The following is a 114876-nucleotide window of genomic DNA, read 5'->3' as shown; positions in this document are numbered from 1 at the left end:
GAAACACAGCAGACCGCCGAGCGTATCAGTAAACGGGAACAGGACGCGGATTTTCAAAAGTCCCCGGAGCAGCAAGCGGCGCAGGACGGGACGCAGCTTCAAGGTTTACCGTCCCAAACTTCCCCGTTACCCCACGCACCGGGAGCTGTCCCCGCAAGGGACACCGCCACCGCAGACCGCGTCATGGAGCATATCGAAGCCGCACAGACCCGCAAATCCAGTAAAAAGGCGGTACGCAAGGCACAGGAGGAAGCCACCGCACAAACAACATCTTCCCGCTTGCAGTTTACCGAGGAAGAACTTGCCGCCCCGGAACTGGAACGCTATATTGAAAAATCAAACAAAGCCGCTGACCGACTGGACGCGGCAAAGGCAGCTATCCCAAAGCAAAAGAAACTGGTTAAGAAGCGCACCTTTGACGAAGCCGCAGGCAAGGCAAAGACCCGCTTACGCTTTGAAGAACAGGAAAAACCGATACCCGGCGGCAAAAAGGGAAACCCGCTGTCCCGCCCTGCACAGGAAGCAGGGATTTTCGTCCATAACAAGATACATTCCGTTGAAAAGGACAATTCCGGCGTTGAGGGGGCGCATAAATCAGAGGAACTTGCCGAGCGCGGCGCGAAATACGGAGCGCGGAAGTTAAAACAGGGCTACCGCAGCCATAAGCTGAAACCCTACCGGGAAGCAGCAAATGCAGAAAAGGCAGCATTTAAGACAAACGTCAACTTCCAGTATCACAAGACCTTGCGCGACAATCCGCAGCTTACCTCTAACCTTCTTTCCCGTTTCATGCAGAAACAGCAGATAAAACGCCAGTATGCAAAGGCGGCAAAGAAAGGAGGGGCAAAAGCCGCAGCGGAAGCCACAAGAAAGACGGCGAAGAAAACCGCCGAGGAAACGAGGAAAGCCGCCGCATTTGCGGCAAGACACCCGGCGGGCATTTTGATTGCAGTTGCCGCGCTGCTTCTCTTTATTATGATTTCCGCAGGGCTGTCCTCTTGCGGGGCTATGTTTTCGGGCTTGACAAACGGGGTGCTTGGCACTTCCTACACATCCGAGGACAGCGACCTTGTGGCAGTTGAAAACAACTATGCCGCATTGGAAAACGGGCTGCAAAGTGAGATTGACAATATCGAAAGCACCCACCCCGGCTATGATGAATACCGCTACGACCTTGACAGTATCGGGCATAACCCCCACGAACTTGCGTCTTACTTGACCGCCCTCTTGCAGAGCTACACCCCGCAGAGCGCACAGGCAGAGCTTGAACGTATCTTTTCCATGCAGTACACCTTGACGCTGACCGAGGAAGTGGAAATACGCTACCGCACCGAAACAAGCACCGACCCGGAAACCGGGGAAACCACCACCGAGGAAGTCCCTTATGAGTATCACATCTTAAATGTGAAACTGACAAACAAGCCGATTTCAGAGCTTGCGGAGGAACTTCTTACGCCACAGCAGCTTGAAATGTACCGGGTGTATTTGGAAACAAGCGGCAACAAACCGCTGATTTTTGGCGGCGGTTCTCCCGACGGAAGCCCGTCCGAGGATTTAAGCGGTGTGGAGTTTGTAAACGGTACGCGCCCCGGAAATCAAGAGCTTATGGAGCTTGCAAAGCAGCAAGTCGGAAATGTGGGCGGCTACCCTTACTGGTCTTGGTACGGCTTTAACAGCCGCGTGGAATGGTGCGCCTGTTTTGTATCATGGTGCTACAATCAAGCCGGAAAAAGCGAACCGCGCTTTGCGGGCTGCGAATGGCAGGGTGTCCCTTGGTTTCAGTCAAGGGGACAATGGGGCGCACGCGGCTATGAGAATATCGCACCGGGCGACGCTATCTTTTTCGATTGGGATTTAGACGGCGTTGCCGACCATGTGGGGCTTGTGCTTGGCAGGGACGGTAGCCGCGTCTATACCGTTGAGGGCAATTCCGGCGACGCCTGCAAGATAAAGAGCTATGACCTTAACTATCAATGTATCAAAGGCTACGGGCTGATGAACTGGTAAAGCAGTCCAAAAAAGAAAGGAGAAATGACCTATGGCAAACAATAAAATCGACCGTATCAATAAGGAAATCGCAAAGACCCGCGAGAAAATCACAGAGTATCAGAACAAGTTAAAAGGACTGGAAGTGCAGAAAACCGAAGCGGAAAACCTTGAAATCGTGCAGCTTGTACGAGCTATGCGTCTGACCCCGCAGGAACTGAACGCTATGCTGTCCGGCGGCGGTATTCCCGGCATGACTGCCGCACCCGCAGAAGAAAACGAACAGGAGGAAAATGCAGATGAAGAATAAACTGAAAAAGACCATGACTGCCCTTTGTGCCGCCCTTATCCTTATGGGCGGTTTTTCTGTCCCTGCCTATGCACAGGGCGCAGCCACAGAGCCGCCCGCCGGGGACGCGACCAACGACAGTAATGTAGTTGTGGAGGAAAAAGAGGAAACGCCGCCCCTTACCCCAAAGGGAAACGCTACACTGGTTGACGATTACGGCGGCAATAAGCAACTTATCACTGTTACCACCAAAGGCGGCAACTATTTCTATATCCTCATTGACCGCGCCGCCGAGGGCGAACAGACCGTACATTTCCTAAATCAAGTGGACGAAGCCGACCTTATGGCACTGACCGAAAACGGCGAAGCTGCCAAAAAGCCGGAAATCTGTAACTGTACGGAAAAATGCGAAGTCGGAAAGGTAAACACGTCCTGCCCGGTATGTGTTACCAGTATGACAGGCTGCACAGGCAAAGAACCTACCCCAACACCAACGGAGCAGCCGGAAGAACTGAAAGAAAAAGGCGGCAATCCCGGTGTGGTGCTTGCCTTAGTCCTCTTTGCCCTGCTTGGTGGCGGCGCAGCGTTCTACTACTTTAAGTTTCTAAAGCCGAAGCAGAATGTAAAGGGCGATACCGACCTTGAAGATTTTGAATTTGAGGACTACGACGAGGACGAGCCGGAAGCAGATACCGGGGAAACTCCCGAAGATGAAGAAACGGAGGAAGAAACCCTATGACCCTGTTTACCGACAATCCCTTTGAAAAAATGATGATACAGAAACCGAACGGGCGGCGTGATAATGCGCCGCCTGTTCCTTATCCCCCGGCTTGCGCTTCCTGCCCTTATAAGGGACAGTCCCCTTGTGTGGGGTACTGTCTGAAACAGGTACAGAAGAAAAAAGAAACCGAGCCGGAACGCTGAAAAGAAATGTGGAGAAACTTCTTTTTGTGTGGTAAAATAATTATCATATAGCAAAGGAGCTGATGAATTGGGAAATAAATTAACAGACGCTTTAATAGCAACTGGAAAAGGGGCTGTATCATTATTCCCCGGAGGTGGTTTTTTAGCCGAGTATATAAGTTTGGCACAAGGGTATGTGGCTGATAAACGAATGAATGAGTGGAAGCAAAGAGTTGAGGAAATATTAGAAAAAATTCCACGCTCAATAGATGAATTGGCACAAGATGAGGCGTTCTATTCTTGTGTTCAAGTTGCAACTATGGGAGCAATGAGAGCATATCAGAAAGAAAAGCAAGAGCTTTTTGCTAATGCACTTTATTCTTCTGCAAACAATATAGATATACCAACGGATAAAAAACTTTTTTACTTGTCATTACTTGGAAGTTATACATTAAGTCATATAATGTTGCTAAAATATTTCGCACAAGATAATTACAATGAAAAGGTTATTAAGCGAAGTGGAACAACAATTCGGACGATTGGTGGAACAGAACACCCGATAAAAGGAATTATTGAGAAACTTCCTTGCTTTGCAGATGATATAATGTTTGTAAAACATATTGCAGGACAGCTTTGTTCAGACAGTTTAATAAGCATTGTAGATTTTGATACACCTGTTTCAACAGAACTTGCAAGAGCAAAAAGAACCACAAAATACGGAGATGAATTTTTAAAATTTATTCAAGACTATCAATAGATAGCTTATTTGTAGAGTAGCCAGAAATGGCTGCTCTTTTCTTTTACCCGAAAGGAGGATTTATCACTGATTTTAGTTATCGCAGAAAAGCCCAGTGTGGCGCAAACAATCGCTGCCGTACTTGGGGCAAAGGAAAAGAAAGACGGATTTCTCACAGGAAGCGGCTATCTTGTTTCTTGGTGCGTGGGACATTTGGTAGGGCTTGCGGAAGCTGCCGCCTACGGGGAACAATATAAAAAGTGGAGCTATGACAGCTTACCGATTTTACCGCAGGAATGGAAGTACACCGTTTCCGCTGACAAGGAAAAGCAATTCAAAACCCTAAAAGAGCTTATGCACCGGGCAGACGTTTCCGAAGTCGTCAATGCCTGCGACGCGGGGCGCGAGGGAGAACTCATTTTCCGTTTTGTTTATGAAATGGCGGGCTGCAAGAAACCTATGCGCCGCCTTTGGATTTCTTCTATGGAGGACAGCGCAATCAAAGAGGGCTTTTCCCGTCTGAAGAACGGCGAGGAATACGACGCGCTCTTTGCTTCCGCATTGTGCAGGGCAAAGGCTGACTGGTTAATTGGTATCAATGCCACCCGCCTTTTCTCTGTCCTTTACAATCATACCTTGAACGTGGGGCGCGTACAGACCCCGACCTTAAAAATGCTTGTTGACCGGGACGCAGCGATTACCACTTTCAAGAAAGAAAAATACTACCATGTGCGCCTTGCCTTATCCGGCGCGGAAGCTGCAAGTGAAAGAATTTCAGATAAGGCAGAAGCCGACGCATTAAAAACGACTTGCGAAGTGTCAAAAGCAGTCTGTACTTCCCTTGTGAAAGAGAAAAAGACCGCAGCCCCGCCGAAGCTCTTTGACCTTACTTCTTTACAGAGGGAAGCAAACCGCCTGTTCGGTTATACCGCAAAGCAGACCCTTGACCTTGCACAATCCCTGTATGAAAAAAGACTTCTTACTTATCCGAGAACAGACAGCGCATTTCTGACCGACGACATGAGCGACACAGCGGCGGGCATTATCAAGCTGCTTTGTGGGAAATTTTCTTTTATGGCGGGAAAAGACTTCACGCCGGAGCTTGGAAAGGTTCTGAACAGTAAAAAAGTATCAGACCACCATGCCATTATCCCGACTATGGAGCTTGCAAAGTCCGACCTTTCCGCGCTGCTGGAAAGCGAAAGGAATATCCTTACCCTTGCCGGGGCGCGTCTTATCATGGCAACCGCTGCACCGCATACCTTTGAAGCGGTTACAGCAGTTTTTGAATGTGCCGGACAGCCCTTTACCGTAAGGGGCAAGACCATTCTTTGTGAGGGTTGGAAAGAGATTGACCGAAAATACAGGGCAGCCTTAAAAAACAAGCCCGAAACGGACGACGCAGACAGCGACATAGAAAATACCCTGCCGCCATTTACCGAGGGACAGACCTTTGAAAATCCGGCGGCAACGGTAACGGAGCATGACACAACACCGCCAAAACCTCACAACGAAGCGTCTCTGCTCTCTGCTATGGAGCGCGCCGGAAGTGAGGACACCGACCCGGACGCAGAACGCAAAGGGCTTGGAACTCCCGCCACCCGCGCCGCCGTCATTGAAAAACTGGTAAAGGGGGGCTTTGTGGAGCGAAAAGGCAAGCAGCTACTTCCCACAAAAGACGGTATCAACCTTGTGTGCGTCCTGCCGGACACATTGACAAGTCCGCAGCTTACCGCAGAATGGGAAAACAATCTGACGCAGATTGCAAAAGGTAAGGCAGACCCCGCCGCATTTATGGAGGGTATTGAGGATATGGCGCGGGAGCTGGTAAAGACCTATCCGTTTCTTTCTGATGATAAAGCACAGATGTTCAAGCCGGAACGGGAAACATTGGGAAGCTGCCCACGCTGCGGCTCTCCTGTCTATGAGGGAAAGAAAAACTACTATTGCAGTAATAAGGAATGTATCTTTGCCATGTGGAAAAATGACCGTTTCTTTGAAGAACGAAAAGTAACCTTTACCCCAAAGATTGCCGCCGCACTCTTAAAATCCGGCAAGGTAAATGTGAAAAAGCTCTATTCCCCAAAGACGGGCAAAACCTACGAAGGAACTATCGTATTGGCTGATACGGGCGGGAAATATGTCAACTACCGCATTGAACTACCGAAGAAAAAATAACTGAATAGCAAGCATAGGAAAAGAGTACCCTTTTCCGTAAAATCCCTGCTTTCTCTACCGAGAATGGCGGGGATTTTTGCTTGTTGGGAAGTTTCCCAAACCCTCTGTTTTATGGAGGGTTTTACCCTCTGAAACCGAAGAAAGGAGGTTACACATGGCAAGTTTACGGGACACCGTAAAGGACTATCAAGAAGAATTAAGGGACGGTATCGCTTGGGTGGCGTTTTGGAAAACGGGACGTTCTTGGAACGCCGAATATTTCCACCTTGAAATGAGCGATATTCTCTACCCGGAGGACAGAAGCCGCATGGAAGAAATCAAACAGGCTGACCCTGCCGCCGTTGTGGTAAACGGTTATTATTCCGGCTATCTTGGCGAGGATATGAGCCTTGACGAGCTGACCGCCGGAGTGCGCCACCACTACGAAAACGGATATAGCAATATCGGGGAATTTATCGAAGCCCACGACGACAGGCTGCCGCCGGAGCTTATCGAGGAAGCAAGAGCCGCCGCCCACGCTGCGGGGCTGCCTTTCTCTGAAAAAGCCTACCGGGACGGCGAAGAACCCGACCCCTATCTATTTGACGGAAGCATGAGCATGGAGGACTACGAACTTATGCACCGCATGATTGAGAAAGAAAGGAGCGAGCGCATGGAAGAAACGATTTTAAGCGGGTATCTTTCTAATCTTGGAAAGTACACCGAGGGCAGACCTGCGGGCGAATGGGTATCATTCCCCACGACTGCCGAGCATTTGAAAGAAGTCTTTGACCGTATCGGGATAGACGGCAAAAACTACGGGGAGTTGCATATCACAGAATACCAGTCCTATATTGCAGGACTGGCAGGAAAATTGACCGAGCTTGAAAGCCTTGACGAACTGAACTATTTGAGCGAACTTTTGAAAATGCAGTTTGACGACGACCGGGAAAAATTTGTTGCAGCTATGGAATACGGCGACCATACAAGGGACTTGCAGGACATTATCAACCTTGCACAAAACCTTGATTGTTACTGGCTTTATCCGTCCGTACAGAGTGAGGAAGATTACGGGCATTATCTGATTGAAGAACTGGACGAGTTGGAGCTGCCCGAAGAAGCAAAAAAATATTTCATGTATGAGGAATACGGGCGGGACGCTGCTATCAATGACAGGGGCAGATTTACCGAGCAGGGCTATATCTACAATAACCGCAACACCTTTACACAGTGGTACGACGGGCGCGACGTGCCGGAGGAATACCGGGTAACGCCGCAGCCGCCAGTACAGGAAAAGGAACAGGCAGACCTTGACGCTTCCGCAGCCATACCGACCGCCGCCACAAAGCAGCCCCCGGTTCTCCCGATTATCCTATCTTCTGAAAAGCCTGCTGACAAAATGAAAGAGATTACCGACCGACTGGAACAAGGGATTTTAGGACTGTATGAAAGCGACCGTTACGCCGATTATTTGCGTACTATGTCAAAATTCCATGATTACAGCCTTAACAATACAATCCTTATCGCCATGCAGGGCGGCAATCTTGTGAAAGGCTATAAACAATGGGAAAAGGAATTTGACCGCCATGTAAAGCCCGGAGAAAAAGCTATCAAGATACTTGCGCCGTCCCCGTTTACCGTTAAGAAACAGGTGGAAAAAATCGACCCAGACACCCAAAAGCCTGTTTTCGATAAGGACGGGAAACCTGTTACCGAGGAAAAGGAAATCAAGATACCCGCCTTTCGTGTGGTATCTGTCTTTGATATTTCACAGACCGAGGGAAAGGAGCTTCCTGCCCTTACCTATGAGCTGACGGGCAACGTGGAACAATACAAGGATTTTTTCGCTGCCCTTGAAAAGACTTCTCCCTTTGCTATGGGATTTGAAGCACTAAGCGGCGGCGTAAAAGGACGCTGCAATTATGAGGAAAAGCGTATCTTCATCAACGAGGGCATGGACGAATTGCAGAATATCAAGACCGCAATCCATGAAATCGCCCACGCCACGCTGCATGATACCGCCCTTGCTATGCCGGAACGCCCCGACCGCCGCACCCGCGAGGTACAGGCAGAAAGCGTCGCCTATGCTGTCTGCCAACATTACGGGCTTGATACGTCGGACTATTCTTTTGGATATATCGCAGGGTGGAGCAGCGGAAAAGAACTTGCAGAACTGAAAGGCTCTCTTGAAACAATCCGCAGTACCGCCGCAAGTCTGATTGATACCATAGACGGGCATTTTGCAGAAATCCAAAAGGCACAGGATAAAGAACAGACCACCGAACAGGCACAACCCGCACAGGAAGCTACCAAACAGTCCGAAGCAGAAGCAGCCGCGCAGGAGCTTCCCGAAGAAACAGCCCCGGTACAGGAAAAAGAAGCACAGCCGGAACAGGCTGCACCCGCCCCTTATTACACTATCAATGAAGTTGCCGCCAAACGTGCAAAGGATATGAACAGTTTTTCCGATTATAAGCAAGGCAGCGCGACGGCTGAATACAGGCATTATGTAGATGAAGCCGTACAGCTTGCAGAAAGGCAGAAACAGCGGGTAGACCCGATGTACCATGATAAAATCGACAGCCTGCTTGACACCTACGCCCGGAAACTGGCGGCGAACATGAACAAAGGCTATGAGATTGACGCGCGTGTTCCCTCTATCCTGATTGCGGGCGGCTCTAACTTCCCCACAAGGAAGAAAGAAAAGCAGAACGCAGCCCGCGACAGCAATTACCGGGAATGGCAGGACATACAGGGGCTTCTTGATAAAATCCGCAGTACCGGCATGGGAGGTATCAGCGCAGACGACCCACAGGCAGTACAGAAGTTAGAAAAGAAACTGGAAAGCCTTGAAAAATCACAGGAAACCATGAAAGCCGTAAACGCCTATTACCGTAAGCATAATACCCTTGACGGCTGCCCGCATTTACCGCCAGAGGAACTGGAAAAACTGAAAGCAGATATGGCGAGCAGTTGGCATTTGGAGGACAAGCCCTTTGCGACTTGGGCGTTATCCAATAACAGCGCAGAAATCCGGCGCGTGAAAGACCGTATCAAATCCCTTTCACAGCAAAAAGAAATCGGTTTTGTGGGTTGGGAATTTGACGGCGGCAAGGTGGAAGCAAACACCGAAGCGAACCGATTGCAAATCTTCTTTGAGGATAAGCCGGACGAAGCCACGCGGGAAGTCTTAAAAAGTAACGGCTTCCGTTGGTCGCCAAAAGCAGGGGCATGGCAGCGGCAGCTTACCAGTAACGCCTATTATGCGGCTGATTATGTGAAAGCCATTGCACCCCTTACCGGGGAAAAGCCGACCGAGATACAGCGGGCGCATATCCGGCAGCAAAAGGTAGCTGCACAGGAACAACCCGCACAGGAGCAGCCGGAACAGGAAGCCCCACAGGACAAAGACACCTTTTCCATTTTTCAGATAAAAGGCGGGGACGAAACAAGGGACTTGCGCTTTGAACCTTACGACCGTCTGACTGCCACAGGACACCGGGTAGACCCGAAAAACTATGCGCTTGTCTATTCCGCAGAGCTTACGCCGGGGACTTCCCTTGAAGATATTTACACCCGCTTTAATATCGACCACCCGAAAGATTTTAAGGGACATAGCCTTTCCGTTTCTGACGTGGTGGTGCTTCATCAGAACGGGCAGGACACCGCCCACTATGTAGACAACTTCGGTTATAAGGAAGTGCCGGAGTTTTTGCAACCGGAAAACTATCTGAAAGCTGCAGAGCAGACCACCGAGCAAAATTACAATATGATTGACGGGCAGATAAACAACACCCCGACCGCTGCGGAACTGGAGGAAAAGGCGAAAGCCGGGGAACAGATTTCCCTTGCAGAATACGCCGAAGCATTGAAAACCGATAAGGGACGCGGCAAGCCTGCCAAACAGGAAAAGCCCTCTATCCGGGCGCAGCTTAAAGCAGCGAAAGAACAGACGACGAAGAAACAGGCAAGACAGAAAACACAGGATTTGGAAAGGAGCTGACCTATGAAGTTACAAAAATTTGAAAATGTGGACGTTATCGCTTCCCTTGAAGCCATAATGAAACAGAACACCGCTTTTTATCAGAGCGATTTTGACATAGACAAACAGATTTTACAGAAAGCGGCGGTAAGCCCTGTCCCGGAGGACAAACGGCTTTTGTGGTTTTCCCGCCCGTCCGGGACGTGCTGCTTCCGGGAACGGGACGTTTTTCTAAAGGATACAAGGCAGCATAATACATGGCGGTTTTACGGGGAACAGACCCGCGATACTATCCTTGCCTATGCGGTGGAACTGACAGGCACAGAGCAGGGAAAAATCAAGGGCAATCTTTATGAATTGGATTATTTGCAGCATTTCCGGGAAGTAATCGAAAAATCAATCCCTGCCGACAACTACACGCTGATTTATGAGCATGGGGAGCTGACAAAGCCTGCCGGACAATATTTTGACGGGGACACTGACCCGCAACTTGGAAAGTTTATACGTTTTGAAGCACAGCCAAACGACCCGGAAGCCTTAAAAAGCCTTTTGAGGGAACAGCAGAAAAAACGAACACCGCATACGCAGAGGGATTTTCAGTTACATATCGCCGCCCTGCATGACAGACGGATTGAAGCAGAAGCCCGCCGGATTGTGGAAAATGTAAAAGGGCTTGGAGAACCGGATAGCCCCGAAAAAACCCATTGTGCGGTAGAGCTTTCTCCCTACTTTGTTCCACTGGCAACGGATAAGGATATGGAACGGCTGCTTTCCATGCTCCCTTACAAAAGCCTTTCCTTATCTACGTTGGAGGGCAGGCATGGAGTTTATGCGTTGATAGATAAAAGCGAGAGGAATAAAGAGATGAAACAGTCCCCTCCCTCTGTCCGGGCGCAGTTACAAACAAAAAAATCCCAAAAAGTCCCGAAAAAGACAGCAAAAACAAAGCATCACGAATTGGAGGTATGAGCATGATTAGACTGACCGTTGAAGAAATGAACCTGTTGAGTATTTACCATGAGGGAAGCAAAGCACAGCTTATGGAAAATATGACGGCTGCGCTGCCGTTCATGGACGAGGATATGCGCCCCTTTGCAGAACGCACCTTACAGAAAATTTCCCCACTAACAGAAAACGAGTATGCGGAGCTTGCCATTTTCGCCGCTGATGAAGTATGACCGGGAGTAAGCGGCTCACGCCGCCACAGAGCCGGAAAGTCAACAGCCTTGTAAAAAAGGAGTGCTGCAACTGCGAGCGCGGACACTGTATCTTACTGGACGACGGGGAGGAATGTGTATGCCCGCAGCTTATTTCCTATTCGCTTCTATGCAAGTGGTTTCAGATTGCCGTACTTCCTCTTGATAAGCTGCTGCATGCAGAGCTTTTCAAAACCGAGGACAAAAAGCGTTGTACCGAGTGCGGCACGTTCTTTGTATCAAAGTCTAACAGCGTCAAATACTGCCCGGACTGCCGGAAGCGTATTACCCGCAGACAGGCAGCGGAGCGCATGAGAAAACGGCGCGCCTTTGTTACGCAGTAGGGGCAAAAAAACCTTGATTTACGGGGCATAACAGACACGAAACTTGCATAAGCGATACGGAATACCTTTTCTCTTAAAATCGGGGTTCTACTGCGTAACAGATACTAAATACAAAACAGGGCGCGGACAGCCTATTGTTGGCTGTCTGCACCCTGTTCTTTTATTCGTTGTTCAACACTATCATCAATTTTAGAAATATCAATAAAACGTATCATTGATTTGTTTAATTTGTCTACGCTGTTTTTAAATTCGTCTAATTCGGAAATATAATCTAATATTCCTCTATATTCTTCAAAGTCAATAGATATTTTTTCTTTGTACTTCCGTTTGTATTTTCCTGTTTTGGAATAACAGTAGTTGATTTCCACCTCTTTTACTTCAAATTTCTTCAAAATATCAAAAACATTTACATCAAAAGATATTACCCACTGGCGATTTGGAAAAACAGCTATATTAGTTTTGCTTTTCTTATTAAGTCGTTCTTGTACTTCGGGAGAAAGTTGTTGTGTGAAATTTTTGCTAAATTCTAAACTTTTTATTTCTAAAGGACAAGAGCCAGTGTTTCTTAATACAATACACGCTAAAGTTGAGCGAACTAATTCAAAAGAAATTTGAAGATAGGGGCGATTTTTTTCATGCCGTTCTACTAATAGAAAAGCAATCGTAATCCATGCAGCTACCAGAGCAAAAAATGCAATAATTGTATCCTCACTTGGAGCTGAGTTAAGCTTTTCCACTGCTTCAACCAACCGTTGTAATAATTCTTCTGTTTCCAACAATATTTCATTTTCCATAAAAGCACCTCACGATTACTTAATCTATTGCAAATAATTATAGCAAATTAAGAATAAGCAAACAATTATAACTTTATTCCCGTTCCTTTCCTTTCTCCCGTTCCGGCTCTTTCCCCTGCCGCAAAATGCTGTCTATGTTCTGTTTGATAACGTCGTATTCCTTGACCTGTTTTTTCAGATTTCCATAATCAGCGTAAAGGGCTTCTTTCTGCGCTTGGAGTTTCCCGTATTCTTCCTGCATGGCGGCAAGATTGGGGAGCTTGGTAACGCCCGCCGCTTTCAATGCCTTTGCCGCCGCTTCATGGAGTATCAGACTGCTTTCCTGCTTTGCCCGGTATGCGTCCTTATCCTTTACCCTGCGGTATGCTTCATAAACAGGTTTTGTCTTTTGGTAGGTGGTAACGTGCTTCATCAGCACCGCCATATCTGTAAGACGCTTTTCCACGCTCTTTAATGCGTCTGCTGTCTTTACATTTTCCGCATTTATTTCCTCAATCCGGCTGATTAAATCTGCGTACTGCTCAATCTTATGTTCTGTCAAGAAATTCATAGTCTTTGCAGCCAGTTTCAGATTATGGATTTTCGCCCACTGTTCATAGCCCCAGCTCTCTTGTGCTTTGATACTGTTTTCAATGTCAATAAGCAACGATACGCCGCGCTGCTCTTTGGGAGCTTTCGCCGCCTTTGTGCGCTTGCCTGCAATCCGTTCTTTGATTGCTTCCGCTGTATAGTCTGCACCGAGAGTTTTTAAGCGGGTAAACCGTTCCTGTCCGGGAGCGCGACAGGAGATATATTTTCCCGGCTTTATTTCATAGCCTGCCGCCTGTAACCGCTGCAACAATTCTTCAAAACTTGCCACTTGGGGGATAAGTGTATCAACGGCAATTTTCAGCTTGCCTTTCCAACTTGTACCGACCTTTTCCGCTTGATATTCTGCATAGCTTTTTCCCTTGCTGCCTTTGCCCGGAACGACAACAGACAGCCCGTTTTCCCGACACAGCTTATCGCTCATGTTCCGTATGCCGTAGTAGCTGCGCTTATTGGAATTGTATTTATGGTAGTCAACAAAATTGACCGCACAAAAAATGATATGGTTATGGATATGCCCTTTGTCTATGTGGGTAGTTAAGACGTATTCATGCTGTCCCTTTGTTACCGCGTCGGCAAGCTGCTTTCCGATAGCGTGGGCTTTCTCATAGTCTACTTCTCCCGGCTCAAAGGACTGTATCAAATGGTGGGCGAGATTGTTCCCTTTCTCTATGGCTTGTGCAAGCGTAAATCCGAACTCAATGTCTGCCGTTTCATAGCTGCACCCAAAGGAGGACACAAGCATTTTCCCGTCTGTTTTATCCGGGTTTTGGATATAGTCAAGGGCTTTGCTCAACGTGCTTTTAATAGGCTTAATCTTTGTAACCGCCATATCTCCGCAAGCACCCCCTTTATTTCCTCTATGTCCTCTTGGTAGACGCTGCCTGTCGCATTGACACGCTTTGCAATCTGATTGATGTTGACCCCGATTTTCTGTATCTCTGCTGTCATGGCTTTTATGTCGCTATGGTCTGTCTGAATGATATACCCGTCAATGGCAATCTTGCGAAGATACGCCGCCATGTTCCGGGTGGGGACGAGCTTCATTTTCTGTTCAATCAATGTCCTTTCTTCCTCTGTTACATAGAATTTGATTTGTATTTTTCTTTTGCGTCCGTTCATGCAATCGCTCCTTTCCATTCCGAGGGTTTGGGACACTTCCCAACAAGCAATTTTCAACCGACACACCGCAGGACGGGAGGGCGAAAATACGGAAAAGGGTACTCTTTTCCTATGCTTGCTAAGAAAGTTTTTTCCTCACTTACCACTACAACGAAACTTCCAGTATGCCAAAAAAAGTGCAAAAGAAAAACGCCGCAATCCTGCGACGCTTCAATCACTTTATGCAGACAAAAACGAGGGAACTTTATTCCCCCGTCCTGTCGTTGTTGGCTTCCTCTATGCCTTTTGCAGTAGCAGACATGATTTTTAAGTCCGTTTCGCTCATAGTGTCAAGCATGGTATCGAGCTGACGGCGGCGTGTGGACTTCTCCTGTTCCCGTTCCGGGAAAAAGAACTGGTCTACTGATACGTCAAGCAGGGTTACAAGCTCATACAAAATCTGTAAACTTGGGTGCTGCCCGCTGTTCTCAATGGACGCGATATATCGGGGCGCAATATTCAGCGTGTCGGCTAACTGATTGCGTGATATTCCCTTTGCTTTTCTTGCTGCTTTAATGGCTTGTCCGAAAGCCTTAAAATCAAATTTCTCTTTACTCTGCTTCATAATCATTTCACCCAGTTACATTTTACCGTTCACCTTTCTTTCAAGATATGAGTACACATATCATAGTATTGATAGTAATAGAGCATAAAACGTGCAGAGTAAGGTTGCTATCACTCATACTGCCATATATAATATCTAATGACATCGAAAAATAAAGAAATTGATTAGAAATAGATTTTTGTTTGATAATCTTAAATCAGATATTTACAAGGGAGGTATATTTATGGCGCAGAGTATTTTAATTGTAGACGATGAAAAAGAAATTGTATCAATGCTGTATTGCTATTTCAGCAAACTTGGATATACGGTATATACTGCAACAGCAGGAAATGCTGCATTAAAAGAAGTAGAAAAAAAACCTGACATTATTTTGTTAGACGTTAATATGCCAGATATTGATGGATTTACTGTTTGTGAAAGAATACGGGATTATGTTTCATGCCCTATAATTTTTTTAACAGCACGCATTGAAGATAGTGATAAAATAAAAGGATTTTCTATTGGCGCAGACGACTATGTAATAAAACCATTTTCTGTTGATGAATTAGAAGCTCGCATTGCAGCACATCTTCGCAGAGAAAAAAGACACAATACATCTTCAAAGGTGCAATTTGATGAAGATATGGTTATAGATTATTCCTCACGTATTGTGTTTTATCATAATAAGGATATGGCTTTTACCAAAAAAGAATTTGATATAATATCTTTCCTTTCGCAAAACAAAGGAATTGTTTTTGACCGGGAAACTATTTATGAAAAAGTTTGGGGATTAGACGGCATTGGTGATAATACAGTTGTTACAGAACATATCAGACGTATTAGGGCAAAATTTTTATCTTTAGGCGATAGACCTTACATTGAAACTGTTTGGGGGTGCGGATATAAATGGAAAAATTAAAGAGAAGCAGATTGTTCAATCGGTTAAATAGCATGAGTATTAGAATGTCCTTTGTTCTTTATGCTTTGTTTTCGTTGTTGATTGGAATAATTATTTGTATATTTTTAATTTCAATGGTTGACAGATACAGAATAAATTTAAACTATAAGTATGAAAATATGTCAACAAGGTATGATATACCGGAAAATGGCTCATTTACCGCCACTTATAGTAATGACCAAACAAAATATACAATATTTGACACGAAAGGAAACGAGATATGCAAGTTCAATGTTGATTATCAAAAAGAACGCCCAGTACACGAATATGTCTATCCGAACCATGTTTCATATATCGAAGTTTTACCTAATTTTACAAGCCGGGATAGGCTTATTGACAGTGCTTTAGGTTCATTAAATATTGCAATTATTCCTATCGTATTATCTATTAGTATGATATGTTGTGTAACATTTTTTTATAAAAAAAAATTATCAAAACCCATTAAGCTATTAACTAATGCGTATCATAAAATTGAAGCAAATGACTTAGATTTTACATTATCATATCCATTAAATGATGAAATGGGGAAACTCTGTCACGCCTTTGAAAAAATGAAAGATTGTTTGTCAAAGAATAATGAAACTATGTTTAGACAATTTGCTGAACAGCGCCGTTTGAATGCTGCTTTTTCACATGACTTACGCACTCCTTTGACTTTACTAAAGGGTCATGCTACTATGTTGCTTTCCTTTATTCCCAAAGGCTTAGTATCACAAGAAGAAATATTAGACGAAATATCAGTAATGTCAAAAAATATTTCACGTCTTGAAAAATATGTAAATGCTATGACGAACTTATACAGGTTAGAGGATATTGATATTCCACGACAACAGATTACATTTCATTCACTTATTGATAATTTTAATAACACAGCAGAAGCACTTTGTTATGACAAACATTTTTCAATTACTGCAAGCGGTGATAATATAACCTTGTTTATCAATTTAGATACAGTCATGCAGATTTATGAAAATTTACTCTCTAATAGTATTAGATATGCAAAAAGTGATATTGCTATTAGCGTAGTAATAGAGAATAATAATTTGGTTATATCTGTTTCAGACGATGGTTGCGGGTTTAAAAATATTGAGATTGAAAAAGCAACATTACCATTTTATAAATCATCAAAAGATATATCTACTGAACATTTGGGGTTAGGGCTGAATATTAGTAAGATTTTAAGTGAAAGACATGGCGGAAATATCCAAATTGCTAATAATAAAGCAGGGGGAGCATGTGTTACAGTGAAAATAAATTGCAATGAAAGTTGATTGAAAATAGACATTTTATTGCTATTATAAATTTAAAAGAAAGGAGATAATGACAAATGAAAAAAATAATATGTATGTTTCTAACTTTATTGCTATCGGTGTGTATTGTTGGGTGTAGTCAAACAAAGGACAGTGATAATCATGTAGTACAAGATTATTCCGAAGAATATGAGGTTTCTCCTTATGGAAGTGAAGAAGAACTTGACACTTTGGACGATTTGAAGATTTCAATGAGTACAGAAAAGGATTTAGATTTGAAGCACCTTTCATTTCTAATAGAAAATACTTCTGATAAAGAATACCGATATTCACCAAATTATTTTGAAATAGAAGCTGAACAATCCGGCACTTGGTATCAACTTGAACAGCTTGATGACCCCTCAAAGAGCAATGAAAAGGATTGTTTTATTAAGCCTAACGAACGATTAACATTAGAAATTGATGTTAAAAGTTTTTATGGAGAATTGCCTGCTGGACACTATCGTTTGATTAAACAATTTGCGTTCTTTGAAAGTGAAAGAGATTGGGATTACGATACATATAATTTATCTTGTGAATTTACGATAAGGTAAAAACTCTCTACTTCATAAGCATGAAATAAAAAAAACCGCTTATGAAGTAGAAAGTTCTCATGCCATTCTAACGGCGGTTTTGAAATAACAATCAAAACCGTCGTTTTCTTTTGAAAATCTAAAACAGAGGACATATTAAAATCCTGCTATTTGGGGACACGACGGTATCAAGGAGGTATCGCCATGTCCTTTTTTCTATACCCTAATGGGTTACTATCAAAAAAAGCCATTATCCACCGACGGGGTATTCCGGCTATGTAGATGAACTATCAAATCAATTAAATACTGCTGTTATTTCCTATGCGTCTGTCTGCATTTTGCAGGCAGGCGCATTTCGCATTTTACAGAAGATTTTTCAAAAACTTTGCCCTCTTTTTGGCAAAGCAAAAAGTCGCCTGTATTATCCCGCGAAAAGGGGAGGTACTACCGCCTTTCGGCAGAAAGGAGGTGAACACCATGACACCTAATCGCAGGGAATTTGAAAAACAATGTACGTTTCAAAAGTTCTGTAAATCAGTGCTGCACAATGAAGCGTGCAACGCCCATGAAGAAATTCGTCGGCGCAGAGTTCGGGAAGTTACTTTTTCCGACCTTGCCTTGTATGAGGAACGGCAGCTTTATACCGTCGATAAGTATTTTCAAGATGAAGAAGCAGAGCCGTCTTATCAAATGGCAGGAAAAGAAATAACCCCAAAACTGCTACTTGAAGCTATCCGGGCTTTACCCGAAGAACGGCGCAAAATTGTACTGCTGTATTACTTTGAGGGATTGACTGATATAGAAATCGCAAAGCAGCTCAATATCTCAAGAAGTACGGTACAGTATCGCCGGACAAGTTCCTTTGAGCAGTTAAAAAAATATTTGGAGGAAAACGCTGATGAATGGATTGAATGGTAATCAAAACGACTACCCGGAAAATGCCCTTGTTCCCTATCCCGTTATTTTGGCGGCGAGCAAAGGCGACCCGGATGCAATGAAGATTGTATTGCAGCATTTCAGCGGCTACATAGCAAGTCTTTCCATGCGGAAGCTCTATGATGAGCGAGGAAATGTTTATTTTGGAGTAGACGAAGAAATACGTGAAAGGCTGCAAGCAAAACTAATGAGGGCAATCCTCACATTTAGGGCTGAATAAAGCAACGCGGTATTGGAACGCTTCCCCCTTTTCCGTTCCATATCGCAGAACAGCCCCCTGCTCTTTGACAAAGAAAGCGGCGCAATAGAACGGCGACGCAGTATAAGGCAAATCGGATACATTCGATATATGGGGAGCCGTTGGGCTGATACGCCATGACCGAAAGGAGGGACAAAACGAGCGAGAATTATCAGTGTTCCAAAGCAGACTTAGCAACTCTGCCGCCACAATCCATATATCGGTATAATGATACTCCTTTACCGCCGTAGTCCGAGCGTTAGAAGCGTCGCAGGCAACGGGTAGAGCTGCATGAGAACCATGCGGAAGTGAAATTCTTGTGAGGTTTGCTAAGACCGTCTGACGAGCCTATTTTTTGTTAAATTGAAAAAAGATAGGGGGAAATTCTAATGAATAAATCAAATAGCAGTGAAGAAAAAGAACTGCATTTATATAAGGAAACAGAAGTAAAAGTTCCTATTCATTTGAAAATAACATTAACAATAAAGGAAGCGGCTGAATATAGCAACATAGGTATCAATAAGATTGACTCCATGTTAAAACAGCCAAACTGCCCTTTTGTTTTATATGTTGGAACACGAAAGTTAGTGAAGCGTAAAGAATTTGAGGAATACATTCGCCGAGAATTGATTATATAGCCTTTAATAGCTGAAATATTTGTCTGTTAAGATTGAAAAAACGGAGTCCTTGTGATATACTTTATATTTGCGTTGGACTCTTTTTTTTAACGTGAAAGGAGTCCGTCATGGGAAAAAATTTAAAAGGCAAAGAGTGTGGAAAAGGTATTTGTCAAAGAAAGGACGGTTTGTATTTCGCAAGATTTTATGCTAAAAATGGTGCGCGTCAAAATGGATATTTCAAAACGCTGCCCGAAGCAAAAAAATGGCTTGCTGACGCAAAGTATGAAGATACACATAATCTAATCGTTACTGCGCCTGATATGACAGTAGACAAATGGTTCAATTATTGGATTGATAATATCATTTGTGACCTTGCGCCAAATACGATAAGAAATTATCGTGAGCGTTACGAAAAAAATATTCAACCATTGATAGGAACTATGTGTATAGCTGATGTAAAACCTATGCACTGTAAAGCTGTCTTAAATCGAATGGAAACAGAATATGCAGGCTCAACAATCCGGCAGACCTATATTTCAATGGGAACTATGTTCAAATCAGCAGTTATGAATGATATTATTGCAAAGCACCCTATGAATGGTGTTCGATATACGAAACCAGTCCGGGCAGTAGATGATATTAAATACTTAACCGTTGAGGAACAGGAAAAGTTTCTTGAAGCCGCAGAGCGTTCTCATAATTATAGACAGTATGCTTTGTTATTAGAAACGGGTTTGAGAACGGCTGAATTGATTGGTCTGACATGGGACGCTATCGATTGGAAAAAACGTACTTTAACTGTAAATAAGAGTTTAGAGTATCGACACAGCCGGAGATATTGGCGTGCCGGTCCGCCTAAAACGAAAAAAAGTTATCGTACTATTCCGCTTACAGAACGCGCATATACAATCCTAAAAAGTTGTTATGATGAAAAAGATACCCGGAAAGAGTCTGAAATGCTTTCACAGATTTTGGAGTACACAGACAGCAGAACGGGAGAAAAGAAATGTCTTGTCATGCGGGATTTGGTATTTATCAACTGGCGAACAGGAGAACCTGCTAAAAACAGTTCCTACGATACACATTTATATAAATTGTGTGATGAAGCTGGTATTAAGCGTTTTTGTATGCACGCCTTACGACACACTTATGCTACACGCGCGATTGAACGCGGCGTACAACCTAAAGTTTTACAGCAACTATTAGGACACGCAAGTATTAAAACAACAATGGACAGGTATGTCCATGTTACGGACGAGTCCCTTGCAAAAGCTGTTCAGCAATTTGAAGCAGCTACACCCACAGTTGAAAAAAGGGTGTAAAAAGGGTGTAATAAAAATATAGAGAAAGGCGAAAACCCGCATAAATAAAGGGTTTTCGGAAAGGTAAAGATAAAAATGAAATTAGGTATCGTGGGTCTGCCGAATGTCGGCAAGAGTACCCTGTTCAATTCCCTGACCAAGGCAGGCGCTGAATCCGCCAACTATCCTTTCTGCACCATCGACCCCAACGTGGGTGTGGTAGCCGTACCGGACGCCCGTCTGGGACTGCTGGCAGATATGTACCATTCCGCCAAGGTAACCCCGGCGGTCATTGAGTTTGTGGATATCGCAGGTCTGGTAAAGGGCGCGTCCAAGGGCGAGGGCCTGGGCAATCAGTTCCTGGCCAATATCCGCGAGGTGGACGCTATTGTACACGTAGTCCGCTGCTTTGAGGATCCCAATGTCATCCATGTAGACGGCAGCGTCGATCCCATCCGTGACATCGAAACCATCAATCTGGAGCTGATTTTCTCCGATCTGGAGATTCTGGAGCGCCGTATTTCCAAGACAGTCCGCGGCGCCCGCAATGATAAGACTCTAGCCAAGGAGCTGGAGCTTCTGAACCGTCTGAAGGCATGGCTGGAGGATGGAAAAATGGCTTCCGGTTTCACCACAGACGACGAGGATGAACAGGCATGGCTGACCAGCTACAACCTGCTGACCTACAAACCGGTGATTTTCGCAGCCAATGTAAGCGAAGATGATCTGGCAGACGACGGCGCGTCCAACCCACATGTGGAAGCCGTTCGGAAATACGCAGCCGAGAACGGCAGCGAGGTATTTGTCATCTGCGCACAGATTGAGGAAGAAATCTCCGAGCTGGATGATGATGAGAAATCCATGTTCTTGGAAGACTTAGGCCTGAAGGAGTCCGGCCTGGACAAGCTGATCCGCGCAAGCTACCATCTGCTTGGTCTTATCAGCTACCTGACCGCCGGTGAGACCGAGACCCGCGCATGGACCATTACCCGCGGAACCAAGGCTCCCCAGGCAGCCGGTAAGATTCACTCTGACTTTGAGCGTGGCTTTATCCGTGCCGAGGTGGTCAATTATCAGGATCTGCTGGATTGCGGCAGCTATTCCGCTGCTAAGGAAAAGGGCCTGGTAGGTCTGGAAGGAAAGGATTATGTGGTGAAAGACGGCGATGTGATTCTATTCCGCTTCAACGTGTAAAATCTGTATCGAGATGCCCGGAAGGGCAGAAAACAAGCGTAATTAAGGGAGTTAACGATTCACCATTCCGGCGTTTCGGTAACTCCCTTTTCTATTCGTAATTTACTGCTGTTTTGCCAGCGCTTCTACCTTATCCCGCTGAAGCAGTAGATTGAAGCCTGCCGGATTCAGCGCAAAGCCTTTCGCATTCTGAATCAGCGGCGGAACCAGCTTCTGGAACGGCGCGGACAGAGCCTGCAGCTTCCGGGGATTCTTCTGGCGGAACTTTTCAAACTCCCACAGATCGGAGAAAATCGGCTGAATAATATCACCCGTCGAATTCTTCAGATAGGGAACCTTCACATCCGGATTCGGCTTCGTCAGATCCAACGCCCCTTTCACATCTGTGACATCCAACGCCAGCACAAAGCGGGAACGACGCAGGTTCGCGATGAGCTCCTGCTCCATCTCCCGCAGGCGGGCATTACGCTCCGGATCCGGCGTATTCTGATTGGGGCGGCGCAGCTCCTGCAGAAAATAAACGGCTGTCAGCTGCAGCGAATCATTCATCACCGGCGGCATATTGTCCTTCTGCTCCGGCTTTTTCACCGTGACAACCGCGCTTAAATCCAGATAGCAGAAGCCTGCTCCGTTGTGGAACGCTACCCGATTAATACCGGTCAGATACAGTCCCGTATAAAAAGCTGACATCTTATCCTTGATAATCTCCGTCACCACCGTCGGCTGATTCTCTTCCTCCAGCTTTTCGGCATATTCCTTTGCATCCTGCTCCTGCTCAAATATCGCCGTCTGATCGTCAAAGGTCTCCGAATCGCATTCCGCAAAGGGAAGATTCGTTGCTTTCGAAGTCAGAACGTAAAAATGATCCAGTTTCTGTAAATTTTTTATCATCAATCTATTGTCCGTACTCATATCGCGCATTCCTCTTTCCAATAGCCTGTCGTGGCCTCATTTCCTATTATTTTACCAGAATCCGGGCTGTCTGGCAAGACACAGCAATTTTTATCACTTTTTTCTGGTTCTGCGTTTCGGCCTGATCGCTTCCCCGTAATTTCGAATGATCACTTCCTTGCCCCGACGCTTCTTCGGATCGGAATTGATGGCGCGGCGCACGTCGATCTCCTCAATCAGGAAGCCTTCATACAGTTCCTGAATCAGTTCCGTGTTGTGATTGGTCAGCATACAGTAGACACCTTTTTTCGTCAGCTCCCGGAAAAGTTCCGCCAGACGGCGGTGTTCCTCTTCCGTGAATCCTTCCTTGGTATAGGAATCAAAGGAAGTAGGATTCAGCGGCGCGTAAGGACTGTCGAAGTAGATGAAATCGCCTTTCTGCACACCTGCAAGGGCCTGCTCAAAATCCTGACAGGTGATGGTCACGGACTTCAGATAAGCGGAAATAGCCTTGATATTCTCCATATCCATAGAGCGGATCGACTGCTTCTGATTCCAGGGAACGTTGAACTCGCCCTTGGCATTGACCCGGTAAAGACCGTTAAAGCAATGCTTATTCAGGTAAATGAACAGGGCTGCCATCTCGGTATCGTAAGAACTGTTTAAGCGCTTCTCATTATAACGGCTGCGCAGCTCATAATAAAATTCCCGAGTACAGGTAACCTTGTCCAGTTCCATCAGCTTCTCCAGAAGCGCGTCCAGATGATCCCGTATCTCGGTGTAGGTGTGAACCAACTCCTGGTTGATATCGTTAATCCGGGCTTTCTCCGGCGCCAGAGACAGTACCATTGCCCCTCCGCCCACAAAGGGCTCATAATACGCGTTGTAAGTATCCGGCATACGGATATAGAGCTGCTCCAGCATCTGTCGCTTGCCGCCGGCCCATTTGACAAATGGGACCATGGTTGTTGTATTCATAACATTTCCCCGTTTTTCTTTGTATTTATCTGATCTGGTACGGACATTCAGGGCACAGACAGCAGCCCCGCCCTTATGGGCTATCCGCTGCTCGCGCAGCTCCTGTCCGTGGCTTGATGGGCATTTTGCTGCGCCCTGAACTGACGCTCAAAACTTTCGAATGCTTTCTTCTTCGCCGCCGTCCTTGTCGATGGAGCGGATCTGCACGTCGTAGCCGCCGTCGCCTACCCGGACATGGACACGGTCACCGGCCTTATGTCCCAGAAGGGCTTTGCCAAGCGGTGATTCGATGCTGATACGACCCTCCAGGGAATTTCCCCGGATAGATGTGACGATTTTCACTTCCTCGGTCTCATCCTCATCTTCATAGTAAAGCACTACCTTGGTATCCATGCCGACCTCGTCAGCTCCCGAATGATCCTCCACCACTTCTGCCGTCTTCAGCATTCTCTCCAGATAGCGGATGCGGCTTTCATTCTGGTTTTTATCCTTCTTAGCAGCATAATATTCAAAATTCTCGCTCAGATCTCCATGGGCCCGTGCTTCTTTGACCGCCTCAATGGCTTCTTTCCGGACCACCAGCTTCCGATGCTCGATTTCCTGCTGAATCTTCTCCACATCCTGCTTTGTCAACTGCTCCCGCATGAATTATTCCTCTCCTTCACCCATTCGCTCACTGTAGCTTCCTGTCCGCATTGTGCGAACCGAAATTCCATTTACCTCCACCCGGTCATCCACCGGAATCACCAGGCACTGCCTGCCGTCAATGATACGGGTTTCCACCAGATCCGCCCGTTCCGGATTTACCTGAATCACCACATCCGGAGCTTTGATCTCAAATTTTCTTGTATTCATCACATTGGATGCCAGAAATTCCGTATTGGCCCCGGCGGATTCCTCATAGCGCTCCTCAAGCTCCGTCATTTTTTCTGCTTCCACGCCGCTTTCCGCAAAGAGCTGCTTCACCTCCGCCTTGCTCAGCACCAGCGGCTCCGGCTCATCCTTTTTTTCCTCCGCCATCTCGTAGAGCCTCTCATGGATGTTGCGGACGGCTTCGTAATCGCACTCTTCGCCCAACGTCTCCTCGATCATGGCATTGAAGGTGTCCTTCTGATCGGCGGCTGTCAATGGCGTACCGCAGCCGAACATTCCCTCCACGAAATCATCTTTCAGTTCTTCCGCATTTTTGGAATAGTAAAGCATACTATGTAAATCTGTGCTGCGATCCTGAAAGGCCGGGAACAGGAATCCCGCCATGGGCAGATCCACCAGCCAGTCCCGGACGCGGGAGCCGAAGCGGTTACTCTCCGCATCGTAGCTTAAGCCCGCCTTGGACAGATTTACCGGGCAGATGGTACAGAGCAGATATTCATATACCTCATCCGATGCGTCGAACATTTCCTCATTATCAGAGGATTTTCCCGGCACATCATACATGCCGTGTACCAGCAGAATCAGATAGTTCTCGCCATACTCGTAGTTCTCTATGATTTTATCATAGAACTGCTCCAGAAGCACATCATCCTTCAATTTACTGTCGCGAAGCTTCAGCAAAAACTCCTGCTGCCCGCCTTCCATCTCCGCGTCCAGGGGGAATTCCAGATTTACCAGGTTCTTTCCCACGGTGCCGGATAGGCTCTTCCGGAAGATTTCAAAATACTTGAAGCATTCTTCCTCGGACTGAGCGAGAAAGGCTTCCTTCATCTCACTTTTTTTATTCTTCTCGCCGTCCACATAACATGCGCAAAGTCTGGTCAGCGCGCAGTTCTGGGGGGTAAACTGCTTCTTGATTTCCGCAATTTCTTTTTTATTCATGCAAAAATTCACTCCTGAATCTGTTTTCTCTTTTCATACTTTGTTTTTTCACTGAAGGCATCTTTTTCATGCAATTGTAAAATTCTGTCATTCTTCTGCTGCCAGAATCTCCTCTATCCAGCCACGGACTTCATCAGACAGGTTCTCAAACAGATAGTTTTTTCCACCCACAGGCTTCTTCTCCAGTGTCTCTCTGAGTTCGCTGCCGGTTACATCCACCAGCTCCCGCAGTCCCGCAGCCGAAAGCCTTGATGCCCCCTGACCCATGATAATCACCTGTTCCAGGCCGTCGGAAGTAGCCACTGTCACCTGATACTTTCGACCCAGTTCATGGACTGTCTTCTCAATGTATTGATCCGCTGTCTCGGCTTCTTTTGTATACACCACATGAATGTTGTGATATTTAAAGATTTCTCTGGTTCCGCCTTCCACGCGATAAGCGTCAAAAACCAGAATCAGGGTACAGCCCAGCGCGCCCTGCAGATTGGACAAAATATCCATCAGCTTTCCACGGGCAGACTCCAGATTGATTTCTGACAGTGCTTTCAGATCTTCCCATGCAAAAATAATATTATAACCATCCACCAGAAGATATTCTTTTTCCTTTTTACGGAACTTAATTTCCCGCTTTTCTGTATCCTCCGATTCCTTTCGGAAGCTGCGCTCCACCCGGCCCACACCCTGACGGTCGCGCCGGATCGGCCCGTAAGTCCGCTCAAAAATCTCATCCAGCTCCTTCGGATCCACGGATCCCAGAGACGACTGACTGCGTCTCGCCGTCTCCAGTCCCGCTTCTTTCGGCTCCTTTTTCGGACGCAGCACGCTGTCCAGATGCATATAGGAAAAAACCTGATTCCATGGTACGTAAAAGCCTGCTCCATGGGCACAGAACACGGAGCCTGTCGGGTTCAGTATGTCCGCCTCTGAATCATACCCCGCTGCCGCAATCACCGCTTCCCCATTGCCGCAGGGACCGTAGCCCTTCAGGGTACAGGACAGGTGTCCCAGACCTCTCGTATAGGCAGTCATCTCTGCAGCATAGCCCTGCATCTGTGATACGGGCGCAGAACCGCTTAATACCATCTGGCCATTCTCATTCTCCGGCTCGGAAAATGTACCGGACATCTTCTGAATATCCGTCATGGCCCGTCCCAGCTTATCCGCCGGAACTGTAAGACGGAACTCATAGAAAGGCTCCAAAAGCACGCTTTTCGCCTGCTTCAGCCCCTGCCGTACCGCCCGGTAGGTGGCCTGCCGGAAATCACCGCCCTCTGTATGCTTGGCGTGGGCTCTGCCTGCCGCCAGCGTAATCTTCATATCCGTAATCTCCGCCCCGGTCAACACGCCCGGATGACTCCGTTCCGTCAGATGAGTCAGAATCAGCCTCTGCCAGTTCCGATCCAGCTCGTCCTCGCTGCAGCTGCTTGCAAAAGTCAGACCGCTTCCCGGCTCGCCGGGCTCCAGGATCAAATGTACCTCCGCATAATGGCGCAAGGGTTCGAAATGACCCACTCCCTCCACTACATTTTCGATGGTTTCCTTGTATACAATACTGCCTGCCCCAAACTCCACCGGAACGCCAAAGCGCTCCTGCATCAGGCTTTTTAAGATCTCAATCTGTACTTCGCCCATCACGCGCACATGAATCTCGGAAAGCTCCTCTCTCCAGACCACATGCAGCTCCGGAAGCTCCTCCTCCAAACGGCGAAGCTTCTGAAGAAGTTCATGCAGATTGCAGTCCTTCGGAGGCAGTAACTGGTAAGTTAATACCGGTTCCAGGGACGGAGCCGGGCCCTTTTCTTCCATTCCCAGTCCTTCGCCCGCCCAGGTGCGGGAAAGTCCTGTCACTGCGCAGATCGTGCCAGCCGACGCCTCCTGAACGTTTTCAAAGCTGCCGCCGGAATAGAGACGAATCTGATCCGCCTTTTCCTCCCAGGCTTCTCCATCTGTCTCGCCCTGGATAAGCTGTTTTACCTTCAATGAACCGCCCGTCACCTTCAGATAGCTTAAGCGGCTGCCCTGTTCATCCCGGCCAATCTTGTATACACGAGCGCCGAATTCCGTCGGATAGATATGTCGCTCCATATAACGCGCCATGGCGTCCAGGAATTCCTGCACGCCTTCATCTTTCAGAGCGGATCCAAAATAACAAGGATAAATCTTACGCTCCCTGATCTTATGAGCGATACTCTCTGTGCTCAACGTTCCCTGTTCCAGGAACTGTTCCAGCAGCGCCTCATCGCAGACCGCCGCGTCCTCACAGATATCCGCCTCTGCCCGATCTGCCGTAAAATCCACACAGCGTCCATCCAAAGCGCCCTTTAATTCTGTCAGAAGCGCCATACGATCCGTTCCTGGCTGATCCATTTTATTCACAAATAAGAAAACCGGGATCCGGTACTTCTTCAAAAGCTTCCACAGTGTCCGCACATGAGCCTGCACACCATCTGCACCATTGATCACCAGAATCGCATAGTCCAGCACCCAAAGAGTGCGCTCCATCTCTGCAGAGAAGTCCACATGTCCCGGTGTATCTAAAAGCGCTGCTTTCCAGTCCCCCAGCTGAAGCTGGGCCTGGCTTGCAAAGATCGTAATGCCTCTGGCCCGCTCCAGACTGTGTGTATCCATATGGGCGTCGCCATGATCTACGCGGCCTGCCTTTCGGATGGCACCGCACCGATAGAGCATGGCTTCCGCCAAAGTTGTTTTTCCCGCGTCCACATGGGCCAGGATTCCGATTGTCGTTCTCTTTTCCATAAATTCAAACCTCGGATTCCATTCTAACACAAAATGTGTGTTCGGGGAAGAACTTATTTTCCAACCGGCTGTATTCTTATCTCACCAGCGCTCTCGTTTTTCTCAGCTTTACACAGTAATGCGAGTATGTAAACTGCATCAGCAGCCAGATAACGGATACTACTACCACCGCAAACATACCTGTATCAAAATACAAATTCGCTACCATCGTTCCCACAAGCAGAACCGGGACTGTCCGGTTCACTGTCATATAGGCCTTATAAGCACTCCGGTATATGATCTCTTTCTCCGCTTCATCACAGCTCTCCAGCCACTGCTCCTGGAACTTCAGTGAAGACGGTTCGCCCTTTTTCTCCGGATGGGTTTTCTGAAGCAGCTTCACATAGCGAATCTGCCAGAAATACTCATAGATAAAGCAGGCGATAAACACGATGCAAGCTGCCAGGAAACGAAATGCATGGCCGTCGCTTGTGATATACTTCATAGAGTAGCCAAAGGTCAAAACCAGAATACTGAGCACCTGGGATACCACACTTATATTCATTCCAAAGGCCCCTTCTTTTTCTTCCTCATATTCCAGCCGATCGCATTCTTCATCCTCCGCTGTCTGCTGCTTTTCACAGGTCGCTTTCAGCCTCCGGTAACTGGTCTCCCCCAGAATCACAGATGCTGCAAAAATGATTCCCAGAAGCGGCGTCATCACACTTTGAATCAACGCAGTGATTCCTGCCATATCAATTCCAATTCCAGATGCTTTGGTTGCCTCATAAAGTCCACCGGAAATACCTCCCGCCACGCCTCCTATCGCTGCGGCAACTGCGATAATTTTCAGACCTCTTTTATAACTGTTGACTTTTTTCTCTTTCATCTTCCCCATCCTCCTCATACCGGAAAATATCCTCTACCTGTACCTCGCAAATCATTGCCAGCTTCAAAGCCAGTGTCACCGACGGCGAGTAATCGCCCCGTTCAATCAGACTGATTGTCTGCCGGGATACGCCCGCCTTCTTCCCCAGCTCCGTCTGATTCATATTCAGCCGGGAGCGGTATTCCTTTAAACGATTTAATAACGGCATAATGTTCAGTTCTCCTTTGTGTTTGACAACTTTTCTTGTCATTGTTATCATAGCATTGACAAGGATAGTTGTCAAGATGTTTTGACAAGTCTTTTTGTCATTTAAATTTGGTGATATGTCGTTGTCAGTTAAACAAAAAACATCGATCTTTTTTGGCAAGATCGATGTTTTCGTTTTACATTCTTTTTACAGCGTCTTCGTCGTCCACTTACTCATATCCCACACTTCCCCGACCACATCCTGATAAAATTCCGGCTCGTGGCAGATGAGCAGGATACTTCCCTTGTACTCCTTCAATGCCCGTTTCAATTCGTCCTTGGCATCCACGTCCAGGTGGTTGGTGGGCTCGTCCAGGAGGAGGAAGTTGGTGTCGCGGTTGATGAGCTTGCAGAGGCGGACCTTGGCCTGCTCGCCGCCGCTTAAGACGCGGACCTGGCTTTCGATGTGCTTGGTGGTCAGACCGCATTTGGCCAGGGCTGCGCGGATTTCCTGCTGGTTGTAGGAAGGAAATTCATTCCAGATTTCGTCGATGCAGGTGGTCTTATTATCACCCTTTACTTCCTGTTCGAAGTAGCCAAGCTGCAGATTTTCACCCAGCTCGCAGCTGCCGGACAGGGACGGAATCAGACCCAGGATGCTCTTCAAAAGCGTGGTTTTACCGATACCGTTGGTTCCCACCAGCGCAATTTTCTGACCGCGCTCCATGCTGAAATTAAGCGGCTTGGACAGGGGTTCTGTGTAGCCAATCACCAGATCTTTTGTCTCAAAAAGCATTTTTCCGGGCGTGCGGCCATAGCGGAAATTAAATTCCGGCTTTGGCTTTTCGGCAGCCAGCTCAATAACGTCCATTTTGTCCAGCTTTTTCTGGCGGGACATGGCCATATTTCGGGTAGAAACGCGGGCCTTGTTGCGGGCCACGAAGTCCTTCAGCTCGCTGATTTCCTGCTGCTGACGGCGGTAAGCAGCCTCTAACTGAGCCTTTTTCACCGCATAGACCTCCTGGAAATGGTCGTAATCGCCCACATAGCGGTTCAGCTCCTGATTCTCCATATGGTAAATGATATTGACCACCTCGTTCATAAAAGGCACATCATGGGAAATCAGAATAAACGCATTTTCATAATCCAGAAGATAGCGCTTCAGCCAGCCGATATGCTCCTCATCCAGGTAGTTGGTCGGCTCGTCCAGAAGCAGAATATCCGGCTTCTCCAGCAGCAGCTTGGCCAACAGCACCTTCGTTCTCTGTCCGCCGCTCAAATCCGTCACGTCCCGGTCAAGTCCCAGATCCAGAAGCCCCAGCGCCCGTGCTACCTCTTCCACCTTCGCGTCAATGGTGTAAAAATCGTGCAGAGTCAGCTCGTCCTGAATGGTTCCCAGCTCCTCCATCAGGGCGTCCATATCATCCCCGGCGCTGCCCAGCATATCGCAAATCTCATTCATCCGTTCTTCTTTTTTCAGCAGCGGATCAAAGGCAGATTTCAGCACCTGGCCGACGGTCATGCCTTTCTCCAGCACCGCATGCTGATCCAGATAGCCTGCATGGACATTTTTCGCCCATTCCACTTTTCCCTCGTCAGGCATCAGCTTCCCGGTCACGATACTCATAAAGGTGGACTTTCCTTCCCCGTTGGCGCCCACCAGACCGATATGTTCCCCCTTCAGAAGCCGGAAGGACATGTCTGAGAAAATGGCCCGGTCGCCAAAGCCATGGGTTAAGTGCTCCACATTCAAAATACTCATAAATCTCTCCCTGTACAGTTCAAAATCATTTCTCTTGTTACGCGCATGTAACCCATATTTTATCGGCTTTTCCGGAATTCGTCAAGGGATCAAAATACCTGTGACGGCAGCCCTTCTTTTCTTACATTTGTGTCAGAACAAAAATATCATAAATTGCTTTGATCGCAGCCTCAAAATCCCTGTTTTCCACACCAATAATAATATTCAGCTCACTGGAACCCTGATCGATCATCTTCACGTTCACATTGGCATGGGCCAATGCAGAAAAAATTCTTCCGGCAGTTCCTCTGGTGGACTTCATTCCCCGTCCTACTACGGCAATCAGCGCCAGATCGGACTCCATCTCCACAAAATCCGGAGATACGGCCCGATGGATTCCTGCAATCACCTGCTGTTCCTTTTCCTCAAATTCATCCTGATGCACATAAACCGTCAGAGTATCAATTCCGGAAGGAATATGCTCAAAGCTGATACCCTGGTCTTCAAATACCTGAAGAACCTTGCGTCCAAATCCAATTTCACTGTTCATCATGGATTTTTCAATATTGATAGAACAGAAACCTTTCTTTCCCGCAATACCGGTGATGGTGTATTTGGGCTTTCTGCAGGTACTTTCCACGATAAAGGTTCCCTTATCTTCCGGGTGATTGGTATTTCGGATGTTAATGGGGATTCCCTCTTTTCTCACAGGGAAGATGGCCTCCTCGTGAAGGACCGTTGCTCCCATATACGACAACTCGCGAAGTTCCCGATAGGTAATGGTCTCGATCACAGCCGGATTCTCCACGATCCTCGGATCCGTCACCAGAAAACCGGATACATCTGTCCAGTTCTCATACAGATCCGCCATAATCGCCTTGGCCACCAGCGAGCCTGTTACATCGGAACCGCCTCTGGAAAATGTCCGCACCTTTCCGCCATCCTCAGCGCCGTAAAATCCCGGAATAACAGCTTTTTCACACTTCGCCAGTCTTTTTTCCAGAAGTCGGTTAGTCTTTTCCGCCTCGAGAACTCCGTTCTTATCGAAACGAATCACCTCCGCGGCATCCACAAACTCATATCCCAGATAAGCCGCCATGACTTTACCATTCAGGAACTCTCCTCTGGACGCAGCATACTCTTTCCCTGCATGCGCGGAAAAATCAGCAGCAATCTGCTCAAACTCCCTGTCCAGAGAAAGATCCAGGGAAAGTCCCTGAATAATCTCCTGAAAACGCATTTTGATAGCCTGAAGCTTTCCGGAAAAATCTTCCCCTGCTTCAGCAGCTCCATAGCAGGCATACAGCATATCCGTGACCTTTGTGTCACCGTCAAAGCGCTTTCCCGGCGCAGAAGGCACTACATATCTGCGGCTTTCCTCACTTCTGATGATCTCCCCCACCTTTTGGAACTGTTCCGCGTTGGCAAGAGAACTTCCTCCAAATTTTACAACTTTTTTCATAGTGATAACGACTCCTCATAGCTTTATAGAATGCACTGAGGTTATTTTAAAAAAAAGTGGCAGGATTTGCAAGTGTTTCTTTTTAAAATCAAGGTACTTTTCAAACGCGAATCACGGTTCATCGCAAACCAACCGTTTCCATCATTGCGGAGTAAAATCAGTTTTGCAAACCAGCCAGCGCCAGGAATTTTTTATCCGACTGGATACTCTGTGTCAAAAACTGACCGTCCCGAAACAGAGCATATGTCGTGACCGGTGCAGGTACATTCTGTGCAGATTCTTTATCAGTAACGTGAATAACTTTGAACGGAATACCATGTTCCTTCGCCACCTGTTGCACCCTCGGCACCCAATAATAGGTATACGGACACTGATCGGTGTAATAAAGAACAAAGCCCGCTTCCTCAATCACCGGATGTCTCGCGCATTCCTTGAAATGTGGTGGCTGTGTACCTGATTCAATGGGAAGATACATGAGATTGATCCCACAGTCAGATATGTCTGCCACACGGAACCCCTTGTAAGCAAGAAATTTCGGATCAGCGAGAAATTCCCGCTTCCGTCCCTCTGCACACAGAATACAAAGACCTTTCCTTCCCTGCGCCTTAGCGTCACAGATACACGCCTCCAGCAGATCATTCGAGTATCCGTGTCCTTTCATGGAGCCGGATACCCATAAACAGTTAATATAAAGATAACCCTCTGCCACAATAGGCACCCAGGCGTTTTCAGCCGGAATATATTCAATAAAGCATTTTCCACGCTCTGAGCTCCGATAAAAAACAAGTCCGTCATCAAAGCGTTGCCTCAGCCATTCCTTTTTTGCGACACTCTGCTTGCCGGACATGGCGCAGCAAATATGTTCCTTATCCATATTTTCTTTTGTGATCCGAATATAGTTCATCCGTTATTCCTCCCGTTCAACACAACTGTCCCGGCAGCTTCTGCTTTTCTTTTACCGGAAAAGTGGCTTCAAACTGTTCAAACCTCTCCGGGTCTTTCTCACAGACAAAATACCCCTCCGGGTCTTTGTATGTGCCGGAGACGCCGTCCAGAAATCCGGGTTTCAGTTCTTTGATGAGAAAATAGTCCGCCTCCGGGTCGTCGGCATAGCGCACGCCCTTGGTTTTGGCCGGAACAAAGCCAGATTTGCCGTAAAAATCAATATTGCCGGTAATGGCAAGCGCTCCTGCACCCATTTCCCTGGCTTTTCCCATGGAATAGTCGAGCAGCTGCTTTCCATAGCCCTGCCGCTTGTATGCCGGTGCGATGCCGATGGGGCCGAAGGTCATGATCGGTAGGGTTCGTCCGTCGTCACAGACGATCTCCGACCGCACATAGATGACCTGCCCAATCATCTCACCGCCCAATTCCATCACAAAATCCAGCTCCGGCACAAATGCCGGGTCGTCCCGATAACAGTGCAGCACATAGTGCTCCATACAGCCGGGCCGGTAAACATTCCAGAATGCCTCACGGGTCAGATTTTCAACAGCTCTGTAATCTTCTTTCGTTTCCGGACGTATCATAATATTCTTTTCTGACATAACTTCTTCTCCTTCTTTCTCATTTCTTATCTCTTAATCAATAGGCCTTCTTTTCTACTGATTTTGGGAACGATGACGGCCTGCTTCTTCATAGTCGCCGCAAAGCAACATACCACAAGTCCGAACACCAGCAGAACTATGCTTCTGCGCCCCCAATATTGAATGCTTGTGCGCCCCAAACCGACCAGCCGATAAAGCCCAGCAGGGCAAAGAGCATCAAATCTTTCTGCAATCAGATTCAACCTTGGCAATAAAGTGATCAATGTGTGTTGCCAGCAAAGAGGAAACAGATTCTTTTTCCTCTGCACCGTCGTAGACACTGTATAAAAGATACATTGGACCATAGAATTCCAACGCCAGCTGCATAGCGTCCTCATCAGAATCTGCCAGCTTGCGGAAGATGGCCGCCATGTACTCCAAAGGCCCACCAGCGAGATAGTCATGATGAAGCTGTGCAAGCTTGGGATCACGATACTGCTCCAGCGTCAACATTTTACGAAAATTGGAGGAGAACGGTTCCTTTGTCCAATGGTCAAACTGGGCAAGGCTGTATGTGCGAATTTTTTGAATTGGTGTATGCAGATATGCTTCCGCAAAGCCGTCTGGTTCCGTTTCCGGCATTTCATAGACTTCCGCGCGCTCATAGTCCATCTTGTTCATTCGCTCCACGATCTTGTCTAGGATCTCTTGTTTGCTGGCATAGTGCTTATATAAGGCAGCTTTCGTAAATCCCAACTGCCCTGCAATATCATTCATAGACGTCCCCAGATAGCCGTTCTGCGCAAACAGCTCCAATGCTATTCTCAAAATCCGTTCCTTTGTACTCTCTGCCATAACTATCTCCGGTTGTCCTGGGACCGTTGACCACTTCATATCTGTCAGCTTTCAGTTCAGCGGTCAAAGCATCCACCTTTTCTTTGCCGCCTACACTGAATGCAATGTGCGCATACCCAGTGCGGGCAAATTCCTTTGGAAAATCGGGCATTTCCAGCTTGTTCATAATTTCAAGTCGTGCCCCATCATCAAACGACAGAAAATAAGAACGGAAACTTGTTTTTGTATTATGGTAGCCTTCATTTGATTTTGCACCCAGATACTTCACAAAGAAATTGCGGGCTGTTTCCAGCTTCGCATACATTCTACATGGCAGGATTGGAAGGACAGGATTAAATCACCGTCCCGTTCTCGATACAAACAATATGATCGCAGCAGCGCTGAATCAACTCCGGGTCGTGGGTCACGATCAGCACGGTCTGGTTGCCTTTCAGAGAAGAAAGCAACGCCGCCGTTTGCTCCATGTGGCGGAAGTCAAGACCGCTGGTAGGCTCGTCAAAGATCAGGATCTCTTTTCCAGCCAGAATGGCAGACGCAATGGCTACCCGCTGCTTTTGTCCACCGGACAGGCTCATGGGATGGCGTTCCCGCAGATGGGACAGATCCAGCATCTCCAAAACACGTTCAACATCTGAACTATTTTCCGACCGCATCCCAAGCTGGACTTCGTCAGCTACTGTTTCGCAGAACAGTTGGTGGTTCACATCCTGCATGACCATGTAGCAGTTTTTCAGCAGCTGTCTGTTTTTCCAAAGCTGTCCGTTTATCTTGACCTGCCCTTTGAACTTCTTCTCCAGTCCGCACAGGCAGCGGGAAAAGGTGGACTTGCCCGCACCATTGGGACCGACAAGCGCAATAATACCGTCCAAAGGCAGGGAAAGATGAGGAATATTCAGCACCGGTGTTCCATCGTAAGAAAAGCAAAAGTTTTGCAGCTGCATCGTTTCGGTTTCCGGAACACTGTTCTGTACCGGCGCTATCTTCTCATCGCGCAAGGATCGAAGTCCCATTTGATGAAGCTGTTCTGTGGAATACTGTGCAAATGCCTGCATAGAAAGGTCGAAAGCTACCTGTCCATCCTTCATGCAGATCACCCGGTCACAGAGATCGCGGAGCCACGACAGCCGGTGCTCCGCGATCACAATGGTCTTACCTTCAGCTTTCCATCCGAGCAGTGTCTGCTTCAGCTCCTCAATAGCGTGAACGTCCAGATTGGAGGTAGGCTCATCCAGCACCATCACCTCCGGGCGCAGAGCCGAAACGGAGGCGCAGGAAATCTTCTGCTTTTCTCCGCCAGAGAGTTCAAAGATGCTGCGCCCTAACAGTTTTTCTATGTTTAGCTCCCTCGCTGCTTCGTCTACACGGGAGAATATCTCGTCTTCCGGCATTCCCATGTTCTCGCAGCCAAAGGCCAGCTCACTGGTGGTGTCCACGCAGAAAAACTGACTGCGGGGGTTCTGGAACACGCTGCCGACGATTCTTGCCGTGTCGTAAAGCTCGGCCTCCGTCACATTCAGGCCATTTACCATGGCACACCCTTCCATCTTACCCTCATAGAAATGTGGGATCAGGCCGTTGATCAGGCGGGTAACGGTCGTCTTTCCGCTGCCGGACTCGCCGCAGAGAAGAACACATTCGCCTTCGGCAATGGTCAGGGATACATTTTTCAGGGATGGTTTTTCTGCATTTTCATGCTGAAAGCTGACTTTTTTGATCTCGATCATAGAACCCTCCCCATGATCCAAACCGCATAAGGGATCATACAAACTACAAACAGAAGATAGTCCTGTATATGAAAGCCGATTTTGCAGATGTTGGTTCGCTTCACCTCGCCGCCAAGTCCACGGGTTAGTGCCGCGGCGGACAGCTCCTCACCGATCTTCACGCAGCAGGTCATCAGCGGCACCAATCGGTATTCCAACATTTTTCCCACATTCTTTCCGCCCATGTAAATTCCCCGCATCCGCATTGCGGCATTGATGGAGGCTGCCTCATCCATGACCGTGGGAAAAAATCGAAACATGACGGACAGTGGAATGATGATCTTTTCACTCAGGTGCAGGCGCAGCATAGCGGCAGTGAACTCGCTGACCGTGGTAGTGGAAACCAGATAACCGCCCATCGCGATCCCCGGCAGGAAGCGGGAGAGCATTCCGCTGCACCCCAGGAGGATGAAATTGACTGCCCCCTTGGTCAGTGGGACAAGCTGCGTATAGGTCAGCCAGGACAGCAGGTAGACGAGCAGATAGGTTGCCGCCCCTTTCCACTTTTTTGCGCTCAGCATCAGCACAGCGGGCATGGCACAGAGGATGGGGACGAGAGGTTCCACACTCCCGCCCCCGGCAGACCCCAACACGAACAGGGCGATGTCGAAGAGCATCACCAGCTTCGTCCTGGGGTCCAGCACCAAACCTCTGTTTTGAATGCTGGCCTGCAAGATTCCCCGGGCCATCAGACGATGCCCGCCTTGACAAAGTGCTTTTTCAGCAGCGCCTTGCCCAACAGTGCGCCCAGCATACCGCACACAAAGGCAGCTACGATCAACACGGGAGCCGTCCAGGGCTGCATGATGTTTCCCAGCGTATTGATATATTCTGCGCCAAAGCTCTGGCGGGTGGAGAAATAGCCCTCCCTGTCGATATACAGCGGCAGATAGTTACCAAACAGAAGAACGCAGAAGGTTCCATAGCTGAGAATGCTTTTCTTTCCACTGGCGTAGCTGCCGCTTTTTGCGATCAGGTCAGCCAGAAAGCCGAACACTACGCCAAAGAGAATAGGCCAGAATCCCATACCGGTGACGCATAGATAAATACCAACAATGGTCGCCATAATGGTGATCATTCCGAACTTCTTGACCTTGGTATAGAACAGCATCATGGGAACGCCGAGGATGATCGGTACGATCACCGTCAGCATGGGCATCATGATAGGAATATATCCTAACATGGAAATACAAGTCATTAAGACACAGTAGATCGCTGCGTAAATGCCAATGTTAATCAAGTCTTTTCCTTTGAGTTTCTGATTGTTTTTCATCGTTATTTCCTCCTTCTTTATACCTTCCAGCCCACAGCCTGTTCACGAGATTCCACAAACCGGCGATAGATACCGCCTTGCTCCATGAGCTGCTCGTGCGTGCCGCTTTGGGCGATTCGGCCTTTGTCGATGACCAAAATGTTATCCGCGTGGCGGACGGTTTTCAGCCTGTGGGCAATCATCAGAATGGTCTTTTCTTTTGTCAGGGCTTCAATGGCAGCGGTTAGCTCCTGCTCGCTTTCCGGGTCTACATTCGCAGTCGCTTCGTCCAGGATGATGATAGGAGCATCCTTCATAATGGCTCTGGCAATGGAAATACGCTGCTTCTCTCCGCCGGAGAGACTGGCCCCACCCTCACCGATGACCGTATCATAACCATCCGGCAATGCCATAATGAAATCATGGCAACAGGCTTTCCTGGACGCCTCGATGACCTTTTCCATAGGAGCATCCGACTGGCCGAAGCGGATGTTATTGGCAATGGTATCCTGGAACAGATACACGCTCTGGAACGCAAAACTGAAATTGCGCATCAGACTGTCCATGCTGTATTCCCGTACATCCACACCGCCAAGCTTCACGCATCCCTTGTCCACATCCCAGAATCGGGAAATCAGATGGCAAAGAGTGGTCTTTCCTCCACCGGAAGGGCCGACGATTGCTGTGGTGGTGTGTTGCGGAATATGGATGGATACCCCATCAATGATCTTTCGCTTGTCATAGGAAAACTCTGCGTTTTCCACATCGATGTCATAGTTGGAGGGAATAATATCCTTTCCGTCAATGTCCATCGTGGGTATATCCAGCACCGCCTGCGCCTTGCCCACATACAAATCCACATTGCGCAGCAGAGCGGAATAGTTACCCGCCGTGTCCAGCGCACCAAACAGGATGAACGCCGCAAGGATCATGACCACAGCATTCAGCAGTTCCATCGTTCCGTTCAAGTAAAATGCCACGGATATAATGGCCACCACCACGCCGAGGAGCTTGGCCGTAAGGTTTTGCAGAAACATAATGGGTACAAAAGCCATTTCAGCCTTGGTATTCGCCGCGCTGTTTTCATCAATGGCTTCATTCAAAGCCCTGCTCTTTTTCCCTGTCAGATTGTAGGCCTTAACCTCCGCAATGCCCTGAACATACTCCAGCACCTTTTCCACCAACTTGCGGTCAGAGGAATCCTTGAGCGGTGCAATCGTTTTGGATTTCTTTTGGAGCAGCGAGTTGATGGCAAAGTACAGCAATACACCCAAAACGGCGATGCCGCCGATTCGCAGGTCAAAAAGAAGGATCATAAGGACTACGAAGATGGTGGTCAGGATTCCCTGTGTCACCATCATGACCACACGGGTCGCCACATCCGCCAACGCTTCCATACTGTTAGTGGCAACTGAGGTGATGTAGCCAAGGCTGTTTCGATTGAAATATCCCATAGGCAGATACTTCAAATGCTCGGCGATTTCAATGCGCTTGTCTGCGCAGGTACCATAGCCCGCCTCGCACTGAAGCATGGTGGAACGGTAATTCGCAAAGGCGTTGCCCGCTACGCTCAGCAGCATGATGCCGAAGGAGAACAGGATGTGCTGTACGGTCAGATCACCCGACAGTACCCCGTGCAGAGTCACGGCGATGGCCGGGATTTTCATAGCCTCAAAGATGGCTTTCAGTACTCCAAGGAAAATGGAGCGGATAAATTTGTGCCGGTTTTCTTTTCCGCTGAACGCAAAGAACCGTCTGAATATCTGGATCATTCCTGCGCACCTCCTTCCACGGTGTCCCGAACGGAGATATGAGAACGCCACATCCGGGCATACAATTCATCCTGTGCCAGCAACTCCTCATGCGTTCCACTGGTACGAATTTTTCCGTCCTCTACCACAAAGATCTGGTCGCTGTTTGTGATGGTAGACAGGCGGTGAGCGATCACGATCAAGGTCTTGCCCTTGGTCAGCTTTGCCACCGCCGATTGAATCATGGCTTCGTTTTCCGGGTCAGTAAAAGCAGTGGCTTCATCCAGAATAATAATGGGCGCGTTTTTCAACATCGCTCTGGCAATGGCGATCCGCTGCCGCTCACCACCGGAAAGATGCCCGCCTGCGCCGCCGACCACGGTATCGTAGCCATTTTCAAGGCCCAGAATAAACGCATGGCATCCACATGCTTTGGCCGCTTCCATCACCTCAGCATCGGTGGCGTTCTGCTTGCCCATGCGGATATTTTCCATAACTGTGGTATCAAAAAGAAAGTTGTCCTGGGATACATAGGCAATATAGCGATGATAGTCCCCCTGCGTCAGCTTCCGTATATCCACGCCGCCTAGGGTAATACTGCCGCCGCTTACATCCCACAGCGATGCGACCAGCCTGGCGATCGTGGATTTTCCGCTGCCGGAGGGCCCAACCAGGGCATTGACGGTACCCTCTCTGATTTCCAGATTGATACCGTGAAGCACTTCCTTCTCGTGATATCCGAAGGTCACATCTTTGAGCTTAATATCCTTGGACTGAGGCTGGCTGGCAGATGTGTCCGGCCGCTTCATGTCCTCCAACGTCAGCAGAGATGTCACCTCACCGATGATGGTACTCAGCTTTGCAAGATCATCGCCGTAAGACATGACGGTGATGAGTGGTGCGATCAGGCCAACGGAAAAAAGAATGACCTGAATGAAAGTACCTGCGTCCAGCGTCCCAGCTCGGAATAGCAGACCGCCGATGGGAAGCACTGCGATCATGGTAGCCGGGAAGATAGACATGGCAAGGCAGAAATAGATATTGCACCGCCGCATCCACTCCACATAGCAGCTTGCGCCCTCTTTCGCCGCCGCCACAAATTTATCGTAGGAGCTTTGCGCCTTACCGAAGGCTTTGATGACCTCGATGCCGTTGATATATTCCACGGCAGTATCATTGAGAATTTTTGTCTTATTTATGGTATTCTGATAGCTTTCCTCATAGTCACGGGTCATGAGGGCATAGCAGCCAAAACCAATCGGAACCGTTGCCAATACCGCCAACGCCATCCGCCAATCCAGAATAAACAAATACACCAAAAGAGCGATAGGCACCAGCAGATTGGAGGTAAACTCCGGTATGATATGTGCCATAGTCGTTTCGATGCTGTCAATACGCTCCACCAGTACATTTTTGATGGAGCCAGAGGGGATGTCCAGCACCGTGCCCAAAGGCACACGGGAGAGTTTCGCGCAGACCCGCTTGCGTATGGTGCCCAGCACAGCGAAGGTTGCTTTATGAGAGAGTGTGGTGGAAATGCTATGAAATCCGCAGCGCCCCAACCACAGGACTGCCATAACAAGACAGTTTTTTATGTATATGCTCATGTCCCTGCATCCACCCAGGAGATCCGAGATGATGCCTGCCATCACAAAATAGGGCAAAATGCCGCAGACCACGCCACAAACCGCGCTTAGAACGCTGAGCACATATTGCGTTCGATGTTGTCCTGCAAAATCCCATATCCACGATGGCACGGAGCGTCTTGATTGTTTTTCCATGGTTTTCTTACCTCCTGTCATTTCGATATTCAGCAGGGGACATACCAAAGAGTTCCTTGAATGCCGCTGCAAATTTACTCGGGTTGTCGTAGCCAACGCTGGCCGCCACATCAATAATTTTCTTTTTTCTGTCAGTAACCAGCACGGAAGCCGCTACATTCATTTTGTAGGTGCGAATGTAGGTATAAATAGGGCTGCCGTAGACACCCTTAAAGCCGGTTTTCAGTGCACCCACGCTGATGTCAAAACGCTTAGCCAGTTCTTCCGTAGTGTAATTCACAGAGAGTTCTTCCGTCAGCAGCTTGTGGACAGACTTGATCTTCTCTATTTGACTGGAATAGAAATAAGGGCGCTCATCCCGATAATCGGCAAGTTCCAGCGCGCCCAGGAACACCAGAAGCTCCATGACCTTGATTTTAAAATAATCCATGCGGATTTTCGATGGAACATGATAAAGCTCAGAAAATATATGCTCGATGGCACTGTTTTGACGCAAAATGTATAGTCTGTCTCCGCTGCAGAATTTCTGCGCTAAGGAGGCAATATCAACGGAAATCGTTGGCATTTCCTCATCGATGGCCTTTTCCGCCTGCTCCATAAAAAAGCCGATTGTAATCCCGTGGTAGTGGGAAAGAGGAAAATCCACATCGCCGGTATGATGTACACGCCGGTCAACGCGCATATCCCCGGCCTCTATATAATAGTGGAGATCCTGTTCCGTTCTGTGTTCCATGCGCCCTTCCCGGCAATGGTCGATACACAGAAGGTTTGCGCAGCTTGTAAACCGACTGTAGCAGTGGGCAAGGTGAAAATCGTTATACATAAGATAGACACCGTCAAATACGCGGTAGATGGTCATCAATCCGTCACCGCTGGGTTCATTCAGACGCAGAACCTTGCATTCTTCTGTTTCCACCACTTCTTCGATATTGTCTCCAAAATCAGCCCCGCGGAACATTTTCCATGGGTCCGTTACCATTTCCAAAAACACCCCCTTTTTTGGGTTAGTATTTGCTAACTTGCATTGATTAAGAAAAGCCGTACCATGCGGCTTTCCGAATTATTATATCAGACCAACGCTTGAGCGCTCTACTCCGATTTGCTTTTTCTGCTCCATTTGGAAAGGAAAATCGACTTTCTACAACTTTTAACCGAAGAATCCCCTAATAATATCCCAGAGTTGTGTAGTTATTTCGAAAACAATGTACTGGATGTCCAGAAGGCTGTGGATGGGAGAAAAAGCAGATAGTTTTCCCATTTTTGAGTTTTATAGATGCTTTTTTCGGCCTATTCAGCCTGATTTTAGTCTATTTTGCAAGTACCTTTTTTGTCTGGCTGAGGAAACTCTTAAAGTTTGTTGCCTCATCTTTTTTTCATATTGAAATCACAGCGGCTTGCGCCGGTTCCCAGCGTTCCAGTTCTTCTGAACTCCAGGCCTGGAAGGTTGCCATAGAAGCGGTCATCATTGGCGCAGAATATTTTTGTCAGCTCCGGGCAGCCAACGTATTTCTGATGGCAGCGTTTTCGATCACAGCATAGGCGGTTTGCTCGTCTGTCTCTTCTTTGCTTTGACATGGTATTGGTATCAAATACCCCATAATTATTTCTTCGCCAGAATACAAAGCCAGTGCTTTTCTTTTTCGGCGTGGCACACAACAGAAGCAAACCCAGCAGCTTCCAGAACCTTGCAAACCGTCTTTTCATCATAAATACGCATGCCGTCAATGATTTTTTATATCAGCTTTTCCTCTTGTACCCGCAATCGCAGTAGTCATCACCATTAGCAATGGTACATTCCCGCACAAAATGCGATGCACCGCCCACCTCGCTCATGCGGCAGAACCAGCGCATGGTAGGGGTCATCATGGCCTGCCGGTAATAGACCGTTAATTTTTCCACATCCGGGCGTTCCGGCGTATTTCATTGCAGATACCTCCCGGAACGCCTGCACCATATACCAGAATTTTCATAGCTTGCCTCCAAATCCGATCTTCACGATCTGCATTTTCATCCCGTTGTCCCCGACCTTGGCGAGAAATCGGAAAAAGCCGCTGACGGAAGGGTCTTTCAAATCGTTGTACCCCAGCATATAGCCCCTGCTGGATACCCGTAACCGGCTGTCCCACTCGCCAATCTCCTTGGGAGCATCCGAAACCGCGAAATATGCTCCCACATCCTTGATTTTCGCCGTCCTGAGCCACGTTTTGGCGATCAACTTCACCGCCGTACGGTTGGCAGCATCAAAGAACAGCACTCCGCCGGGGAAAGCGTCCGCCATCCCCTGCACCAGTTCCCGAACCTGCTCCGTCAGGAAGTAATAGAACACCCCGGAGGCAAATAACACCGCCCCGCCGGAGGCATCGATCTTGTCAAACCATGCGGGGTCTTTCAGGTCACAGGGGATGTTTTGCTCCCGCTCCCCGGCAGGCAGCAGCTGCTGCCGCAAGGCGATCACATCCGGGAAATCCAGATTGTAGATCTTGCATCTGCCATTGTCGCAGGCTCTGCCGGTGTTATCCAGCCCGCAGCCAAGGTTGACCACCGCTGCGCTGGGATGGGTTTTCAGATAATTCCGTACCTCCCACGCAAGGTCATTCTGCCGCATGGCGACCTCCAGCGCACCGAAACGCTGCATCAGGCTGCGAGAATTTTTCTCTGCCTCCGAAAAGTCGTAGTCGATTTCATCGATCAGGCGCACCGCTGTTTCGTCCCGGTAAAGGTTCGGATACAGCTCTGTGCACTGCTTCCGGGAATACAGCGGAAGAATTAACGTCTCCTGCACGGTGTTTTTCTCGATTTTGTATTTCATAGGTTCCTCCCTCAGTGAGTAAAAATAGTCATCATTGCCGCCAGCACCATCGCTATGACTGCCATGTCCACCGTGCCGAATATCCACTTTTTCTGCTTGTTTTTGGCAGTAATGTAGGGCTTCAGATCCTCTGTTCCGGGGATCGTCCATGCGTTCGTGTGCCCCACCCAGTAGCCGTCAACCAACAGGCGGTCCATGAGATTCATAACGGACAAGATGACAAGCAGCTGCCAGAAGCCCGCCGCAAAGCTGCGCGCACCGTTTATCCCATAGACACAGACCAACACATAGCTGATATAGCCGGGGACGCAGACGGCTTTGAACAGCAGGCTGTTGCGTCGGATGCGTTCCGGGCTTGTAAGCCCCAATTTTACGCACCGCTGCTGCACCGCCGGGCTGTAAAGATGCACCATACCCACTGCCCCTTTGCAGATGCCCACGGCGCAGACGAGAACCAGCAGCATTCCCAGCCCAAGACCCTCCAGAATCGTTTGTAAAATCATCCCTGTTTCTCCTTATTCTGCTTTCCGGCAGACAAACCATGCCATGCCCTTCACTGTTCCAAATGTTACGGTTGCACTACTTCACTGCTTTTGCGCCGTGACGCACAGCCAGCCCTTTTTATTTTTGTGACTTTGAACCCTGCCAAAGCCTGCTTGCTCCAGATACACTTTCAGATCAGCCTCCGTATAGATGGTCATACCGTTAATGATTTGCGTCCATTTGTCGTCTTTTGCTGTTTCGCCGTTTGCTTCGTTACAGATGAAAAAAGTCCCGCCGGGCTTCAGCACCCGATAGACCTCTCTGAAATTTTGCGCAAGCTCCGGCCAGAAATAGACCGTTTCAAATGCAGTCACTACATCAAACTGCTCCGCTTCAAACGGCAACTCTGCTACACTTGCCTGCTGCACAGTACACTGCCCTGCTGCAATGGCACCTGCATTGACCTTTCGCGCTTTTTCTACACTGACTGCCGAATAGTCGATGCCCTGCACCTTGCCCTTGGGACACAGCTTCAGCAGCGTTTTGATGTTCGCTCCACCGCCGCAGCCGCAGTCCAGTACCATGGCATCCGGGGCAGGCTGCAAAAAATGCAATCCCCACGCTGCCATTGCGCTGTGCCCAAAGTTCATCATAGCAACCATGATCTTCCCGCTAAAGCCTACGGGTTTGCGGGTGTTTTCAAAGAAGGACATATCACACCTCCGATTTCACACATTCCGTATAGGTCAGCGGAAAAGAGGCCTTTAGAACAACACTTTTTCGCACTGTCCAATCATTCTGTTGCAGAAATTTTAGGTATTCTTCACTCGTCCACTTGCTGTGGAGAGGAAAGCCTGCCAGATTCATGAAAAAGGCTTTGACCTTGCCGGGAAATGAGTTTTCTGCGTGCGTAAAGGTAGGCGCGATCAGCACACCGTCATCCTTCAGCACCCGTTTGATCTCTCGCAGTGATTTTTCTGGCTGAGGCACAATGTGCAGTGCGTTTGATACGATTACCACATCGAATGATTTGCTCGCGTATGGCAGAGAAAACATATCCTGCACGGAAAAGCGCAGCTTCGCAGAGTAATTCCCCCGTTTGGCCTCTGTAATCATCTCCGGAGAGGCATCCGTCGCCTCGATGTGTGCCGCTGCTTTTACGATGTGCTTGGCGATCAGTCCCGTTCCGGTAGCCACCTCCAGCACTGTTTTGTCTTTCACGACCGGACGGATCAGCTCATACATTTTCTCGTATACTGCCCTGTCTTTTCGAATAAAGCAGTCATACAGACCTGCATTTCTGTCCCAGAAATTCTTGTGTTCTCGCATTGCTGTCTCTCCTTTTATAGTTAGATTTATCTAACCGGCACGCGCACATTGATAAGTTAGGTTCGGCTAACTCATGTATTTAGAAAAAGCCGCTTTTCTGCGGCCTTTCGGCTTATACAAATAGCTTGCTGCAAGCATCACACATCTGTGTTTTCAGCCACTGAGGATAACGCCTCTCGATCTACTCCTTATGGAAACAGCCAAAATCTATTTTCACACCATTGCAGTGACTTTTGCCTTCTTATCCATATTATATCGTGCTCACTTCTTTTTTGCAATGGTATAGTATCTCTATTTTGTCATTTCCAAACGCAGAGCACGATTAGATTTTCTTCGCAATCGTAGACAGCTCCGAAATAATGCTCAGAAGATCATTTTTGACTTCCTCTTTGCTTGGCTCGCTGCCCATTAGAAGATAATCCGTGCTGACATGTTGCTTACTCGCCAGTCCCAGGCGAACCGCCAGTTCCTCCTGCGTAATGCCACGGGAAGTGCGAACATCGTGAAGTCTCTTACCAAACTCTTTTGCGTCAAAATACATACGTTTCTCCTTCCGCACAGCCGGTACAGAACCGGACCAGCGGAAGGTCAAAAAAGAGCCGCATGACGGTAAAGAAATTCCGTATTTGCAAGCTACATCTCCGCCGGATATAAGCTCAACATCACTTTCTACCTCAATGCACACATTTGGATTACTTCTGATCAGATCCAGCTTATGCCCTTCTTTTGCGCAGTGCATGTAGAAAATCAAGATACCCTCTGTATATTCGTATCCGTAGTGAAGTGGAACGATGTAGGGATAATCAGCATCAAACAAAGCAAGATGCAGGACTTTCGCTTTTTCAATAATCTGCAGAATTTCAATAATATTTGTTACTTCTCGATCTTTTCTTCTCATAGATAAATACCTAAAGAATCGTACACGATTCCTCCTTTTTTAAATTTCAAAATTATACAATCTTGAAGTTGTCACTCTGTCAGTCGATTCTCCTCGCCCCAGACACAGAGCTGATCCAGCACAGTCATCAGCGTTTTTCCTCGTTCCGAAAGCGTATATTCCACCTTCGGCGGGATCTGCGGATACTCGGTGCGGACGATCAGTTTATCCGCTTCCAGCTCCTTGAGATTCGTGCTGAGAGTTTTGTCGGAAATGGTTTTCAGATACCGTTTCAACTCATTGAATCGCACCGTCTCAAATTCCATCAGACAGTAAAGAATGACCATCTTGTGCTTGCCGGAGATCAGCGACAACGTGCAGGAGCGGGACTCCGTTGTTCTGAACCTCACCGAGACACACAAGACCGTACAGAACATCAGGGCACGGGGAGCATTCACCGTCAGCATTGCCGATGCTGCCCACATAGTGGAAGCAGACTATTTCGGCGTAGAGTCCGGCAATAAAGTTGCCGATAAATTTGCCCGCAGCGGTCTGACCGCCAGCAAAGCAGAAACAGTAGATGCCCCTGTCATCAACGAGTTCCCGATCTGCCTGGAGTGCAGGTTCATCGAGTATCAGAACAATGAATACGGATGCGGCGTCATCGGCAAGGTGGTCAATGTCACTGCCGATGAGAGCGTTATGGTGGATGGAAAAATTGATATGTCTAAGGTCAACGCCATCGCATTTGACCCCTACACCCACGGCTATTATAAAGTCACCGAGCGTGTGGGCGAAGCATTCCGAGATGGCTTAAAGCTGAAAAAGTAAGGTGTGCAGAAAAGGAGCTTTCGCATAAGCGAAGGCTCCTTCTTAAAATATGTAGATTTCACAAATTCACACATGCTATGCTGAGCCACTGCTTCTGTCCTCCGGACAACTTCATCCCCCACCCTACGATATAGATATCATATCCGTCCTTCAGGTTCATAATTAACTCGTTTTTCAAAGATATCAGTGGACAGATTCATATATTATCTCTTTCTGTAAAGCATCATTACGGTATAGGTCCGTCCAATCTTCGCATCCTTCAAAAGCATCTTTCTCACCTCTCAATATCAATAAACAATCATTTAATCGTTCTGTCTACATTGTAGAGCGGGGAAAATCGAAAAACAATGGACAGAGTACAAGTCCTTCCAAGAGGGATAAGAAAACTTCTGAATGGGTAAACAGTGCTAAAAAAGGTTCTGACATTGAAGCATAGCTCCATGTCAGAACCCATTTATTTCACAAATTATTTTTTGGGGTTGCGTCGCCCGGTGTTTTCCGAGCCACGCACTTCCTCATGGTAAAAGTAATCCACAATGACCGGGTGCCCAGGCTCTGCTCGTCCGTAGGGCAGCTCGTTGTCCACGAAGGAACAGCTGTTTTCTTTCGCCAGCCGTTCCGCTTGATCCTCCAAACCACGGAAGTAGCTTCTGTCCCTCTTGTTGTAGATAGCGTCGTACAGCGGAACCAAGTCAGGATGTTTTTTACGTATATAGTCAAGGATGTCTTTTTTGAATCCGCCTCGCAGGTTTAGATTTTCTAACCATATCAGGTCGCATTGATTTCTTACCTGATGGAAGATAGCCTCAAAATCCGTGATACCCGGAAAGACAGGGGCAATAAAGCAGACGGTGCGGATACCTGCGTCATAAACCTGCTTCATGGCATCCAGCCGCCGCTTGATGCTGACGGCATTGTCCATATCGTTTTTGAAATCCTCGTCCAGCGTATTGATCGACCAGGAAACAGTGACCTTTCCCATCTCTTTCAGAAGGTCGATATCCCGTACTACCAGGTCAGACTTGGTGCAGATTAGAATCTCCGCGCCGCTGTCTTTCAGCTGCTCCAGCAGCTTGCGGGTATTTTCGAACTGTTCCTCCTGAGGCAGGTACCCATCCGTCACTGAGCCGATGACCACACGCTGTCCGGCGTACTTCCTGGGATTTTTGATGGCAGGCCAATGTTTCACATCCAGAAAAGTACCCCAAGGCTCAGTATGGCCGGTGAACCGCTTCATGAACGAAGCGTAGCAATACTTGCAGCCGTGGGTACAGCCCACATAAGGATTGACCGAATAGCCGCCCACCGGCAGGGTGGATTTTGTCATTATATTTTTTGTCTCCACATCCCGGATCAGGATGCCGTTGTTGTTTACATTCGCCATGTTTTTTGTACCTCCAATACCCGGCAGAAGGCCGGGGGCAGCTCTTGTACCATGCTTTCCTCGCCGATGACGGGAAGCAGATCTTCCTTCATGAATACAGGGATGCCTAGCGCATGGGCCTGATGTGTCAGGTTCCACACCCATTCCGGTTTCGATACAGCTTTGCCCTTCCTATGTCCGGTCTCAGTACCGATGACGATCCACTCAATTCCGGTAAGGTCTACCATGCCAACCTCATCAAACATAGGTTCAAAGGTCACATGATAGTGTCCGCCATGGATATGCTCCCGCAAAGTCCGGATACGGTTTTTCTCTTTGCTGGAGGTAACAGTTACACCAAACCAAGCATTCTCCAGGGTAGTGGAAAACACAATATCCTCCGGCCGCTTGGTCAAAAACAGATATTGGTGCTGCGGATTCTCAGTCATCTTGGCAAATATCTGTTCCCGCCACTCTGTCTTCCAGTAGGAAAAATCGCTCATGCCGGTGAGCAGAAAATTTTGTGGGCGCTTTTTCTCCATCAGCCGCAGCTTATTTGGAAAAAACTCCGGCTTTTCAAAGTCGTCGATCATGTGAAACCGACGAACATTGTTTCTGGCGTAGCAGTAGCTGCAACCAATAGTACAGCCGATCACCAGATTCATGTTCTGAATACAGTCTTTGATACAAACAGCCACCGCTGACACCTCCTTACCGTTTTATGATTCAGCCTTCTACCGCAGGTGCAACTTTCCCGAAGCCGTTCCAGGCATACAGGCCCTTCTTGTCCTCATCGCCCAGGAACTTGTCCACCTGACAGATGTGCAGGATATGGTCGCCCACCTCCACCGACTGCTGCAGGGTGGCAACCATCGCCAGCCGGGTGTCCGCCGGAATCTGGATGTCGCTGCCCTCCACAGCCATCATCTCGATATTGTTGGCGGCCACCTTGTTGGTCTCGGCACCGGTAGATGCTCCGCAGGCCATTACTGCGCCTGCCAGACTCTCACCGGGAACAGTGACAATGACTTTGCCGGTCTCACGCACACGCTTGCCAGTATGGGACTGCTTCCCAGCAGCAAATCCAATCATCGGCGGGGTGAAGGAGAGATAGGAAACAAAGCAAATAGGAGCCAGGTTGGTGGTGCCATCCTCCTTTTTAGAGCAGATCAGTGTCAGCGGATTGGGGGAGGTCAGAACAGTAGCCTCCATAATGTTCAGTTCTTTCATAAAATTCAGACCTTTCTAAGAAATTTCAGTCGTTGACTGCATGGTCAACCCGTGATATATTTATTATATCTGATAGTAATTTTTGTTCAAGTACGCAAATTATTTATACCTGGTATCAAAAAATATACTGCAAAAGATGAGGAAATCTCCAATTATGACTTATGAAGAATTCAAAGAAAAGGTTGGCAATGTCATTCTAACCGACGAGGGAAACTGCCCGGTCACGCCGGTGGTTCAAATGCTGCAGGGCAAATGGAAACTCCAAATTCTCTATGAACTTTGTATTAAATCGCCCATGCGCTTCGGTGAACTGAAAAAGATGCTAACGCCAATTACAAATACGGCGCTGACAAATGCCCTCAAAGAGTTGGAAGCCGATGATTTGATACAACGAATCCAGTACAATGAGATGCCCTTGCGGGTGGAATATTTCCTTACTGAGAAAGGTCGTGACCTGCTGCCGGTCTTTTACGCCATTTCCCAATGGGGAATGAAATATATACCATGATTCTAACTATATTAATATCTGCATGATAATAGCCGGGAGGCATTGACAATTTGAGTCAACTTCCCGGCTTTTTTATGCATTCTCTACTGCTGCAAAGGATTCAGGAAGCAACCTGATTCATGAGAGTTGATAACTCCCACCGCCTGCAAATAGGCATAGATGATTATGGTCCCAACAAACTTCATGCCCCGCTTTTTCAAGTCTTTTGAGATGGCATCAGATAATGGTGAGCTGACCTTGTCTACTTCTTGGATGATTTTTTCCTCTGTCCAGTGCCATAAGTATCGGTCAAAGCTGCCCCACTCTTGCTGTATCTTTTGAAACACTTGTGCGTTGACCACTGCAGCTCGTATTTTCAGCCGGTTACGGATGATTCCAGAGTCAGCTTGCAGGGCCGTCAATTTTTCTTCGCTATAAGATGCCACTTTCCGTAAATCAAACCCGTCAAAAGCACGGCGAAACGCTTCCCGTTTATTTAAGACACATTCCCAGGTGAGGCCTGCCTGAAAATTCTCCAAAATCAACATTTCAAACAGCAACTGGTCATCGTGGACCGGTCTGCCCCATTCCTCGTCATGGTATCGCAGATAAGTGGTATTAGTTGGGCTCACCCAATGGCATCGAATCTTTCCATCTGTCCACTGCATTCGTATCGTCATTTTGAACTTGCTCCGAAATCGTTATGCCTCGCACGCCTCCCGGAGAGCAGGCAGCAGCTCATCCAGCCGCCCGTCCAGTCCGAAGGACTTCTCTTTGATATTGTCCGCAATGTAGATCTCCCCCAGATTGATGGTCACATAAGTGGCGTTTGGCTCGCTTGCCACCATGCGCATCATCGGGGCCTTGATCAGCTGATTACGCCAGCCAATGCCCAGCTCCAGAACCACCAGTTTCTTTCCGTGGTAGGTTTTCAGAAAGTTTTGGAACCGTGCCTGGGCAGCGGTATCCAGAATCATTCTCTGACCTGCGCCCATGTGGATGTCCATGGGACCTCCGCACTTGGGACAACGCGGCACCAACTCTGTAGGCACATGGCCGCCCTGTTCGGCAGCCGATAAATTTTCGGCCACCTCTAAACTTGAATAGAGGGTGTCGTGGCAGGGGCGGGCACACTGCATCGTAAACCAGTTGCCCTCGATTTCATAGATTTTCGTCGGATCGAAGCCACACAGTTCAAAGTGACCTTCTCCGTTTGATGTGACGACAAAGTAATCTTTCTCTCCCACAATGGCCTTCAAATCGTTCATCACCGGCGTAGGCTGGTACTGCCCGCAGTAATGATGGATGAGCCGAGCCCAGAAGGCCCACTTTTCCTCCTCGCTGGGCCATCCGGCCATCATGCCCTGCAAAATACAACGTAAGCCGTATTTTTGTTTGAAATCCCCAAACAGTCTTTCAAAAGCCGCATTGTCCGCAAACAAATGCAGTCCTTCGGTAATGGACAGGCCGTTACTGGCTCCGATCAAGATAGCGTCCGCTTCTCTGAATTTTTCCGCAATAGGATTCCAATCAATCATATTCGTTCGCCCCTTTCTATTTTATGTTTGCTGCGATGGATCGCACCTGCCGGAGGGCAGCTAGAGTTTCCACCAAATCTCCTTGCAGATACAGGCTGCGTCCCCGCAGATGCTCTGGCCTATGAGATGCCTCTCGATTAAGACATGCATAAAAGACGTTTTCGTTTTTGGCAGTAAGTTCCCAGAAGGGCAGTTTGATGATACTGGGCGTCATCTCACCCACGCCAAGTTCCAACAGCAGGACTTTTTTGTCGGACTGATCCATTATCCAGCGTCGCAGGAATCTATGGTAGCGGTGCAGGTTATCCTGCCAGAAGGTTCCCTCCAGAAAGGTATCATCTCGTACCCAAGGCACCAGCACCCGCCCGCAATCCGGGCAACGGGGAACAGCTTCCTCCGGCAGGCGAACACCCACCAAGCGACCGGTCAGTTCCTTTACCAGTTCGCGGTTTTCCCAAATATCATCCCGACAGGGCTGGCTGCACTGGCAGTAGCTAAAGTCTCCCTGAAAGGCACAAATTTGTTCCTGGGGAAATACCCGAAAAAACTGCTGATCGACATTAGTGGTCAGCACAAAGACCGGTTTATCTGCAACAAGCGTTTGCAGATCCAGATAGGGCTGCCCCGTAGGGGCTTCCCACATGAAGCGGATATATTGACTGTAATATCCCCACTGCTCTCCATAGCTGGAAAAGCAATGGTAGAATCCAGCCAGCGGAGAGGTAAAGCCATACTGTTCACGAAAGGAAGCCAATGCCTCCGAAAGTGCCGGGGACCAATGGTAGTGGTCGTATCCAGCTGCGCTTGACAGGCCGGAGCCGCCTCCGATCACAACGGCATCTGCTTGAGCAATACGCTCGGCAAGTTCCTGAAGCGCCGCTTGGTTTCCAACCCTCATTGATCGTTATCTCCGCTTTCCATGGTGTTCCGTGCATCCCGCAGCACTTGAGCAATGTCGGCCACAATGGTCATGCCCTTATCCTCCAACTGCTTGGGCAGGAAGTCATATTTGTCGTTGACAGCAATATATCGAGCATGGGGAAAGCTGAGGGTCATGTTCCAGAAAGGTTCTTGGATAAACATGGGAGTCATTCGACCAACGCCCAACTCCAGGAACAGAATTTTGCTGTCTTTGTGTTCCAGTACGTAGCGAGAAATTTTTTCGTACTGTTCTTCATATTTCTTTCCTTGCAGGAAATTCCCATATCCTCGCACCCAGGGGAAAGCCTCGCCACCGCAGTGCGGACACCGGGGAATGAGATCCGTGGGAATCTTCGTGCCATCCCCCATAGCGGCCACCATATCAGCCACTGGCTTTACCGCATCCCAGGTGTCATCGGTACAGCAGGCGGCACACTGGAAGAACCGGTGATCTCCCTGGATCTCCGCCACCTTCTCCTCCGGGTAGAGTTTGACAAACTGGGTATCCTGGTTAGTGGTGAGGATGAAGAAGTCCTTGCCTTTCAACAAAGCGTCTAAATCCAAATAGGAATGACGCACAGGTGCGGTCTGGGTGGTGTGAAGGAATGTGGCGAGATACCCCCAATACTCTTCCCTTGTCTTCCAGGGGTGCATCATCCCTGCAAAAGCACCTTTGAAGTGGTACTTCTCCGCAAAAGGCCGGAAGTATTTCCGGTAGGAGTCGTTGTCCTCGTAGTAAAAATCTCCGCCACCGGCAGCGGACAGACCGGAGGCCCCGCCCACTACCACACAGTCAGCTTCCTTTACCTCCTGTACCAAACGATGGATCTGTTCGCTATACGGCAGCGGCTTTTTGTCAGTCAGCTGATAAGGCGTACTGCCGGAAGCATAGATAGGATAGTGCCTGGAATAATTCATCTGGGTCTGCATGACCAAATCATCATAGAAGTTCATTGTCACCATTCCTTTCGAGTGGGTGTTATTTTTATTCTTACTTCAAATCATTTTAGCATCCTCTTGCGCTGTTGTCAATATGCTGTTATAATAAAAATAACATCAAAGAAAAAAGGAGATTAGTCCATGAAATATCCCACCCGCCTTAGCGATGCTGTTCATATTCTGGCTTTTATCGCTCTGTACCCAGACTGCGACCTAACCAGTAACAAGCTGGCAGAGAGCATTCAGACAAATCCTGCCTATGTGCGCCAGCTCATGTCCGCCCTGCGGAAGGGTGGACTGCTGGTCAGCGTGAAGGGACATCCCCGACCTGCTCTGGCTCGTGAGCCGGAGAAAATCACTCTACTGGATGTCTATCGAGCATTAGAGGGCAACAAGCCCCTGCTCCATCAGGACATCCACACCAACCCCGCTTGTGGCGTGGGCGTGAACATTCAACTGGTGCTGCGGGATTTTTACTTGGACATTCAAAAAACAGCGGAACAAAGAATGCAGGAAATCACGCTGAAAGATGTGCTGGAACAATATCACATGAAGTTAGAAGGGATGCCCTTGCAGCGTTTATGACGGATCGATTTTCAGAAACGCTTCCATTTGGGACAAAAATTCTTCTGAACGGGAAATACAAGACCTCTTTGCGGGACTATACTGAAAACCGGAGAGACCTATACCCTGTATTTGTATTCTACTTTCCAGAGAAGAAGGTTTCAATATGCAGGAAAAGTACAATGTCACAGGCATGACTTGTGCGGCCTGCCAAGCTAGGGTACAAAAAAGCGTATCCAGCCTGACCGGCGTGCAAGAGTGCAATGTCAATCTGTTAAAAAACAGTATGGTGGTAACTTATGACGACAAAAATGTAAACAGTGGGCAGATTATCGCCGCTGTAGAAAAGGCAGGCTATGGCGCATCCCTACAGCAAGTCAAGGGAAAATCAGCTGCACAGGCTGTCTCCCCGGTGGACACTGCAAAAAAGGAATATGAGGCGATGCGCCGTCGAGTAATCTGGTCCTTTGTATTCACTATCCCTTTGTTCTATATCTCAATGGGACATATGTTGGGCTGGCCGCTGCCGGGTGTCTTTCTGGGGACGGAAAACTCCATGATCTACGCCCTGACCCTGTTTTTACTGGTTCTGCCAGTAGCAATTATCAACAACAAATACTATCGCATGGGTTTCAAGACCCTGTTCCACGGATCGCCCAACATGGATTCCCTAATCGCATTGGGTTCCGGTGTCTCCCTGGCCTACGGAATCTACGCCCTCTATAAAATTGCTTGGGGCTTTGGCCACGGAGATTTGGTGCTGGTAGATCAGTTTGCTCACGACCTCTATTTCGAGGGAGCGGGCACCATTCTCACGCTCATTACTCTGGGCAAATTCTTCGAGGCGCGTGCCAAATTTGATTTATTTACTGAACAGCGGCAGTGAATTTATTCGCAATAATTCCAAAGTCCGTTTTGTCAAAGAGGCACAGTATCGTGTAGACAAGCCGGATTATGCTGAACGAGCTGTAACAGAGGCTCTTGTCAATGCGCTTATCCATCGTGATTATATTGTGCTTGGCAGCGAAATCCATATTGATATGTTTGATGATCGGGTGGAAATCACATCTCCGGGCGGTATGTTTGGCGGCGGCTCAATTCAGGAATACGATATTTACAGTATTCGTTCGATGCGACGAAACCCTGTGATTGCTGATCTGTTCCACCGCATGAAGTACATGGAACGCCGTGGAAGTGGCCTACGCAAAATCGTCAGTGAAACCGAAAAGCTACCTGGATATACAGCGGCATATAAGCCCGAATTTTCCTCAACAGCAACAGATTTCAGGGTCATCTTGAAAAATGTAAACTACATCATGTGCGGTGCTTCCGCACATGATACAGCACATGATGCCGCACATGATACATCTGTGATCAGCAAGCAAAACTTGCTATTGGAATTTTGTGCAGACCCTAAAAGTCGAGATGAAATGCAAGCATATATTGATGTTTCCAGCCGTTCTCACTTCAGCAAATATTACCTCAAGCCTTTATATCTTCTGGTAAACTTGAAATGATGTTTCCAGACAAACCCAAAAGCAAAAACCAGAAATACACTACCGTTCATTCCAAATAACCAAGAAGCAGGGCATTGGGTCTCATCTCCCATTGTCCTGCTTCTTTTCATTCCAGATTATATACTAATGATTGATTAAATGATAAGGAGATGGGATACGATGAGAACAATATTTGCAGAATACAATCCACAACGAAACAGCATTGACATATATACAAATGTTGGCTATATGCTTCGCATTGACTGCTGGGAAGCCGAAAAGGATTTAAAAACCACACCCGGATCAGACTGTGCATTGACTTCACTTGCAGTCGATGAACCACTTGAATATGCGAGATTATATCTTGAGGGCAATTTACAGATGTGGGTAGATGCAGAAGATTCATTAGAGTTATAAAATGCAAGCAGCCTGTATGCTTCATTACACACAGGTTGCTTAATCAAATTTATTATAATTGATGAAAAATCGGTTGCATTTTGTCAAAAGTACAAAACTTTTTGAAGCCAAGTGCTTTTAATTCCTGTTATGATACTGAGGATATCCCAGCAATACTTGCTATCCCTGATACCTTATTCTTTCTACCAGCGTTTCCTTTTTCAGATTACTGCTTAAAACACAGGAAAGCACAACTTGTAGAATACCAACCAGAAGAATCATAACAAGAATCGGGATAAGAGGAACGTGATAAACGTTCATTCCAAAAATCCCATTATGCTTCGCATAGGAAAACAGTGCATAGCCAAGGGGCAGACCGGCAGCAAGTGCGACGCAGATGGTGCCAACCGTAAAAATCAAGCCCTGTATTTGTAAGCTCAGATTCAACTGCTTATTGGTCATGCCTACCGCTTGCAGCACACCGTATTCCTGCTTCTTCGTGGTGATGTTGATGATCATGGTGTTTGCCAGATTCATAAACCCAATGAGACCGACAATTGCCATGAACAGATAGCAGCCAAGCTTCATCATACGGCTTGCGTATTCTGCGGTTTGCAATTCTGTGTGATAGGTGTTCAGCTTGATATGAGAAGTATCGGAGAGCAGGTCATTCAGGCTTTGCTCTACAGATACCACATCTTTTTTAGCACAATCCACCCACAGGTATCCATAAGATGTCCCTTTCGGATTTACAGAGCGGTATACTTCTTCCGGAATGACCAGATAAGTGTCCGCGCTTACAAAGGAGCCTGCGATTTTTCCATGATAGGTATAGGTTCCGCTTCCGTTATCAAAGTTGAATGTAATCGGCGCACCCGCAGAATACCCGTCAGCTTCCATCCACATGGACCAGCCAAAGAAAACATCCCCGTTTTTGACAGCCTGTGCATAGTCCATGGAACCGATATCGCCATCCCCGCGCATCATTTCAAAATCCTCTTGATTTACGATTGCAACCGGAAATTTTGTTCCGTTCAAATCTGCAGAGACGATTTCTCTCGTTAGTACATCCGTTACACCGGGGATGGATTTGATTTCTTTAATCAAAGAATCATTCAGTGGGTTGTTCTGTAGGATTGTGTCCAGATTATTCTCCGGATAGGCTTCATCATAATTCTGGGAATAATCCAGCTGCAACTCAAATTGTCCATGGTTGATTGCAATCCGCGCCTCGTGCTCCGTGTCAATATTCCCAACATAATTAGAGATAATTACAAACAATACACAGGAAAGCCCCATGGTAAGAATCGTAGCAATGGTTCTTTTCGGATTGCCTGTCACATTTGCCATTGCCATGGAGAAAACGGTGACATCTTTTCTGCCTTTTCGTCTGCCCTGTTTTTGCGTTTTGGAGCCGTCAAGATACCGTGTCGCTTCGATGGGTGAAATCCGGGAAACAATTTTCATGGGTTTGCGCAGAGCCAAAACGACCGTAAGAAACGATACAAAAATGCAGATGAGCATAATTGTCAGTGAAAACAGAGGCACCTGATGGTTCTTGATTCCGGACGATACCAGATTTCCCTGCTCCACCAGCCAGTTGAAGCTGACTTTTGCAATCAGGAAACCAAACAGCAGCCCCAGCGGTATCGAAGGAACCGCCAGAAGAATGCCCTCACGAAAGATCAACTGCTTCATCTGCTTTCTGGTTGCACCCAGCGCCTTGATTTTTCCGTACTCCTGAACCTTCTGGGCAATCCCGACCTGGAAGATATTATAAATGACCACAACGGAAAACAGCACGATTCCGAGGATCAGGGTTCCACAAACCACAATCATTTCATAGCTCGGCTGCAATACCCACTGCAGGTAGAGGTCATTGATGATCACGTTTTTCTGGTCAATGCCGCAGGAATCCGCGATTTCTTTTATAACAGGCGCAACATTATTCATAGATACATTTGCAGAATCGCTCAAGGTAAAATAGATATTATATTGCCTGTCATCCTCCGCAACACGTTCATTATAAAAATCCTGCGAACCGAATACAACATAGGAAGCCTCGATGGTATATTCATCCCGGTCATATAAAATCCCGCTGACAGTAAATTCCACCGGTGCGTATTCCGACTGCATGCCGGAACGGTACTCCAATGTTACGGTGTCTCCGACCTTTACATCATGGTATCCCACTGCATCAAAGAAAGCGCGTCCTGCGGCAATTTCCTGCGCCTTTTCCGGATAGGTACCTTCCTTCAACACATATTCCTGATTATAGGGAAGCATTTTCCTGACCGTTTCATCCGCACTGACAAAGCCGCCATTTTCATTTCCTTTCAGGATGCCCTCCGTACACATGATGCCGATATCAGATATCTCAGCTCTGCGTTCCACTTCTTTTAATTGCGTACCATCTGCGGCGATAAACAGGCCGTAGTTGCTTCCGTATGAGCTTGCCGCCTGACTTTTCTGTAAATGAATTACCCCATTTCCCACAGTACTGATGATAACAAGCAGCATCGTGGTCAGACAGATTGCCATCATGATCAGTATACTTCTTGTCCTGTTCCTTTTGTCATTGCTATATGCAATCCTGCTTATTGTCTTCATCTGAAATCCACCACCTGTCCGTCCTCAATCACCAGAATACGGTCAGCGACCTGTGCAATTTCGTCATCATGGGTAATCATTACAATTGTCTGTCCATATTTTTTTGCTGTCATCTTAAGCAGAGCGATTACCTCATCACTGGTCTTAGAATCAAGATTGCCTGTCGGCTCATCTGCAAATATAATTTCCGGACGATTCACCAGTGCTCTTGCAATTGCTACTCTCTGCTGCTGTCCTCCGGATAACTGATTTGGCAGATTATAAATCCGGTTTTCAATCCCCAGAGTTGCAATAATATCATTTACATACGCTTCATCCACTTTTCTTCCGTCCAGCCCCAGTGGCAGTACAATATTTTCCCAGACATTAACAGATGAAACCAGATTAAATGCCTGAAAAACAAATCCGATTTTTCTTCTGCGGAAAACAGCAAGGGCATTTTCCTTCATCCTGTATAAATTTTTCCCTGCTAAAGTAACACTGCCTTTTGTCGGGGTGTCTAGCCCTCCAAGCATATGAAGTAATGTACTTTTGCCGGAACCTGACTTTCCAACAATTGCGACAAATTCTCCCCGCTCAATCTGAATGTCCACCTGATTGACCGCTTTGACCTGATTCTCACCTGCGCCATAAAACTTACAAAGCTGCTTGGTTTCTAATATCACACTCATGTGTTGCCTCCTTTTCATCCTACATCCAAATTGTATCAGGGCAATCTTTCATTTCACTTTCAAAAAACGAGCAGAAGTCTTACAGAATTGTAAGATTTCTGCTCACTTAAAATTTAACCAATATATGGTAATTGAATCACAAACGTGCTTCCTTTTTTCTTTTTGCCGGAGGTTACCGTAATCGTACCTGCGTGTTTTTCGATAATTTCTCTCGATAGAAAAAGTCCGATTCCTGTACCACTCTTTTCCATGACCTCCTTGGAGCTTCCTCTGTAAAATCGTTGAAAAATTTTGTGATACTCATTCTGCGGAATACCAATTCCCTGATCCTCAATTTCCATTCTTACAAGATCGTTTCTTTTTTGTAACCGGATAAATATTTTTGAACCACACGGACTGTACTTGACCGCATTATCCAGAACGTTGATCACAGCTTCACCAAGCCACCTTTTATCCTGCATAATCGTGCATGTTTCCAGCTCTTTTTCATAGTCAAAAACGAATTCAATTTCTTTCTCATCCGCTTTAGGATAAGTGCGGTTCACAGCAGATATGACAGTATCCATAAGCGGAAGTTTTTTCTTATTAATCTGAATCAGTCCAGTTTCCATCTTGGATATTTCAAGAAGCGACTGCAATAATGTCTCCAGTCCATCCAGAGCACTCCGACAACGGATACGAAACTCATCCTGTTCTGCGGCACTTAAGTCATTCTGCATCAGCACACTAAAACATGTATCCAAAGCTGCAACCGGTGTCTTTAACTGGTGAGAAATATCAGAAACCATTTCTTTCGTGTTCTCCTTTTCTGCCCTTGCTTCTTCCTTTATCAACTGAATATGATGTCCGATTGCTTCAAGCTGGTCATTCAATTTTTCCAGTTCTGCATGATTTTCCGTTTTCAGTAAATCATCAAATTTATTTTCACGGAATCTGATCAGAATTTCTTCCAACTGGTCTAAAATTTTCTGATGACACGCATCTTCTTTTTTCTTCCAATAAAGTAAAAAAGTCAAAAGAAGCACGCATATCACAGTGCTTACAGCACCGGTCACCATAACCTGATGCCGGAATTGCGAATAAAATGCATTCCCTTTATTCCCCCAGTATCCATATTGCTCCAATAATCGCCTTCCCTGTTCGTTAGTTTCAATATCCTTATCCTTAAGCAATTCCGAAACAGCATCCAGCCCGGAAAATTCTTCCTTTGCAGCAATCTCTGTCATAAGATTCATTTTATATTTATAATCTTCATAAAACACATACGTGGTAAAGCAATTTGATATTGCAAACAATACTATGACAGGTAATACCAAGGAGAGCACTACTGTAATCTTCTTGCGATATCTCTTTGTCACTGCCTTACCTCCTGATTCCATATATACCCAAGACCTCTGATATTCTTTATATAGACCGGTGCAGCCGGATTGTCTTCGATTTTCTCACGGAGTCTTCTGATATTGACAGCGATTGTATTTTCATCCACAAAATCCCCTTCCAGATCAAATACATTTTCCAATATTTGTGTTTTTGAAAGAATCTGTTTCGGATTCTTAAGAAAAAAAGTCAGCATTTTCAACTCCGTTTTTGTCAGACTGATTTCACGACTCTTTATCAGGACTTTCATTTCTCCTGCGATAAATACGATATCTCCCGAAATCATCTTTCCGGCTTCCGTTTTCTCCTGTCTGCGGCGGAAATGTGCTTCTATTTTCAAAAGAAGTACCGAAAGACTAAACGGCTTTGTAATATAATCATCTGCCCCTGCTTCATATCCCATGACCTGATCCATCTCCTGATCTAGTGCTGTAAGACAAATAATGTATGTATTATAATTGCATCTCATCCACCTTACAAATTCCAGTCCATTCCCATCCGGAAGATTCACATCACAAATGGTAACATCCACATTATTATCACTTGCAATTCTTTTCGCTTTTTTCACTGATTCTGCCGAAAAAACCTCATATCCGGATTTTTTCAGTGAAAATGTAATTCCACGATTTAAATTTTCATCATCTTCAACCACGAGTATACCTGGCATAGCATATGCACCTCTCTTTATTAACTATTTTTCCTCTTCGTTACATATTTGTTCTGCCTCAATATCCTCGGTAGTGACTTTCCCTGTAATATCCCTATAGGCTTCTTTTATTCCATTTTTGACCGCCCACTTAATTATAAAATATAATGCAAGTAAGACGATTAGTGCTGTGCCAAAACTAATTCCTAATTCTTCAAACATTTCATTACCTCTGTCAATTCCGATTTGTTAAACTATCTATACAATACCATATCTCTTTGGCCAATACAATAATTGCATCGCTCCCGCTTATTCTCATCAATTCTGCAAACATATTCTGTGGAACTCCTAACTCCTTGCCACAGTAACGGATACAAGTGCAATCCATTGAGTTCACAAAGGTATCAAAGTAATTTGCTTTGGGCTGTGCCATTTTCAGCTGCCTGCTGATTTCCCTATTCTTTCCTTTCTCTGCAAGAAGCTGTTCTGCCAGTGTATAGATAGCCTCCGGATTTTCCATCACCTGTTGCAGCACCGAATCCGTCATATAGGCTCCATGTTTCCGAATAGCCGGAATGACCTCATGCGTGATCCAACGTTTAAAAAACTTTGCCTCCGGTTTACGCTGTCCAAAGACCTGGTTTTCAAATATTTGCAGTTCTGACACGCCGCTCTCTTTTCCCGGTCCGGCACCCAATTCTGTGTTGTACATGTTCATTCTAAAACCCTCCCTTACTTTTTTAGGATAAAAAATAAGAGTTTCCATTCATTTATGAATAAACAGAAACTCTATGTAATGTAAGCAAAGGTTATTTTATTTTCTCATATTTCCTCAAATTTCGTCATCGGAATCAGCCGTTTCTGGCATTAAAAAAAGCCCGAAAACGTTGAATTTTCGGGCTTTCCAAGCATTTTGAACTTGTTGATTATCTCTTGCTGAACTGCGGTGCGCGACGAGCTGCTTTGAGACCGTACTTCTTACGCTCTTTCATTCTCGGGTCACGAGTCAGGTAACCAGCCTTCTTCAGGACCGGACGGTAATCCGGATCTGCCTGAAGCAGTGCTCTTGCGATACCATGACGGATAGCACCAGCCTGTCCTGTATATCCGCCTCCGCGAACATTTACCAGAACGTCGAACTTGTCTGCTGTCTCTGTAGCAACGAGCGGCTGACGAACGACTACCTTCAGGGTCTCAAGACCAAGATACTCGTCGATGCTTCTCTTATTGATGGTGATATTTCCAGTACCCGGTACCAGGTATACTCTTGCGATGGATTTCTTTCTTCTGCCAGTTCCGTAGAATTTTGACTTAGCCACTGTAAATTTCCTCCTTTAACCTTTTCTCAATTAAAATGTAAGCACTTCCGGCTTCTGAGCCTCATGATTGTGCTCCGGACCAGCGTATACGTGAAGCTTTGTATACATCTGTCTTCCCAACGGTCCCTTCGGAAGCATGCCCTTTACAGCGAGCTCGATAACCTTCTCCGGCTTCTTGTTCATCATCTCACGCAGGGTGGTCTCTTTCATACCGCCTACGTAATCAGAGTGATGATAGTAAATCTTCTGATCCAGCTTCTTGCCGGTTACTTTGATCTTGTCTGCATTTACAACGATTACATAATCTCCGGTGTCGATGTGCGGAGTAAAGATTGCTTTGTTCTTACCTCTCAGAACTTTAGCTACTTCTGAAGCCAAACGTCCTAATGTATATCCTGTAGCGTCAACTACATACCATTTTCTCTCAATTGTTGCTGGACTAGCCATGTAACTTTTCATTGGTTTTCCTCCTGAAAATAAATTGAAACTTCTATGGAAATATGTCATTACCGGGGCTTTGGCTCAGACATTTTCGCACTACGTCACATTGGATTATTATATGATATGTTCCCGGGTGTGTCAACTGTTTTTTTAATAAAAATTCCACTTTTTTTATAAGAAAACTTCAGCCTGAACAGTTTTCGCATAACAGAGGATTTTTTCTATTGCAACGGGAATTCCGGATGCTCCGGATATTCCATTTTTATCAGAGTCAGGCCTTTCGCCGGAGCTGTCGGTCCCGCTGCCTGACGATCCCGCGCCTCTATGATGCCCGGGATTTCTGCCGGGTCTGTAACTCCGAAGCCCACATTTATCAGGGTACCTGCAAGAATGCGGACCATATTGTAGAGAAAGCCGTTTCCGGTCACCCGGATTCGTATCATATCCCCTTCTCTTATCACGTCCAGACTGTAAATAATCCGGACCGTGGTTTCCGCCTGGGTATGAATGCTGCAGAAGCTTTTAAAATCATGTTCTCCTAAAAACGGCAGGCAGGCCTCCTGCATCTTTGCCACGTCCAGCTTCTTCCTGAAGAAGTGGCTGTTCAGCCGTTCTCCGGGCAGTTCGAATTCCCGGTTCAGAATCCGGTACTCATAGGTTTTGATGCAGCTGGTCTTTCGGGGATGGAAATCATCGGCCACCTGAAAAGAACGTTGTACTCGGATATCCTCCGGCAGACGGCTGTTCAGAGCATAGGCCATCTTCTCCGCCGGCATCCGGGCCTCTGTATCAAAAACAGCCACATTTCCCAGCGCATGGACGCCGGAATCGGTCCGGCTGGCGCCAATCACCGCAATCTCCTCTTTTAATAAAGAAGAAAGAGCCCTGTTCAGCTCTCCTTCTATCGTATCTCCGTTATTCTGTACCTGCCAGCCGCAGTAATTTGTGCCGTCATAGGCCACTATCAGCATTACCCGTTTCATAATACCACTCTCACTGCGATAATCGCCGCCAGGAAGAGCGCAACCACCGCATATGCGTAATAATCCCGCCTTGCGTATACCAGCGGCTTCATCTTGGTCCGTCCGGCTCCTCCCCGGTAACATCTGGCCTCCATAGCCATCGCCAGGTCATTGGCCCGTCGGAACGCGGAGATAAACAGCGGCACCAGAAGCGGCACCAGGTTCTTTGCCTTCTGTACCAGATTGCCATGTTCAAAATCCGCGCCTCTGGCAATCTGCGCCTTCATGATTTTATCCGTTTCCTCCAAAAGAATCGGAATAAACCGAAGGGCGATGGACATCATCATAGACACCTCATGTACCGGCACCCGCAGCTTCTTCAAAGGGCTTAACAGCTTCTCCAGACCGTCCGTCAGGTCGTTGGGCGTAGTCGTCAGGGTCATGACAGAGGTGCCCAGAATCAGGTAAATCAGCCGGACAGCCATGAAAATCGCCGTGTGAAGACCCTTATCTGTAATCTTCAGCTTCCAGATCTGTACCAGCACCACATCGCCGGGCGTCAGGAACAGATTGAAGATCAAGGTAATCAGCAGGATAAAGAAGATTGCCTTCAGGCCTTTTACCATAAAATGGAAGGGAACCTTAGAAAGCCGAATCACGGTCACCAGAAAAACCGTAGCCACCAGATATCCCGCCCAGTCATTGGCCACAAACAACGCCACCAGGAATACCATGGTGGTCACCAGCTTAACCCGCGGATCTAATTTATGCAATATGGAATCTGCCGGGTAATACTGCCCCAGCGTAATATCTCTAATCATGTTTTTTTACCTTATCCCGGAACACGTTCAGAATCGTATCCCTTGCCTCTTCCATGGTCGTAGCGTCTCCGTCCACGCCAAATCCCTTTTCCTTCAGGGTATGCAGAATGTAGGTTACCTGGGGCGCGGCCAGGCCTACGCTCTCCAGCTCCTTATAATGGCGGAACACCTCTCTGGGCGCTCCGTCGTGCAGCACCTCGCCCTGATTCATGACGATAATGCGCTCCACATACTTTGCCACATCCTCCATACTATGGGAAACCAGCACAATCGTGATCCCCCGTTCCCGGTGCAGATAGCTGATCTGATCCAGAATTTCGTCCCGGCCTCTGGGATCCAGGCCCGCCGTAGGCTCGTCCAGAATCAGCACCTCCGGCTCCATGGCAAGCACGCCCGCTATGACCACACGCCGCTTCTGACCGCCGGACAGCTCGAAGGGCGACTGCTTCTCATACTCCTCGGAAAGCCCTACCATACGCATGGCCTCCCGTGCTCTTTTCTCCGCTTCCTCTTTGGACAGGCCCTGATTTTTCGGGCCAAAGCAGATATCGCTTAATACGTCTACCTCAAAAAGCTGGTGCTCCGGATACTGAAATACCAGTCCCACCTTGCTTCGAAGCTTCCGCATATCGTAGCCTTCCGCGTAAATGTCCTCTCCGTTAAAATAAATATGCCCGGAGGTGGGCTTTACCAGACCGTTCAGGTGCTGTACCAGTGTGGATTTTCCCGATCCGGTATGGCCGATGAGGCCGATAAACTGACCGTCCGGGATCTCCAGATTTATATCCTTCAGCGCATGAATCTCATAGGCTGTGGAAGGACTGTAGGTATATTGTACATGCTCTAATTTAAGTGACATAAGGCTTCCACCAGTTCCTCTCTTGTCAGAATTCCGTCGGGCAGATCAAGACCTGCTTTTTTCAGCTCCCAGGCAAGCTGTGTGGCCTGGGGTACATCCAGACGGTAGGCTTTCAGCGTTTCCACCTGAGAGAAGATTTCCCTCGGCGTACCGGCCATGACGATTTTGCCATCGTCCATGACAATCACCTTATCGGCGTAAATAACCTCTTCCATATAATGGGTAATCAGAATGACCGTAATATCCTCCACCTCATTCAGGGCCCGGACCGTACGGATCACTTCCTTACGGCCGTTGGGATCCAGCATGGCCGTAGGCTCGTCCAGCACGATGCACTCCGGGTGCATGGCTACCACACCTGCAATGGCTACCCGCTGCTTCTGGCCGCCGGACAGCTTATTCGGGGAATGGTGACGGTATTTCAGCATATTCACTGCCTTCAGGCTCTCCTCCACCCGCTCCCAGATTTCTTTCGTGGGCACTCCCATATTTTCCGGACCAAAGCCCACGTCCTCTTCCACGATGGTTCCGATAATCTGATTATCCGGGTTCTGGAATACCATACCGGCGCTCTGCCGGATATCCCATACCCGTTCTTCCTCTCTGGTATCAATTCCATCCACCCACAGAGTTCCCTCGCTGGGGATAAGCAGGGCGTTGATATGCTTGGCCAGCGTAGATTTTCCGGAACCGTTGTGTCCCAGAATCGCTACAAAGTCCCCCTTCTCTATCTGGAAGCTGACGCCGTTCACAGCCTTAATCAACTCCCGTTCCCGGCCTTCCTCATCGTATTTTCTGTATTCATAAACCAAATCTTCCGCTTGGATCATTGTTTCTTTCTTTTCCATGTTTACAACCCATCCTGCAAAATCCATAGATAAATCCATTTTCTTTCGGAATTTCGCATTTTCTGAATTCTGTCTTTACTTTCTGCTATCAGTGCCCGGCTGCATGTCCGGTCATGGCACTGCTTTTTATTTTATAATAAGAACAGGGCTTTTGCAAGAAAAAGTACAGATTGTCAACAGATTTTATTTTTCAAGTTTACAATGCAAATAAAATAACTGCTCTTTCAGAAATTCCGCCCAGAAAAAACAAAGCCTCCGGGACGTTTCCGTTCCGAAGGCTCTGTCTTTTGCTTTCTATACTTACGCGGCACTTCTGCCGCTCTGCTTCATGGCATTTTCAAATTCATGCAGCTTCTGCCGCTGTTCGGCCGTCAGTGTGGTGGGTACCTGAATCTGAATGGTCACGTACTGATCCCCGTGTACCTTCGGATCCTTCATGGATACGATTCCTTTGCCGCGAAGCCGTATCTTCTTTCCGGACTGGGTTCCTGCCGGAACCTTGCAGACCACATTGCCGTACAGGGTCGGGAAGCTGACCTCGCCGCCAAACACCGCTGTGGTAAATGGGATATCGGCCGTGGTATAGACGTCCATGCCCTTCCGCTCATATCCTGCCCTGGGCGCAATGTGTACCTTCAGCAGCAAATCACCGTTCTCCCCGCCTCCGAAGCCCGGGTGTCCCTTGCCCCGGAGCCGCACGCTCTTGCCATCGTCGATGCCTGCCGGAATATGCACGCTTAAGGACTGTACGCCGGTGCCGTCTGCTGCCTGAATGTGAATCATCTTATCGCACCCAAAGGCCGCCTCATCAAATCCGACCGTAATGTCCGCGTGTAAATCCTCGCCCCGATAGGAAGCCTGCTGCCGGTAGCCCTTCTGACCGCCGAAGCCGCCAAAACCGGAACCGTTGCTGTAAAAGCCGCTATGTCCGCCCGCATTGCCATGGAACATATTGCCGAAGATATCTCCGAACATATCGCCCATGTCGCCGCCCTCGAAATGGAACTCCTGATAGCCGCTGCCGTCTCCCGTGTGGAAGCTGCCGCTGCCAAAGCCCTGACCGCCCGCTCCTCCGTAGAAACCGCTTCCTGCGTCTGCCCGGGCGTTGCCTGCCTCGTCAAAGGCCGCAAAACCAAACTGATCGTATAATTTCTTCTTTTCCTTGTCACTGAGCACATTGTAGGCCTCTGTGACCTCTTTAAACTTCTGCTCGGCCACCTTGTCCCCCGGATTCATGTCCGGGTGGTATTTCTTTGCCAGCTTCCGGTAAGCACGCTTTATCTCTTTCTCATCTGCCTGCTTTCCAATGCCGAGCACCTCATAATAGTCCTGTTTCATAATGCCTGCTCACCTCCGCCTGCATAATTACCAGCTGCAAAGATGGGGATGCAGCCAAGCCGCATCCCCATCTTCTCTTTTGCCTGTCGAAAAGGCCTACGCTTAGCCTTCAATATCGATATAGCTCTTCTTTTCTACCTTCGGCTGCTCCTCTTTCTTCGGAACCAGCACCTTCAGCACGCCATTTTCAAATTTGGCCTTGATGTCTTCCTGGGTGAGATCCTCTCCCACATAGAAGCTCCGGCTGGTGGTGCCGCTGTAGCGCTCCTTACGGATGTACTTACCGTCCTGCTTCTCCTCCTTCTTGCTGTCGGTGGAAGCGGTAATGGTCAGATAACCGTCCTTCAGCTCTGCCTTAACGTCCTCTTTCTTTACGCCCGGAAGCTCAATCTCAAGTTCGTAACCTGTCTTGGTCTCCTTCACATCGGTGCGCATAAGGGGCGCTGCCTCTTTGCCATAAACCTTCTTTGCAGGTGCATACGGAAATGCAAAATCATTTACAAAATCATCTAATAAACTTTCTCCAAAAATACTCGGTACTAACATAAATCATTCCTCCTAATCTTCCCTTCAGTTCTGCTGGAGGTTCCGCAAGGGCTTTTTCTTATTTTCTTTCTTCTCCCTTGCTCTGATTCTGTTATAGCACCATTGTTAGCACTCGTCAAGTAGGAGTGCTAATATTTTTGTGAATTTTGTGTGAACTCACTGTTTTTCATGTCTTTTAATCATCCAAATATTGAATTTACATATTTTTTACATATTTTCGACTATATACTAAAGCTATTGCCCAAGTTCATACACTGAACCCTTGCAATAGCTTTCGCCTCTTTACATAGCCTTTTCCATCTTTGCCATTTCTTCTACGATTTTCTGCTCATGCACATGTGTATATACATCCAACGTAACTGCAGCATTGCTATGTCCCATAATATACTGCAATGCTTTAATCTCCATACCCGCTTCGGCCATTCTCGTACATGCAGTATGTCTGAATATATGAGCCGAGACATGTGGTAACATTACAGGCTTTCGTTTTTCTTCTTTCGCCTTTTTTTCTTCCTGCTTATTATATGCATTTATTATATTTTTCATTGCATTATTAAAACCGTTAGGGGCTATTGGGCGGCCATTTTTAGTTACAAACACAAAATTCTTGTACCCGTCTACCTCAAAGTCTCTTGAAGTTCCCAAAAACAATCTATACCTTTTCTGCATTATCAATGCATTGTATACTTCTGTAGTCATGGGAATAATACGTTTTCCGGCATCTGTCTTTGGAGCTGCTATCATAAACGCTGTTTTTCCATCTTCCTTTTTCTTATATTTAAGCTGATGATTGATATTTATACTTCTGCTTTTCATATCAATATCATCCCATGTAATTCCAATAACCTCTCCAATTCTACACCCTGTTCCTAACATATACCGCAACATTGGAGCATAAATTTTATATATATTATTATTCTCCACAAAATTCAGCAATCTTTTCTGTTCGTCCTGTGTCAATGCTTCCCTTTGGTTTTTATCTCCTTTGTATTTTTTCATACATTCTTTTTTTACCGGGTTTTTTCTTATCATATCATCATCCAATGCCAATTCAAAACTCGGCCCTAGCATTGTATTAAATTTCTTTATCGTACTGTTAGAGAGTCCTTTGTCCTTTAATTCTTTATAAAATCTTTTTATATGAGATGTTTTTATATTTTTTATTTGAGCATTACCCAATTCGGTATTCCTTATATGATTATTCCACAATCCCAAATAATCATTTCTGGTACTGTTCAGGAAATTTTCTTTATCTTTTAAACTTAAATACAACTCAAACAACTGATTCAGTGACATTTTTGCCGCTGTTTCATCTATGCTATCCGCAAGATCTTTTTGAATTTCTTTCTCTCGTTTTCGCAGTTCTTCCAATGTCCAGCTATAGATAACCTTAGGCTTATTTAAACCGTTTTTATACTGATAATAGTATCTACCATCACCTCTTTGCCCTTCGCCTTTAAATAAATTTCTTCCTCTATTATCTTTTCTTTTTTCCGCCATAGTGCTAAAACACTCCTTTCTTCTTGCAGGAATGTCCATCCTATGATACACTATTTCATAGTATGGACTTTCCATACTGTCGTTAGGGTTAGTCATTCGCTTTGGACGGGGAATGGCTAACCTTTTTAAGTATCTAATAGTAAGCCCAATGCTTTTCTGATTGCTTCTGCTTTCGAGATACTATTTTTTTCACAATACATTTCTAATCTTTCATACATTTCCTGATCTAATCGAATGCTGAATTTGATCTCCTTAGGCTTCTCTATTTTCGGTCTTCCAACCTTTCGTTGTGACACATTTTCACTTCCCTCCTTCGAATTTTTGCCACACATAAATTATAATATATGTGTGGCAAAAATTCAATCCTTTTCTAAAATTTTATAAACGCCCGTATACATCTAAATTTTACTTCTGTATACGGACGTTCTCTTTTTACATTCTCCTAATCCTCATAACTGTCCAAAATCTTATCTGCAACTCCTATGTCCACCCTAATAACTCTCCCGAAACGTTTAAGCGCTGAGGTATCTTTCAGGATATTCATCAACGTATTCTTTCCCAACCGGTAACGCTGCATCGCCTCGGGGACTGTCGCATATTTGACCGGAGCCTGTACATATATTGCTTTTCTCATATCTCTCTTCTTTCCAACTCCAACTGCCGTTTCATCGCTCTTTCCACTTTTACCATTGCATTTGACCCCGGTTCCAAATTTCCAACCATCATCAAAATCTGCCGTTCATCCACAATCGTCAACTGTTCTGCCATGAAAATTGTCTCTTTTTTCAGCACGCCTTGAATCTCTTCTGGTTTTACTGTCACATGCACCGGAAAATCTTTCTTATCCTTTTTACTGGTTCCCGGAATCACTTGATACACGCTACCGTTTCCTTTATCTGTACTGACAATTAAACATAGCTTTCTTCCAGACTGTATCCTCGTTCCCGGATGTTCACCCAAATCCACCCAGACAATATCGCCCTTCCGTTTCTTTTCCTTCTCCACTTAGGCACTCACCCTTTCACACACGCTCTTCATATTAAGTCGAAGCTCCCCTTCATCCACTGATATGATACGGAATCCCTGCTCCTGAACCATGCCGACCTTTCTGTACGCGTCAGTGAGCCCGGATGATATTGCATTCATATTAGCTACCAGAAGCACATTGGCCTTCCCCTGTTTCATCAGATAGAGACATTCCTGAAACAGCTTGTTGCGTATCGCAGGTCCAAAGCAGCCCCGCCTGACTATCTTCATCGGAATCAGTCCGTGAGCATTTGCATAATCATTGATATAGCGGAGCTGGCTATTTTCCTTTCGTTCAGCTAGTTCGAAAGAGCTCTCTTCATTCGATGACAGATACACAATACACGGAACCTCTTCTTTCACAATTCTTTTTTTCGTCTTTCTTTGCATTCTTCTATCGACCACGTTTACGTTCCTCCTTTTTCGGTATATTAAGAATCGTGTTGGCGTCTGTATCATAGTAATCTACCAATCTATATAACGTTTTCAGAGTCATTCCACGTCTTCCCTCCTCAAGCCTGCTATAATAGGAATGGCTGACCTCCAATGCTTCTGCCAGCTCCTGCTGCGTCGCATGGATATTTTCGCGCAATTCCCGTAATCGGTTTCCTATCTGAAAAGTATCCATTTCCGTTTCTTTCTCCATATTTTTTCACGCACCATGCAGCTCATCCAGCCCTACGCAGCGCACCTCGCTTCCCATTTCCATACAGTGAATTGACACTCCCATCTGTCTCGCCAACTGTAAGAAATGGAACAGACTCTCCGCATCTGAAGTGATATCTTCCAGTCTGCGAACCAGCAGCGCCTTAACCTCTTCCTGCTCCAGCCACTTCACGACCTGTTTAATCGCCCAACGGTCAATCTTGTCCTCCGGGGTGCGATCCACGAATACCTCTTGCAGCTCCAGGTTCAGCTTCTCCCCGTAGGCAATCATCTCTGCACCCATGATGGTCACGATATCCAGCCCCTTTCCGGATCTCATCAGGCCTACTCCTTTAGTTTTTGTGTTCACGCTTGTGTTTTTCATATTCACTCCGCCTTTCCTTGTCTTTTTTCATCAGTGGTTTTCCTTACTGATTATGTAATTATTGTAGTTTTTTCAGGCTGTGAATTTTATACCGTGGTACACGCTCCCCTACGTGTTTGCCACGCTCTTTTACGCACAAAAAAGGAACAGGCTTTTTCTGACCTGTTCCCGAATAACTAAAGGTTCACCTTCAAAGCAGTGATGTGCTTAAATTAAATATTTTTTGATTCAATCCTCTGTTCAAACATCTTCACATTTCTCATAGACGCCTTGACGGACTTCATGACATCTACCAAGAATCTTATTTCGTATTCATTGCAATCGTCCAGTATCGCCTGTGCCTCTCTGGAAAACACCGCTCCTGACTTCAGGACGGTATCACATAGCAGCTCATCCACCGATACTTCCAGCTCATTGGCTATCGCCACCAGTGTAGGAAGGCTGACGGTAGAGTTGCCCGTCTCAATATTACTCATGTGTTGTGGGGTAATACCTACCTTTTCTGATACAGCTTCCTGTGTCAGTTCCTTCTTTATCCTTGCAATTTTTATACGTTTTCCGATTGCTTTGAAATCCAGCTCCACCGTATCTCTCCTGTAAAATCATAAATTTTCCGTATAACTATTTTTTTATATTGTAACCTTTCTGTTTTTACATTATAATAATCTAATAAAATGATTCATTTTGTTAATTGTATAAGCAAGATATAAAGGAGACTTTTCATAAAATGGAACCGCATATTATTTACCTTTCAGAAGAAGATGGCGAAATGCTTCATGACCTACTGTCTATGCCAGAAGAGGAACAGCGTTTTTTCCGCATGATAATTGAAATCGGTCATCGAAAGATTTTTTCGGAAGAAGATTTTTCTTTTTTTATCCACTACTGTATGAAACAGATGGCACAGGAAGAATCCCCGTTTTGAACTTCATCAAAACAGGGATTCTTCCTTCTATTCTTACCCTTTATCATTCTCTGGCTCAGAATGATGTGCCGCCCAATCCTGTATGGTTGACTTTACTTCATTTCCCCAAACGTCCCAGCCAGGTACAACCTGTCTTGCAAACAGCTCCACGCGCGGTAAATCTCCCATCAGAGATACTATCTTATCCCGAGTCTCATCTGGCTTTTTACTGTGAGCACCAACCGGGGATATAATAAACTGATGAATGTTGGCTGCCTGCCTCCTGGGACGACCCCTGGTGGCCAGCAGACAAAGCTCCGCATTTCCTCGCGTCCAAAATCCCAACCCATAAAACCAGCTGTCAGATTTTTTATTTTTCTTCAGCCAGACAAAAGCTACGCTTTTATAGGTAAATCCCCATGCTGCAATCAGCCGGAGTGCCTCCGGAAGCTGTGGGAATGTAGCCCATAAAAAGAGCACACTGTCCTGAGCCGCCAGTTCTCCCACAGGTAATGCGCATAGCTCCTTGATGCTCATCGTTGGATAATGGTTTTCTGCTGCACCCTGTACATTCTTAGCTGAATAGCGCCAAGGGGGATCTGCATAAATTATATTATACTTTTGTATTTTTAACTTCATCTCCTCCCGGTGTAACATGTTTCATTTTCAAAATTACCGTTACTATTATTCCTATCAAAGCAACTACTGTTATCGCCAATAAAGCAAGCTCCAACGCATTCCCATCTGACGTAAGAGGTGTTTCCAGCGGAACTACATTAGATGAATCACCTGAACCACCCTGCCCTGCCGGTTCCGGCTTTTTCTCGTTCTGAATCTGAAGAGTGAACTCCACCATCTCTGTACTATCCTCCGCATAGGCGAACGTAAAGTACTGCGTTTCGGCACTGAGATAGTATCCTTCCGGCGCTGTCAGCTCTTTTACATAATACCGGCCAAATGGCAGATCACATTCAAATATTGCTTTTCCTTCTGTATCTGTTATAACTGATTCCAGCAGAGTATCGGCTTCTGCAATCACCTCTCCTGCCTGATTCTTGAGTACCTCCGCTGTATACAGACCGATAACCGCTCCCTGAAGCTTCTCACCTGTATCTCTATCCGATTTTGTAACGGTAACCTTTGCCTTCTGCTTTTCGTTTTGAAATATAGCTTCTGTAGCCACTATAGCTTCTGACCATCCACTCTGTTCTGGCTCCACAAGGTATACAGACTGCGTACAATTATTCTGATCTCGATAGTAGCCTGCCGGAGCCTTAACCTCGACCACTTCATACTCACCCAAGGGCAGTCCTGTCACTTGCACCTTACCATCAGCACCTGTCCGAAGTACATACTTCACGGCACTTCCGTCCGGAAGGCTTCGCTGCACTACATCTGCCAGCTCACCCCTCGGTACTTCTACCTTGTAATGCTTCAATACAGTATCTTTCAATGACTCGTACTGTTCCAGTACTTCCGTACCTTTGTGGAACAATATACCGGTATATCCATCCGGATAAACGATATCCTCTTTCGCCAGCAGTGCATATTCTGCACCCGGCAGACCCTTGATTTCATAGATCGGCTTATTCACCACGTTTCCATTTTCATCAGTTTCCTTTTCGGTTCCAATCGGAACCTGTCCAGTTTTCTTAACGACTACATTGCCTGTAATCGGCTTATTAAAGACGCTGACTACCTGTAACTTATTCTCATCTTTAATTGTAAAGGTAATCTTATCGCTCACCTGACCGTCCAGATAGCTTTTATCCAGTTCTACTGCATTGGGCTTTTTCGTCACATAATCATCTTTCAAATACAGATTATAATGATACCCCTGCGGACTCACCAGTTCCTGCAGCGTATAAGTCTTTCCTATCTCCAGACCACGGATAATCTCATTGTCGCCATGCGCCGAAAGAATCGTGGTGAAGGAATTACCATCCTCATCAATCAACTGCAGTGTAGCCCCATCCAGTTCTTCTTCTGTATAGTAATCCATCACATTGACCTGCAGAAGAACAGGGTCGTTCTTTACGTTTTCCGAAAATTCAATGACTTCTCGCTGATCTTCCTTATAAGATGCATCCAGGGAAATCTTAGACTGCGTGGTGGTATATCCCATCGGGGCCTGAAGCTCTTTAATGTAATATTTTCCAAGTGGTAAATCCGGCGTGAATACTGCTTTTTGTACCTGGCCGTCCGCTCCCACGGTAGTCTCTCCTGTCGCAATGAGCGTACCCGCCTTTATGACCGTCTTGCCTGTATAGTTTGCAATGTCTTCCTCTGCATACAAGCCAAACACAGCGCCTGCCAGCGGCTCATTCTGCTCCGCATCCAACTTCTGGATTTCTACATGCACTTTCTGACGCGGATTTTCGTAAGAGCTGTCACGATAGATGACCGGCACTTCCTGGCCTGCATAAGCAATCTCCACTTCCCTTGGCTCTACATCGTCCGCCGTTAATGCAAATCCAGTTCCAGCCTTGATCTGTGTAACGGTATACTTACCAAGCGGCAGCCCTTTGGCAATCTTTGTACCTTCCCAATCCTCCTGACCGGTCCAGGTCTGTCCGCCTGCATTGGTCGTAAGTGTTGTTACCAGCTCGCCCTCCGAAAACAGTTTTACGACATTAGCCCCACCTTCCGGACTATAAATATCCTCCGCAGCCCGGATTTCAAACTGTGCTCCTTCAATCGGCTGCAACTCATAAGAAAAACTATAGTCTTTATACTCACTCAGTTCTTTCTCCGTCAGGCCATCCTCGTCCGGCACATCAAGGCCAATTAAGCCACGCGCATAACCGAAGAAACTAGAAACCGCTTCTCCAAGTCTATCCAAAATGGTGCTTCCGTCCTGCTTTGCATCCACCAATTTCTCCCCTTCTGCAAAAATGGAGATTTTTCCAATTGCTGGCTCATTTTTCTGAATCGCTGTAACCACAAAGGCATCCACATTACTGTCATAAGACGCTTCTTGTGAAGAGACTACAATCTTAACGACACTACCGTCTACCTTGCCCCACATTCCGCTCTCTTCTGTCTCATAAAAAGTATGATTTCCTTCTATAATAGAAGTATCCTTAGCAATCACACCCTCATGTCCCTGCAGTACATAGCCTTCCGGTGCTGCTACTTCTTCCAGTGTATAAGTTCCTGCCGGAAGCGCTGCAGGTGTGTCCACATATACGTTACCCGTGGCCTCGGCCTGTGTAATCTTCCGTGTTGTATAAGGGTTATCCTTCGTTCCAACCATTTCGCCCTGACCGGACTGCACTACCAAATCGCCATACTTATTTTTATAAGCTCGTTTTTGCTCGGAAGTCCACTCCGCACTGCAATACTGGAACCATGCCCCATTCGTATCATGGATGATATATCCTGCTCCAGGCTTCAACACCGTTTTATTGCTATTCGCATCTTGCTTCTTAATCCGAATCAGAGACATAATCGGCTTATCAACAGCAATTACTAAATCATCTAATGGCTGGCCCTGGCCATCGCCTCTTATCTCGCCATCCTCATCATCACCTACAATATTGACTACAAACGGTCTCGTTGCAATCTTATCCTTCGGCGTTGTAGTCTCGACAATGACATATCTGCCATAGGGTAATCCCGGTGTCGTCACGACGCCTCGGCTATCGCTGATCAGCTCCGCCACCAGATAGGCATGGTCACCCTCTGCCTGATATGTCATGCCATCCACATAGGTTACGGACTTAGAAAGCCATCCACTCACAACATCTTCACTGTCTGCATCTGCATACACCGTAGCTGGTTTCTGCTGGCGCATAGCCTTATAGTCCAGTGTTGTCGGATCTCGGAAATCGTCAATGATCGCCTGCGGAAGCTCCGTATCAGACAGTTCTGCATATTTGCCATCTGCCAGTTCAGATACAAGGTACACCGAAAAGCCTGCCCCTTCTACTGCTTCAAAGGAACTCTGCTTATCTGTTCCGCTGATTTTATAGAAGCTCAACGCCTGCTTTTTTACCTGCTCTGTTACTGTATTCTTTCCGGCAGTTGTAGCTTTCAGCTCTGCTTTATAAATGCCATTTGCCTGCTTATCCAGTTCCAAAGCACACGCCCTGACCGGATATTTTGTGGAATCAAGCAAATATCCTTCGGAAGCCTTGATTTCCTGTACATACCACAAGTCTCCAACTACAAAAGTTCCGTCAAAATCAAATTTTCCCTCTACATTCGTAGTAGCCTGCGCCACCAACTTATCACCGTCATACAGCCCATATACCGCTCCGGCCAGTGTTGCATCACCCTGGCTTATGCCTGCAGAAAGGGCTTCTTCATCCTCTTTCACCAGGGAATTACCTGGCTCCACTTTTCCGGAAAAACTCCATTTTTTCAGTTTATTTTCAAATGTCACTTTAGAAGTGTTGCCTTTATGGGCTGTGTCGTTATAAGTCACGGCCACCTTCTGACTATCCGGAATAACATACTGATATAGTTCCTGGGTGGCCTGCTCCTTGCAATCTGCATCCGCCGGAACTGCTGAAGCCTTAACTTCCTGCACCTCATAAGTTCCGACCGGCAAGTTCTTAAATATCAATTTTCCCTGAGTGTCTGTCACCCCGTATTTTAAAACCGGGATACCTGAATCAGAAGTACCACTAATTCGATAAGCAAAACCTACAAGTTTATCATTATAATGATATTCTGCCTCTGCCGCTGCATTGTAAGCATCCTCTGGCGCTGTCTCAATTTTCTTTGTCAGCTCCACATTTCCTGTCTTATAGATATTATTCACAGAATAGAGACTTGTCTGGTTCGGCTCCACATTCACTGTACCCGATGCCGGTACATCCCAGTAGGACGCTGTCCCGTTTTCAGTTACTGTATAAGTTCCCATCGGTACACGTGTAAAAGATGCCACACCAGACGCATTCGTCACCGCTGTCAGATTGATAGCATCACCATAAGCCGAAGTGCCTGTCAGCGTCATTGTAAATCCGGCCAGTGAAACCGCATAGCTACTTGGATTGGTGATACTTTTCACTACATTCAGATCACCATAACCTTTCAGTAGCTTTCCATCTACGCCTACACTGGATAGTTCAATGGAATAATACTCGCAGCCGTGGTAACTCACGCGAAAAGGTGCTGACGGTTCCGCATGAAATGCCACTCCCACACTCATGCTGTAGTCCGTCCGGTCATCATCAACCGTTCCCGTAACATACTGTCCCTTCCAACGCATGGTAGTGTTATCCGACGTATAGTAGCCTCTGGCTCCTGTCTTACCACAGATACCCTCGCCTCTGTCCAAATCATGTGCAAACAGATAGCCGTCCACTGTCAGTTCTTCATCTGTACCAGCTCGCAGGAAGTGATACTCCAGTTCAACAGTGAAATCCTGCGGCTCGTATCCGCACCACGCTGGCGATCCGATGGAAACCAGGTCGTGCCCAAAACTTGTCGCGACAAATGCCTCTCCTTCGGTAAGCCAGTAATATACCAACACATCCGCTTTCACATGCTCACCATTGACATAACAACTACCTGACTCGGGATATTTAATCCAGACATTTTTGTCTTTAGAATGATTGGTCGCATATCTGCCGTCTTTCCAACCAGGGCCGTATACCGCAGTGCTTTTCCGTCCCTGATAAATGATTCCTGCTCCATATTCCGACGGAATACTGTAAATATCGCCCGTATTCGTAAGAGAGACAGGGTCAACATAGCTTGCAAAAAAAGCTCCTGCAGCCTCCAGCTTACGCATATCCACCTGCTCCTGCAGTTCTGCATCCAGCGATTCGTACATATCGCAGATCTCGGAAAAAGTATCATAAAGCACCGTAAGCTCGTCTTCGTCCATCCACCACAGCTCCGCTTCTTCTGGAAAGGCCTCTACCATTTCCTTCAGGCGAACTACTTTCTCCTCTTCTGTCTCCTGAAGCTCCGTAGCCTCTTCCTGCTTCACTGTATCTTCTGACACAACTATATCTCCACTGCCAGAATCTATCAGCGTTTCTTTTTCCGTCTCTTCTACCGGGGCCGCAATCTCAGTCTCTGTTTCTTTCTCCGAATCATCTTCTGTTTTCTGCTCTTCGTCAGCTACAGAAGCATTTTCACCAATACCCTCCGCAGTCTTTTCCTCTTCCAAGGCCTGCCCAGTATCCTTTGCTTCCCCGGAAATTTCCATAACCACATCATCCGAAGCTTTCGCCTCTGACATATCTGACGCTTCCACCTGTATCGCTCCACCTGAAGCGTATGCTACCGTAGGGAACGCGCTTGCCAGCAAGTTCACGCACATGACTATCGCCAGAAATAATGTAATGATTCTTTTAAAGTCCATTTTCTTCCTCCCTTTCGTAATTCTCTAAACTTTTTCTCTTATCCACGTCCTCTCACTTCTTCACTTTTACCACTCACCTCTTTCCACAAGATTTTCCTATCCGCCCTAACGCTCCTTTCCCCGCTGGTTCTGTAATCATTGTAGATTTATGAGGATTTCAATTTTATACCGCAATCCACGCATTTCTACGTGTCCGCCACGCACCCTATTTCAGTTCATAAAAAAAAGGAACAGACCCATTCCGATCTGTTCCCTGTCATCTTCTTACTATATCTCATCCTACTTTTTCTAATATCTCCACCTTTTCGAGACTATCCAGCATCCCTTGAAGCATACTTCTGACCAGCATTTTCTTCATCTGTGGCAGTCTTCCGATTCGTTCCTCCATGTCCGAAAGCTCCGTCCCGTTTTCTCCCCTCGTCCTGCTCTCTCCAAATAATAGATAGTCCACCGACGTCCCCAGTGTTTCCGCCATATCCATCAGGATATCCACACTGGTTCCTCTGTATCCCCTCTCAATATCCGCTACTGACCTCCAGGACAGGGCTATCTTTTCCGCAAATGTCTCCTGTGTATATCCACATATTTTCCTTAATTCCGCAATTCTCCGACCGCTCTTTTTGTAATCGTACATCCTTCCTCCTCTCCGGGTAAAACCGGTTGGAAGAAACTCATCTTTTTCTGTAATAAATGAAACGCAGAGAACACCCAGTCCTTTCCTACCGGTTGTCCCCTGCGTCTCTGGTGCTTCATTGTCTTTCCATCCGACAATAGCCCTTATCAGGTGGGCCCTATTCACTTACTTTAAATCTTCCAGACATCATCCACTGCCTGACTGCGAATCATCGCTTCTGTCATACCTCGCAAAGCCATGACTCTCTTACATCTACAGCACTTGATTTCCAGTTCCACACTGCCTGCCAAATAGTCAAACATGTGCTGATTGCATTTTCTACAACGAATCTCAATCCTGCTTCTTTTATCTTTTGTTCCTGTCAATCTTATTCACTCCCGACTATACAAAATCCATCCATTTTGTACCTGCCAAGGAAAGGGAAATCACCTTTGCAAGTGGTATCTGCCAGAAGTTCCGACGCATAGTTTTCTCTATGCTCTGGCAGATAAATTTAAGCTGATCTGTACCCGTCTTTCTCTTCGCGCTCCTTTCGAAAATCGAATGTATGTTCGTTTTTTCTTATTATACTTCCTACTACCCGTAATTACAAGCCCTATTTTAAGTATTTTTCAAAATGCTTGCATTTCAGATTGCTATTTTGATAATATTTTGATAAAATTAAGATAAAATATATGTCATGAAAGGAGTGCTTTTATATGATCCAGATTCGACCTGTCTCTGACCTACGAAACAAGTTCCCGGAAATTGAAAACCTTGTAAGTGATGGGAACCCGGTTTACCTGACCAAAAACGGCTACGGTGCCATGGTGGTTCTAAGTCTTGAACAGTACGCCAGTTTAACTGACAACATTGAAGCAAAGCTCGATGAAGCAGATTATCAGGCTTCCATAACAGAAGAACGCCTTTCCCATGAAACGGTCTTCCGCAATGCAAGGAGCGCAGTATATGGAAAATAACTCTTATCAGCTTCGCTACCTTCCTCTATTTGAACAGGATCTAATCGGCGTTGTAAATTATATTACTAACGTTTTAAAGAATGAAGATGCGGCTCTGCGTTTGATTAACGATGTGGAAACTGCCATTTTAAAGCGGCTGGATAATCCCCTCTCGTATGAGCCGTATCCCTCCACAAAGAAACGGAATTATCCATATTATCGTATTTACGTGCGAAACTATGTCGTATATTATGTGGTAATTGGTAATGTAATGGAAGTCCGCAGATTCCTATATGGCCCAAGAGATACAGAACGATATTTATAATTTTCTATCCATAATCGGAAAGGATACACCATGCCATCCTTTCCGATTATATTTTTTCTATTCAATTCTTCCCCTCTCCAGATACTCCGCCAGCTCCTCCCGGCTCCTTGTGATATACTCATAAGTCACATACATCGGCGCAATCCGCTCTACCAGCCCTTTCACTCCTGCAGCCGTAAAAGGTTCATGCTTATCGATCCGGAAAATATGCTCGTAAACCTTACAGAACCGCTCTGTCGGATCCTCCGGAAGCTCATGGGGTGTCTGAAGCCACTCTTTCACATAGTCTCCTGTCAGGGACTGCTGGAGATGTAAGCCTTTGATATAGGGAATCATATCTTTCTGCCGGTCCAGCATCCGATGCAGGGCCTCCACCGCTTCCTCCTGGGTTCTAAGTTCCAGATCCGTATGTAGATAATGCCCGGTATCCAGCATAAAGCCCTTTTTCCCATAATGCACCTGGCTAATCAATGCCCGGGTGTCCTCCGGCTCCAAAAAGGTCAGGCCCGGCCACCAGAGATTTTCCATAAGGAACCAGAAGGAATACTCCTGACCGTCCAAAAGCTCATTGATAAAAGCTGCCGCTGCGTCTACCACTTCACGATCTGTATGCTTTCCCTGATAGGTAAAGCCTTCCTCATCGTCCACCTGCACCACATGAAAGACCACATACTCCGCGCCCACTCGCATAGCGTAGTCCAGATCCTTCCGATAGTGCCGAATCAGCTCTTTCCTGTCCTGATTTACCCAGTCCCCGACACAGCAGCAATGGATTCCGGTCACCATACCCGGAACAATCAGTGGACACTTTTTCGGCGACAGATAGACATCCGGAGCTTCCGCCGTAGAATAAGGAAGCGGCATAAGCTCCAGCCCGTCACAGCCATGTTCTGTATAAAATCTGTGCAAGTCTTCCGCCGATGTAAAACGAATCACATCGTCATAGGAGGTCGTAAAATTCATCTGAAATTTCATCGTCTATTTTTCCTCAATATATATTCGATACCCAGTATTTCGTACTAGTATAGCACATCTGATAAATCATTTTTTCTTTTACATGTTGATATTATTCTAAAAAATGTATATACTATAAGTAGGAATTTCCCTACTTTTCATGTTTTTCAGGAGGTGACATTATGACTTCAAACACTTTTATCGACAATGCAAAAGTTATGGCAAAGGGACAAATCACAATTCCAAAGGATGTCCGTGAAATTCTTGGAATTTCCAATGGGGATCGCGTTACCTTTGTTGTAGAAAATGGTAATGTTCGACTTATTAACTCTGCTGTATATGCCATGCAGATACTCCAGTCTAAGATGGTCGGTGAGGCTGAGGCTTCCGGCCTTACATCAGATGATGCAGTTATGGATTTAGTGAAAGAAATCCGTGCAGAAAGTGAGGCATAATGAAAGTTCTGATTGACAGTAACATTCTCATATCAGCAGCTTCAAGAGGAATACCATGCAGAGAATAAAATTCGCGATGTCAAGGATCGCCCTATTCTTCGTGCTGCTATTCACGCTAACGCAGATGTTCTTCTTACCGGAGATAAAGATTTTCTTGAATCAGGGCTTCATACTCCTAAAATTATGACTGCATCTGATTTTCTTACAGAGCTGTAATAAAATAGCACTGTAATATCTTACATCATTGTTCAAGCCCCGTGTACATTTCACTGCCGTACACGGGGCTCATTTTCCTTACAGATACTCCACCCGGATCCCGGCTGCCTTACAGTATTCCTCTACCTTTGACCCCGGATAGCATCGGATTGCCGTATTCCCATTTACAATCCGCTCTCCGAGCACTTCCGGATCATGCCGGATTTCTACTGCCTGAAGGCGGATGCAGCTGCGGAAAGCCCCGTTTTCAATGCTTTTCACGCTTTCCGGCAGTACCACTTCCCTGAGATAGTGATTCTTGCTGAAAGCATCCTCTCCTATATAGCAGAGCTTATCCGGCAGATGGAGTTTCCGGATATTGCATCCGGAAAAAGCTTTTTTCCCAATCGTTACCAGTTCCTTCGGGAAGCGGAACTCCTGAAGCTTCTTACATTTGCAGAAAGCCCAGTCTCCTATCTTCCGGATACTGTCAGGGATTTCTATGTGTTCCAGCTTCTTGCATCCCTGAAACGCATTCGCATCTATAAAAATCAGTTGGCTTTCCTTTATAAAATGAATGTTTTTCAGTTCCACATCGCTTTGGAACACCGCTTCCGGCAGTCTTCTGAGGCTGGAAGGGATATAGACCTCCTGAAGCGTTGGACATTCTGCAAAGCAGCCCTTTCCCAGCTTTTCCAGGGTTCCCGGCAGGGATACCCGTTTTAATGCACTGCAGCCATAAAATGCACGCTCCCCGATACAGGTCACGATCTTCGGTACCTCTAACCGTTCGATCCTCTGATTTTCCCGGAAAGCCTCCTCACCTATCCTTGTAAAATGCCTCGGAATACAAAGAACCGTGCGTTCACAAAAGGCTTCCCCTTTTATTCTTGTCAGGCTTTCCGTCACAGCCCGGTTCTCTCTCTTTTCCACATCCATGTTTTCTCTGTCATTTTTCTCCATCTTCGATATACTCCGTTGTAAAACCTGATTCCTGGCAATAGGCGTCTACCTTTGACCCCCGGTAGCACCGTATCCGCGCCGCCTTATTGATGATCCACTCCCCGATATATTCCGGGTCATGCCGGATCTCCAACACCTGAAGGCGGCTGCAGCCGTGAAATACCCATTTCTCGATACGCCGGATATGGGTTGGCAGGCGCACTTCTGTCAGGTACATACACTTGAAAAACGCCCGTTCTTCCAATACCTCCAGGGATTCCGGAAGTTCCAGTTCCTCGATACCACAGAAATAGAAAGCGTCCTTCCCGATACGCTTCAGTCCTTCCGGAAACCGCACCTTCTTCAGTGCCTTACAGCGGTAGAACGCCCGGTCGTCGATATAGGTAAGCTTGGACGGCAGCAGAATCCGCTCCAATGAAATACATTCGTAAAAGGCATTCTTTTTGATCCGCTCCGTCCGGTTATCTTTTGTAAATAATACCTTCTGGAGCCGCCGGTCTTCCTTAAATAAATCCGCCGAGATACACTCCAGACTGTTTGGGATATACGCCACCCTAAGAGCCGGACATTCTGCAAAGCATCCGCTTCCAATCCGCCAGATACTGTGTGGCAGCGCCGCTTCCCTCAACAGCTTGCTATGGCGGAAAGCATCCGCACCGATTTCCAGCATCCCGTTTGGAAGCATCAGTGTTTCCATCTTGATATTGCTTTTAAAGGCCTCCACGCCAATCTTTCTATAATGTACCGGAACCTTCACCGTTTCCTCTTTCATGTAGCTGGCCGCGCTTTTCCGGGTCAGTACCTTCCAGACCGACTGCTGTTCCTGTTTTGTAGTTCCATAATCACTCATCAATCAGTGACTCCCTCCAGAATACTATCGCTCTAAGGCTCCAGTATCCCATATTTTTTTCGGATACGCTCAAGCTTGCAAAGCATGGGCTCACCCAGTACAGCCAGAAAAAACACTGTGGCTGCTCCATGTATCACATTCATAGGAAGGCCGCTTGCATACATAGCCAGAAACGCCGCCTTATTGATACTGCCCATTCCCATGAACACGGACGCTGTATCCAGCAGAAATCCGTAGATCATCAGCACTGACAGACCCCCGTAGATACAGAGCCACAGGCGGAAATGCTTCCATCTGCCCCGTTTTCTCCGGAAAATCAGGCCGCCCAGGAATCCCACGATTCCAAAAGCGAACATCTGCCAGGGCGTCCACGGCCCCTGCCCAAAGAAAAAGTTCGACACAAAGCCCGCCAGGGCTCCGGTCAGGAATCCGGCCTCTGCGCCCAGTCCCACGCCTGCGATAATCACGATGGCCGCCACGGGCTTGAACTGGGGCAGCATAAAGAACGCCGCACGTCCCGCCACGGCCAGAGCCGCCATTACCGCGATCACCACCACTTCCCGGGCCTGTGGCCGCCGGTTCTCAAAGACCAGAAAGAAGGGCAGCATGGACAGGATAATCAGGCACAGGGAAATGAAATAATAGCTTCGGTCATTCAGGAAAAAGATCCCGAACAAAATCACCGCCGGGATAGCCGTCAGAATCAACACAAAGGCCAGCACCGTCCGCTTCCCGATTCCCTTATCTTCTATCTCTGTCCGGGTCTGGTAAAACTCCGCCGCATACTCCTTCCGTGTATCCAGAAGCCTCTTTAAAAATGGAAGCAGAAGCAGCGCTATCAAAATCTGCAGATAGGCCGCTGCTGTCAACTGCACATGGCTATAGAGGCTCAGATTCAGAAAATTATTTGCCCTGCCTTCCAGAAGATTCAAAGCGCTGTTCGTGTCCGTAGCCCACCACAGCACGGCCCCGGTCATCCCGGCATTCCATAGAAATGCCATTCTTCCCAGACCTGCCGCACGAAGCTTCACCCGAAAGGACAGAAAGATAAACAAAAGTCCCAGCACGATGCTCACTACCATACCAAGCCTGAGGAAGCCCGCCGCCTGATCCGCGGCCCGGGTCATGCTCTCCGGCACGTCATAGGCCCATGCGATTCCTGCCGCCGTCTCCTCCAGCCTCCACAGCTTCCCTGCCCCGGCATAAAGGCTGTACTTCAGTTCCGGCACCGACACCCAGCGGAAGCAGACCATGGAAATCAGTTCCGCCGCCATCGCCATCGCCGGTATTCTGGCCTGGGTGTCCATGCCCCGGGCCTGTCCCTGATCGGCTGCTTCCAGCCGTTCTAGCTTTCTCTGCATCGTTCTATCACATCCTTTGCCGTCACTGCGTCTGGATACCACTTGCGAGCCATCCGGTTGGCCGCTGTCGTATAAAAGCTGTTGCCTGCAAAAAACTGTCTTGCCGGAGCGCTAGTCACTACGCCCCCGTGGAAAAACAGCGCGCAGGTATCCCCGTATTCCGCACAGAACTCAATATCGTGGGATACCATCAGAATCGTCCTGCCCTCTTTCGTCAATCCCTTCAGGATCTCCGCCAGCTTCTGCTTATAGAAGCCATCCAGTCCCTTGGTAGGCTCGTCCAACAAAATGATCTCCGGATTTAAAAGCAATACCTTAGCCAGCGCCGCCCGCTGCTGTTCCCCGCCGGACAAATCATAAGGGTGGCTGTTCAACAAATGGCCGATCTCCGTCTTCGCAATCACATCCCGCAGCCGCTCCTCGTCCTTACTCATTTCCCGCAGATCCTTTTCCACTGTATCCTTCACAAACAGGCACTGGGGATTCTGGGGCAAGATTCCCAGCACCGCGCCATATAGTTCACCTTCCCGGTACTTTCCAAGCTCCTTTCCCTTCAGGTACAGCTTGCCCCGGTAGGGCTTCCGGATCCGTCCAAGAAGGCTTAAGGTGGTACTCTTGCCGGTTCCGTTGCCACCCAGCAGGCAGTACAGTTCCCCTTTTCGGACAGTCAGGTTCAAATCCCGCACCACGTCCGGCAGCTTCTTCTCATACCGGAACCACACGTCCCGGGCCTCAATGACCACCTCAGAGGCGGCCTCCCGGTATCCGCCGTCCTGCCGGGTTTCCTCACCGCTGCTCCCGGCAGCCTCCCGGTTCTTCATCCATCCTTCCAGCCACTCCCGGCCCTCCCGGACCGTCACAGGGCTAAACCCCTCCCCGGAAAGCGCCTCAAAGATCCGCATGGGAACCGGCATGGCCCGGAACATATCGTTGTCCCGAATCCGGGCAGGCAGCTTCGCTGGCTCGTCCAATGCCAGTATCCGGCCATTTTCCATGACCATCACCCGATCCGCGTAAGCCAGCACCTCCTCCAGCCGATGCTCGATGATGAGAATCGTCGTGCCAAGCTCCGCGTTAATCTTTCGCAAGGTTGCCAGAAAATCCCCCGCCGCCAGCGGATCCAGCTGGGAGGTAGGCTCGTCCAGCACCAGCAGATCCGGCTGCATGGCCATCACCGCCGCCAGATTTAAAAGCTGCTTCTGACCGCCCGACAGCTCCTCCACATTTTTTTCAAACCAGGTCTGGATCCCGAAAAAGCTGGCCATCTCTGCTACCCGCAGTCGGATGGTACCGGTCTCATAGCCCAGATTTTCCAGACCAAAGGCCAGTTCATGCCAGACCTTATCCGTCACAAGCTGATTGTCGGGACTCTGGAGCACATAACCGATACGCGCCCCCTGCTCCCGCACCGAAACCGTATCCAGCTCCCGGCCTTCCAGTAAAATCTGCCCTTTCCGCTCCCCGTAGGGAGACATGGCCGTTTTAAAATGCCGGAGCAAGGTAGACTTTCCGCAGCCCGATTTCCCGCAGACCACCAGAAATTCCCCCTGCTCCAGCGAAAAGCTCAGATCCGTAAGAGCAGGCTTTTCCTGGCCCGGATAAGTAAACGTCAGATTTCTGATCTCAAAGAGCGCCATTTGATATCCTCCAAGATATTTAAAATCAGGGGCAGCATACAGAGGATCCCGTACAGGATATAAAGAATCACTGCTCCTGTTGTTGTCTCATTCATGATAAAAACCGGAAAGTACAGGATCTTCAGCTTCCGCAGGTACATACACGTAAGAAGCACACCCGTCGTTCCCAGAAGAAAGGCCAGCAATGCGCCGTCCCTTCGGTCAAACCGATAGATACTGAAATTCGTCCGTCCCCGCAGGCCATAGGCCCGGGACTTCATGGAGTCCGCCGTCTCCACACTGTTTTCCAACGCCCACGTAGTCGTAATAGAAAGAATCTTCAGGCCGTGGGCCGCCCGCTCATAGAGCTTCCCGTTATTCACATTTCTGCCGATACACTGCTGGGCTTCCGCTACCCTTTTAATCTGGGCTGTAAACCGCGGTACAAACCGCAGGGTCATGGACAGCAGCAGCGAAAAGGCCGGAACCACCTTTCCGAAAAGATACATGAATTTGTCCGAGGTCATCACCTCATGGAACACCGAAAACCAGGAGATCACCCCGGCCAGCATCAGTCCCGAAGCCAGCCCGTACATGATGGATTCCAGGGTCACCGGATTGCCGTTTCGCATGTAAAAGAGCATCGTCGCCCCTGCATGACTGAACAGCGGATTCATCACCATCGTCAGAAGACACACCGGCAGCATTCCAATCAGAAATACCTTCACCGTCTTCCGCCCCTTCAGGTAGATGGAATAGCTCACGGACCCGGCCAGCGACAGTGCCAGAAAAACCGGGTGCATGTAAAACATGGAAAGCCCGATAACAATGGTAAAATAAGTAAAGTTAATGAACGGATGATACCCGGAAAAAGTGTCCATTTTCTTCTCCTGTTATAGACAGCTTTAGGCGTCCCGGAAAATGGGACGCCTAAAAGCTTATTTCTGTACTTTTTAAGACATACCCGCGCCCAGATCATTTCCCAGATCGCAGGTGTAATGCCATTCAATCACATCGCCGGACTGTACCTGATAGCGGCTGCATCCGTAGTTCGGATACCAGCCATTCACGCAGTACATCCAGCCGGATAACTCGCCGCAGTCCTTCTCATACAGGTTGTTGATACCCTGCACATAGGCACTGTTATACATGGCGGTAAACTGAGATTCCATATGGATACGGTTGTTCCGCATCTCTCTCTGCAGAATGTCATAGACCGATTCCCCTGCCGAGAAGGTCACCGTCTTCGGGCCGTAAATCACGCCGTCGGAAGGAACCCAGTCTGCTTTGCCCTCTGTCAGGTCATCCATGTTATTCAGGATGGTGGAGCATTCCACGTACAGGGTACATGTGAGCTGCTTGCCGCTGTCTACTACCTGATCCTGGGGTTCTACCGGGACCGGCTTTCCTTCCGGAATCGGGTCTGTATAGTAGTTATCCGCGCTGGCTGCCTCACCGGACGAGCCTGTTCCTGTCGTGTTTCCATTACTTCCGGTAGTTCCGCTTGTACCCGTACTGCCTGTGGCTGTCTTTGTGGAAGAGCCGGTCTTATATTTGCTCAGATCCTCCTCTTCCTGATCCCCGTAATGCTCGTCCACATAGTCCCCGTCGATATACTCCGGCTCCTTCGTGTCCTCTCTTTCCGTGGTCTCCTGCTTCTGCTCCGCCGTATCAGCCGCAGCCGTCTCCGTCGAAGCCTGTTCCTGTTTCACTGCGCTGGTCTGACACCCGCCTAAAAGCAGGGTCAGAACCAGCAGGAGACAGAGTCCTAAGCGTTTCGTCTTCTGTCTCATTCCTCTCCATCCTTCCTGTCGTCCGTCTCGGAAGCATTATCCGCCGCCTCGTCTGCAGCTTCCCTCGCCTCCAAACGCTTATTGTGAAGAATCCATACCACCGTAGCGCCACACATCAGGGCAATCAGCCCGATCAGCACCCAACGGATAGTCTCAGTCTTTCTCTGGGCTTCCTGTCCATTGCCAAGCACGACTGCCTCCTGGGATTCATCCCAGGGCGTATCCCCGGCTGCGTCAGACTCATTTTTGATCACAGCCTGCTCTGCGTCGGTACTGTCATTTAAGGAACCTGCCAGAGCCCGCTTTGCAAGGAAATAGTGGCCGCTTTCCTGAAGCGTAAACTCCATTACCCCGTCTTCCACGCTAACCTTCTTGACATACTCCGCTTTGCGGTTAATCGGATCAAATTTAAATAACAGTAATTCATCATCCTCCAGCTCTGTATGCAGAGTCAGGAGCATCTTACCCGGGAATGTACCGGTTCCCTCCATGCAGAGGATGAGCGGCTTCACTGCCAGTTCCTTGATATCGTCCTCATACTTGCAGTCGGTCTGAATATTATACTTCCAGTCCTTGGTCACCTTCACGTCCTCACCGTTGATAGTAAAGGTATAGGAAACCGTATCGGAGATATCTCCATTGGCCTTCAGATTTACGTTCTTTCCCTGGATTCCTTTCAGCTCGGAAGAGGACACCATGCCATTCTCCAAAGCCTTCCGGGTTCCCAGTGTGGTACTGCCGCCCTTACTGCCTGTACTCTGAATGGAACTAATCGTGGTCTTTCCATTGTTAATCAGACTCTTTACACCCTGCGTTGAGAGAATGGAGCTGATTTCTGTCGTCCGTCCGCTGGCCGTCGTTCCCTCCAGCCGCAGATCCTTCGTAGACAGCCAGTACCGGCCTCCAATGGTTACCGTCATATTCAGCTTTCCGGATGAAACGGTCGCCATCTTAGCACTCTGAATCTTCAGTTTATCCGGGTTCATCCAGTAGGTCTTCCAGCTTCCGCTCTTAACACTGGTTTCAGCGCTCAGAGTCACCGAACCGTTCATGCTGCCACTCTGGTAAAACTCAATCTGCGCCGCCGTTCCGTTGGCTGTGCCGCTTCCGGTGATCATCTTCACACCTGCCTGCACATCCTTCGCGGAGGTCACGGTCTTACCGTCCCAGGTCAATGTATAAGCATCCCCGTCCGGCGTCAGGCCATAGTACACAAAGGTCTCCTTCGTGGACATCAGGTTCTCAAATACCTTCTTCGGTACGATACCATCCTCCAGGGAGTCGATGATGACTGCTGCGTCCTGCAGGCTCTGAACGTTCGCCAGAAGCTTCTGCTCATCCAGCCGGAGCGCCGCGTAGCGGCTCATCAGCTTCTTCACAGTGCCTGCCTTGGACTGGCTGACACGCAGGGGATCTACCTGATTCCAGATATCCTTGTCCAAATCATCCACCAGCTTCTGCCGGGCCGCGATATCTGTCAAATATCCGTTTAATTTCTTCTCCATCGCTGCCTTGCCATCCCAGTCTCCCAGTGCGTTCAGCTCCAGCAGGTACTGGTTCACCAGACTCTTGTCCCCGATCTTCACCGGAGTGGCAATGGCGTTCACATTCTTTTCCAGAGCCGCGCGCTTCGCAGTCAGCTCTTTTTCTGCCGCTGCTTCCAGCTTCGTCAACTGTGCTTCCAGTTCTGCCAGCTTATCCGCATTGGTAACCTGCGCTTTTTCCGCGTCTGTCAACTTATTATAGGCTTCCCTTACGGAAAGTACTGTTGCCTTGTCATCCAGGGTCAGCACGCCTACATCCGGCAGTGCGTCGATCCGGTCCATAACCGCTTTCGTCTCCGCATCCGCGCTGGTATGTACGGTCAGCGTCCAGTTCTCGGTGCTGCCATCCTGCTTTGTCACCGCAATACGGAGTACGGTTCCGTCTGCCACCGGGATCGCGCCGTTCACCGGCGTATAGCCATCCGCGCCCCGGATACCAGTCTTCCAGCTTTCTCCGTCTGCACCGTCTACGGTCACCACTGCCGCGTCATAGTTTCCTACAGGCAGGTTTGTGAAGCTAAACTTCGTTACCTCCGCTCCCACATACAGGTCTGCAGCTGAACCGGTCTCGGCGGTGAAGACACTGCCGTTGTCGGCCTGAGCCACGTACTGGGTGGTGTTGGCTTTAGCGCGGAAATCGAAAAGTGCAACGCCCTCTTTATAACAGAGGTAAGCCGCTATGGAATACATCGCCTGGTCTGTCGCCATACCGTTCGGACGATTCTGCTTCTCATCATCATAATATGCGTGCAGAAAACCGCCGGTGCCAGCACTGTAATATTTCATCAGGCCATCCATCAGGCTTTTCCCGCTGGCCGCATTCGTTACGGTAGTCGGGTCGATCCCCATGGCCGTAAATGCCACAATCGCCTGCGCTGCGGATTCACAGTTATAGGTGCCGCCGTAGCTGTAATCACCATCCTCGGAAAGCTTATTCCGCAGCACCTCCAGTCCCCGGTTCGCTGCTTCCCTTATCTTCGCATTTTCCGCACAGTGGGGAGCCAACGCGTAAATCACCATAGATGTAATATCCAAATCCAATGAAGGATTCTTGTCATCCAATGACCAGCCACCACCGGAAAGCTCCTTATTCAGAATATACTGAATCAGAGCTTCTCTTGTGTACTTCGCATTTTCCGGTACATCGTAGCCTCTGCTATCCAGTGCCAGAAGCGCCCATAACGCTCCATTCATGCCCTGCTCCCAGGGTGCGCCTGCCAGACAGTTATAGGTGCCATCCGCTATCAGATCATGTCCGCCCACGTTGGTGGGATCTCCGCCTGCCGCCAGCACGGCCATGGTCAGACGGTGCCACTCGGTGGGCGTATTGGTACTCAGCCCTGTAGACGGATTCTTATCATACATATCCTTTACATAGGTATTCGCCCGATTCAGGAATGCTGTATAATCTTCCTCTTTGACGCCCAGACGTCCCAGCCATACCGCTGTCCAGTCTGTGGCAGTACTGCTGACATTCTTTAAAAATTCCTCATTCAGAATCTTGTCACCGGTTCCACGTTTCCAGCCCACCGTCTGGGATAACACAGTGTCCAGATCATAGGTCCCTGCGGAATGCAACTTCCCATCTTCCTCCGTGTCCAGATCTGAAAGGCCGTACAGCATCAGCTCTTCGTCTTCATTCCAGAAATCCTCGGATTCCTGAGACTTCTCCTGCTTTATCTCCTCTTGTTTTGTCTCTTCCTGCTTTACATCTTCACTTGCCGCGCCCTGCTCTTCGCCGGTGCCGATAATCACAGGCGCCTCCGGTGGCTGTTCCCCTTCGGAACCGGTACCTGTAATCACAGGCTCCTCATCCACCGGGCTGCTCTGCTTCGACTCTGTCTCAGGTATCTCCTGTACCTGTACTGTATCAGCAGAGGCAGCCTCTGCCCGGATAGATACCGGGCAAAGACTGAGAACCATGGTTGCAGCCAGAAAAAGACTTACGATTCTATTTTTCATTTACTTCTCTTCCTCCGTCTGTACTCCTGTGTTCTTTCGCTTTTTCTTATAATAGAGAACCACGCCTGCAAGTACACCAGATGCTGCAATCAGTCCCGCTACCGGCAGAAGAATATCTGTATCATCTCCTGTCTGCGCACTGGTTACATTGCCTGTCACACCTTCTGCCGATGTATTATTCGTTGTTCCATTCAGATTACCGTTGGTTACCGTCGTAGTGGTGTTCGTAGTCGTAGAATTACTGTTCGTTACGCCGCTTCCAGTCACGGTAGATGCGGTAACAACTACACCGAAGGGGCTTAAGGAATCTGCAGTTACACTCAGGATTCCGTCACTTACGGTTCCTTTTAGCTTCTCGATGCTTCCATCCACATCATGGAGCACCGTCAGCTTCTTGCCGTTATACTTATCGCCCACCTGGAAGTTGACCGTGATCTGCTCATCCCAGTCTACCTCTTCACCATTCAGGTACAGTTTCACGTCATAAAGACGAATCAACGCTTCCTTGGTACTGATCTTGTTCTGCATCCGCTTCACGCTGTCATCCGCTGCCTTCAGGCCTACCAGCCGCAGCTCATAGCCGGACAACTTGCCTGTTACAGAAATCGGATAATTCTGATAGGTCAGCGTCATGGTCTTGTCGCTGGGTTCCGGATCGGGCGTCGGTGTAGGTGTAGGATTCGGATCCGGATCGGGGCTCGGTGTCGGCTTCATTGCCTCCAGTCTCGCAATCTCAGCCTCACAGTCTGTCAGAATCTTCAATGTCTCCGCAGATACATATTTTTTCTGTGCGTCGCTCAGTCCCTCATAAGCATTTATCGCTGCCTGTACCGCTGTCTTATCCGCCAGCTTCAGATCCTTCACTGCCGGAAGACTGTTGATCCGGTCTATTACCTTCTTCGCTGCCTCCACATCCTTCCGAAGCCAGCTCATCTGATTTTCTGCTACCAACAGCTTGCTCAGGACTCCATTCTCTGTCAGCAGACGCTTCTGGTCGTTGTTCAGTGCATTGTAAGCGTCTCTTGCCGCCTTGACCTGATCTGCGTGCGCAGGTGTCAGCTCATCCACAGCCGGAAGCGCGTCAATCAAATCTACGACCTGATTTACTTCTTCCTGTAATGCGTTCAGACGGTTCTCCGCTGTTGTCAGCTTCGCAAGCGCATCCGGCGATACCTGATCTTTCAGAGTATCCAATGCCTCATAAGCTGCGCGGGCTGCTTCGATATCTGTCTGATCTGCGAAAAGTACTTCATCTTCGCTCGGAAGGCTATTTAACAGTTCATTTACTTTATCTACAGCTTCTTTTTCTGCCGCTTCCTGCTTTAACAGATTCAACTGGTCAATCGCGTCACTCAGCTTCTTTACCAGAGCTTCGTCTACCATGTCCTGCTGTTCCTCTGTCAAAGTCATGTAGTGGTCATACGCCGCGGAAAGCGCTGCTTCATCCTCCAGCTTCACATCTGCTGCCTCCGGCAGTGCAGTCAGCTCTTCTACTACCAGCCGAACTGCTTCGTCGCCCAGAAGCTCCGCCATAACGCCTTCTGCCGCATACAGCTTCTCATAGGTAGCTCCATCTGCATCCGCGTCCACAAGGGCTTTCTGATCCGGCGTCAGTTCGCGGTATGCCTTTCCGGCATTTGCCACGGCTTCCTGATTCTCCAGTGTCAGATCTTTTGCATCCGGAAGCGCATTGATGATAGCAATCACCGCATCTGCTGCTTCCTTATCTGCCTGCGCTTTCTTCAATGCAGCCAGAGCTTCCTCTGCCTCCTGCAAAACTGTGTAATTCTCCACATAGCTCTTCTCTTCACGGGTCAGAGCATCGTAAGCCTCACGGGCTGCTGTAATCTTTTCTTCGCACTCATCGGTCAGTGTAATCTCTGTTCCAATGGCTGCAATCTTTTTACCGACTTCTGCCGCCTTCTCTCTTGCTCCCGGAGTTTCGTCCAGGGCCTCCAGCCACTTGTTCCAGGTGGAAGCATTGCCTGTAGTTCCATAGCTTCCGTCGTCATTCTTCATATCCGACTGTTCGATCTTATAGTCATCAATGTAATGCCATATAATCTCATCACCGGTGCTTACATACCAGTCATTCAGACCAATACTCGGATGAACGCCATTGACAGTATACATCCAGCCAGAGTTCTGACCGTTGTCTTTCTCTCTCAGTTCATATCCGCCACATACTTCAGGTGCTGCAATGCTACTAATATAATTCTTTTCCAAACCAACATAAGAAAGACCTGCTTTTTCAAGCGCTGCCTTAAATACGTCGCCGACCGTTACTTCATCTCCTTCAAAGATATAGGTATCTGTGGCCAGCCATGTGGTGTACTGATGCGCTGTTTCGCTGTTCTCGTTCTCACCATGCTTGGTATCTCCAATCAAGCGGAAGGTTACGGTTGTGGTATTCGGATCTGCGGAAGGATCTTCTACCTTATTGACGGTAATGGTACTCATAACTGCCGTCAGCAGGTTCTGTCCCTCGTCATTCTCCAGGGTGGCTGTCAGGTAATGGGTGCCCAGTGTCATACCGTTTGTATCGATTACAAACTGTCCACGCTCGTCGGTGGTTCCCAGAGACTTGTTGCCATCATAGATCTCTGCTCCAGCAACTGCACTGTACCCTGCATTCTCCGCAGACAGACTCTTGCCCAACAGCATCAGGGTAACCTCTGTACCCCGATCTACTTCCTTCTTCTCCGGTGTCAGCCAGGCATACGTCATACCCGTCAGATCCGAATTATAATAAAATTCGATCTTGTCACCGTCATTCACCAGTGTATTGGCCGGGTCTTTGCATACTGCTCCGTTGATTTCGCAGATCCAGCCAGCGTTTGCCCCGGTGGCTCCCACAGCCGAATCATCCAGCAATGTCAGCTTGCCCTTGGAACACTGGAAGGATATGCTTGTCTCCTCGCAGGCATCCAGTAATGCATGAAGAGCAGTATAACCGCCATAGTTGTACTTCACATACCGATATGCCTTTAAGTCCTTGATCTCTTTCGGGATCTCCACGTCTGCTGTCGGACGCAAAACGGTATTCTGTCCTGCAATCCTTACACTGACTGCTCCACTCTGCTCCGGTACCGCTTCCAATTCATCAACCTTAATATTTTGAATCGGATTTTCATCATTTACCTCAAACTTATCAATCTTTGTGATAAATCCAACTTTTGAGACATAATATGTATAGGTTCCGCTATTTAAAGTATAGGTACCATCTTCGTTTGCTTTTTGAAGTTTCTCTTTTTCGTCCAGTACCATTAAATTTGCATCCTCTGGAATTGAAAAACTTACCTTCTTGGCTGCTGATCTTCTTACTATATTGATTTTATAACAATAATTCAATGTTAGATTCGTCGCTTTTGATGTCTGTGTTACATAAAACACATTATCGCCAACTGATAAATCTAATTCTGTTCCATACGGATATTCTTTCTCTGTTCCATCTTCTGCTTTAGATTTAATCGTAATTTGTCTAGTCTTGATCTCATTATCTTTGAGCTCAGCGCCTTGCATCTTAAACAATGATAACTTTACTTTTTCTGTTTCAAATGGCACAGATGTTGAAAACTCATCTTCTCCTACTAAGAAACCATATCCCAAACTTTCAACTGGTATACTTTCACCAGAAAGCGTTTCTGCAAAATTCTCGCTATTATCGCACTGCAGAATTCCATCATATTTATCAAACGTTGTTCCGACCGTTGCATTGATTACTTTTATATCTCCGATAAGCGGCGAATTATTATATTTTGTCGCAAATTGGCCAGAGCCATAGGCATGCCAACTATACACTTGAGGGTATCCTTTTTCTGGAATGACCAAGACTTCCGTCATCACTGCTTCTTGCAACATTTCAGCCGTTCCCAAGCTGGTTGCACTATTGCTTTTTATTTCCCGAAATGCTGGTTTTTCCTCTCCCAATTTCCAAGTTCTTGCATAGAGTTTTGCATTTGAATCTTTAGGCACGGCTGTAACACTTATGGACAACTGCCTCGAATCTGTATTGCCATTTAAAAAGTTTCTGTATAAATTTCTATTATTTACGTTTCCAAATTTTAAACTTTTTAATTCTCCTGCTATTCGATTATTATCTTCTTCTAAATCTCCTGAATCCTCCACTTCAAATGAAAAATTCGGAAGCACACATCTATCCGCGCTTTTTATAACGCTGAGCTGACCATTATACGCAGCCTCAAGTTTGCCGCACCTTGTCATCTGTCGATATGCTTTTCCAAGCTCTTCTGGCTCTGCTGTATAAGCTGCTGCCTGAATCACACCATCTGTAAATGAGTATAAACCCGCTTCTCCCAAGTAAAGTGTTTGATCCGATGTTTTTGAAATCGCCCACTGCTTTGTATCCAAAAAGAACACTTCACTCTGATTCAATTTCCATGTCGGCTTATCATAAGTCGGATTATAGATTGCTCCTAATTTGTATACTACGGAACCTAATCCATCAAAATGTACTTTCGCCGTGTCACCAGACAATAATTTTTGTCCTGCGCGCGTTTCATTTGTAATTTTGACTTCTACCGGTTTTGCCGTAATAACCCGATATACTTTTCCATGCTCCGAACTTATCTCTACAATATTACGTCCTTGTTTTAGACGAATATTGAATTTTCCGTTCTCATCTGCCTGATAAGTTGTCCAGTACTGACTATCCTGCTGCCAATCTGTTTCATCCTGTATATTCAGTACTCCATTTTCTATCTGATAGGGATCATGTACTCTTACTGAAATATTGTCTCCTGCATATTCCGATGTAGGTGTAAAACTATATTCACCATAATCTTTCCCGGTAACTTTCGTACCGTCAGCATTTGTCTGCGTTTTCAGATAATAAATCGTATCTAAATCCTCTAATTCGATACCATCCTTGATTCCGCTTTCTTTTGCTCCAACTTCGACAATTTGAATTCCTGTATTTTCCGGCCACATTGCACTGTAACACATATATCCGTAGGCATCTGTATTTGTCCTTGTATTTGCGTCCCACTCCATTGCATCGTATGTATACAGCACTACGCTCACACCGTTTTTCAGCCCCTTGATCCGTCCATATTGCCAATTTAAATCATCTGCTGTCTGCTCTACTGTCACTGCGTCACCCAATACAGTATAGTGGTAATCCGGCTCAAAATGGCTGTTTGACCCCGCATTAGAAATGGCCTGCCAGCTTCTGAAGTTTGCTAAATCATAGTATTCTCCCTGTTCCAGCTTTATCTCTTGCGACATATCACTACTGCTTGTCACATTTGCGTCATAATACTCATTTCCAGTTCTTGTTATTTGTTTTGAATTATCAGTCAGTTCTCGAAAAATAAACTCCGTCTTGTCTGCATTCCATTCTCCAAAATCTGTTAAACCCTGTCGATACTTCTGTGGAAAATCACAATATCTTGTCACTTTTCCTTCTTTGCGCAGCATAAACTGACCTTCGTAATTTGTTTCATAATAGTCATAATCTGCATCTGCTTTGGAGCGCTCCTCCAACTTTTTTAATGGTTCATAATCTCTGGCCATATAAAACTTCGACTGATCAATATGATATATCTCCGTCCCTTTTGGTACTTTCGCCACAAACTCATGTTTTTCCATCAAACTATACAGATGGCCATCCGAAAGGTTCATTCTTTTAAATACATTGTCTTTAACAGCATAAACATAAACATGTCCTTTTTGTGACACATAATTTTCAGTATCATTGGGTGTCAATGTATATTCATAATAGCTATCCCCATTATACGCTGGAACATAAAAATAGAATCCATATTTTCCTGCTGTTCCCGGTTGATATGTTTTTCCATTTTGATGTTTCAAACTGACCTTCATCTTATCTACATCCGGTCCATAAATGACTGTGGAAAAATTTATTGAATGTAAATATATTTTTGTTGTATCAGCCTGAACCGTAAGTATGCCACTTCCATATGTGGTATTTTCATCCTTATAGACTTTATAAGTATAATCTCCCGATTCCAGTTCGCATTCATATCGGATTTCTTGATTTTTTTCCCCTTTTCTTGAAATCTCTACCTGATTTTCATTAGCATCCCGCATTACTAAAGATAAAGTTTCATCTCCACTTAATTCAGTTCCGGATATCCTGTCTAAAGTAATCTCTACTGGATGTGTATTTCCTGCCGCCTGTGTATCTAAGCGTCCACATAACAGGAATATCATTCCTATTATAGCAAACACAATACTTCCGCCGCGCATTTTCCTTCTTTCCATTTTTCTATGCACCTTGCTTTCCTAAAAATAGGGCGGGCGTTATCCGCCTGCCCTATTTTTTCTGCTATATCAATTTTAATTATATCGAAACACTATGCTTTTTCTTTTCATAGATGTTTCTACTTCAATAGTCTATTCCTATATACTATCGCTTACTTAAATTCCGCAAAATATGCATCTGCATCTGCTTCATATCCGTAAATCCACACAACTGTGTCGCCATCATGTAAATCATACGCGGATGCAGAAATTGCCTTGCAATTTGCGTCATACACACCATTACTGCTAATTACGCCGTACTGCCATCCATAATATTCATTGGTAGCTGTGTTAATTCCACCTTCCTTAACCGAACCTCCCGGTAAAGTAACAGAATTCACATAACCATATCCAACGCTTACCGCTTCAACAGTTGAATCTGCGAGCAGATTATCCATTACATTCGCAGGTGTTGCATAGGTCTGTGCCGCATTTACATCATTATAAAACAGATTATTCGCATCTGCCTGCGCTGCAGTAACTGTATATCCCGATTTTGCATCCGCGATTTCATAATCCATAAAATCATAAATTTCTACAGTAATATTGCTTGCACTTCTGTTTGTATCTCCTTCTACAACTACTACAAAGTCACAGCCGTTTTCTTTTGTCGTTGTTCCAATTCTCTGTGCATGGACACGAATCGGTCCTGCTGTTGCATTCTCCGCAACATTTACTGTATAGGTGCTTGCGTAGTTGCCCTCCGCAATTTTAGCATTTCCTGCTGTAGTGCTGCTGATTTTAGAGGTATTATATTCCTTCGTCCAGGTTACTTCTGCAGCAGCATCCGTGTCCTTATCAAATCCTGTGTAATCATAATATCCATACGCACTTAATTTTGCTGGACCAACATAAAAGGTAGCAGTTCCACCCGGTGCGACTGTCTTAGTCCAGGCGCTATCTGTATTGGTAGCCTTTGTCATATACATGTTGTCGGATGTGGATGCCTTTGCAGGAATTCCTGTGGACAGCACCAATGCTCCGGCCAGAGTCACAGATGCAACTCTCTTTAATAAGTTCTTGATGTTCTTACTCTTCATAATATATCCTCCATATTATTTTTCTTCTCCCCATTAGTTATGACACCACAATGCCGGGGAGAGGTAGCATTATGATGCCTATTCAATTGGATCATTGTGGCTATCCGCTCCTTCTTTCACCACAACAATAAAAAAGCCCGTACAACGGAAGTCGTCATACGAACTAATGCTTTTTGTCGAGCCCTGGATTTATATACCCCAAATACAGCCAGATGATATATATATATCCTCTGTGCCTCTGCTAAGCCCGACTCGTTCCTGACCTCCGAATCCTCTCTGATGTCGGGTTCCATAGCACTCCGTCTTCTGACTCGGGACCTCTTAACCTACTCGATGCGCCTTACCGGGATATCGCTATCTCAGTGGCATCCTGCATCTTTCGTTGTCCTTACAGCAGGGAAGGATCTGTTCCGGATTCTAACCGGATTCCGTTCTGGGTACTTTCGTACCCATAAGTGCGGGCCTGTTCACCAACATCCTGTATTGAATTATAAAAATCCTGTCATAATAACTATGAAATTATTTGTACGGGTGTCTTAGATTATCTTCATCCAAGACGCTTTTCTGAAACCTATATTACCCGTAGTTCACACTTTTGTCAATCTTTTTCGGCAATTTTTTCAAAAAAGATGTGGAGTGATGTGAAATCCTGTAAGTTTTTCATGGAATTGTCACATTTTCTATTCCTTTAGCCGTCAAAAAGATCGTCAGGGAAATCGTCAGGAGGTGCTTATGAGAACAGGTCAAAATATCTATAAACGAAAGGATGGCCGCTGGGAAGCCCGGGTTCCGTTGGGCATTCGGGCCAATGGCCGCCGCTATTTCAAATCACTGTATGCCGGAACATACCGGGAAGCTCTCGGCCGCAAAAATGCCTATGAAAAAAATATCCCGTCAGTAAAAGAAACTCTTCCCGTCCCGCCGAACACCTTTTCCGTCGCTGCCTACGGCTGGCTGGCTGCTTCGGAGCAGGAATGGAAACCGGCCACCTACGTCCGATACAGGAATTATCTGGAGAAGTATATTTTACCCCAATGGAAGCTGCTTCATTTGCGTGAGATTGACCAGAAGGTCTATGACGCTCTGATTGCTCTGCTTGAGAAAAGCCTTTCTGCCAGCTCCATGCAGACCATCAACACGGTAATTTCCGGAAGCCTGAAGCATACACTGAAACAGCTGCCTGTCACCTGTAAAAAATTTGTATCTGAGCGAAGGATGACCCCGAGGGATATTCTTTCCAAATCGGAGATTTTCAGGCTACGTTCCCATCTGGAAGCCGAAGAGGATTTAACTGCTGTCGGTATCCTTCTGGCTTTATATAGTGGGATCCGTCTTGGTGAATTATGTGCCCTGACCTGGGCAGATATTGATTTAGAAACAAGGACGCTCTATGTGCGTCATACACTGCAGCGGATTCAGAATCGAAATCGGCTGGATGGGGAGCCAAAGACTATGTTACAGATAGGCTTGCCAAAGAATAAGAAAGAGCGGGCGATTCCTCTGCATGAGCAGATCCTGTCTGTTCTCGAACAGACACGGAGACTATATTTACCGTCAGATTATCTCTTGTCCGGGACGTCCACTCCCGTGGAGCCGCGAAGAATGAGCAGCCGCTTCAAGCGGATTTTAAAAGAATGTGGCCTCCGGGATATCCGTTTTCACGTCCTGCGTCACACCTTCGCCACGTACTCACTGGAATCCGGTATGCGCACTAAGGTCTTAAGCGAACTGATGGGACATTCGTCTGTCAAGATTACGATGGACCGCTATGTCCATCTTTCCAACGAGTTTAAAGAGGCCCAGATGAACAACCTGCAGTATACGGATTCCACAAGCATTAGCCGTCAAAAAAATGGTCAAAATGACGCGGAAGCCTGTTAAAATGCGGCTGAAATGGGTGCGCGTCTTGGATGAAGATAATCTAAGACGTTTTTTCCTATTAAGTAATACGAATCAGGACGCTGATTTCGTATAAAAAATGTCAAAAAAAGAGTGTATGGGAAGAAATTTTTCTTTTCCATGCACTCTTTACTGGTTTTTATGCCTTTTCTGTTTTAGTGAACTGTCTGTAATTCTGAAGCTATCGCTTCTACATCTGCCAGCGGCAGTTCAATCGTGTCAGCAACTTCCTGGACGGTCATGCCACCTCTGGTTAAAAGCCTTTCTATAATTCGCTTTTTCGTTGCATACTCTGTCTCGTTTCTCATTTCTTCCAATGCTCTGCACATACTGCCCACTCCTTTCATATCTTCTTTAAAATACCTTGTTCGCTTTGCAAGCGGTTCATATACCATCTGTTCCGGATCGGTACAGGAGAAATCGTGCATCAGTTTACCTACCGGGCTATCATCACGATACGCTCCATTGACATATATAATATGTGCATCATCGCCAAAATACTCTCCTGTTTCCGAGATTACCCTATCAATATGATAAAGCGGTAATTCTTTACCCAGCACGTCATTTTCCGTGATGAAAATGACATATGTTTCTTCCAGATTTTCCAGCTTTTCTCCTGGCTCTGTGATATCCGCATCCATCAGACTGCTATGATATCTTGCCCTCCGCGCTCCTGCGCCATGATCTGCACGCTGAATTTCGATATTATATTTCTTACCTGAACTGTCCGTCGCATAAATATCCAGAATAATCGAACGTCCCTGCAGGTTTTTCACTTTATATTGTGTCTGGACTTTCTCTACCTTTATATCATCTTTGCCAAGAATAATCCGAAGCACTAATTCCACACACTCATAATCTTCAAAACACTTCGACATAAAGTCGTCATCCAACAGACGAAAGCCCCGAATCCGCTGCAAATCCTCCTGCAGATATTTTTCTTTGCTATCCATATATGCTCCTTTTCACCTGTTGTAATTGCTATAATGTTCATTAGTATTATACCATAATTCCTCTTGCAACTGCAATATCCGTTTTTCAGTCACTTTTGCAGACCTCACAAATCCCCGCCATCACATACTCTGCACAGGGCAAGGCAATGGAATTACCCAGTGCCCGGTACCGGGCGCTGTCGCTGATCGTCTCTCCTTCGTACCCGTAGGCCGTCCAGTGATCCGGCAGGCCCTGCAGGCGCTCACATTCCAGTGGCGTCAGGTATCGGATACCTCCCTCTTTTCTCCAGTCTTCTCCTTCATACCAGAAGCTGAAGCTGTTTGCGCTGCTGGCAAGAAGTGTGGGAAAAGGCTCATCTGGCCGTCCAAAACTGACGAGAAACTTGGTTTCGTCTTTTTCTTTGACTGCTCCACGCATTTGCCGCTCCTGTATCGGAAGGATGACGGGTATGTGCCGCCCTGTTTCTTCAGAAAATATTCCACTCTCTCCGGTGGACGGCGGCCCAGACTGGCCGCATACCTTAGAATCCGGGAGCACTGGGCGGCACTTAAATAATACCTGGGCGCTACGCTTTCCTCTAAAATCCGCCACAAGGAATATCCGTTTTCTTCGCTGTTGGAGCCTGGGGTTTCCCCAATACTGGGCATCCAGGAGCCGCCAACTGATATCACTTTCGCCCCCTCGCACCATACCGGCGCTGGCCCAGTGTTTAGAAGGAGGCATTGGAATCGGGCTGTCTGCGAACGCTTCCAGCACGGCTCTAAAATCCATCCGGTCTCCCGATGAAAAAGCTCCCATGACGTTCTCCCAAACAGCGAAAGCTGGATATATGCCATTGGTTGCATCCCTCATTTCTCTGATAATACGTATGGCCTCGTAAAACAGGCCTGACTTTTTCCCGGCCAGTCCCTCCCTGTCCCCTGCCGTAGACAGGTTCTGACAGGGAGAACCGAAGGTGAGGATATCCACCGGCTCCAATTCCGCACCGTTTAGTTTCATGATATCCCCCAGATGCTCCATCTCCGGAAAATGTCGTCTGGTGATGGACACCGGGGCTTTCTCAATCTCACTGGCCCACGCCGGTGTAATACCACAGTTCACCGCCGCCAGCGGAAAGACCCCGATCCCATCAAACAGGCTGCCGAGCTTTAACGGCATCCACGGCCTCCGGAGGTATTCGCTCTGTTGTAGTTATTCTTCCGTTCCTGCTCCCTTCCCTGTCCCGGCTTCGTCTTTGTCTGGTTTCGGTACTCCGCCAGGATATCACCGTAGAGCTGCTCCCGGAACTCCTTGGTCACCGGATAGCAGATATCCTGATACTGGGGCTGATTCTTTTCATCAACCCGGCGGGTCTTGTAATTTGGCATACTGATAAAAGGTTCCCCGGTCGCGCGATTTTCCAGAATTGCGATATTACATACCTTAAAAGCTCCTTCAAAGGTCACGCTTGCGTAAGCCCTGACTGCACTCTCCGGATTCGTTGTTCTTACCTCATTTACCTGTACTATATAATTCATATGGTCCTCTCTTTCTGTACGTTCTCGTACTCCTTGTCTTCTGTTATGACTTCTGTTTCTTCTTTTCTGTTTTCCAGATCCAGCAGGCTATTCAGTTCTTCCTGCCGCTTTACTGCCGCCCGATATGCATCTTCCTGCGGAAAAGGCTTCCCATAAAGCTCCCGGCTTTTCTCCATCTCCCTTTCGCACTCTGTCTTCTCTTCCAGATATCGGGTCTTAATGAGACTCATTTCCTTTATTCGATTGTCCAGCCTGCTGATATTTCCAACGGCGCTTTTGGATAACTCTATTCGATAGATACCTGCGCCTTTCAGTATCACCTCTTTTTCATCTCCGGCTCCTTTTTCCAAAAGCAGTGCAAATCCACGATACTCGCCTATTTTTTCCCCATCATCACTAAGGGCTGCCGCGTCAAGCAGCGCCTTTCCTGCCTCTTCCCTTTCCTTGTAGCATTCGCCCCGGATAAGGAGCTGAAAGTCTGTCCCTTCTGTCCGCAGAACTGTGGCTTCATCTACTGTGACTGCCTTTATCTTCTCCTCCAGCCGTTTCAGTTCCTTCGGTCCCCGCACCAGAAGCTGGTCCTGCATGGTATACTGCTGGTTTTGATATGCCGCCTTCAGTACACGGAGCTTCTGTACCTCGTTGTCCACTTCCATTTTTTCGCGAATCAGGGGATTGCCGGTGGCGATGGCCTTGATCTCTGCGTAGGACAGAACTTTTTCGTCAATATCCTCACAGGTTCTGCCCACTGCCTGGTTCGTCATGACCTGGCTGATAAAGCGCTGCTTATTCTCGATCAGGGACCAGTTATATGCGTCAAAGGTCTCCTTCGTCACATACCGATAGACCGCTACTTCTTTATTCTCGTTGCCCTGGCGCAGCCCCCTGCCGTCCCGCTGTTCGATCTCAGTCGGTCATTTTTTGCGGACAGTTCAATACATGCCTGTCTGTTTCGCTCCCTGCTCCTGCGTTTGCTCTCGTTTGATTTCTCCCTCTGTATCTTCTTGGCACAAGCAGGACAATACTTCGATATGCCAGAGCGGGGAACATATTCAACACCGCACACCGTACAATTCTTAGGCTTTAACGCAGTCCACCGCTTTGTCGGTGTGATATGTAATTCACCGACAAAGCCGATGAATTTATAATAAATCTTGATTTCCTGCCGCACCATTCCGTCTGTAAGTTTCTCACGTTCCGAAACAAGTATCTTGTCTATAAGTGCGTTTATGATGGTTGCGTCCAGTTCCTTAATGCCTTGATAGTTGCGGATTAGGGAGAGGAAATCACGGACACCCTGCGTCTTCTCATAGCTGTCGCTGAGCGTTTCCGTTACCTCTTTCAGCCTTGCTTCAATTTCAAGCTGTTCTTTCTGGTATTTTCCCGACATCATCTCAAAATTCCGCTCGGTAATACGCTCCATCACCTTATCTTCATAGAGTGAGGAAAACAGCCTGTCCAGTTCTGCAAGGCGTTTGTTCAGTTTTCTTTGCTCCTTTTCCAGTGCCTTTGCCTTGCTCTGGTCTGTTTCCGTGAGCCGCTTTTCAATCGCCCTCACTGCCTTTTCATCATTGACTGCCATATCCGCAAATCGGTTGATGTCGGTGAGGACAGCGTTGAACAAGTCCCTCGCTTCAATGCTGTGTGCGGTACACATGATATTACCGTATCTGCCATAATTATTGCAGGAATATTGTACGCAGTCGATGATGTCGGGGCGTTTCCTCCTGTTGGCACTCATAGCCCGCATCGCATAGCCGCAGTCCGCACACTTAATAACGCCTGCAAAGATGTTCTCAAAGCCGCCCTTGTTTTCTGGTAATCTGCGGCTTGTAATAAGCTGCTGTACGGTATCAAATTCCTCCTGCGTGACTATCCCCTCATGGGTGTCTGGTATCACTTCCCATTCTTCGGGCAGCTTAGAGGGGCGTTTCTTGCTTTTCATGTTGGCGGCAATCCGCTTGTAGCCTGCAAGGTTTCCCGCATATATCGGGCTTCTTAAAATGCCCCTTACGCTGTTCTCGCTCCAAATATAACGGTTCTCCTCATTCTCCTCAAAATACCTCTCATAGCCTGTTGCCCCCTGCTCCGCCGCATAAGCGGCGGGGCGTAAGATATGCTGTTTGTTGATGTGCTTGCGGATTTTGGCGATTCCGTTGCCCGCTAACGCAAGGTCAAATATTTCCCTTACCACATGGGCAACTTTGTCATCTATCAGCAGATGGTTGTGGTCGGCGGGGTCTTTGACGTAACCGTATGGTGCTGTCGTCCCCATGAATTTCCCCTGCTGAAACCTCGCTCGGTACGCCGATTTTATCTTGACCGACACATCGGCGGAATACATTTCGTTTAGGATGTTGCGGAAAGGCGTGATGTCCATAGCGGATTTATTGAGCGTGTCCACGCCGTCATTGACCGCTATATACCTCACATTATGCTCTGGGAAAAACACTTCCAGATACAGTCCGCAATCAAGATAGTTCCTCCCCAGACGAGATAAATCTTTCGTGATAACGCAGTTTATCAGACCGCTTTCAATGTCCTTAATCATGTTCTGGAAACTTGGTCTTTGGAAATTTGTACCAGAGTAACCGTCGTCCACATACGTTTTTGCTAAGTGCCATCCCTGCTTTTTCACATAATCCGTGAGGATGGATTTCTGTGTCGCAATGCTCGCACTCTCGTTATCCGTGCCATCGTCTTTTGACAAGCGGCAGTACATGCCGACTTCATAAATCTTGTTCTCCATTCTTATTCCTGCCATACTGTAAAACCTCCATATCTGTCCTATCTGTTTTCATGTTCCATTGCGTACATTCTAAGCGGACAGCCCCTCATTGTCGAAGGTGTCGCCCTCGGCAATCTTCTTCCGAATATCCTCGGAAATAATCGGGATAAACGCTTCTGTGACTGTCTGCGTGCCGACATATTCACGGCTGATTATCATCTGAACTGGTGCTTTCGGCACGATACGCTTTCTCTTTTTATCTGCTTTCTTATCCTCGCCCATACTTAAATCTTCCTTTCCAGACAGGGCAGGAGAACGTCTGGAAACGCCCCGCCCTGTCAATCAGATACCATCAATCCCCGCTGTTTACTTCTTTCTGTAATGCTTCAAGGAGTGCTGCTGCTTCATCAGCGTTCAACGTGATACCCTTTCCGCACTTCTCACGGTTCGGGGAAAAGCTGCGGATGTCATATTTCGGCTCTCTTCCGTTCCATGAGATAAGATTGATTTCTTTTGTGTAGCCGCTGTCGCCCTTAGACAATACGGCGATTTCCTTTACAATCTCATACTGGATTTCTTTCATTCTTCATACCTCAATTTTCTGCATTTACCTCCCGAAAAGAGAAGATTAGCGGCTGTCCCTGCCCCGTTTCCTCTGCAATTCACGCTCCAAAAGTTTAATGATGGTTTCCTCCATCTGCTTCGGCGTTGTGTTCTTCGGAAAATACTTTTTCAGCTTGCTTGTGTTGATTTTCAAGGTTTCTTTCTGGTTTCCCTTTTCCTCCGTCATAATTGCAAATATCGTATCCATGTCAAGCCGCCCGCTCTGGCTTAGGCTTTTCATCCGCTGTGCCTGTGAGAGTGAGGGCGTTGCTTCTTCGCTCTCCATCGTGGCAAAGAGGTTTTCCTGCTCGTCTTTCTTCAAAAAGGACAGTTCCACCGCAGGCGTGAGGGCGATTTTCCCCTCGTCCACCATCCGCAAAATCGGCGGTATCAGTTCCGTCAAACGGATAAATCTTTGTACGGTCATCCTGCCTACGCCGAAGCCCTGTGCCACCTTGTCGTCCGTCCGCAACTTCGTCACAACTTGTGACGAGGTTAAGTCTGTGCGGAAACCCTGCCGCTTCATGGCTTCGGATTTCATCTTGTAGGCAAACGCCCGCTCTGATGGCAGGATATTCTCACGCTGTAAATTACTGTCTACAAGGGTGATGATGGCTCGGTCACGGTCTAAGGGCAGGACAAACGCAGGCACGGTATTTATCCCTGCAAGTTCAGACGCACGGACACGCCGCTGCCCTGCAATCACTTCATAGCCGTTCCCGTCCTCTTTCGGGCGTGTGATTATCGGCGTGACAATGCCAAATTCCTTGATGCTTTCCGCTAATTCTGACAGCGTTTCATCCTCTGCCACATGAAACGGATTGTCGGGAAACGGGTACAAGTCTTTGGTCTTTAACACCTTAAAATCCTGTTTCTTCATTCACATATCTACCTTTCTTTCGCTCTGCTTTTATGGTTTTTCTGCAATTCTTCCAACACTTCGGGCGGTATCTTTGAGAGCAGCCGCCCCATCTGCTCGTTGGTTCTCTGCAACTCAAATATCTTCTGGTTCGCTTTCTGCACCTTTAGTTCCTGCTCATACTTTTCATCACGCATACGCCCCGCATAGTCTGATTCCTGCCCGATTTGCTCCTTTAGGCTATTGATATAGGCACTCTGCTTACTGATTTCCTTTGAGAATTTCTCCACGTCTGGGAGCCATGCCGCAATCAGTTCCAGAGCCTTGTCACGCTTCTTCCCTGCATTAAAGGCGTTGATGTCGGACAGTGCAGACACAATTTCCTCATACTGTTTATCAAGCCTGCCGCCCAACTTATAGAGCCATGTGGGGACATGTTTCCGCTTCGTTTCCATTGAGGACTGACCTCTTTCAAGCTGATTCCACCGTGAGGACATCCGCTCATGGTAGGCGGTCTGCCATTCGGACAGGCTCTTTTGATTGCCTAAAATTGTTTTGGCAGACAGCTTATTGTCTGGTGTAATCGGCACAAAACAGAGGTGCATATGCGGCGTTCTCTCGTCCATGTGGACGACTGCGGAGAGGATATTTTTCTCCCCGACACGCTCTGAAATGAAATCCAGAGCCATCGTAAAATACGCTTTCTGTTCTTTGGGCGGCAGGCTGTTCATAAATTCTGGCGAAGCCGTGATAAGCGTTTCCACCATCATCACGCTATCTTTCCTCGTCCTGCACCCTGCTTCGGCTACCATGCGGTTAATCTCTTTCTTGTAGGTGTACCTCGGCGGATTCACAAGATGGTAGTTATCTTTCGAGCGTTCCATATCTATATCTGGATTGCTTTTATAGGCTTCTTTTTTACGCTCGTTGTGGCGTTCGCAAGCCGCAACGCCGCCCGCTTTGCGTTTCTGGAAACGCAGGATTGCATAGGGCATAATTCATCATCTTCCTTTCTTCGGCGGGTAAACTGCCCTTTGGGTGACAGCGGTGACGGCGGTGACAGCAGTTTTGGGATACCCCCTACCGACTGCCTCAACTGTCACCCTTATTCCCTGCATGACGGTCATGTCGATGATGACGGTGTTTTTGGAATACCCCCTCGCAAGAGCCGTCACCGTCATGCTGCCATTCTTTTATCCGAAGCGTGGAGCGTAGGATAAGCAGGGCGTAAGACCTGCCATAAGGGAGTCCAGAGGGAACGTCTGGCACACGACTTTGCAGGGCAAAGTGTAGTGTGTTACACCCTGTAAACGCAGTCGGAAAAATCGGAAGGATTTTTCTGACCGCAGGGGTGGTTTTACACGCCGAAAAGGGCGGGTAAATCCTACGCCTGCACTTTGCGTTTACGGGGTGTTCTCCCGCAGGGATGACAGCGGCAGGGTATCCTAAAATCACTGTCACCGCCGTCACCGCTGTCACCCGCAGGGCAGAGTCGCCAGCTTTACACGGCTTTAAGCGTCAATGACAGTAACAGGGGGTATCCCAATATCGCTGTCACCACCGTCACCGCTGTCACCCGCCCGCTTTGCAAGCGAAATCTGCCTGCCGTGTTTTTTGCGGCTGTACTGATAAACGATATGGTTCTCATTTAAAAATGTGGTGCGGTATTCATTGAGCCATTTCGTAATCACCGTGGGTATGGTTTCCGTTTCCCTCATAGCGGCTAACAGCTCCGTTGCCGTGCCTGCCCATTCTTCCTTATCCCTCATAAAATCCACCAACCGAAAAAGGACGTCTGGTATCGTTTCTTTCGCAAGCTGCTCCTGCGTTTTTCTCTCCACAAGTTCCCAACTGCAATCACGGAAACGCAGCGTGTATTCCTGATAGGGCGTGTCCCTGCCCGTCACATACAGCTTGGCGGTGTCGGATGCCCGTTTCTCCTTTTCCAGAACAAAGGTAGCGTCCGCACTCCCCGTTAAGCCTGTCGTCCCAGACACCTTGTTGAACACATCGCTGTCATTCTGCTTTCGGATGTGGTGTACGACAATGACCGCCAATGAATGCCTGTCGGCAAAGTCTTTGATTAGTGAGATGTCCCCATAGTCGCTTGCGTAGGCATTGTCTTTTGAAGCTGTACGGACTTTCTGCAAAGTGTCAATGACAATAAGCCTGCTGTTTGGGTAATCTTTCAGATAATCTTCAAGCTGCACGATAAGACCGTCTGACAGCTTGCAGCTTGCCACGGCAAAGTGAAGCCGCCTGCTCGCTTCGTTCGTCAATCGGAACAGCCTGTCCTGTATACGGCAGAACGTGTCCTCAAGGCAGAGGTAAAGCACGTCGCCCTCCATTGTCGGCATATCCCACAAGGGAAGTCCCTGCGACACGCATAAACATAGCTTCAGCATGAGCCAGCTCTTTCCTATCTTCTGTGAGCCGCAGAACAGCGACAAGCCTGTGGGGATAAGGCTGTCCACCACAAAGGACGGCTTCTCAAGCGGTTCATAAAGGAGCGTTTCGGCGTTGACTGTCTGTAACTTCTGCATGGCTTTCCTCCTTTCGGGCGGTGTTTTTGTTTTCGTTGCACATAGGCGTTGACCTCCTTAAAAATAGATTTACTCCCACGAAGAAAAAGTGAGAGTATGTAATGCCGCCAATCCCACACAAATAAAAAACAGATTTCTTTTTCGGGCGGTGTCGGTCACGGTTGGAGATACTTCCTCATTTCCGCCTTTACTTTCTCCTTTGCAATCGCAACAGATTTCTGTATTGCCGAAGCGGTGCAATGCTCCATAGCGGCGATTTGGTAAAAATTGAACTCATACTCGTAGTAGAGCAGGAAACGCCGCCTTTGTATCTCTGGCAGTCCGTCAACCGCCTTACAGAGCAGTTCTGCCCGTTCTGCCTCAATCATTTGTTCCTCTATGCTCTTAGGCAGCTTCAACGCCCGCCTGTTCAGCGTTTCGTCCCATACTTCCGAAAACTCCCTGTGCCGCTCGTCCCATTGGAGGAGATTCCTGTTCCTGCGTTCCATCTGCCGAAACTCCATAAAGAACTGTTCCGACACTTCCAACTCGTGGGATTTGCCCTGCCCGTCCTTAAAGCTGATAAAATACCTTGTGCCGCTTTCCGTGGATTCCTCCCGAAGCGTGTACGCCTTAACTCTGTATGCCATCCCGCTTGCCTCCTGCAAAAAATAAGTGAGGGGATTTCCATCCCTCACCCAGTAGCCCGCAGGACGGCAGGCTGTTTTAGACGCTATAAAATTTTCGTAGCTTCTTCCGCAGATGGTCTAACCTCGCATAGATGGCACCAGTCGTCAAATGCACGAGCGGGGCAATCTCCTTTGTGGAATACCCCTGCATTTTCAGCAGGACGATTTTCAAGGTACGCCCGTCCACCGCGACTAATACTTGATAGAGATTTTCGCTCTCAATCTCGTCCAGTAACTCCGCAACCGTACCCACTTCCGTCTGCCGCTCCCTGTCTGCCATGTCCTCAAGGTATTCCGCAATGTCATTCGTCCATCGGTAAAACCGCCTGTTGGAATTGAAGTCTGCCCTGTCCGCAATGCGTATCTGCTCAATGGTCGCTTCATCAACGCCGCACTCACGCAGCAGCTTTTCCTCCGCTTCTTTCCAGATACGCCATTTCCTGTCCTCCCGTCCGTGGTTATATGCCATGCTTCTTTTCCTCCAATCAGAATTGATTGAGAGGGCAGAGAAAAACCCCCTCATTTTCCCAAAGGAAAAAACAAGGGGGCTGAACGCCTTAAATTTTAATTTTCTATTATCTTTCTTAGTTTTCTTAGGATTCTGGCTTTGCGTTTGTTCACAACGCTCTGGGTTATGCCGAACCTCGCCCCGACTTCACGCTCAGAAAGTCCGTCAAAAAAGATTGCCTGTATCAATTCCTGTTCACTATCCGACAGCAAAGGCAGGGCGGCTTTCAGCCTGTCCACCATAACCGCATTGACAACGGTTTCCGCAATGTCTGCCGCTTCATCAGCGATAAAGTCTAAAGGCTTCCCCTCGCTGTCCGTAAATCCATCCAGAGAAAGCAGGCTGTTCTTCGTATCTAATTTTTTCAGATAACGCCACCGTTCCTTATCTCGGTAGAAGTCCGTGTATTGCTCCCTCACGACTTCAAGCAGACAGCCTTGAATGGGGATAAACAGCTTGTCCATATAGGTCTGGTCGGATTCCCTGCGGCGGCAGAAATCCGTATAGGACAGTTCCACATATCTGCCGCTTTCCTTGATATATACCTTTCTCGGTGCGTATTTCACTGTAAGTACCTCCCATCTGAATTTTTGAAATGTTCAAAATCCAGATGGAGAGGTGGCGAACGACACCTAACACCACTAATAGCCCTATGGCACTTTCCAACAAAAATCGACAAAAGAAAAACCGCAAAGGCTCTATGACCTTTACGGTTATGGGAAATATTAATTCTGTTGTATGGAGATTGTACTTCTACATTCAAGGCAGGAAGTGCCGTTGCATAGGCAGAAATTTTTTTAACTGGTTTCCTGCCGTTCTCTGATATGCTATGTATTGATAAATTTTGCTTCGTATGAGCAGATAGATAACTGCCCGAAAAAAGGACATAAAAAAATCCCTCCAAATTTAAAAACAAATTCAGAGGGTAATTTAGGGTATAACAAAATAACCCACCCGAATATCGTTTTTTTTATTTGGTGAGTTTGTTCTTTCAAATACGAAACAAAAAGAGCCGATGATTCGTGAATTGTTCCACAATTTCATCGGCTCTGCGTCTTAAGCGTCTGGCTCTTTGATGACAGTTATCTTCAAGTTGTCAACTTTAATCAATCTTTCTTGTCTGCATTTTGGACAATAAAGGGGATAATTCTCCAAAACAGTGTCCTTCCTAATTTTATTACGGGTTTTGTTCCCACAAACAGGACACAATATCCATTCGCATTTCATCATAATTAGTCTCTAATCCTTTCAAATCTCATTTTATATGACTTTTGCAAGCTGTTAAGCTAACTTGTGGAACATATGCCGAACCTTATCTATACGGCTATTCGGGCGGCGGGGTTGGCAAATAAATTTACCAATAGCTGGCTGGTATCCTTTTAACTCTGTCAAGCAGACTCCCTGCCCATTTGTGAAATAAGTTAAATCGTTCCTGTATTCTTGAATACATCTAGCAGGGATTTCTCCTTTCAGAATGACCTCGTCATTCTTTATCTGAGTACTTACAATATCTGCACAATACCTTGGAGCATCATGATACGCCCGTGAGAGATATTCCTGCGGTGCATAAATTTCAAAGTGGAGATATGGCTCTAATAGTTCTGTCCCTGCTTTTTTTAAAGCCTGCTCCAATACGATAGGGGAAAGCAGCCGAAAGTCTGCGGGGGTACTTACAGGACTATAATACAATCCATATTCAAAACAGATTTTACAGTCTGTCACTTTCCATCCATACAGCCCCTGCTCGCAGCCATAAAGAACCCCCTCCATAACCGCATTTTGGAACGATTGATTTAAATATCCAAGTGAAACTCTGCTTTCATA

The 114876-nt window shown here is 47.3% G+C and carries 118 protein-coding genes, 1 pseudogene and 1 riboswitch (2 of these 120 running past the window's edge); of the genes and pseudogenes, 30 read left to right on the top strand and 89 right to left on the bottom strand.

All coding sequences use genetic code 11. From position 1 onward, the window contains the following. The 10 genes from WMO29_RS02330 to WMO29_RS02285 all read left to right on the top strand — a co-directional run. Positions 1-2007: the 3' portion of a C40 family peptidase gene (locus WMO29_RS02330; RefSeq protein ID WP_308727901.1), read on the top strand. The gene continues 30 nt to the left of window position 1, outside the view; only the last 2007 of its 2037 coding nucleotides appear in the window; its start codon lies off the left edge, out of view; the stop codon is at positions 2005-2007. Between the two features lie 31 nt (positions 2008-2038). After that, complete coding sequence (locus WMO29_RS02325; protein ID WP_055153476.1) at positions 2039-2296, top strand: DUF4315 family protein; 258 nt, start codon at positions 2039-2041, stop codon at positions 2294-2296. Further along, positions 2286-3014: a DUF4366 domain-containing protein gene (locus WMO29_RS02320; RefSeq protein ID WP_002610332.1), complete on the top strand. Its 729-nt coding sequence runs from the start codon at positions 2286-2288 to the stop codon at positions 3012-3014. Before WMO29_RS02325 ends, WMO29_RS02320 begins: the two co-directional genes overlap by 11 nt. Next, entirely contained in the window at positions 3011-3199 is a 189-nt protein-coding gene (locus tag WMO29_RS02315; protein WP_011861109.1) for a transposase, read from the top strand. The genes WMO29_RS02320 and WMO29_RS02315 overlap by 4 nt, the downstream gene beginning before the upstream one ends. 67 nt (positions 3200-3266) lie before the next feature. Then, entirely contained in the window at positions 3267-3935 is a 669-nt protein-coding gene (locus WMO29_RS02310) for a hypothetical protein (RefSeq protein ID WP_055222878.1), read from the top strand. Between the two features lie 66 nt (positions 3936-4001). Beyond that, a complete protein-coding gene (locus tag WMO29_RS02305; protein WP_308727900.1) occupies positions 4002-6092 on the top strand; it encodes a DNA topoisomerase 3 in 2091 nt (696 codons plus the stop codon). A 154-nt stretch (positions 6093-6246) separates the two neighbouring features. Then, positions 6247-10074, top strand: a complete 3828-nt coding sequence (locus WMO29_RS02300) for an antirestriction protein ArdA (RefSeq protein WP_308727899.1) — start codon at positions 6247-6249, stop codon at positions 10072-10074. A 3-nt stretch (positions 10075-10077) separates the two neighbouring features. Beyond that, positions 10078-11022, top strand: a complete 945-nt coding sequence (locus WMO29_RS02295; RefSeq protein ID WP_118523592.1) for a hypothetical protein — start codon at positions 10078-10080, stop codon at positions 11020-11022. A 2-nt stretch (positions 11023-11024) separates the two neighbouring features. After that, positions 11025-11231 (top strand): transposon-transfer assisting family protein, encoded by a 207-nt coding sequence (locus tag WMO29_RS02290; protein WP_015529203.1) that lies wholly within the window; start codon positions 11025-11027, stop codon positions 11229-11231. After that, positions 11228-11593: a cysteine-rich VLP domain-containing protein gene (locus WMO29_RS02285; protein ID WP_118408363.1), complete on the top strand. Its 366-nt coding sequence runs from the start codon at positions 11228-11230 to the stop codon at positions 11591-11593. Before WMO29_RS02290 ends, WMO29_RS02285 begins: the two co-directional genes overlap by 4 nt. Positions 11594-11724: 131 nt before the next feature. On the opposite strand, the gene WMO29_RS02280 is transcribed toward WMO29_RS02285, so the two are convergent. The 4 genes from WMO29_RS02280 to WMO29_RS02265 form a co-directional block, all read right to left on the bottom strand. After that, positions 11725-12387 carry a DUF8453 domain-containing protein gene (locus WMO29_RS02280; protein ID WP_173793641.1) on the bottom strand — a complete coding sequence of 221 codons (663 nt, stop codon included), beginning with the start codon at positions 12385-12387 and terminating at the stop codon, positions 11725-11727. A gap of 73 nt (positions 12388-12460) precedes the next feature. Beyond that, positions 12461-13807 carry a relaxase/mobilization nuclease domain-containing protein gene (locus WMO29_RS02275; RefSeq protein ID WP_308727898.1) on the bottom strand — a complete coding sequence of 449 codons (1347 nt, stop codon included), beginning with the start codon at positions 13805-13807 and terminating at the stop codon, positions 12461-12463. Beyond that, the gene (locus tag WMO29_RS02270) at positions 13768-14097 is read right to left on the bottom strand and encodes a plasmid mobilization protein (RefSeq protein ID WP_118408367.1); all 330 of its coding nucleotides are present in this window, start codon (positions 14095-14097) and stop codon (positions 13768-13770) included. Before WMO29_RS02270 ends, WMO29_RS02275 begins: the two co-directional genes overlap by 40 nt. Before the next feature lie 244 nt (positions 14098-14341). Then, a complete protein-coding gene (locus WMO29_RS02265; protein ID WP_025578915.1) occupies positions 14342-14701 on the bottom strand; it encodes a helix-turn-helix transcriptional regulator in 360 nt (119 codons plus the stop codon). Positions 14702-14924: 223 nt separating this feature from the next. Between WMO29_RS02265 and WMO29_RS02260 the strand changes: the two genes are divergently transcribed. From WMO29_RS02260 to ychF, 8 genes are all read left to right on the top strand, one after another. Continuing rightward, entirely contained in the window at positions 14925-15599 is a 675-nt protein-coding gene (locus tag WMO29_RS02260) for a response regulator transcription factor (RefSeq protein WP_022215892.1), read from the top strand. Next, complete coding sequence (locus tag WMO29_RS02255; RefSeq protein ID WP_055039177.1) at positions 15587-16909, top strand: HAMP domain-containing sensor histidine kinase; 1323 nt, start codon at positions 15587-15589, stop codon at positions 16907-16909. Before WMO29_RS02260 ends, WMO29_RS02255 begins: the two co-directional genes overlap by 13 nt. Before the next feature lie 56 nt (positions 16910-16965). Next, a complete protein-coding gene (locus WMO29_RS02250) occupies positions 16966-17481 on the top strand; it encodes an immunoglobulin-like domain-containing protein (protein ID WP_173793642.1) in 516 nt (171 codons plus the stop codon). A gap of 456 nt (positions 17482-17937) precedes the next feature. Further along, positions 17938-18378 (top strand): RNA polymerase sigma factor, encoded by a 441-nt coding sequence (locus tag WMO29_RS02245; protein WP_118523597.1) that lies wholly within the window; start codon positions 17938-17940, stop codon positions 18376-18378. After that, entirely contained in the window at positions 18359-18616 is a 258-nt protein-coding gene (locus tag WMO29_RS02240; protein WP_032509957.1) for a helix-turn-helix domain-containing protein, read from the top strand. The genes WMO29_RS02245 and WMO29_RS02240 overlap by 20 nt, the downstream gene beginning before the upstream one ends. A 407-nt stretch (positions 18617-19023) precedes the next feature. Next, positions 19024-19272, top strand: coding sequence for an excisionase (locus WMO29_RS02235; protein WP_006858659.1), 249 nt, complete (start codon positions 19024-19026; stop codon positions 19270-19272). 107 nt (positions 19273-19379) lie between these two features. After that, positions 19380-20576, top strand: a complete 1197-nt coding sequence (locus WMO29_RS02230) for a tyrosine-type recombinase/integrase (RefSeq protein ID WP_006858658.1) — start codon at positions 19380-19382, stop codon at positions 20574-20576. Positions 20577-20651: 75 nt separating this feature from the next. After that, positions 20652-21749, top strand: coding sequence for a redox-regulated ATPase YchF (gene ychF, locus WMO29_RS02225; RefSeq protein WP_178038604.1), 1098 nt, complete (start codon positions 20652-20654; stop codon positions 21747-21749). A 102-nt stretch (positions 21750-21851) separates the two neighbouring features. On the opposite strand, the gene WMO29_RS02220 is transcribed toward ychF, so the two are convergent. The 27 genes from WMO29_RS02220 to WMO29_RS02090 all read right to left on the bottom strand — a co-directional run bounded on the left by WMO29_RS02220 (position 21852) and on the right by WMO29_RS02090 (position 47310). After that, positions 21852-22661 carry an SseB family protein gene (locus WMO29_RS02220; protein WP_349163572.1) on the bottom strand — a complete coding sequence of 270 codons (810 nt, stop codon included), beginning with the start codon at positions 22659-22661 and terminating at the stop codon, positions 21852-21854. Between the two features lie 93 nt (positions 22662-22754). Then, on the bottom strand, positions 22755-23618 hold the full coding sequence (locus WMO29_RS02215) for a DNA adenine methylase (RefSeq protein ID WP_349163570.1): 864 nt from the start codon (positions 23616-23618) through the stop codon (positions 22755-22757). Between the two features lie 147 nt (positions 23619-23765). Further along, the gene (greA, locus tag WMO29_RS02210; RefSeq protein WP_349163568.1) at positions 23766-24263 is read right to left on the bottom strand and encodes a transcription elongation factor GreA; all 498 of its coding nucleotides are present in this window, start codon (positions 24261-24263) and stop codon (positions 23766-23768) included. 3 nt (positions 24264-24266) lie between these two features. Then, positions 24267-25433, bottom strand: a complete 1167-nt coding sequence (locus WMO29_RS02205) for a DUF4317 domain-containing protein (RefSeq protein ID WP_349163567.1) — start codon at positions 25431-25433, stop codon at positions 24267-24269. 87 nt (positions 25434-25520) lie between these two features. Beyond that, positions 25521-28190: an NYN domain-containing protein gene (locus WMO29_RS02200; protein ID WP_349163565.1), complete on the bottom strand. Its 2670-nt coding sequence runs from the start codon at positions 28188-28190 to the stop codon at positions 25521-25523. A gap of 76 nt (positions 28191-28266) precedes the next feature. Next, on the bottom strand, positions 28267-29058 hold the full coding sequence (locus tag WMO29_RS02195; protein WP_349163564.1) for a DUF3169 family protein: 792 nt from the start codon (positions 29056-29058) through the stop codon (positions 28267-28269). After that, positions 29030-29266, bottom strand: coding sequence for a helix-turn-helix transcriptional regulator (locus WMO29_RS02190; RefSeq protein ID WP_349163563.1), 237 nt, complete (start codon positions 29264-29266; stop codon positions 29030-29032). Before WMO29_RS02190 ends, WMO29_RS02195 begins: the two co-directional genes overlap by 29 nt. Before the next feature lie 186 nt (positions 29267-29452). Then, positions 29453-31006: an ABC-F family ATP-binding cassette domain-containing protein gene (locus tag WMO29_RS02185; RefSeq protein ID WP_349163562.1), complete on the bottom strand. Its 1554-nt coding sequence runs from the start codon at positions 31004-31006 to the stop codon at positions 29453-29455. Between the two features lie 121 nt (positions 31007-31127). After that, on the bottom strand, positions 31128-32447 hold the full coding sequence (locus WMO29_RS02180; protein ID WP_178038595.1) for an aspartate kinase: 1320 nt from the start codon (positions 32445-32447) through the stop codon (positions 31128-31130). A gap of 157 nt (positions 32448-32604) precedes the next feature. Continuing rightward, entirely contained in the window at positions 32605-33351 is a 747-nt protein-coding gene (locus tag WMO29_RS02175; RefSeq protein WP_349163561.1) for a YoaP domain-containing protein, read from the bottom strand. A 16-nt stretch (positions 33352-33367) separates the two neighbouring features. Then, the gene (locus WMO29_RS02170) at positions 33368-33994 is read right to left on the bottom strand and encodes a GNAT family N-acetyltransferase (RefSeq protein WP_349163560.1); all 627 of its coding nucleotides are present in this window, start codon (positions 33992-33994) and stop codon (positions 33368-33370) included. Between the two features lie 216 nt (positions 33995-34210). Then, positions 34211-34828 carry a TetR/AcrR family transcriptional regulator gene (locus WMO29_RS02165; protein WP_349163559.1) on the bottom strand — a complete coding sequence of 206 codons (618 nt, stop codon included), beginning with the start codon at positions 34826-34828 and terminating at the stop codon, positions 34211-34213. Beyond that, positions 34743-35132: a VOC family protein gene (locus tag WMO29_RS02160; RefSeq protein ID WP_349163557.1), complete on the bottom strand. Its 390-nt coding sequence runs from the start codon at positions 35130-35132 to the stop codon at positions 34743-34745. Before WMO29_RS02160 ends, WMO29_RS02165 begins: the two co-directional genes overlap by 86 nt. A 28-nt stretch (positions 35133-35160) precedes the next feature. Continuing rightward, positions 35161-36552, bottom strand: coding sequence for an ABC transporter ATP-binding protein (locus WMO29_RS02155; RefSeq protein WP_349163556.1), 1392 nt, complete (start codon positions 36550-36552; stop codon positions 35161-35163). After that, complete coding sequence (locus WMO29_RS02150; RefSeq protein WP_349163555.1) at positions 36549-37235, bottom strand: energy-coupling factor transporter transmembrane component T; 687 nt, start codon at positions 37233-37235, stop codon at positions 36549-36551. Before WMO29_RS02150 ends, WMO29_RS02155 begins: the two co-directional genes overlap by 4 nt. A 44-nt stretch (positions 37236-37279) precedes the next feature. After that, positions 37280-37864, bottom strand: a complete 585-nt coding sequence (locus tag WMO29_RS02145; RefSeq protein ID WP_349163554.1) for an MptD family putative ECF transporter S component — start codon at positions 37862-37864, stop codon at positions 37280-37282. 17 nt (positions 37865-37881) lie between these two features. Beyond that, positions 37882-39615, bottom strand: a complete 1734-nt coding sequence (locus tag WMO29_RS02140; RefSeq protein ID WP_349163553.1) for an ABC transporter ATP-binding protein — start codon at positions 39613-39615, stop codon at positions 37882-37884. Further along, positions 39612-41375: an ABC transporter ATP-binding protein gene (locus tag WMO29_RS02135; RefSeq protein ID WP_349163552.1), complete on the bottom strand. Its 1764-nt coding sequence runs from the start codon at positions 41373-41375 to the stop codon at positions 39612-39614. The genes WMO29_RS02140 and WMO29_RS02135 overlap by 4 nt, the downstream gene beginning before the upstream one ends. A 7-nt stretch (positions 41376-41382) precedes the next feature. After that, positions 41383-42354 carry a helix-turn-helix domain-containing protein gene (locus WMO29_RS02130; protein ID WP_349163587.1) on the bottom strand — a complete coding sequence of 324 codons (972 nt, stop codon included), beginning with the start codon at positions 42352-42354 and terminating at the stop codon, positions 41383-41385. A gap of 383 nt (positions 42355-42737) precedes the next feature. Continuing rightward, the gene (locus WMO29_RS02125; protein WP_349163551.1) at positions 42738-43082 is read right to left on the bottom strand and encodes an L-2-amino-thiazoline-4-carboxylic acid hydrolase; all 345 of its coding nucleotides are present in this window, start codon (positions 43080-43082) and stop codon (positions 42738-42740) included. 30 nt (positions 43083-43112) lie between these two features. Then, complete coding sequence (locus WMO29_RS02120) at positions 43113-43274, bottom strand: hypothetical protein (RefSeq protein ID WP_349163549.1); 162 nt, start codon at positions 43272-43274, stop codon at positions 43113-43115. Positions 43275-43341: 67 nt separating this feature from the next. Beyond that, positions 43342-44184 carry a class I SAM-dependent methyltransferase gene (locus WMO29_RS02115; RefSeq protein WP_349163548.1) on the bottom strand — a complete coding sequence of 281 codons (843 nt, stop codon included), beginning with the start codon at positions 44182-44184 and terminating at the stop codon, positions 43342-43344. An 11-nt stretch (positions 44185-44195) separates the two neighbouring features. After that, on the bottom strand, positions 44196-44687 hold the full coding sequence (locus WMO29_RS02110) for a hypothetical protein (protein ID WP_349163547.1): 492 nt from the start codon (positions 44685-44687) through the stop codon (positions 44196-44198). 81 nt (positions 44688-44768) lie between these two features. Then, entirely contained in the window at positions 44769-45380 is a 612-nt protein-coding gene (locus WMO29_RS02105) for a class I SAM-dependent methyltransferase (protein ID WP_349163546.1), read from the bottom strand. Position 45381: 1 nt separating this feature from the next. Further along, positions 45382-45996 (bottom strand): class I SAM-dependent methyltransferase, encoded by a 615-nt coding sequence (locus WMO29_RS02100; protein ID WP_349163545.1) that lies wholly within the window; start codon positions 45994-45996, stop codon positions 45382-45384. A 322-nt stretch (positions 45997-46318) separates the two neighbouring features. Next, positions 46319-46894, bottom strand: coding sequence for a pyridoxamine 5'-phosphate oxidase family protein (locus WMO29_RS02095; protein WP_349163544.1), 576 nt, complete (start codon positions 46892-46894; stop codon positions 46319-46321). Between the two features lie 71 nt (positions 46895-46965). Further along, the gene (locus WMO29_RS02090; RefSeq protein WP_349163543.1) at positions 46966-47310 is read right to left on the bottom strand and encodes a winged helix-turn-helix transcriptional regulator; all 345 of its coding nucleotides are present in this window, start codon (positions 47308-47310) and stop codon (positions 46966-46968) included. On the opposite strand from WMO29_RS02090, the gene WMO29_RS02085 reads away from it, so the two are divergent. Next, positions 47213-47704 carry a flavin reductase family protein gene (locus WMO29_RS02085; protein WP_349163542.1) on the top strand — a complete coding sequence of 164 codons (492 nt, stop codon included), beginning with the start codon at positions 47213-47215 and terminating at the stop codon, positions 47702-47704. The genes WMO29_RS02090 and WMO29_RS02085 overlap by 98 nt on opposite strands. Positions 47705-48170: 466 nt before the next feature. Here WMO29_RS02085 and WMO29_RS02080 read toward each other — a convergent pair whose 3' ends face one another. The 3 genes from WMO29_RS02080 to WMO29_RS02070 are packed head-to-tail and all read right to left on the bottom strand — an operon-like array spanning position 48171 to position 50297. Continuing rightward, positions 48171-49088, bottom strand: coding sequence for a radical SAM mobile pair protein B (locus WMO29_RS02080; RefSeq protein ID WP_349163541.1), 918 nt, complete (start codon positions 49086-49088; stop codon positions 48171-48173). Then, the gene (locus WMO29_RS02075) at positions 49076-49765 is read right to left on the bottom strand and encodes a radical SAM mobile pair protein A (RefSeq protein WP_349163540.1); all 690 of its coding nucleotides are present in this window, start codon (positions 49763-49765) and stop codon (positions 49076-49078) included. Before WMO29_RS02075 ends, WMO29_RS02080 begins: the two co-directional genes overlap by 13 nt. A 28-nt stretch (positions 49766-49793) precedes the next feature. Then, positions 49794-50297 carry a flavin reductase family protein gene (locus WMO29_RS02070; RefSeq protein ID WP_349163539.1) on the bottom strand — a complete coding sequence of 168 codons (504 nt, stop codon included), beginning with the start codon at positions 50295-50297 and terminating at the stop codon, positions 49794-49796. Between the two features lie 154 nt (positions 50298-50451). On the opposite strand from WMO29_RS02070, the gene WMO29_RS02065 reads away from it, so the two are divergent. Further along, the gene (locus WMO29_RS02065; RefSeq protein ID WP_349163538.1) at positions 50452-50805 is read left to right on the top strand and encodes a winged helix-turn-helix transcriptional regulator; all 354 of its coding nucleotides are present in this window, start codon (positions 50452-50454) and stop codon (positions 50803-50805) included. Between the two features lie 83 nt (positions 50806-50888). On the opposite strand, the gene WMO29_RS02060 is transcribed toward WMO29_RS02065, so the two are convergent. From WMO29_RS02060 to WMO29_RS02045, 4 genes are read right to left on the bottom strand one after another with little or no spacing between them, the layout of a single operon-like run. Continuing rightward, a complete protein-coding gene (locus WMO29_RS02060; protein WP_349163586.1) occupies positions 50889-51452 on the bottom strand; it encodes a DNA-3-methyladenine glycosylase I in 564 nt (187 codons plus the stop codon). Between the two features lie 33 nt (positions 51453-51485). Further along, positions 51486-52322: an SIR2 family NAD-dependent protein deacylase gene (locus tag WMO29_RS02055; RefSeq protein WP_349163537.1), complete on the bottom strand. Its 837-nt coding sequence runs from the start codon at positions 52320-52322 to the stop codon at positions 51486-51488. A 16-nt stretch (positions 52323-52338) separates the two neighbouring features. Then, positions 52339-53220, bottom strand: coding sequence for an SIR2 family NAD-dependent protein deacylase (locus tag WMO29_RS02050; protein ID WP_349163536.1), 882 nt, complete (start codon positions 53218-53220; stop codon positions 52339-52341). Then, positions 53217-54197 (bottom strand): SIR2 family NAD-dependent protein deacylase, encoded by a 981-nt coding sequence (locus WMO29_RS02045; RefSeq protein ID WP_173771729.1) that lies wholly within the window; start codon positions 54195-54197, stop codon positions 53217-53219. Before WMO29_RS02045 ends, WMO29_RS02050 begins: the two co-directional genes overlap by 4 nt. Before the next feature lie 126 nt (positions 54198-54323). On the opposite strand from WMO29_RS02045, the gene WMO29_RS02040 reads away from it, so the two are divergent. The 4 genes and pseudogenes from WMO29_RS02040 to WMO29_RS02025 all read left to right on the top strand — a co-directional run bounded on the left by WMO29_RS02040 (position 54324) and on the right by WMO29_RS02025 (position 56659). Further along, the gene (locus WMO29_RS02040; protein ID WP_349163535.1) at positions 54324-54767 is read left to right on the top strand and encodes an Rrf2 family transcriptional regulator; all 444 of its coding nucleotides are present in this window, start codon (positions 54324-54326) and stop codon (positions 54765-54767) included. A gap of 145 nt (positions 54768-54912) precedes the next feature. Further along, a complete protein-coding gene (locus WMO29_RS02035; RefSeq protein ID WP_349163534.1) occupies positions 54913-55632 on the top strand; it encodes a cation transporter in 720 nt (239 codons plus the stop codon). Further along, positions 55601-56322, top strand: a pseudogene (locus WMO29_RS02030) (ATP-binding protein); the annotation flags it as partial. The gene WMO29_RS02035 and the pseudogene WMO29_RS02030, both read left to right, overlap by 32 nt. A 100-nt stretch (positions 56323-56422) precedes the next feature. Further along, positions 56423-56659 carry a DUF6061 family protein gene (locus tag WMO29_RS02025; protein WP_048791018.1) on the top strand — a complete coding sequence of 79 codons (237 nt, stop codon included), beginning with the start codon at positions 56423-56425 and terminating at the stop codon, positions 56657-56659. A 159-nt stretch (positions 56660-56818) separates the two neighbouring features. On the opposite strand, the gene WMO29_RS02020 is transcribed toward WMO29_RS02025, so the two are convergent. The 22 genes from WMO29_RS02020 to WMO29_RS01915 all read right to left on the bottom strand — a co-directional run bounded on the left by WMO29_RS02020 (position 56819) and on the right by WMO29_RS01915 (position 73216). Next, positions 56819-59248, bottom strand: coding sequence for an ABC transporter permease (locus WMO29_RS02020; RefSeq protein ID WP_349163532.1), 2430 nt, complete (start codon positions 59246-59248; stop codon positions 56819-56821). After that, on the bottom strand, positions 59245-59919 hold the full coding sequence (locus WMO29_RS02015; protein WP_349145086.1) for an ABC transporter ATP-binding protein: 675 nt from the start codon (positions 59917-59919) through the stop codon (positions 59245-59247). Before WMO29_RS02015 ends, WMO29_RS02020 begins: the two co-directional genes overlap by 4 nt. 113 nt (positions 59920-60032) lie before the next feature. Further along, positions 60033-61298, bottom strand: a complete 1266-nt coding sequence (locus WMO29_RS02010; protein ID WP_349163530.1) for a sensor histidine kinase — start codon at positions 61296-61298, stop codon at positions 60033-60035. Continuing rightward, positions 61274-61963 (bottom strand): response regulator transcription factor, encoded by a 690-nt coding sequence (locus WMO29_RS02005; protein ID WP_349163529.1) that lies wholly within the window; start codon positions 61961-61963, stop codon positions 61274-61276. The genes WMO29_RS02010 and WMO29_RS02005 overlap by 25 nt, the downstream gene beginning before the upstream one ends. Positions 61964-61987: 24 nt before the next feature. After that, entirely contained in the window at positions 61988-62164 is a 177-nt protein-coding gene (locus tag WMO29_RS02000) for a DUF6019 family protein (RefSeq protein ID WP_021939191.1), read from the bottom strand. Between the two features lie 13 nt (positions 62165-62177). Then, on the bottom strand, positions 62178-62660 hold the full coding sequence (locus WMO29_RS01995; protein ID WP_349163527.1) for a phage antirepressor KilAC domain-containing protein: 483 nt from the start codon (positions 62658-62660) through the stop codon (positions 62178-62180). Positions 62661-62868: 208 nt separating this feature from the next. Beyond that, on the bottom strand, positions 62869-63261 hold the full coding sequence (rpsI, locus tag WMO29_RS01990; RefSeq protein ID WP_158365014.1) for a 30S ribosomal protein S9: 393 nt from the start codon (positions 63259-63261) through the stop codon (positions 62869-62871). 30 nt (positions 63262-63291) lie between these two features. After that, positions 63292-63720: a 50S ribosomal protein L13 gene (gene rplM / locus WMO29_RS01985; RefSeq protein WP_158365013.1), complete on the bottom strand. Its 429-nt coding sequence runs from the start codon at positions 63718-63720 to the stop codon at positions 63292-63294. Between the two features lie 203 nt (positions 63721-63923). Continuing rightward, complete coding sequence (gene truA / locus WMO29_RS01980) at positions 63924-64685, bottom strand: tRNA pseudouridine(38-40) synthase TruA (RefSeq protein ID WP_349163525.1); 762 nt, start codon at positions 64683-64685, stop codon at positions 63924-63926. Continuing rightward, on the bottom strand, positions 64682-65485 hold the full coding sequence (locus tag WMO29_RS01975) for a CbiQ family ECF transporter T component (RefSeq protein ID WP_178038923.1): 804 nt from the start codon (positions 65483-65485) through the stop codon (positions 64682-64684). The genes truA and WMO29_RS01975 overlap by 4 nt, the downstream gene beginning before the upstream one ends. Next, positions 65478-66344, bottom strand: a complete 867-nt coding sequence (locus WMO29_RS01970; protein WP_349163524.1) for an energy-coupling factor transporter ATPase — start codon at positions 66342-66344, stop codon at positions 65478-65480. Before WMO29_RS01970 ends, WMO29_RS01975 begins: the two co-directional genes overlap by 8 nt. Next, entirely contained in the window at positions 66329-67192 is an 864-nt protein-coding gene (locus tag WMO29_RS01965; protein ID WP_178038921.1) for an energy-coupling factor transporter ATPase, read from the bottom strand. The genes WMO29_RS01970 and WMO29_RS01965 overlap by 16 nt, the downstream gene beginning before the upstream one ends. 300 nt (positions 67193-67492) lie before the next feature. Next, complete coding sequence (locus WMO29_RS01960) at positions 67493-68530, bottom strand: DnaJ C-terminal domain-containing protein (RefSeq protein ID WP_349163523.1); 1038 nt, start codon at positions 68528-68530, stop codon at positions 67493-67495. 102 nt (positions 68531-68632) lie between these two features. Next, the gene (locus tag WMO29_RS01955) at positions 68633-69076 is read right to left on the bottom strand and encodes an Hsp20/alpha crystallin family protein (RefSeq protein WP_349163522.1); all 444 of its coding nucleotides are present in this window, start codon (positions 69074-69076) and stop codon (positions 68633-68635) included. Positions 69077-69358: 282 nt separating this feature from the next. Next, on the bottom strand, positions 69359-70576 hold the full coding sequence (locus WMO29_RS01950; protein WP_349163520.1) for a site-specific integrase: 1218 nt from the start codon (positions 70574-70576) through the stop codon (positions 69359-69361). 125 nt (positions 70577-70701) lie between these two features. After that, positions 70702-70908, bottom strand: coding sequence for a ribbon-helix-helix protein, CopG family (locus tag WMO29_RS01945; protein ID WP_349163518.1), 207 nt, complete (start codon positions 70906-70908; stop codon positions 70702-70704). 110 nt (positions 70909-71018) lie between these two features. After that, complete coding sequence (locus WMO29_RS01940; RefSeq protein WP_349163517.1) at positions 71019-71210, bottom strand: hypothetical protein; 192 nt, start codon at positions 71208-71210, stop codon at positions 71019-71021. After that, positions 71207-71581 carry a type II toxin-antitoxin system PemK/MazF family toxin gene (locus tag WMO29_RS01935; RefSeq protein WP_349163516.1) on the bottom strand — a complete coding sequence of 125 codons (375 nt, stop codon included), beginning with the start codon at positions 71579-71581 and terminating at the stop codon, positions 71207-71209. The genes WMO29_RS01940 and WMO29_RS01935 overlap by 4 nt, the downstream gene beginning before the upstream one ends. After that, positions 71582-72007: a recombinase family protein gene (locus WMO29_RS01930; protein WP_349163514.1), complete on the bottom strand. Its 426-nt coding sequence runs from the start codon at positions 72005-72007 to the stop codon at positions 71582-71584. Continuing rightward, positions 71997-72230, bottom strand: coding sequence for a helix-turn-helix domain-containing protein (locus WMO29_RS01925; protein ID WP_349163585.1), 234 nt, complete (start codon positions 72228-72230; stop codon positions 71997-71999). Before WMO29_RS01925 ends, WMO29_RS01930 begins: the two co-directional genes overlap by 11 nt. Before the next feature lie 24 nt (positions 72231-72254). After that, positions 72255-72587, bottom strand: a complete 333-nt coding sequence (locus WMO29_RS01920; RefSeq protein ID WP_349163512.1) for a hypothetical protein — start codon at positions 72585-72587, stop codon at positions 72255-72257. Between the two features lie 257 nt (positions 72588-72844). Next, positions 72845-73216 (bottom strand): helix-turn-helix domain-containing protein, encoded by a 372-nt coding sequence (locus WMO29_RS01915; RefSeq protein ID WP_349163510.1) that lies wholly within the window; start codon positions 73214-73216, stop codon positions 72845-72847. 143 nt (positions 73217-73359) lie between these two features. On the opposite strand from WMO29_RS01915, the gene WMO29_RS01910 reads away from it, so the two are divergent. After that, complete coding sequence (locus WMO29_RS01910) at positions 73360-73557, top strand: hypothetical protein (protein ID WP_349163508.1); 198 nt, start codon at positions 73360-73362, stop codon at positions 73555-73557. Between the two features lie 33 nt (positions 73558-73590). On the opposite strand, the gene WMO29_RS01905 is transcribed toward WMO29_RS01910, so the two are convergent. The 4 genes from WMO29_RS01905 to WMO29_RS01890 all read right to left on the bottom strand — a co-directional run bounded on the left by WMO29_RS01905 (position 73591) and on the right by WMO29_RS01890 (position 80857). After that, on the bottom strand, positions 73591-74163 hold the full coding sequence (locus tag WMO29_RS01905) for an MT-A70 family methyltransferase (protein WP_435391106.1): 573 nt from the start codon (positions 74161-74163) through the stop codon (positions 73591-73593). Continuing rightward, positions 74150-79858, bottom strand: a complete 5709-nt coding sequence (locus WMO29_RS01900) for an MSCRAMM family protein (protein WP_349163505.1) — start codon at positions 79856-79858, stop codon at positions 74150-74152. Before WMO29_RS01900 ends, WMO29_RS01905 begins: the two co-directional genes overlap by 14 nt. A gap of 274 nt (positions 79859-80132) precedes the next feature. After that, positions 80133-80657 (bottom strand): helix-turn-helix domain-containing protein, encoded by a 525-nt coding sequence (locus tag WMO29_RS01895; protein ID WP_349163504.1) that lies wholly within the window; start codon positions 80655-80657, stop codon positions 80133-80135. Positions 80658-80662: 5 nt separating this feature from the next. Beyond that, positions 80663-80857, bottom strand: a complete 195-nt coding sequence (locus WMO29_RS01890) for a hypothetical protein (protein WP_186873089.1) — start codon at positions 80855-80857, stop codon at positions 80663-80665. 333 nt (positions 80858-81190) lie between these two features. Between WMO29_RS01890 and WMO29_RS01885 the strand changes: the two genes are divergently transcribed. Next, on the top strand, positions 81191-81451 hold the full coding sequence (locus WMO29_RS01885; RefSeq protein WP_349163503.1) for a type II toxin-antitoxin system Phd/YefM family antitoxin: 261 nt from the start codon (positions 81191-81193) through the stop codon (positions 81449-81451). Further along, complete coding sequence (locus WMO29_RS01880; RefSeq protein ID WP_302521043.1) at positions 81441-81755, top strand: type II toxin-antitoxin system RelE/ParE family toxin; 315 nt, start codon at positions 81441-81443, stop codon at positions 81753-81755. The genes WMO29_RS01885 and WMO29_RS01880 overlap by 11 nt, the downstream gene beginning before the upstream one ends. 57 nt (positions 81756-81812) lie before the next feature. On the opposite strand, the gene WMO29_RS01875 is transcribed toward WMO29_RS01880, so the two are convergent. Beyond that, positions 81813-82730, bottom strand: a complete 918-nt coding sequence (locus WMO29_RS01875) for a TIM barrel protein (protein ID WP_349163502.1) — start codon at positions 82728-82730, stop codon at positions 81813-81815. A 161-nt stretch (positions 82731-82891) separates the two neighbouring features. Here WMO29_RS01875 and WMO29_RS01870 point away from each other — a divergent pair, with 161 nt between their 5' ends. Then, entirely contained in the window at positions 82892-83164 is a 273-nt protein-coding gene (locus WMO29_RS01870; protein ID WP_158363394.1) for an AbrB/MazE/SpoVT family DNA-binding domain-containing protein, read from the top strand. Between the two features lie 12 nt (positions 83165-83176). Then, positions 83177-83380 (top strand): PIN domain-containing protein, encoded by a 204-nt coding sequence (locus WMO29_RS01865; protein WP_435391102.1) that lies wholly within the window; start codon positions 83177-83179, stop codon positions 83378-83380. A 78-nt stretch (positions 83381-83458) separates the two neighbouring features. Here the strand turns inward: WMO29_RS01865 and WMO29_RS01860 are convergent, their stop codons facing one another. The 9 genes from WMO29_RS01860 to WMO29_RS01820 all read right to left on the bottom strand — a co-directional run bounded on the left by WMO29_RS01860 (position 83459) and on the right by WMO29_RS01820 (position 100773). Continuing rightward, positions 83459-84322 (bottom strand): leucine-rich repeat domain-containing protein, encoded by an 864-nt coding sequence (locus tag WMO29_RS01860; RefSeq protein ID WP_186873093.1) that lies wholly within the window; start codon positions 84320-84322, stop codon positions 83459-83461. Continuing rightward, on the bottom strand, positions 84309-85172 hold the full coding sequence (locus WMO29_RS01855; protein ID WP_349163501.1) for a leucine-rich repeat domain-containing protein: 864 nt from the start codon (positions 85170-85172) through the stop codon (positions 84309-84311). Before WMO29_RS01855 ends, WMO29_RS01860 begins: the two co-directional genes overlap by 14 nt. Positions 85173-85204: 32 nt before the next feature. Continuing rightward, positions 85205-86533, bottom strand: a complete 1329-nt coding sequence (locus WMO29_RS01850; RefSeq protein WP_349163500.1) for an ECF transporter S component — start codon at positions 86531-86533, stop codon at positions 85205-85207. Further along, on the bottom strand, positions 86518-88170 hold the full coding sequence (locus WMO29_RS01845; protein WP_349163499.1) for an ABC transporter ATP-binding protein: 1653 nt from the start codon (positions 88168-88170) through the stop codon (positions 86518-86520). Before WMO29_RS01845 ends, WMO29_RS01850 begins: the two co-directional genes overlap by 16 nt. After that, the gene (locus WMO29_RS01840) at positions 88143-89030 is read right to left on the bottom strand and encodes an energy-coupling factor transporter transmembrane component T (protein WP_349163498.1); all 888 of its coding nucleotides are present in this window, start codon (positions 89028-89030) and stop codon (positions 88143-88145) included. The genes WMO29_RS01845 and WMO29_RS01840 overlap by 28 nt, the downstream gene beginning before the upstream one ends. A 72-nt stretch (positions 89031-89102) precedes the next feature. Then, positions 89103-89942, bottom strand: coding sequence for a DUF4430 domain-containing protein (locus WMO29_RS01835; protein WP_349163497.1), 840 nt, complete (start codon positions 89940-89942; stop codon positions 89103-89105). After that, a complete protein-coding gene (locus WMO29_RS01830) occupies positions 89939-93448 on the bottom strand; it encodes a prenyltransferase/squalene oxidase repeat-containing protein (protein WP_349163496.1) in 3510 nt (1169 codons plus the stop codon). The genes WMO29_RS01835 and WMO29_RS01830 overlap by 4 nt, the downstream gene beginning before the upstream one ends. Further along, a complete protein-coding gene (locus WMO29_RS01825) occupies positions 93449-96715 on the bottom strand; it encodes a DUF4430 domain-containing protein (protein WP_349163495.1) in 3267 nt (1088 codons plus the stop codon). Positions 96716-99846: 3131 nt separating this feature from the next. Then, on the bottom strand, positions 99847-100773 hold the full coding sequence (locus tag WMO29_RS01820; RefSeq protein WP_349163494.1) for a hypothetical protein: 927 nt from the start codon (positions 100771-100773) through the stop codon (positions 99847-99849). A 282-nt stretch (positions 100774-101055) separates the two neighbouring features. Continuing rightward, positions 101056-101245, bottom strand: a riboswitch (cobalamin riboswitch). A gap of 260 nt (positions 101246-101505) precedes the next feature. On the opposite strand from WMO29_RS01820, the gene WMO29_RS01815 reads away from it, so the two are divergent. Next, positions 101506-102654, top strand: coding sequence for a tyrosine-type recombinase/integrase (locus WMO29_RS01815; RefSeq protein ID WP_349163493.1), 1149 nt, complete (start codon positions 101506-101508; stop codon positions 102652-102654). Between the two features lie 173 nt (positions 102655-102827). Here WMO29_RS01815 and WMO29_RS01810 read toward each other — a convergent pair whose 3' ends face one another. The 15 genes from WMO29_RS01810 to tet(O) all read right to left on the bottom strand — a co-directional run. Next, positions 102828-103625 carry a PD-(D/E)XK nuclease family transposase gene (locus tag WMO29_RS01810; protein ID WP_349163492.1) on the bottom strand — a complete coding sequence of 266 codons (798 nt, stop codon included), beginning with the start codon at positions 103623-103625 and terminating at the stop codon, positions 102828-102830. An 85-nt stretch (positions 103626-103710) separates the two neighbouring features. Then, a complete protein-coding gene (locus WMO29_RS01805) occupies positions 103711-104784 on the bottom strand; it encodes a DNA cytosine methyltransferase (protein WP_349163491.1) in 1074 nt (357 codons plus the stop codon). Next, the gene (locus WMO29_RS01800) at positions 104775-105143 is read right to left on the bottom strand and encodes a SpoVG family protein (RefSeq protein ID WP_349163490.1); all 369 of its coding nucleotides are present in this window, start codon (positions 105141-105143) and stop codon (positions 104775-104777) included. The genes WMO29_RS01805 and WMO29_RS01800 overlap by 10 nt, the downstream gene beginning before the upstream one ends. Continuing rightward, positions 105140-105979 (bottom strand): hypothetical protein, encoded by an 840-nt coding sequence (locus WMO29_RS01795; protein WP_349163489.1) that lies wholly within the window; start codon positions 105977-105979, stop codon positions 105140-105142. The genes WMO29_RS01800 and WMO29_RS01795 overlap by 4 nt, the downstream gene beginning before the upstream one ends. A 14-nt stretch (positions 105980-105993) precedes the next feature. Beyond that, on the bottom strand, positions 105994-107907 hold the full coding sequence (locus tag WMO29_RS01790) for a recombinase family protein (protein ID WP_349163488.1): 1914 nt from the start codon (positions 107905-107907) through the stop codon (positions 105994-105996). 54 nt (positions 107908-107961) lie between these two features. Next, positions 107962-108153 carry a hypothetical protein gene (locus WMO29_RS01785; protein WP_002596259.1) on the bottom strand — a complete coding sequence of 64 codons (192 nt, stop codon included), beginning with the start codon at positions 108151-108153 and terminating at the stop codon, positions 107962-107964. 70 nt (positions 108154-108223) lie between these two features. Next, the gene (locus WMO29_RS01780) at positions 108224-108454 is read right to left on the bottom strand and encodes a YdbC family protein (protein ID WP_002596258.1); all 231 of its coding nucleotides are present in this window, start codon (positions 108452-108454) and stop codon (positions 108224-108226) included. A gap of 45 nt (positions 108455-108499) precedes the next feature. Continuing rightward, positions 108500-109354, bottom strand: coding sequence for a ParB/RepB/Spo0J family partition protein (locus WMO29_RS01775; protein WP_002596257.1), 855 nt, complete (start codon positions 109352-109354; stop codon positions 108500-108502). A gap of 8 nt (positions 109355-109362) precedes the next feature. Then, a complete protein-coding gene (mobV, locus tag WMO29_RS01770; RefSeq protein ID WP_002596256.1) occupies positions 109363-110328 on the bottom strand; it encodes a MobV family relaxase in 966 nt (321 codons plus the stop codon). Between the two features lie 516 nt (positions 110329-110844). After that, positions 110845-111876, bottom strand: coding sequence for an AAA family ATPase (locus tag WMO29_RS01765; RefSeq protein WP_002596255.1), 1032 nt, complete (start codon positions 111874-111876; stop codon positions 110845-110847). Positions 111877-112031: 155 nt separating this feature from the next. Next, on the bottom strand, positions 112032-112505 hold the full coding sequence (locus tag WMO29_RS01760) for an RNA polymerase sigma factor (RefSeq protein WP_002596254.1): 474 nt from the start codon (positions 112503-112505) through the stop codon (positions 112032-112034). A 76-nt stretch (positions 112506-112581) separates the two neighbouring features. Further along, positions 112582-113013 (bottom strand): RNA polymerase sigma factor, encoded by a 432-nt coding sequence (locus tag WMO29_RS01755; protein WP_002596253.1) that lies wholly within the window; start codon positions 113011-113013, stop codon positions 112582-112584. A gap of 95 nt (positions 113014-113108) precedes the next feature. Beyond that, a complete protein-coding gene (locus WMO29_RS01750) occupies positions 113109-113618 on the bottom strand; it encodes a sigma-70 family RNA polymerase sigma factor (protein ID WP_002596252.1) in 510 nt (169 codons plus the stop codon). A 490-nt stretch (positions 113619-114108) separates the two neighbouring features. Continuing rightward, a complete protein-coding gene (locus WMO29_RS01745) occupies positions 114109-114279 on the bottom strand; it encodes a cysteine-rich KTR domain-containing protein (protein ID WP_224783670.1) in 171 nt (56 codons plus the stop codon). Positions 114280-114333: 54 nt separating this feature from the next. Further along, positions 114334-114876, bottom strand: the final stretch of a protein-coding gene (gene tet(O), locus WMO29_RS01740) for a tetracycline resistance ribosomal protection protein Tet(O) (RefSeq protein ID WP_002596250.1). The gene runs 1377 nt beyond the window's last position; only the last 543 of its 1920 coding nucleotides appear in the window; its start codon lies off the right edge, out of view — the gene reads right to left on this strand; the stop codon is at positions 114334-114336.

This window comes from Laedolimicola intestinihominis, assembly GCF_040096155.1.
Lineage (GTDB): Bacteria > Bacillota > Clostridia > Lachnospirales > Lachnospiraceae > Laedolimicola > Laedolimicola intestinihominis.
This window is presented reverse-complemented; position numbering and strand designations above follow the sequence as displayed.

Excerpts from the sequence above, each read along its gene's own strand:
- WMO29_RS02325 (WP_055153476.1), top strand. The coding sequence starts at position 2,039 with ATGGCAAACAATAAAATCGACCGTATCAATAAGGAAATCGCAAAGACC.
- WMO29_RS02320 (WP_002610332.1), top strand. The coding sequence starts at position 2,286 with ATGAAGAATAAACTGAAAAAGACCATGACTGCCCTTTGTGCCGCCCTT.
- WMO29_RS02315 (WP_011861109.1), top strand. The coding sequence starts at position 3,011 with ATGACCCTGTTTACCGACAATCCCTTTGAAAAAATGATGATACAGAAA.
- WMO29_RS02300 (WP_308727899.1), top strand. The coding sequence starts at position 6,247 with ATGGCAAGTTTACGGGACACCGTAAAGGACTATCAAGAAGAATTAAGG.
- WMO29_RS02295 (WP_118523592.1), top strand. The coding sequence starts at position 10,078 with ATGAAGTTACAAAAATTTGAAAATGTGGACGTTATCGCTTCCCTTGAA.
- WMO29_RS02290 (WP_015529203.1), top strand. The coding sequence starts at position 11,025 with ATGATTAGACTGACCGTTGAAGAAATGAACCTGTTGAGTATTTACCAT.
- WMO29_RS02285 (WP_118408363.1), top strand. The coding sequence starts at position 11,228 with ATGACCGGGAGTAAGCGGCTCACGCCGCCACAGAGCCGGAAAGTCAAC.
- WMO29_RS02280 (WP_173793641.1), bottom strand. The coding sequence starts at position 12,387 with ATGGAAAATGAAATATTGTTGGAAACAGAAGAATTATTACAACGGTTG.
- WMO29_RS02275 (WP_308727898.1), bottom strand. The coding sequence starts at position 13,807 with ATGGCGGTTACAAAGATTAAGCCTATTAAAAGCACGTTGAGCAAAGCC.
- WMO29_RS02270 (WP_118408367.1), bottom strand. The coding sequence starts at position 14,097 with ATGAACGGACGCAAAAGAAAAATACAAATCAAATTCTATGTAACAGAG.
- WMO29_RS02265 (WP_025578915.1), bottom strand. The coding sequence starts at position 14,701 with ATGAAGCAGAGTAAAGAGAAATTTGATTTTAAGGCTTTCGGACAAGCC.
- WMO29_RS02260 (WP_022215892.1), top strand. The coding sequence starts at position 14,925 with ATGGCGCAGAGTATTTTAATTGTAGACGATGAAAAAGAAATTGTATCA.
- WMO29_RS02255 (WP_055039177.1), top strand. The coding sequence starts at position 15,587 with ATGGAAAAATTAAAGAGAAGCAGATTGTTCAATCGGTTAAATAGCATG.
- WMO29_RS02250 (WP_173793642.1), top strand. The coding sequence starts at position 16,966 with ATGAAAAAAATAATATGTATGTTTCTAACTTTATTGCTATCGGTGTGT.
- WMO29_RS02245 (WP_118523597.1), top strand. The coding sequence starts at position 17,938 with ATGACACCTAATCGCAGGGAATTTGAAAAACAATGTACGTTTCAAAAG.
- WMO29_RS02240 (WP_032509957.1), top strand. The coding sequence starts at position 18,359 with ATGAATGGATTGAATGGTAATCAAAACGACTACCCGGAAAATGCCCTT.
- WMO29_RS02235 (WP_006858659.1), top strand. The coding sequence starts at position 19,024 with ATGAATAAATCAAATAGCAGTGAAGAAAAAGAACTGCATTTATATAAG.
- WMO29_RS02230 (WP_006858658.1), top strand. The coding sequence starts at position 19,380 with ATGGGAAAAAATTTAAAAGGCAAAGAGTGTGGAAAAGGTATTTGTCAA.
- ychF (WP_178038604.1), top strand. The coding sequence starts at position 20,652 with ATGAAATTAGGTATCGTGGGTCTGCCGAATGTCGGCAAGAGTACCCTG.
- WMO29_RS02220 (WP_349163572.1), bottom strand. The coding sequence starts at position 22,661 with ATGAGTACGGACAATAGATTGATGATAAAAAATTTACAGAAACTGGAT.
- WMO29_RS02215 (WP_349163570.1), bottom strand. The coding sequence starts at position 23,618 with ATGAATACAACAACCATGGTCCCATTTGTCAAATGGGCCGGCGGCAAG.
- greA (WP_349163568.1), bottom strand. The coding sequence starts at position 24,263 with ATGCGGGAGCAGTTGACAAAGCAGGATGTGGAGAAGATTCAGCAGGAA.
- WMO29_RS02205 (WP_349163567.1), bottom strand. The coding sequence starts at position 25,433 with ATGAATAAAAAAGAAATTGCGGAAATCAAGAAGCAGTTTACCCCCCAG.
- WMO29_RS02200 (WP_349163565.1), bottom strand. The coding sequence starts at position 28,190 with ATGGAAAAGAGAACGACAATCGGAATCCTGGCCCATGTGGACGCGGGA.
- WMO29_RS02195 (WP_349163564.1), bottom strand. The coding sequence starts at position 29,058 with ATGAAAGAGAAAAAAGTCAACAGTTATAAAAGAGGTCTGAAAATTATC.
- WMO29_RS02190 (WP_349163563.1), bottom strand. The coding sequence starts at position 29,266 with ATGCCGTTATTAAATCGTTTAAAGGAATACCGCTCCCGGCTGAATATG.
- WMO29_RS02185 (WP_349163562.1), bottom strand. The coding sequence starts at position 31,006 with ATGAGTATTTTGAATGTGGAGCACTTAACCCATGGCTTTGGCGACCGG.
- WMO29_RS02180 (WP_178038595.1), bottom strand. The coding sequence starts at position 32,447 with ATGAAAAAAGTTGTAAAATTTGGAGGAAGTTCTCTTGCCAACGCGGAA.
- WMO29_RS02175 (WP_349163561.1), bottom strand. The coding sequence starts at position 33,351 with ATGAACTATATTCGGATCACAAAAGAAAATATGGATAAGGAACATATT.
- WMO29_RS02170 (WP_349163560.1), bottom strand. The coding sequence starts at position 33,994 with ATGTCAGAAAAGAATATTATGATACGTCCGGAAACGAAAGAAGATTAC.
- WMO29_RS02165 (WP_349163559.1), bottom strand. The coding sequence starts at position 34,828 with ATGGCAGAGAGTACAAAGGAACGGATTTTGAGAATAGCATTGGAGCTG.
- WMO29_RS02160 (WP_349163557.1), bottom strand. The coding sequence starts at position 35,132 with ATGTATGCGAAGCTGGAAACAGCCCGCAATTTCTTTGTGAAGTATCTG.
- WMO29_RS02155 (WP_349163556.1), bottom strand. The coding sequence starts at position 36,552 with ATGATCGAGATCAAAAAAGTCAGCTTTCAGCATGAAAATGCAGAAAAA.
- WMO29_RS02145 (WP_349163554.1), bottom strand. The coding sequence starts at position 37,864 with ATGAAAAACAATCAGAAACTCAAAGGAAAAGACTTGATTAACATTGGC.
- WMO29_RS02140 (WP_349163553.1), bottom strand. The coding sequence starts at position 39,615 with ATGATCCAGATATTCAGACGGTTCTTTGCGTTCAGCGGAAAAGAAAAC.
- WMO29_RS02135 (WP_349163552.1), bottom strand. The coding sequence starts at position 41,375 with ATGGAAAAACAATCAAGACGCTCCGTGCCATCGTGGATATGGGATTTT.
- WMO29_RS02130 (WP_349163587.1), bottom strand. The coding sequence starts at position 42,354 with ATGGTAACGGACCCATGGAAAATGTTCCGCGGGGCTGATTTTGGAGAC.
- WMO29_RS02125 (WP_349163551.1), bottom strand. The coding sequence starts at position 43,082 with ATGATGAAAAGACGGTTTGCAAGGTTCTGGAAGCTGCTGGGTTTGCTT.
- WMO29_RS02115 (WP_349163548.1), bottom strand. The coding sequence starts at position 44,184 with ATGAAATACAAAATCGAGAAAAACACCGTGCAGGAGACGTTAATTCTT.
- WMO29_RS02110 (WP_349163547.1), bottom strand. The coding sequence starts at position 44,687 with ATGATTTTACAAACGATTCTGGAGGGTCTTGGGCTGGGAATGCTGCTG.
- WMO29_RS02105 (WP_349163546.1), bottom strand. The coding sequence starts at position 45,380 with ATGTCCTTCTTTGAAAACACCCGCAAACCCGTAGGCTTTAGCGGGAAG.
- WMO29_RS02100 (WP_349163545.1), bottom strand. The coding sequence starts at position 45,996 with ATGCGAGAACACAAGAATTTCTGGGACAGAAATGCAGGTCTGTATGAC.
- WMO29_RS02095 (WP_349163544.1), bottom strand. The coding sequence starts at position 46,894 with ATGAGAAGAAAAGATCGAGAAGTAACAAATATTATTGAAATTCTGCAG.
- WMO29_RS02085 (WP_349163542.1), top strand. The coding sequence starts at position 47,213 with ATGACCATCTTGTGCTTGCCGGAGATCAGCGACAACGTGCAGGAGCGG.
- WMO29_RS02090 (WP_349163543.1), bottom strand. The coding sequence starts at position 47,310 with ATGTTCTGTACGGTCTTGTGTGTCTCGGTGAGGTTCAGAACAACGGAG.
- WMO29_RS02080 (WP_349163541.1), bottom strand. The coding sequence starts at position 49,088 with ATGGCGAATGTAAACAACAACGGCATCCTGATCCGGGATGTGGAGACA.
- WMO29_RS02070 (WP_349163539.1), bottom strand. The coding sequence starts at position 50,297 with ATGAAAGAACTGAACATTATGGAGGCTACTGTTCTGACCTCCCCCAAT.
- WMO29_RS02065 (WP_349163538.1), top strand. The coding sequence starts at position 50,452 with ATGACTTATGAAGAATTCAAAGAAAAGGTTGGCAATGTCATTCTAACC.
- WMO29_RS02060 (WP_349163586.1), bottom strand. The coding sequence starts at position 51,452 with ATGCAGTGGACAGATGGAAAGATTCGATGCCATTGGGTGAGCCCAACT.
- WMO29_RS02055 (WP_349163537.1), bottom strand. The coding sequence starts at position 52,322 with ATGATTGATTGGAATCCTATTGCGGAAAAATTCAGAGAAGCGGACGCT.
- WMO29_RS02050 (WP_349163536.1), bottom strand. The coding sequence starts at position 53,220 with ATGAGGGTTGGAAACCAAGCGGCGCTTCAGGAACTTGCCGAGCGTATT.
- WMO29_RS02045 (WP_173771729.1), bottom strand. The coding sequence starts at position 54,197 with ATGAACTTCTATGATGATTTGGTCATGCAGACCCAGATGAATTATTCC.
- WMO29_RS02040 (WP_349163535.1), top strand. The coding sequence starts at position 54,324 with ATGAAATATCCCACCCGCCTTAGCGATGCTGTTCATATTCTGGCTTTT.
- WMO29_RS02035 (WP_349163534.1), top strand. The coding sequence starts at position 54,913 with ATGCAGGAAAAGTACAATGTCACAGGCATGACTTGTGCGGCCTGCCAA.
- WMO29_RS02025 (WP_048791018.1), top strand. The coding sequence starts at position 56,423 with ATGAGAACAATATTTGCAGAATACAATCCACAACGAAACAGCATTGAC.
- WMO29_RS02020 (WP_349163532.1), bottom strand. The coding sequence starts at position 59,248 with ATGAAGACAATAAGCAGGATTGCATATAGCAATGACAAAAGGAACAGG.
- WMO29_RS02015 (WP_349145086.1), bottom strand. The coding sequence starts at position 59,919 with ATGAGTGTGATATTAGAAACCAAGCAGCTTTGTAAGTTTTATGGCGCA.
- WMO29_RS02010 (WP_349163530.1), bottom strand. The coding sequence starts at position 61,298 with ATGGAATCAGGAGGTAAGGCAGTGACAAAGAGATATCGCAAGAAGATT.
- WMO29_RS02005 (WP_349163529.1), bottom strand. The coding sequence starts at position 61,963 with ATGCCAGGTATACTCGTGGTTGAAGATGATGAAAATTTAAATCGTGGA.
- WMO29_RS02000 (WP_021939191.1), bottom strand. The coding sequence starts at position 62,164 with ATGTTTGAAGAATTAGGAATTAGTTTTGGCACAGCACTAATCGTCTTA.
- WMO29_RS01995 (WP_349163527.1), bottom strand. The coding sequence starts at position 62,660 with ATGAACATGTACAACACAGAATTGGGTGCCGGACCGGGAAAAGAGAGC.
- rplM (WP_158365013.1), bottom strand. The coding sequence starts at position 63,720 with ATGAAAAGTTACATGGCTAGTCCAGCAACAATTGAGAGAAAATGGTAT.
- truA (WP_349163525.1), bottom strand. The coding sequence starts at position 64,685 with ATGAAACGGGTAATGCTGATAGTGGCCTATGACGGCACAAATTACTGC.
- WMO29_RS01975 (WP_178038923.1), bottom strand. The coding sequence starts at position 65,485 with ATGATTAGAGATATTACGCTGGGGCAGTATTACCCGGCAGATTCCATA.
- WMO29_RS01970 (WP_349163524.1), bottom strand. The coding sequence starts at position 66,344 with ATGTCACTTAAATTAGAGCATGTACAATATACCTACAGTCCTTCCACA.
- WMO29_RS01965 (WP_178038921.1), bottom strand. The coding sequence starts at position 67,192 with ATGGAAAAGAAAGAAACAATGATCCAAGCGGAAGATTTGGTTTATGAA.
- WMO29_RS01960 (WP_349163523.1), bottom strand. The coding sequence starts at position 68,530 with ATGAAACAGGACTATTATGAGGTGCTCGGCATTGGAAAGCAGGCAGAT.
- WMO29_RS01955 (WP_349163522.1), bottom strand. The coding sequence starts at position 69,076 with ATGTTAGTACCGAGTATTTTTGGAGAAAGTTTATTAGATGATTTTGTA.
- WMO29_RS01950 (WP_349163520.1), bottom strand. The coding sequence starts at position 70,576 with ATGGCGGAAAAAAGAAAAGATAATAGAGGAAGAAATTTATTTAAAGGC.
- WMO29_RS01945 (WP_349163518.1), bottom strand. The coding sequence starts at position 70,908 with ATGTGTGGCAAAAATTCGAAGGAGGGAAGTGAAAATGTGTCACAACGA.
- WMO29_RS01940 (WP_349163517.1), bottom strand. The coding sequence starts at position 71,210 with ATGAGAAAAGCAATATATGTACAGGCTCCGGTCAAATATGCGACAGTC.
- WMO29_RS01925 (WP_349163585.1), bottom strand. The coding sequence starts at position 72,230 with ATGGATACTTTTCAGATAGGAAACCGATTACGGGAATTGCGCGAAAAT.
- WMO29_RS01920 (WP_349163512.1), bottom strand. The coding sequence starts at position 72,587 with ATGAGATCCGGAAAGGGGCTGGATATCGTGACCATCATGGGTGCAGAG.
- WMO29_RS01910 (WP_349163508.1), top strand. The coding sequence starts at position 73,360 with ATGGAACCGCATATTATTTACCTTTCAGAAGAAGATGGCGAAATGCTT.
- WMO29_RS01900 (WP_349163505.1), bottom strand. The coding sequence starts at position 79,858 with ATGGACTTTAAAAGAATCATTACATTATTTCTGGCGATAGTCATGTGC.
- WMO29_RS01885 (WP_349163503.1), top strand. The coding sequence starts at position 81,191 with ATGATCCAGATTCGACCTGTCTCTGACCTACGAAACAAGTTCCCGGAA.
- WMO29_RS01880 (WP_302521043.1), top strand. The coding sequence starts at position 81,441 with ATGGAAAATAACTCTTATCAGCTTCGCTACCTTCCTCTATTTGAACAG.
- WMO29_RS01875 (WP_349163502.1), bottom strand. The coding sequence starts at position 82,730 with ATGAAATTTCAGATGAATTTTACGACCTCCTATGACGATGTGATTCGT.
- WMO29_RS01870 (WP_158363394.1), top strand. The coding sequence starts at position 82,892 with ATGACTTCAAACACTTTTATCGACAATGCAAAAGTTATGGCAAAGGGA.
- WMO29_RS01860 (WP_186873093.1), bottom strand. The coding sequence starts at position 84,322 with ATGGAGAAAAATGACAGAGAAAACATGGATGTGGAAAAGAGAGAGAAC.
- WMO29_RS01855 (WP_349163501.1), bottom strand. The coding sequence starts at position 85,172 with ATGAGTGATTATGGAACTACAAAACAGGAACAGCAGTCGGTCTGGAAG.
- WMO29_RS01850 (WP_349163500.1), bottom strand. The coding sequence starts at position 86,533 with ATGCAGAGAAAGCTAGAACGGCTGGAAGCAGCCGATCAGGGACAGGCC.
- WMO29_RS01845 (WP_349163499.1), bottom strand. The coding sequence starts at position 88,170 with ATGGCGCTCTTTGAGATCAGAAATCTGACGTTTACTTATCCGGGCCAG.
- WMO29_RS01840 (WP_349163498.1), bottom strand. The coding sequence starts at position 89,030 with ATGGACACTTTTTCCGGGTATCATCCGTTCATTAACTTTACTTATTTT.
- WMO29_RS01835 (WP_349163497.1), bottom strand. The coding sequence starts at position 89,942 with ATGAGACAGAAGACGAAACGCTTAGGACTCTGTCTCCTGCTGGTTCTG.
- WMO29_RS01830 (WP_349163496.1), bottom strand. The coding sequence starts at position 93,448 with ATGAAAAATAGAATCGTAAGTCTTTTTCTGGCTGCAACCATGGTTCTC.
- WMO29_RS01825 (WP_349163495.1), bottom strand. The coding sequence starts at position 96,715 with ATGGTACTGGACGAAAAAGAGAAACTTCAAAAAGCAAACGAAGATGGT.
- WMO29_RS01820 (WP_349163494.1), bottom strand. The coding sequence starts at position 100,773 with ATGAAGAGTAAGAACATCAAGAACTTATTAAAGAGAGTTGCATCTGTG.
- WMO29_RS01815 (WP_349163493.1), top strand. The coding sequence starts at position 101,506 with ATGAGAACAGGTCAAAATATCTATAAACGAAAGGATGGCCGCTGGGAA.
- WMO29_RS01810 (WP_349163492.1), bottom strand. The coding sequence starts at position 103,625 with ATGGATAGCAAAGAAAAATATCTGCAGGAGGATTTGCAGCGGATTCGG.
- WMO29_RS01805 (WP_349163491.1), bottom strand. The coding sequence starts at position 104,784 with ATGCCGTTAAAGCTCGGCAGCCTGTTTGATGGGATCGGGGTCTTTCCG.
- WMO29_RS01800 (WP_349163490.1), bottom strand. The coding sequence starts at position 105,143 with ATGAATTATATAGTACAGGTAAATGAGGTAAGAACAACGAATCCGGAG.
- WMO29_RS01790 (WP_349163488.1), bottom strand. The coding sequence starts at position 107,907 with ATGGCAGGAATAAGAATGGAGAACAAGATTTATGAAGTCGGCATGTAC.
- WMO29_RS01785 (WP_002596259.1), bottom strand. The coding sequence starts at position 108,153 with ATGGGCGAGGATAAGAAAGCAGATAAAAAGAGAAAGCGTATCGTGCCG.
- WMO29_RS01780 (WP_002596258.1), bottom strand. The coding sequence starts at position 108,454 with ATGAAAGAAATCCAGTATGAGATTGTAAAGGAAATCGCCGTATTGTCT.
- WMO29_RS01775 (WP_002596257.1), bottom strand. The coding sequence starts at position 109,354 with ATGAAGAAACAGGATTTTAAGGTGTTAAAGACCAAAGACTTGTACCCG.
- mobV (WP_002596256.1), bottom strand. The coding sequence starts at position 110,328 with ATGCCCTATGCAATCCTGCGTTTCCAGAAACGCAAAGCGGGCGGCGTT.
- WMO29_RS01765 (WP_002596255.1), bottom strand. The coding sequence starts at position 111,876 with ATGCAGAAGTTACAGACAGTCAACGCCGAAACGCTCCTTTATGAACCG.
- WMO29_RS01760 (WP_002596254.1), bottom strand. The coding sequence starts at position 112,505 with ATGGCATACAGAGTTAAGGCGTACACGCTTCGGGAGGAATCCACGGAA.
- WMO29_RS01755 (WP_002596253.1), bottom strand. The coding sequence starts at position 113,013 with ATGGCATATAACCACGGACGGGAGGACAGGAAATGGCGTATCTGGAAA.
- WMO29_RS01745 (WP_224783670.1), bottom strand. The coding sequence starts at position 114,279 with ATGAAATGCGAATGGATATTGTGTCCTGTTTGTGGGAACAAAACCCGT.